Annotated in this window: 104 protein-coding genes, 6 tRNA genes and 6 pseudogenes (2 of these 116 cut by a window edge); 68 read left to right on the forward strand and 48 right to left on the reverse strand. The window is 62.6% G+C overall.

Features of this window, described 5'->3' with window-relative positions:
• On the forward strand, positions 1-124 hold the final stretch of the coding sequence (locus N7607_RS10095) for a DMT family transporter (RefSeq protein WP_279866332.1). 815 nt of this gene lie to the left of the window's left edge; only the last 124 of its 939 coding nucleotides appear in the window; the start codon falls outside the window, past its left edge; the stop codon is at positions 122-124.
• 90 nt (positions 125-214) lie between these two features.
• Positions 215-460 (forward strand): DUF6021 family protein, encoded by a 246-nt coding sequence (locus tag N7607_RS10100; protein ID WP_347881169.1) that lies wholly within the window; start codon positions 215-217, stop codon positions 458-460.
• Between the two features lie 46 nt (positions 461-506).
• Here the strand turns inward: N7607_RS10100 and N7607_RS10105 are convergent, their stop codons facing one another.
• On the reverse strand, positions 507-1,349 hold the full coding sequence (locus N7607_RS10105) for a type 1 glutamine amidotransferase domain-containing protein (protein ID WP_279866330.1): 843 nt from the start codon (positions 1,347-1,349) through the stop codon (positions 507-509).
• 100 nt (positions 1,350-1,449) lie between these two features.
• On the opposite strand from N7607_RS10105, the gene N7607_RS10110 reads away from it, so the two are divergent.
• The 3 genes from N7607_RS10110 to efp are packed head-to-tail and all read left to right on the forward strand — an operon-like array spanning position 1,450 to position 4,144.
• Entirely contained in the window at positions 1,450-2,376 is a 927-nt protein-coding gene (locus N7607_RS10110; RefSeq protein WP_279866329.1) for a LysR family transcriptional regulator, read from the forward strand.
• Positions 2,377-2,388: 12 nt separating this feature from the next.
• The gene (earP, locus tag N7607_RS10115) at positions 2,389-3,534 is read left to right on the forward strand and encodes an elongation factor P maturation arginine rhamnosyltransferase EarP (RefSeq protein ID WP_279866328.1); all 1,146 of its coding nucleotides are present in this window, start codon (positions 2,389-2,391) and stop codon (positions 3,532-3,534) included.
• 34 nt (positions 3,535-3,568) lie between these two features.
• Positions 3,569-4,144, forward strand: coding sequence for an elongation factor P (efp, locus tag N7607_RS10120; RefSeq protein WP_137971918.1), 576 nt, complete (start codon positions 3,569-3,571; stop codon positions 4,142-4,144).
• A 217-nt stretch (positions 4,145-4,361) separates the two neighbouring features.
• Here efp and N7607_RS10125 read toward each other — a convergent pair whose 3' ends face one another.
• Entirely contained in the window at positions 4,362-5,123 is a 762-nt protein-coding gene (locus tag N7607_RS10125) for a hypothetical protein (protein WP_279866327.1), read from the reverse strand.
• A gap of 29 nt (positions 5,124-5,152) precedes the next feature.
• On the reverse strand, positions 5,153-6,007 hold the full coding sequence (locus N7607_RS10130) for a LysR substrate-binding domain-containing protein (RefSeq protein WP_279866326.1): 855 nt from the start codon (positions 6,005-6,007) through the stop codon (positions 5,153-5,155).
• A gap of 97 nt (positions 6,008-6,104) precedes the next feature.
• Here N7607_RS10130 and N7607_RS10135 point away from each other — a divergent pair, with 97 nt between their 5' ends.
• The 3 genes from N7607_RS10135 (at position 6,105) to N7607_RS10145 (ending at position 8,151) form a co-directional block, all read left to right on the forward strand.
• Complete coding sequence (locus tag N7607_RS10135) at positions 6,105-6,338, forward strand: DUF1127 domain-containing protein (RefSeq protein ID WP_279866324.1); 234 nt, start codon at positions 6,105-6,107, stop codon at positions 6,336-6,338.
• 98 nt (positions 6,339-6,436) lie between these two features.
• A complete protein-coding gene (locus tag N7607_RS10140) occupies positions 6,437-6,904 on the forward strand; it encodes a DUF3291 domain-containing protein (RefSeq protein ID WP_279866323.1) in 468 nt (155 codons plus the stop codon).
• A 35-nt stretch (positions 6,905-6,939) separates the two neighbouring features.
• Positions 6,940-8,151, forward strand: a complete 1,212-nt coding sequence (locus tag N7607_RS10145) for a crosslink repair DNA glycosylase YcaQ family protein (protein WP_279866322.1) — start codon at positions 6,940-6,942, stop codon at positions 8,149-8,151.
• Between the two features lie 10 nt (positions 8,152-8,161).
• On the opposite strand, the gene N7607_RS10150 is transcribed toward N7607_RS10145, so the two are convergent.
• The gene (locus tag N7607_RS10150; RefSeq protein ID WP_279866321.1) at positions 8,162-8,824 is read right to left on the reverse strand and encodes a hypothetical protein; all 663 of its coding nucleotides are present in this window, start codon (positions 8,822-8,824) and stop codon (positions 8,162-8,164) included.
• A gap of 228 nt (positions 8,825-9,052) precedes the next feature.
• Here N7607_RS10150 and cax point away from each other — a divergent pair, with 228 nt between their 5' ends.
• Complete coding sequence (gene cax / locus N7607_RS10155) at positions 9,053-10,117, forward strand: calcium/proton exchanger (protein ID WP_279866320.1); 1,065 nt, start codon at positions 9,053-9,055, stop codon at positions 10,115-10,117.
• A 31-nt stretch (positions 10,118-10,148) separates the two neighbouring features.
• Positions 10,149-11,897 (forward strand): sulfate permease, encoded by a 1,749-nt coding sequence (gene sulP / locus N7607_RS10160; protein ID WP_279866319.1) that lies wholly within the window; start codon positions 10,149-10,151, stop codon positions 11,895-11,897.
• Positions 11,898-11,925: 28 nt separating this feature from the next.
• On the opposite strand, the gene N7607_RS10165 is transcribed toward sulP, so the two are convergent.
• From N7607_RS10165 to N7607_RS10205, 9 genes are all read right to left on the reverse strand, one after another.
• Complete coding sequence (locus N7607_RS10165; RefSeq protein WP_279866318.1) at positions 11,926-12,324, reverse strand: lysozyme inhibitor LprI family protein; 399 nt, start codon at positions 12,322-12,324, stop codon at positions 11,926-11,928.
• A gap of 50 nt (positions 12,325-12,374) precedes the next feature.
• Complete coding sequence (locus N7607_RS10170) at positions 12,375-13,127, reverse strand: M48 family metallopeptidase (protein WP_279866317.1); 753 nt, start codon at positions 13,125-13,127, stop codon at positions 12,375-12,377.
• 126 nt (positions 13,128-13,253) lie between these two features.
• Positions 13,254-13,598 carry a hypothetical protein gene (locus tag N7607_RS10175; protein ID WP_279866316.1) on the reverse strand — a complete coding sequence of 115 codons (345 nt, stop codon included), beginning with the start codon at positions 13,596-13,598 and terminating at the stop codon, positions 13,254-13,256.
• A 145-nt stretch (positions 13,599-13,743) separates the two neighbouring features.
• Positions 13,744-15,087: a 3-deoxy-7-phosphoheptulonate synthase class II gene (locus N7607_RS10180; RefSeq protein ID WP_279866315.1), complete on the reverse strand. Its 1,344-nt coding sequence runs from the start codon at positions 15,085-15,087 to the stop codon at positions 13,744-13,746.
• Positions 15,088-15,478: 391 nt separating this feature from the next.
• Complete coding sequence (locus N7607_RS10185; RefSeq protein WP_279866314.1) at positions 15,479-17,272, reverse strand: amidohydrolase family protein; 1,794 nt, start codon at positions 17,270-17,272, stop codon at positions 15,479-15,481.
• Positions 17,269-18,006, reverse strand: coding sequence for a sulfite exporter TauE/SafE family protein (locus N7607_RS10190; protein ID WP_279866313.1), 738 nt, complete (start codon positions 18,004-18,006; stop codon positions 17,269-17,271). Before N7607_RS10190 ends, N7607_RS10185 begins: the two co-directional genes overlap by 4 nt.
• Positions 18,003-18,899, reverse strand: a complete 897-nt coding sequence (locus N7607_RS10195) for an SDR family NAD(P)-dependent oxidoreductase (protein WP_279924021.1) — start codon at positions 18,897-18,899, stop codon at positions 18,003-18,005. Before N7607_RS10195 ends, N7607_RS10190 begins: the two co-directional genes overlap by 4 nt.
• 44 nt (positions 18,900-18,943) lie before the next feature.
• Positions 18,944-19,882, reverse strand: a complete 939-nt coding sequence (locus N7607_RS10200) for a bile acid:sodium symporter family protein (RefSeq protein WP_279924022.1) — start codon at positions 19,880-19,882, stop codon at positions 18,944-18,946.
• Positions 19,863-21,203: an NAD(P)/FAD-dependent oxidoreductase gene (locus N7607_RS10205; protein WP_279866961.1), complete on the reverse strand. Its 1,341-nt coding sequence runs from the start codon at positions 21,201-21,203 to the stop codon at positions 19,863-19,865. Before N7607_RS10205 ends, N7607_RS10200 begins: the two co-directional genes overlap by 20 nt.
• 151 nt (positions 21,204-21,354) lie before the next feature.
• Between N7607_RS10205 and N7607_RS10210 the strand changes: the two genes are divergently transcribed.
• From N7607_RS10210 to N7607_RS10220, 3 genes and pseudogenes are all read left to right on the forward strand, one after another.
• Positions 21,355-22,323, forward strand: a complete 969-nt coding sequence (locus N7607_RS10210; protein ID WP_279866960.1) for an AraC family transcriptional regulator — start codon at positions 21,355-21,357, stop codon at positions 22,321-22,323.
• Positions 22,320-23,075 carry a spermidine synthase gene (locus N7607_RS10215; protein ID WP_279866958.1) on the forward strand — a complete coding sequence of 252 codons (756 nt, stop codon included), beginning with the start codon at positions 22,320-22,322 and terminating at the stop codon, positions 23,073-23,075. Before N7607_RS10210 ends, N7607_RS10215 begins: the two co-directional genes overlap by 4 nt.
• A 330-nt stretch (positions 23,076-23,405) precedes the next feature.
• Positions 23,406-25,137 (forward strand): annotated as a pseudogene (locus N7607_RS10220) (DEAD/DEAH box helicase).
• Between the two features lie 52 nt (positions 25,138-25,189).
• On the opposite strand, the gene N7607_RS10225 reads toward N7607_RS10220, so the two are convergent.
• The 6 genes from N7607_RS10225 to N7607_RS10250 form a co-directional block, all read right to left on the reverse strand.
• Entirely contained in the window at positions 25,190-25,603 is a 414-nt protein-coding gene (locus N7607_RS10225) for a hypothetical protein (RefSeq protein ID WP_279866957.1), read from the reverse strand.
• A gap of 131 nt (positions 25,604-25,734) precedes the next feature.
• Positions 25,735-26,502, reverse strand: coding sequence for a class III extradiol ring-cleavage dioxygenase (locus N7607_RS10230; protein WP_279866955.1), 768 nt, complete (start codon positions 26,500-26,502; stop codon positions 25,735-25,737).
• 95 nt (positions 26,503-26,597) lie between these two features.
• Complete coding sequence (locus N7607_RS10235; protein ID WP_279866953.1) at positions 26,598-26,999, reverse strand: transcriptional regulator; 402 nt, start codon at positions 26,997-26,999, stop codon at positions 26,598-26,600.
• Positions 27,000-27,122: 123 nt separating this feature from the next.
• Entirely contained in the window at positions 27,123-27,998 is an 876-nt protein-coding gene (gene htpX, locus N7607_RS10240) for a protease HtpX (protein ID WP_279866952.1), read from the reverse strand.
• 88 nt (positions 27,999-28,086) lie between these two features.
• Positions 28,087-28,539, reverse strand: a complete 453-nt coding sequence (locus tag N7607_RS10245) for a hypothetical protein (RefSeq protein WP_279866951.1) — start codon at positions 28,537-28,539, stop codon at positions 28,087-28,089.
• A 20-nt stretch (positions 28,540-28,559) separates the two neighbouring features.
• Complete coding sequence (locus N7607_RS10250; protein WP_137971941.1) at positions 28,560-29,771, reverse strand: pyridoxal phosphate-dependent aminotransferase; 1,212 nt, start codon at positions 29,769-29,771, stop codon at positions 28,560-28,562.
• A gap of 169 nt (positions 29,772-29,940) precedes the next feature.
• On the opposite strand from N7607_RS10250, the gene msrB reads away from it, so the two are divergent.
• The 3 genes from msrB to N7607_RS10265 all read left to right on the forward strand — a co-directional run bounded on the left by msrB (position 29,941) and on the right by N7607_RS10265 (position 31,408).
• Positions 29,941-30,333 carry a peptide-methionine (R)-S-oxide reductase MsrB gene (gene msrB, locus N7607_RS10255; RefSeq protein WP_279866950.1) on the forward strand — a complete coding sequence of 131 codons (393 nt, stop codon included), beginning with the start codon at positions 29,941-29,943 and terminating at the stop codon, positions 30,331-30,333.
• Positions 30,334-30,458: 125 nt separating this feature from the next.
• Positions 30,459-30,944: a glutathione peroxidase gene (locus N7607_RS10260; protein ID WP_279866949.1), complete on the forward strand. Its 486-nt coding sequence runs from the start codon at positions 30,459-30,461 to the stop codon at positions 30,942-30,944.
• A complete protein-coding gene (locus N7607_RS10265; protein ID WP_279866948.1) occupies positions 30,941-31,408 on the forward strand; it encodes a MarR family transcriptional regulator in 468 nt (155 codons plus the stop codon). The genes N7607_RS10260 and N7607_RS10265 overlap by 4 nt, the downstream gene beginning before the upstream one ends.
• Here N7607_RS10265 and N7607_RS10270 read toward each other — a convergent pair.
• A complete protein-coding gene (locus tag N7607_RS10270) occupies positions 31,392-33,710 on the reverse strand; it encodes an ATP-binding protein (RefSeq protein WP_279866946.1) in 2,319 nt (772 codons plus the stop codon). The genes N7607_RS10265 and N7607_RS10270 overlap by 17 nt on opposite strands.
• 91 nt (positions 33,711-33,801) lie before the next feature.
• On the opposite strand from N7607_RS10270, the gene N7607_RS10275 reads away from it, so the two are divergent.
• Both N7607_RS10275 and N7607_RS10280 read left to right on the forward strand, forming a co-directional pair.
• A complete protein-coding gene (locus N7607_RS10275) occupies positions 33,802-34,692 on the forward strand; it encodes an ATP-binding protein (protein WP_279866944.1) in 891 nt (296 codons plus the stop codon).
• Positions 34,689-35,171, forward strand: a complete 483-nt coding sequence (locus tag N7607_RS10280) for a GAF domain-containing protein (protein WP_279866943.1) — start codon at positions 34,689-34,691, stop codon at positions 35,169-35,171. The genes N7607_RS10275 and N7607_RS10280 overlap by 4 nt, the downstream gene beginning before the upstream one ends.
• Before the next feature lie 57 nt (positions 35,172-35,228).
• Here N7607_RS10280 and N7607_RS10285 read toward each other — a convergent pair whose 3' ends face one another.
• Together N7607_RS10285 and N7607_RS10290 are read right to left on the reverse strand one after the other, a co-directional pair.
• Entirely contained in the window at positions 35,229-35,891 is a 663-nt protein-coding gene (locus N7607_RS10285) for a glutathione S-transferase family protein (protein WP_279866941.1), read from the reverse strand.
• A 21-nt stretch (positions 35,892-35,912) separates the two neighbouring features.
• On the reverse strand, positions 35,913-36,677 hold the full coding sequence (locus N7607_RS10290; RefSeq protein ID WP_279866939.1) for a hypothetical protein: 765 nt from the start codon (positions 36,675-36,677) through the stop codon (positions 35,913-35,915).
• A 221-nt stretch (positions 36,678-36,898) separates the two neighbouring features.
• Here N7607_RS10290 and N7607_RS10295 point away from each other — a divergent pair.
• From N7607_RS10295 to N7607_RS10310, 4 genes are all read left to right on the forward strand, one after another.
• Positions 36,899-36,974, forward strand: a tRNA-Glu gene (locus N7607_RS10295).
• A gap of 1 nt (position 36,975) precedes the next feature.
• A tRNA-Gly gene (locus tag N7607_RS10300) sits at positions 36,976-37,051 on the forward strand.
• Positions 37,052-37,154: 103 nt separating this feature from the next.
• Positions 37,155-37,230 (forward strand) — tRNA-Glu (locus N7607_RS10305).
• A 19-nt stretch (positions 37,231-37,249) separates the two neighbouring features.
• A tRNA-Gly gene (locus N7607_RS10310) sits at positions 37,250-37,325 on the forward strand.
• A 108-nt stretch (positions 37,326-37,433) separates the two neighbouring features.
• Here N7607_RS10310 and N7607_RS10315 read toward each other — a convergent pair.
• Together N7607_RS10315 and N7607_RS10320 are read right to left on the reverse strand one after the other, a co-directional pair.
• Positions 37,434-37,844, reverse strand: coding sequence for a PA2817 family protein (locus N7607_RS10315; protein ID WP_279866938.1), 411 nt, complete (start codon positions 37,842-37,844; stop codon positions 37,434-37,436).
• 71 nt (positions 37,845-37,915) lie between these two features.
• Positions 37,916-40,360, reverse strand: a complete 2,445-nt coding sequence (locus tag N7607_RS10320) for an acyl-CoA dehydrogenase (RefSeq protein ID WP_279866937.1) — start codon at positions 40,358-40,360, stop codon at positions 37,916-37,918.
• Positions 40,361-40,475: 115 nt separating this feature from the next.
• Here N7607_RS10320 and N7607_RS10325 point away from each other — a divergent pair, with 115 nt between their 5' ends.
• From N7607_RS10325 to N7607_RS10350, 6 genes are all read left to right on the forward strand, one after another.
• Positions 40,476-41,150 (forward strand): transglutaminase family protein, encoded by a 675-nt coding sequence (locus N7607_RS10325; protein WP_279866936.1) that lies wholly within the window; start codon positions 40,476-40,478, stop codon positions 41,148-41,150.
• Between the two features lie 121 nt (positions 41,151-41,271).
• Complete coding sequence (locus N7607_RS10330) at positions 41,272-42,204, forward strand: ABC transporter ATP-binding protein (RefSeq protein WP_279866934.1); 933 nt, start codon at positions 41,272-41,274, stop codon at positions 42,202-42,204.
• Entirely contained in the window at positions 42,201-42,980 is a 780-nt protein-coding gene (locus N7607_RS10335; RefSeq protein ID WP_279866933.1) for an ABC transporter permease, read from the forward strand. The genes N7607_RS10330 and N7607_RS10335 overlap by 4 nt, the downstream gene beginning before the upstream one ends.
• A gap of 81 nt (positions 42,981-43,061) precedes the next feature.
• On the forward strand, positions 43,062-44,081 hold the full coding sequence (locus N7607_RS10340; protein WP_279866932.1) for an efflux RND transporter periplasmic adaptor subunit: 1,020 nt from the start codon (positions 43,062-43,064) through the stop codon (positions 44,079-44,081).
• A complete protein-coding gene (locus tag N7607_RS10345; RefSeq protein ID WP_279866930.1) occupies positions 44,078-47,146 on the forward strand; it encodes an efflux RND transporter permease subunit in 3,069 nt (1,022 codons plus the stop codon). The genes N7607_RS10340 and N7607_RS10345 overlap by 4 nt, the downstream gene beginning before the upstream one ends.
• A gap of 205 nt (positions 47,147-47,351) precedes the next feature.
• On the forward strand, positions 47,352-47,861 hold the full coding sequence (locus N7607_RS10350) for a ProQ/FinO family protein (RefSeq protein WP_279866929.1): 510 nt from the start codon (positions 47,352-47,354) through the stop codon (positions 47,859-47,861).
• Between the two features lie 211 nt (positions 47,862-48,072).
• On the opposite strand, the gene N7607_RS10355 is transcribed toward N7607_RS10350, so the two are convergent.
• Positions 48,073-48,825 (reverse strand): SDR family oxidoreductase, encoded by a 753-nt coding sequence (locus N7607_RS10355; protein ID WP_279866927.1) that lies wholly within the window; start codon positions 48,823-48,825, stop codon positions 48,073-48,075.
• 98 nt (positions 48,826-48,923) lie between these two features.
• On the opposite strand from N7607_RS10355, the gene N7607_RS10360 reads away from it, so the two are divergent.
• Both N7607_RS10360 and N7607_RS10365 read left to right on the forward strand, forming a co-directional pair.
• Positions 48,924-49,865, forward strand: a complete 942-nt coding sequence (locus N7607_RS10360) for a LysR family transcriptional regulator (RefSeq protein WP_347881170.1) — start codon at positions 48,924-48,926, stop codon at positions 49,863-49,865.
• A gap of 206 nt (positions 49,866-50,071) precedes the next feature.
• Entirely contained in the window at positions 50,072-50,632 is a 561-nt protein-coding gene (locus N7607_RS10365) for a hypothetical protein (protein ID WP_279866925.1), read from the forward strand.
• A 226-nt stretch (positions 50,633-50,858) separates the two neighbouring features.
• Here the strand turns inward: N7607_RS10365 and N7607_RS10370 are convergent, their stop codons facing one another.
• Entirely contained in the window at positions 50,859-52,181 is a 1,323-nt protein-coding gene (locus N7607_RS10370) for a heavy metal sensor histidine kinase (protein ID WP_279866923.1), read from the reverse strand.
• Positions 52,181-52,858, reverse strand: coding sequence for a heavy metal response regulator transcription factor (locus N7607_RS10375; RefSeq protein WP_279866922.1), 678 nt, complete (start codon positions 52,856-52,858; stop codon positions 52,181-52,183). The genes N7607_RS10370 and N7607_RS10375 overlap by 1 nt, the downstream gene beginning before the upstream one ends.
• A 144-nt stretch (positions 52,859-53,002) precedes the next feature.
• Between N7607_RS10375 and N7607_RS10380 the strand changes: the two genes are divergently transcribed.
• The 4 genes from N7607_RS10380 (at position 53,003) to queF (ending at position 56,855) form a co-directional block, all read left to right on the forward strand.
• Entirely contained in the window at positions 53,003-53,527 is a 525-nt protein-coding gene (locus tag N7607_RS10380) for a plastocyanin/azurin family copper-binding protein (RefSeq protein WP_279866921.1), read from the forward strand.
• The gene (locus N7607_RS10385) at positions 53,524-55,188 is read left to right on the forward strand and encodes a copper resistance system multicopper oxidase (protein ID WP_279866920.1); all 1,665 of its coding nucleotides are present in this window, start codon (positions 53,524-53,526) and stop codon (positions 55,186-55,188) included. The genes N7607_RS10380 and N7607_RS10385 overlap by 4 nt, the downstream gene beginning before the upstream one ends.
• On the forward strand, positions 55,175-55,879 hold the full coding sequence (locus N7607_RS10390) for a copper resistance protein B (RefSeq protein WP_279866918.1): 705 nt from the start codon (positions 55,175-55,177) through the stop codon (positions 55,877-55,879). Before N7607_RS10385 ends, N7607_RS10390 begins: the two co-directional genes overlap by 14 nt.
• A 148-nt stretch (positions 55,880-56,027) precedes the next feature.
• Positions 56,028-56,855, forward strand: a complete 828-nt coding sequence (gene queF / locus N7607_RS10395) for an NADPH-dependent 7-cyano-7-deazaguanine reductase QueF (protein ID WP_279866970.1) — start codon at positions 56,028-56,030, stop codon at positions 56,853-56,855.
• Positions 56,856-56,897: 42 nt separating this feature from the next.
• Here queF and N7607_RS10400 read toward each other — a convergent pair whose 3' ends face one another.
• From N7607_RS10400 to N7607_RS10410, 3 genes are all read right to left on the reverse strand, one after another.
• A complete protein-coding gene (locus N7607_RS10400) occupies positions 56,898-57,161 on the reverse strand; it encodes a DUF4404 family protein (protein WP_279866916.1) in 264 nt (87 codons plus the stop codon).
• Positions 57,162-57,281: 120 nt separating this feature from the next.
• Complete coding sequence (locus N7607_RS10405; RefSeq protein WP_279866914.1) at positions 57,282-57,932, reverse strand: HAD family phosphatase; 651 nt, start codon at positions 57,930-57,932, stop codon at positions 57,282-57,284.
• Positions 57,933-57,996: 64 nt separating this feature from the next.
• A complete protein-coding gene (locus tag N7607_RS10410; RefSeq protein WP_279866912.1) occupies positions 57,997-58,404 on the reverse strand; it encodes a thioesterase family protein in 408 nt (135 codons plus the stop codon).
• 116 nt (positions 58,405-58,520) lie between these two features.
• Between N7607_RS10410 and N7607_RS10415 the strand changes: the two genes are divergently transcribed.
• A complete protein-coding gene (locus N7607_RS10415) occupies positions 58,521-59,216 on the forward strand; it encodes a VacJ family lipoprotein (protein WP_279866910.1) in 696 nt (231 codons plus the stop codon).
• A 62-nt stretch (positions 59,217-59,278) separates the two neighbouring features.
• Here N7607_RS10415 and N7607_RS10420 read toward each other — a convergent pair whose 3' ends face one another.
• The gene (locus N7607_RS10420; protein WP_279866908.1) at positions 59,279-59,578 is read right to left on the reverse strand and encodes a PilZ domain-containing protein; all 300 of its coding nucleotides are present in this window, start codon (positions 59,576-59,578) and stop codon (positions 59,279-59,281) included.
• A 215-nt stretch (positions 59,579-59,793) separates the two neighbouring features.
• Between N7607_RS10420 and rssB the strand changes: the two genes are divergently transcribed.
• Together rssB and rssC are read left to right on the forward strand one after the other, a co-directional pair.
• Complete coding sequence (gene rssB, locus N7607_RS10425; protein WP_279866906.1) at positions 59,794-60,978, forward strand: two-component system response regulator RssB; 1,185 nt, start codon at positions 59,794-59,796, stop codon at positions 60,976-60,978.
• Positions 60,975-61,469, forward strand: a complete 495-nt coding sequence (gene rssC, locus N7607_RS10430) for an anti-sigma factor antagonist RssC (RefSeq protein ID WP_279866905.1) — start codon at positions 60,975-60,977, stop codon at positions 61,467-61,469. The genes rssB and rssC overlap by 4 nt, the downstream gene beginning before the upstream one ends.
• Positions 61,470-61,535: 66 nt before the next feature.
• Here the strand turns inward: rssC and tal are convergent, their stop codons facing one another.
• Positions 61,536-62,459, reverse strand: coding sequence for a transaldolase (tal, locus tag N7607_RS10435; protein WP_279866969.1), 924 nt, complete (start codon positions 62,457-62,459; stop codon positions 61,536-61,538).
• A gap of 75 nt (positions 62,460-62,534) precedes the next feature.
• Positions 62,535-63,527, reverse strand: a complete 993-nt coding sequence (gene dusA / locus N7607_RS10440) for a tRNA dihydrouridine(20/20a) synthase DusA (protein WP_279866904.1) — start codon at positions 63,525-63,527, stop codon at positions 62,535-62,537.
• Between the two features lie 114 nt (positions 63,528-63,641).
• Between dusA and N7607_RS10445 the strand changes: the two genes are divergently transcribed.
• Positions 63,642-63,947, forward strand: coding sequence for a DUF2388 domain-containing protein (locus tag N7607_RS10445; RefSeq protein ID WP_279866903.1), 306 nt, complete (start codon positions 63,642-63,644; stop codon positions 63,945-63,947).
• Between the two features lie 56 nt (positions 63,948-64,003).
• Here N7607_RS10445 and N7607_RS10450 read toward each other — a convergent pair whose 3' ends face one another.
• Positions 64,004-65,287 (reverse strand): FAD-binding oxidoreductase, encoded by a 1,284-nt coding sequence (locus tag N7607_RS10450; protein ID WP_279866902.1) that lies wholly within the window; start codon positions 65,285-65,287, stop codon positions 64,004-64,006.
• A gap of 184 nt (positions 65,288-65,471) precedes the next feature.
• Between N7607_RS10450 and N7607_RS10455 the strand changes: the two genes are divergently transcribed.
• From N7607_RS10455 to N7607_RS10500, 10 genes are all read left to right on the forward strand, one after another.
• Positions 65,472-65,548 (forward strand) — tRNA-Val (locus N7607_RS10455).
• A gap of 224 nt (positions 65,549-65,772) precedes the next feature.
• Positions 65,773-67,695, forward strand: coding sequence for a threonine--tRNA ligase (gene thrS, locus N7607_RS10460; protein WP_279866901.1), 1,923 nt, complete (start codon positions 65,773-65,775; stop codon positions 67,693-67,695).
• On the forward strand, positions 67,695-68,246 hold the full coding sequence (infC, locus tag N7607_RS10465) for a translation initiation factor IF-3 (RefSeq protein ID WP_279866968.1): 552 nt from the start codon (positions 67,695-67,697) through the stop codon (positions 68,244-68,246). Before thrS ends, infC begins: the two co-directional genes overlap by 1 nt.
• Positions 68,247-68,306: 60 nt before the next feature.
• Positions 68,307-68,501: a 50S ribosomal protein L35 gene (gene rpmI / locus N7607_RS10470; RefSeq protein ID WP_021701550.1), complete on the forward strand. Its 195-nt coding sequence runs from the start codon at positions 68,307-68,309 to the stop codon at positions 68,499-68,501.
• A 31-nt stretch (positions 68,502-68,532) separates the two neighbouring features.
• Positions 68,533-68,889: a 50S ribosomal protein L20 gene (gene rplT, locus N7607_RS10475; protein ID WP_003243409.1), complete on the forward strand. Its 357-nt coding sequence runs from the start codon at positions 68,533-68,535 to the stop codon at positions 68,887-68,889.
• A 95-nt stretch (positions 68,890-68,984) separates the two neighbouring features.
• Complete coding sequence (gene pheS / locus N7607_RS10480) at positions 68,985-70,001, forward strand: phenylalanine--tRNA ligase subunit alpha (RefSeq protein ID WP_192400437.1); 1,017 nt, start codon at positions 68,985-68,987, stop codon at positions 69,999-70,001.
• Positions 70,002-70,044: 43 nt separating this feature from the next.
• The gene (gene pheT, locus N7607_RS10485) at positions 70,045-72,423 is read left to right on the forward strand and encodes a phenylalanine--tRNA ligase subunit beta (protein WP_279866899.1); all 2,379 of its coding nucleotides are present in this window, start codon (positions 70,045-70,047) and stop codon (positions 72,421-72,423) included.
• A gap of 3 nt (positions 72,424-72,426) precedes the next feature.
• Positions 72,427-72,729: an integration host factor subunit alpha gene (gene ihfA / locus N7607_RS10490; protein WP_002553164.1), complete on the forward strand. Its 303-nt coding sequence runs from the start codon at positions 72,427-72,429 to the stop codon at positions 72,727-72,729.
• Complete coding sequence (locus N7607_RS10495; RefSeq protein ID WP_043310659.1) at positions 72,710-73,066, forward strand: MerR family transcriptional regulator; 357 nt, start codon at positions 72,710-72,712, stop codon at positions 73,064-73,066. The genes ihfA and N7607_RS10495 overlap by 20 nt, the downstream gene beginning before the upstream one ends.
• A gap of 82 nt (positions 73,067-73,148) precedes the next feature.
• A tRNA-Pro gene (locus N7607_RS10500) sits at positions 73,149-73,225 on the forward strand.
• A gap of 72 nt (positions 73,226-73,297) precedes the next feature.
• Here the strand turns inward: N7607_RS10500 and N7607_RS10505 are convergent.
• Both N7607_RS10505 and N7607_RS10510 read right to left on the reverse strand, forming a co-directional pair.
• A pseudogene (locus N7607_RS10505) lies at positions 73,298-74,319 on the reverse strand (tyrosine-type recombinase/integrase); the annotation flags it as partial.
• A gap of 644 nt (positions 74,320-74,963) precedes the next feature.
• The gene (locus N7607_RS10510) at positions 74,964-75,488 is read right to left on the reverse strand and encodes a hypothetical protein (protein WP_279866898.1); all 525 of its coding nucleotides are present in this window, start codon (positions 75,486-75,488) and stop codon (positions 74,964-74,966) included.
• A 206-nt stretch (positions 75,489-75,694) separates the two neighbouring features.
• Here N7607_RS10510 and N7607_RS10515 point away from each other — a divergent pair, with 206 nt between their 5' ends.
• Both N7607_RS10515 and N7607_RS10520 read left to right on the forward strand, forming a co-directional pair.
• Positions 75,695-76,057, forward strand: a complete 363-nt coding sequence (locus tag N7607_RS10515; protein ID WP_279866896.1) for a hypothetical protein — start codon at positions 75,695-75,697, stop codon at positions 76,055-76,057.
• A 15-nt stretch (positions 76,058-76,072) separates the two neighbouring features.
• Positions 76,073-77,134: a DNA cytosine methyltransferase gene (locus N7607_RS10520; RefSeq protein WP_279866894.1), complete on the forward strand. Its 1,062-nt coding sequence runs from the start codon at positions 76,073-76,075 to the stop codon at positions 77,132-77,134.
• Here the strand turns inward: N7607_RS10520 and vsr are convergent.
• From vsr to N7607_RS10540, 4 genes are all read right to left on the reverse strand, one after another.
• Entirely contained in the window at positions 77,079-77,507 is a 429-nt protein-coding gene (gene vsr / locus N7607_RS10525) for a DNA mismatch endonuclease Vsr (RefSeq protein ID WP_279866893.1), read from the reverse strand. The genes N7607_RS10520 and vsr overlap by 56 nt on opposite strands.
• Positions 77,504-79,456 carry an ATP-binding protein gene (locus N7607_RS10530; protein WP_279866892.1) on the reverse strand — a complete coding sequence of 651 codons (1,953 nt, stop codon included), beginning with the start codon at positions 79,454-79,456 and terminating at the stop codon, positions 77,504-77,506. The genes vsr and N7607_RS10530 overlap by 4 nt, the downstream gene beginning before the upstream one ends.
• Positions 79,457-79,509: 53 nt before the next feature.
• The gene (locus tag N7607_RS10535; protein ID WP_279866891.1) at positions 79,510-80,121 is read right to left on the reverse strand and encodes a hypothetical protein; all 612 of its coding nucleotides are present in this window, start codon (positions 80,119-80,121) and stop codon (positions 79,510-79,512) included.
• 119 nt (positions 80,122-80,240) lie between these two features.
• On the reverse strand, positions 80,241-81,143 hold the full coding sequence (locus N7607_RS10540; RefSeq protein WP_279866889.1) for a hypothetical protein: 903 nt from the start codon (positions 81,141-81,143) through the stop codon (positions 80,241-80,243).
• Positions 81,144-81,389: 246 nt separating this feature from the next.
• Here N7607_RS10540 and N7607_RS10545 point away from each other — a divergent pair, with 246 nt between their 5' ends.
• The 3 genes from N7607_RS10545 (at position 81,390) to istB (ending at position 84,211) form a co-directional block, all read left to right on the forward strand.
• Entirely contained in the window at positions 81,390-81,656 is a 267-nt protein-coding gene (locus N7607_RS10545) for a hypothetical protein (protein ID WP_279866888.1), read from the forward strand.
• Between the two features lie 219 nt (positions 81,657-81,875).
• Positions 81,876-83,474 (forward strand): IS21 family transposase, encoded by a 1,599-nt coding sequence (gene istA, locus N7607_RS10550; RefSeq protein WP_279866886.1) that lies wholly within the window; start codon positions 81,876-81,878, stop codon positions 83,472-83,474.
• Positions 83,471-84,211: an IS21-like element helper ATPase IstB gene (istB, locus tag N7607_RS10555; RefSeq protein ID WP_165680988.1), complete on the forward strand. Its 741-nt coding sequence runs from the start codon at positions 83,471-83,473 to the stop codon at positions 84,209-84,211. The genes istA and istB overlap by 4 nt, the downstream gene beginning before the upstream one ends.
• 129 nt (positions 84,212-84,340) lie before the next feature.
• On the opposite strand, the pseudogene N7607_RS23085 reads toward istB, so the two are convergent.
• A pseudogene (locus N7607_RS23085) lies at positions 84,341-84,520 on the reverse strand (site-specific integrase); the annotation flags it as partial.
• 444 nt (positions 84,521-84,964) lie between these two features.
• Here N7607_RS23085 and N7607_RS10565 point away from each other — a divergent pair.
• From N7607_RS10565 to N7607_RS10580, 4 genes are all read left to right on the forward strand, one after another.
• Complete coding sequence (locus N7607_RS10565; protein WP_279866884.1) at positions 84,965-86,260, forward strand: hypothetical protein; 1,296 nt, start codon at positions 84,965-84,967, stop codon at positions 86,258-86,260.
• Between the two features lie 113 nt (positions 86,261-86,373).
• The gene (locus tag N7607_RS10570) at positions 86,374-86,625 is read left to right on the forward strand and encodes a helix-turn-helix transcriptional regulator (RefSeq protein ID WP_125853032.1); all 252 of its coding nucleotides are present in this window, start codon (positions 86,374-86,376) and stop codon (positions 86,623-86,625) included.
• Complete coding sequence (locus tag N7607_RS10575; RefSeq protein ID WP_279866881.1) at positions 86,625-87,821, forward strand: type II toxin-antitoxin system HipA family toxin; 1,197 nt, start codon at positions 86,625-86,627, stop codon at positions 87,819-87,821. Before N7607_RS10570 ends, N7607_RS10575 begins: the two co-directional genes overlap by 1 nt.
• Before the next feature lie 530 nt (positions 87,822-88,351).
• A complete protein-coding gene (locus tag N7607_RS10580) occupies positions 88,352-90,634 on the forward strand; it encodes a 3'-5' exonuclease (RefSeq protein ID WP_279866879.1) in 2,283 nt (760 codons plus the stop codon).
• An 84-nt stretch (positions 90,635-90,718) separates the two neighbouring features.
• On the opposite strand, the pseudogene N7607_RS10585 reads toward N7607_RS10580, so the two are convergent.
• A pseudogene (locus N7607_RS10585) lies at positions 90,719-90,805 on the reverse strand (integrase); the annotation flags it as partial.
• 300 nt (positions 90,806-91,105) lie between these two features.
• On the opposite strand from N7607_RS10585, the gene radC reads away from it, so the two are divergent.
• Entirely contained in the window at positions 91,106-91,615 is a 510-nt protein-coding gene (radC, locus tag N7607_RS10590) for a DNA repair protein RadC (protein WP_279866877.1), read from the forward strand.
• 54 nt (positions 91,616-91,669) lie between these two features.
• Here radC and N7607_RS10595 read toward each other — a convergent pair whose 3' ends face one another.
• Entirely contained in the window at positions 91,670-92,479 is an 810-nt protein-coding gene (locus tag N7607_RS10595) for a hypothetical protein (protein ID WP_279866876.1), read from the reverse strand.
• A 592-nt stretch (positions 92,480-93,071) separates the two neighbouring features.
• Between N7607_RS10595 and N7607_RS10600 the strand changes: the two genes are divergently transcribed.
• Positions 93,072-93,902 carry a DUF932 domain-containing protein gene (locus N7607_RS10600; RefSeq protein ID WP_279866874.1) on the forward strand — a complete coding sequence of 277 codons (831 nt, stop codon included), beginning with the start codon at positions 93,072-93,074 and terminating at the stop codon, positions 93,900-93,902.
• A 79-nt stretch (positions 93,903-93,981) separates the two neighbouring features.
• Positions 93,982-95,052: pseudogene (locus tag N7607_RS10605) on the forward strand (ParB/Srx family N-terminal domain-containing protein); the annotation flags it as partial.
• 21 nt (positions 95,053-95,073) lie between these two features.
• Here N7607_RS10605 and N7607_RS10610 read toward each other — a convergent pair.
• Entirely contained in the window at positions 95,074-95,226 is a 153-nt protein-coding gene (locus N7607_RS10610; protein ID WP_347881171.1) for a LuxR C-terminal-related transcriptional regulator, read from the reverse strand.
• 70 nt (positions 95,227-95,296) lie between these two features.
• On the opposite strand from N7607_RS10610, the pseudogene N7607_RS10615 reads away from it, so the two are divergent.
• From N7607_RS10615 to N7607_RS10650, 8 genes and pseudogenes are all read left to right on the forward strand, one after another.
• A pseudogene (locus tag N7607_RS10615) lies at positions 95,297-95,410 on the forward strand (VirB8/TrbF family protein); the annotation flags it as partial.
• Entirely contained in the window at positions 95,407-96,393 is a 987-nt protein-coding gene (gene trbG / locus N7607_RS10620) for a P-type conjugative transfer protein TrbG (protein WP_279866872.1), read from the forward strand. The pseudogene N7607_RS10615 and the gene trbG, both read left to right, overlap by 4 nt.
• A 2-nt stretch (positions 96,394-96,395) precedes the next feature.
• Positions 96,396-97,673 carry a TrbI/VirB10 family protein gene (locus N7607_RS10625; RefSeq protein ID WP_279866871.1) on the forward strand — a complete coding sequence of 426 codons (1,278 nt, stop codon included), beginning with the start codon at positions 96,396-96,398 and terminating at the stop codon, positions 97,671-97,673.
• 302 nt (positions 97,674-97,975) lie between these two features.
• On the forward strand, positions 97,976-98,212 hold the full coding sequence (locus N7607_RS10630) for a type II toxin-antitoxin system Phd/YefM family antitoxin (RefSeq protein WP_279866870.1): 237 nt from the start codon (positions 97,976-97,978) through the stop codon (positions 98,210-98,212).
• A complete protein-coding gene (locus N7607_RS10635; RefSeq protein ID WP_279866869.1) occupies positions 98,209-99,948 on the forward strand; it encodes a restriction endonuclease subunit S in 1,740 nt (579 codons plus the stop codon). Before N7607_RS10630 ends, N7607_RS10635 begins: the two co-directional genes overlap by 4 nt.
• Complete coding sequence (locus tag N7607_RS10640) at positions 99,938-101,548, forward strand: AAA family ATPase (RefSeq protein ID WP_279866868.1); 1,611 nt, start codon at positions 99,938-99,940, stop codon at positions 101,546-101,548. The genes N7607_RS10635 and N7607_RS10640 overlap by 11 nt, the downstream gene beginning before the upstream one ends.
• A complete protein-coding gene (locus N7607_RS10645) occupies positions 101,548-102,396 on the forward strand; it encodes a hypothetical protein (RefSeq protein WP_279866866.1) in 849 nt (282 codons plus the stop codon). The genes N7607_RS10640 and N7607_RS10645 overlap by 1 nt, the downstream gene beginning before the upstream one ends.
• Positions 102,393-103,877, forward strand: coding sequence for a class I SAM-dependent DNA methyltransferase (locus N7607_RS10650; RefSeq protein ID WP_279866864.1), 1,485 nt, complete (start codon positions 102,393-102,395; stop codon positions 103,875-103,877). Before N7607_RS10645 ends, N7607_RS10650 begins: the two co-directional genes overlap by 4 nt.
• A gap of 142 nt (positions 103,878-104,019) precedes the next feature.
• Here N7607_RS10650 and N7607_RS10655 read toward each other — a convergent pair whose 3' ends face one another.
• The 4 genes in view from N7607_RS10655 to N7607_RS10670 are tightly spaced (each overlapping or abutting the next) and all read right to left on the reverse strand, a layout consistent with a single transcriptional unit that may run on beyond the window.
• Positions 104,020-105,282 (reverse strand): TIGR02679 family protein, encoded by a 1,263-nt coding sequence (locus tag N7607_RS10655; RefSeq protein WP_279866863.1) that lies wholly within the window; start codon positions 105,280-105,282, stop codon positions 104,020-104,022.
• The gene (locus tag N7607_RS10660; RefSeq protein WP_279866862.1) at positions 105,279-109,427 is read right to left on the reverse strand and encodes a TIGR02680 family protein; all 4,149 of its coding nucleotides are present in this window, start codon (positions 109,425-109,427) and stop codon (positions 105,279-105,281) included. The genes N7607_RS10655 and N7607_RS10660 overlap by 4 nt, the downstream gene beginning before the upstream one ends.
• A complete protein-coding gene (locus N7607_RS10665) occupies positions 109,424-110,692 on the reverse strand; it encodes a TIGR02678 family protein (protein ID WP_279866861.1) in 1,269 nt (422 codons plus the stop codon). Before N7607_RS10665 ends, N7607_RS10660 begins: the two co-directional genes overlap by 4 nt.
• A protein-coding gene (locus N7607_RS10670) for a TIGR02677 family protein (RefSeq protein WP_279866967.1) crosses the window boundary here: on the reverse strand, positions 110,689-111,059 show its final stretch. It continues 1,177 nt past the right edge of the window; only the last 371 of its 1,548 coding nucleotides appear in the window; its start codon lies beyond the right edge, outside the window; it ends in the stop codon at positions 110,689-110,691. The genes N7607_RS10665 and N7607_RS10670 overlap by 4 nt, the downstream gene beginning before the upstream one ends.

Genomic DNA, 111,059 nt, shown 5'->3' on the forward strand with positions numbered 1-111,059 from the left:
CTTCGCCTCATGGCTGGTACTGAGCGAGTCGATATCGCTGTATCAGGTGGTGGGTCTGGCGTTGGTGCTGTTTGGCGTGGCGCGGCTGAAACCGGCTCGTCCAGCCGAGGTGAAACCGACCTGAAGGTCCTTGTTGCCGCGGCGGTGAAATAGGGCGAACTGAATGTGGCCGGCGTACCTCTCAGTCTTATTGGCAGTTGCGAGGAAAGACGAGATGGGATTGCTGACATCATGGGGCCGGCGTGATTCGCCGAACGATGCACGGGGCCTGCCCGGCTATCCCGGCCGGGAAAGCAACTTGAGCGAGAGCAAGGTACAGCGCGAACTGGGCTTCGATCCCGACTCGCCGGATCTGGGCGACCCGCAGATCGACCCGCCGTGGCCGGCACGGATTCCGCAGCGTGACGGTACTGTGGTCAAGCGCGCGCCGGGAGAGCAGTACCCTCCCTACGACGAATAGCCTTAGCCCCTTAATGCGGGCCCGGCAATCCGCGGTGCGTAGGCCTTTACTCCAGGCGCTCCAGCAACGCCTGACCCACCTGTAGGGCTGACGCGGGGTTCTGTCCGGTGATCAGCTCGCGGTCGATCACCATGTTGGCGGCCCAGGGCGAGCTGTTGCTGCTATAGCTGCCGCCGGCCTGCTGCAGGGCGGTCTGCGGGTAGAACTTCATCTCGCCACCCTTGAGCGCCTGTTTGGCCTGCTCCTCTTCCTGATTGCTGATCACGGTCATCCTGTAGCCAGCGTAGATCCATTCCTGCCCGGCCCTGGCCGAATTGTCGCGCTCCAGGGCCTGCACGTAGCGCTGCGCATCGGGCAGGGCGGAGAGCAGGGCGATGGGGCCGTGGCAGACCAGCGCGGTGGTCTTGCCCTCGGCGTGGAAGGCGCGCAGCAGCTTGCCCAGCTGCGAGCTCTGCAGCAGGTCCTGCATCGGCGCATGGCCGCCGGGCACGTAGAGGGCGTCGAAGTGCTGGTAGCCGATCTGCTCGACCCGGGCCAGGCTGATTACCGGCGAGCTATTGGCATCGGTCAGCTTCAGTTCGCTCAGCAGCGCCTTGTGTTCGGCCAGGCTGGCGGTGTCACCACCGAAGTGCTGGGCAGCGTCCGAGGTTACGTCCATGGTTGGCGCCAGGCCGCTGGGGGTGGCGAAGGTCAGGCTGTGGCCGGCGTCTAGCAGCAGCTTGGTCGGCTGCATCAGTTCATTGAGGTAGAAGCCTGTGGGGTAGACCTTGCCGTCCTTGAGGTCCAGGTGGTCGGCATCGGACAGCACGACCAGCACATTGGCCGCCTGGGCGCCGAGGCTGGCTGCCAGCAGGCTGCTGGCGAGGATGGTCTTGGCGAAGGTCTGCATGATTCTGCTCCGTTGAGCGCTGGGGTGAGCGCACTGTATTGCTGCTCTCTGTGGCGATAAACTCGCCGCCGCGGAAATGATCTGTTCTCTGGAGGCAAGAATGGCGCGGCGCTTCGATCACCTCGGCGATGTCGAGGCCTATCTCTGCGTGGTGGAGAAGGGCACCCTGAGCGCCGCCGCCGTGGCGCTCGGCACTACGCCTTCGGTGATCAGCCGGGCCATCGCCCGTCTCGAACAGCGTCTGGGCACTCAACTGCTGCGCCGCACCACCCGGCGCCTGAGCCTGACCGAGGACGGCCGGCTCTATCTGGAGCAATCCCGCGCCGCCTTTGCCCTGATCGACGATGCCGAGCGGCGCATCCAGGGCGATGCCCATCAGGTCAGCGGCCTGGTGCGCCTGAGCGCGCCGACCACCTATGGCCACTTCCGCCTGCCGGCACTGCTGGCCGGCTTCGCCCGGCAATATCCGCAGGTGCAGGTGGAGCTGAGCATCGCCAACCGTAATGTCGACCTGGTGGCCGAGGGCTACGACCTGGCGATCCGCCTCGGCCGCCTGCCGGACAGCGGCCTGGTCGGGCGCAAGCTGGAGGACGCGCGGCTGTGCCTGGTGGCAGCGCCGGAGTATCTGGCGCGGACGGGCACGCCCGCGAACCTCGACGAGCTGGCGCAGCATGCCTGCCTGCCGTTCGTCATGCCCAGCAGCGGCAAGGTGGCGCCCTGGCTGTTCCTCGACCAGGGTCGCGAGCTGGACTGGCAGCCCAAGGGCAGGGTGCTGGTCACCGACGATGTGCTGGGCACCGTGTCGCTGGCCGAGGCCGGGCTGGGCGTCTGCCAGCTGTACGAGTTCATCCTGCGCGACAAGCTCGACCAGGGCCGTCTGGTGCGTCTGCTGCCTGAACTGGAGGGGCGCAGCCGGCCGTTCTCGATCATCTATCCGCCGCACCGCCAGCTGTCGCCGGCCTCGCGGGTGCTGATCGATTTCCTGGTGCGCGAGGCGCATGGCGTAACATCCGCGGCAGCAAACTGAGTGGAGCAGTTCATGGGCGCCCGTTGGGACATCTTCTGCAGCGTGGTGGACAACTACGGCGACATCGGCGTGACCTGGCGCCTGGCGCGCCAACTGGCGGCCGAGCACGGCCTGGACGTGCGTCTGTGGGTGGACGAGCCGGCGGCCTTTCTGCGCCTGTGCCCGCAGGCCGATGCGTCGCTGGCCAGCCAGTGTGTCGAGGGCGTGGAAGTCTGCCACTGGCTGGGCGAGTTTCCGGCGGTGGAGGCGGCCGACGTGGTGATCGAGGCCTTCGCCTGTACGCTGCCGGCCAGCTATGTCGCGGCCATGGGCGCGCGGCCGGCGAAACCGCTATGGCTGAACCTGGAATACCTCAGCGCCGAGGATTGGGTCGCCGGCTGCCATGGCCTGCCGTCGCCGCAATCGGGCGGGCTGCAGAAATTCTTCTTCTTCCCCGGTTTTACCGCCGGCACCGGCGGCCTGCTGCGCGAGGCTGGGCTGCTCGAACGGCGCCAGGCCTTCCAGGCCGATGCCGAGGCGCGCCGTGCCTTTCTCGCCGAGATCGGCGTGGCGCTGCTTCCCGATGCGCGGCTGATTTCCCTGTTCGCCTATGAGAACCCGGCGCTGGCCGGCTGGCTGGATGCGCTGGCAACGCAGGCCACGCCGACCCAGTTGCTGGTGCCGCGCGGACGCATCGAGGGAGATGTGCAGCGCTGGCTGAATGTGGGCGAACTGGAGGAAGGTGGCAGCTGGCGGCGCGGCAATCTGCAGGTGCACCTGCTGCCATTCCTCAGCCAGGCGGACTACGACCGGTTGCTGTGGAGCTGCGACTTCAATGCCATCCGCGGCGAGGATTCGTTCGTCCGCGCCCAGTGGGCCGGGAGGCCGCTGCTCTGGCATATCTACCAGCAGGAAGAGGGCGCGCACTGGGACAAGCTGGACGCCTTCCTCGACCTCTATCGTGCGGACCTGCCTTCGGCCGCGGCGAGCGCGCTAACGGCGTTGTGGCATGCCTGGAACGGCCGTGGCGATATGACCGCGGCCTGGAATGCCGTCCAGCTAGAGGCCGCCACGCTGGAACAGCACGCCGACAACTGGTGCCGGGAACAGGCCTCTCGTCCTGATCTTGCGGCGGCTCTGGTGCTGTTTCACCGAAATTGGCTATCATGCGCGGCCTAGAAATTCGTATCTCCATTCAAATCCGGATATTCGTATGAAAACCGCACAAGAAATGAAGCCCAACAGCGTGGCCCTGATCGACGGCCACCCGTGGCTGATTCAGAAAGCCGAATTCACCAAGTCCGGCCGTAACAGCGCCATCGTCAAGATGAAGCTGAAGAACCTGATCAACGGCTCCAAGACCGAGACCGTTTACAAGGCCGACGACAAAATGGAGCCGGTCATCCTTGAGCGCAAGGAAGTGACCCTGTCCTACATCAATGGCGACGACTACGTCTTCATGGACACCGAGTACAACTCCTACGAGCTGCGCGCCGAGGATCTGGAAAGCGTCCTGCCGTTCATCGAAGAAGGCATGACCGACGTCTGCGAAGCCGTGTTCTTCGAAGGCAAAGTGATCTCCGTCGACCTGCCGACCACCATCGTGCGCAAGATCGCCTACACCGAAGGCTCCGCTCGTGGCGACACTTCCGGCAAGGTCATGAAGCCGGCCAAGCTGAGCAACGGTACCGAAGTCAAGGTTGCAGACTTCTGCAACATCGACGACTGGATCGAGATCGATACCCGCGACGGTTCCTACAAGAGCCGTACCCAGGCGCCGTCGGCCTAAGCCTACGCCCTGTACCGCGGTACCCAGAAAGCCCGGCCATGTGCCGGGCTTTTTGTTGCCCGCTATTTGCGCGTTAGGCCGCGTTGCAAGCCAGGTCCAAGGCGGAATCGGGCCGAAGCGCTGGTTGCGGAACTCCAGTAGCTCACCACACGGCAGGTAGTCGCTGATCAGCCAGATCGGCAGGTGCTCTGCGCGGTACTGCTGGCGCTGCGCTGATTCAGGGCAGATCGAACAGCTCGGCGGGCGCCTGGTAGTCCGTTGCCCAGCCCGCCCAGGCCACGTCGGTGGGCCCTACCACGTAGTCGCGTACCTGCCACTGGCCATCCTGCAGCTGCAGTAGGGCGAAGATGGTGTCGCTGTCGAGGATGCCGGCTTCCAGGCGTTCGGCATGCACGGTGCGGCTGAAGTCGATGGGCTGGCCATCTTTGGTCTGCGGACGAACCACGGCAAAGACCCAGCCGTCGCGCTCGCGCAGGGTGTCGACGACGAACTGCACAGGCTGGTCGAGATCCTCCTGGGCGTGGCTGCGCAGGGCGTCGAGCAGCGGCTTGCGTCGTGCATCGTCCTTGCCCATGTCCAGCGTGGCCACCGGAGCGGCGGCCTGCGGGCGGATGGCGGCGATGTTCGCGAACTGCCACTCATTGGGCGCCACCTGCACGGCCACGCCGTCCACCTCGCAGCCTTCGCCACATTGCTCCAGCAGGCGCTTGCCATCAGTGCTGGCGCTGTCCAGCGAGATCAGCGTCAGGCCTTCGATGGCACTATCCACCGCGGGCTCGCCACGGCCGCCGACGCGGATGATCGACTCGCTCTCCATGCTCAGCGCCACCTCGTCGAACAGCAGGGCGCTGCTGTGTTCGCCCCACTGGGCGCGGCCGACGAAGGTGCCCTCTAGGCGCTCGGCGCTGCCGGGCGCGGGTTCGGCCAGGCAGGTGGGCGACAGCAGCAGGGCGCAGGCGACGAGTAGTGGGCGGTGCATGGCGAATCCCTTCGTTGCGGTGGTTGGCATCAGAGGCGGAAGCCTTCGACTATGTGCTCGGCCAGGGTATCGATGACCTGCGACTGGCGCTGCGGATGGCGCAGCAGAACGATGCTGGTCATCGGCAGGGTGGGCAGACCCTCGGCCTCGCCGAGGATGCGCATGTCCGGAGTGATCAGGCTGCGCAATTGGGCGGTGACGGCCAGACCGGCGCCGACCACGGCGAAGATCGCCGACAGGCTGGGGCTGGTATAGGCGATGCGGTAGGGCCGCTCAATAGCATCCAGCGCGTTGCAGGCCCAGGCGCGGCAGAAGCAGCCGGCGTTGAACATGGCCAGCGGCATGGGGTTCTGCTCGTGCGGGGTGAAACCTTGGGCCTCGGCCCAGACGAAGCGCTCCTGGCGCAGCAGCTGGCCGATCTCCTTGCCTGGCTCGCGGGTGACGATGGTCAGGTCCAGGTCCTGGCGTTGCAGCAGCTGGCCGGAGGTTTCGCAGTGCACTTCCACCTGCACCAGCGGGTAGGCCTGGGCGAAGCGCGAGAGGATGTCCGGCAAAAAGCGCATCACGTAGTCGTCCGGCGTGCCGATGCGCACGGCGCCGACCATGTGCGGCTCGCGCAGGGTGTTGAGCACTTCGCCATGCAGCTTGAGGATGCGCCGCGCATAGCCCAGCAGCACCTGGCCCTCGGCCGTGAGGCGCACCTGGCGGCCGTCGCGCTCGAACAGCGAGCGCTGCACCACGTCGTCTTCCAAGCGCTTCATCTGCATGCTGACGGCGGACTGGGTGCGGTTGACCACTTCCGCCGCGCGGGTGAATCCGCCGTTATCGGCGATGGCGACGAAGCTGCGCAACAATTCGGTGTCGATGCTGGGGTAGTGGGCCATTCATCAATCTCCAAGATGCCTTGCATAAGAAACATTCGTTGGATTGATCTTAAGCGCGAACCGAAACTGGCGCCAACCCCACAGGGAGGGCGTGATGATGAAAGGTCAGAAAGGTTATGTAATCGCTCGGTCGGTGTCCTTCGAGAAGGCACTGCCAACCATCAGCCTGGGTGCCTGGTGGTCGCGGTTCAAGCGCTGGAATCAGCTGGCGCGTCAGCGCCGCCAACTGGCGATGCTGGACGATGCGGCGCTCAAGGACATCGGCCTGAACCGTGCCGATGTGATGCAGGAGAGCGAACGCCCGTTCTGGGACGATCCGCTCAAGCGCTGATGGAGTATGCGCCGCCGGGTTGTGCCCGGCGGCGCCAGTTTGCAAGCGCGCTGGCGCGCGGCTATGCAAAGAAGATGGCAGTCCTACAAGGAGTTCCGATGTCCCGTTACCACCTGGCCCAGCTCAACATCGCCACGCTGCGCGAGCCGCTGGAGTCGCCCGGCATGGCCGATTTCGTCAACAACCTGGAGCGCATCAACGCCCTGGCCGAGGCCTCGCCCGGCTATGTCTGGCGCCTGCAAGACGAGGCGGGCGACGCCACCGCGCTGCGCCCGTTCGGCGACGAGGTGCTGGTCAACATGTCCGTCTGGGCCGATGTGCAGTCGCTCAGCGACTATGTCTACAAGTCCGCCCATACCGAGATGCTCAAGCGCCGCCGCGAGTGGTTCGACAAGGTCGAGCAGGCGCACATGGTGCTCTGGTGGGTGCCGGCCGGACATCTGCCGAGCGTGGACGAGGCGGCCGAGCGCCTGGCGCATTTCCGTGAGCATGGCGCTAGCGCCCATGCCTTCAGCTTTCGCCATGCCTTTGCCGCACCGGAAGAACTGGTCGCCCAGCCCAGCTAGTAGGTGGCGACTGAAGCGCCTGCTAGGCTGGCCGCATGACGCTCTCACTGTCCCTCGCCGAAGCCCGCCGCCTGGCCCTGGCCGCCCAGGGCTTCGCCCGCGCGCCGCGCGGCGCCATTCGCCACCGTCAGCTGCAGGCGCAGATCGAGCGCCTCGGCGTGCTGCAGATCGACTCGGTCAACGCCTTGGTGCGCTCGCACTATCTGCCGGCGTTCTCGCGCCTGGGCCACTACGAGCCTGAGCTGCTGGACGAGCTGGCCTGGGGCAAGCCGAAGCGCCGCAGCCTGTTCGAGTACTGGGGCCACGAAGCCTCGCTGCTGCCGCTGGAGCTGTATCCGCTGCTGCGCTGGCGCATGCAGCGGGCGGCGGACGGGCAGGGCATCTATCGCCAACTGGCCGAGTTCGGCCGCCAGAGGCAGGCGGTGATCCAGCGGGTGCTGCAGGCCGTGCGCGAGCAGGGCGCGCTGGGCGCCGGCAGCCTAAGCACCCGCACCGAACGTGCCGGCCCCTGGTGGGACTGGAGCGCGGAGAAGCATGCGATGGAATGGTTGTTCGCCGCCGGCCAGGTGGCGGTGGCCGGGCGCCGCGGCTTCGAGCGCCTGTACGACCTGCCGGAACGGGTAATCCCGACGGCCCAGCTCGAACATCCCGAGATCGAGGAAGCCGACGCCCAGCGCCAGTTGCTATTGCGTTCGGCCGATGCCCTGGGCGTAGCCACCGAGCGCGATCTGCGCGACTACTTCCGCCTGGATGCCTTTGATGCCAAGGCGCGCATCGCCGAACTGGTGGAGGCCGGCGAGCTGCAGCCGGTTGCAGTGCAGGGCTGGAAGCAGGCGGCCTACTGCCGTGGCGAGCCGAGCATTCCGCGCCGGGTGCGGGCCAGCGCGCTGCTGTCGCCCTTCGATTCGCTGATCTGGGAGCGCGAGCGTACCGAGCGGCTGTTCGGCTTCCGTTACCGCCTGGAGATCTACACGCCGCCAGACAAGCGGGTGTACGGCTACTACGTGTTGCCGTTCCTGCACCATGAACGCCTGCTGGCGCGGGTCGACCTGCGTAGCGAGCGGGCACAGGGGCGCCTGGCGGTGCATGCCGTGCATCTGGAGGAGGCGGTGTTGAGCGAGGAGGCGCTGCTGGCGCTGGCAGGCCAGCTCCAGGCGCTGGCGAGCTGGCTGGGGCTGGAGCGGGTTCGGTTCAACTGCCAGCGTCCGGTGGCGCAGCGACTGCAGGCGCTGGGCTTGCAGCCATAGCCTTCGCCCATCAGCCGCCCAGGGCGATAATGGCCAACAGCAGCAGCGTGCCGACGACCGTCATCGCCACTCCGCCCGTCCAGGTATTGCCACCGGAGTAGCGAGCCAATATCCAGCCCGAGCTGAACAGCAGTGCCAGGGCTACCAGGTTGGAAACCCGGATCGCCAGGGATGTCTTGTCGATCAGCAGAAACGGGATGACCAGCGGAAAGGTCGACAGCACCACCAGCAGGAAAATGCCCAAGGCACCCTTGGCCACGTCCAGGTCCAGCCAGGAGGGCGCTGGTCGTGGAGCGTGTTCAAGCAGGCGTTGGCGCAGCATTTCCAGTCCGTCGGCTCCCGCCACCTCCGCGATATGCGGGGGCAGTGCATCGGCGATCAGGGCCTGGCCTGTGCCAGGGTCGCCGCCGCTGTGCAGGCGCATCAGCAGGTTCCGATTGCGCGTACGATCAGTCCAGGCACGCACCATGTACATCACCGCATCGGCCAGGCCCCAGGCAAGGTTGCAGCCGATGGCGGCAATCAGCATGGTGCGCGCTTCCTCGCGTCCGGAGGTGGCCACGCTCAGCGCGCCGATGAAGGTCATCGCCATGAGCAGGCCGAAGATCACTTCCATCACCCTGTCGACGGGGTTGAGAACCCGTTCACGCGCCTCACCGGCCACTTCGCGCATCTCCGCCTCCTTCCGCATTCCTTGAGTGTCCTGTCGGCCAGCGGCATGGACAGCCCTTGGCAGACCCGCAATCGAAAGCGTAGCCAACGCCTCGCGGGCTCGAGGCCGGCGAAAAAGGACAAGCCCATCCACAGGCCAGGGTTATTTGCGGGAATCTTTCGACGGACAGCAGATGGCGAGCCATTCTTAGCGGGAAATCCTCCACACCCGATCACCCAAGGAGCGCCAATGCTCAACTGGATGCTGGTCTTCGTCCCGATTGCGATCGTCCTGGAATTCGCCGCGCCGCAGCAGCACTTGTTGATCTTCCTGATGGCTGCCCTGGCCATCGTGCCGCTGGCCGGGTGGCTGGGGCGGGCCACCGAGCAGTTGGCGGAGCGCTCTGGCGAGGGCGTGGGCGGGTTGCTCAATGCCACGTTCGGCAATGCCACGGAACTGATTATTGCCCTGAGCGCGCTGCGTGCCGGCTTGCATGATGTGGTGAAGGCCTCGTTGGTCGGCTCCATCGTCGGCAATATCCTGCTGGTCATGGGTGCGGCGATGCTGGCCGGCGGGCTTCGGCACCAAGAACAGCAATACAATGCATCTGCCGCCCGTTCCCAGGCCACCTTGCTGACCCTGGCGACCATCGCCCTGATCCTGCCGGCGGCCTACAACTCCGTGGTGGCGTCGCGCGTGCCGGAAGGGCTGCAAGTGTTGAGCCTGTATATCTCGCTGGTGCTGTTGCTGGTCTACGGGCTGTTCCTGCTGTATTCCCTGGTCACTCACAAGAACCTGTTCGCCGGCGATCCCAACATTGCCCACGGCGTCGATCAATCGGCGCTCTGGCCGTTGGGCAAGGCGCTGCTGGTCCTGGGCCTGGCGACTCTGATGATCGCGTGGATCAGCGAGATTCTGGTCGGTGCCATCGAACCCAGCGCCCACCAGCTCGGCCTGAGCAACCTGTTCGTCGGGGTGTTCATTGTGGCGATTCTCGGCAACGCGGCCGAGCACTCTTCGGCGATCTCGGCGGCCATGAAGAATCGCATGGACCTGTCGTTATCGATCGCCATCGGCTCCAGCGTTCAGGTAGCTCTGTTCGTCGCGCCGGTCCTGGTCCTGGCCAGCTATGTGGTGGGTTCGACACCGATGGACCTGGCCTTCTCCGGGGGGCTGGTGCTCAGCGTGTTGCTGGCCGTGCTGATCACCGGCCAGGTGGCGGGTGACGGGCGCTCGGATTGGCTGAAAGGGGTGCAGCTGCTGGCCGTGTACCTGATCCTCGGCCTGGCGTACTTCTTTACCCCGGACGCATAGGTTTCCAGCCCTGGCTACTAGGAAGCGCGCCATGAGCGATGTTCCACCTGCTGGCTTCACGTCCTCTCGCGACTCCGGTCTTTCCGGATGGCGCCGCTGGCTGCCCGGCTTGCAGATACTGCGCCGCTATCAGGCAAGCTGGCTGGCGAAGGACCTGCTCGCGGGACTGGTGCTGACCACCATGCTGGTGCCGGTGGGCATCGCCTATGCCGAAGCCTCTGGAGTGCCCGGCATCTATGGCCTGTACGCCACCATCGTGCCGCTGCTCGCTTATGCCCTGTTCGGGCCCAGCCGCATTCTGGTGCTCGGCCCCGACTCGGCGCTGGCAGCCATCATTATCGCCGTGGTGCTGCCACAGTCGGCCGGCGATCCGATGCGCGCGATCGCCCTGGCCAGCGCGATGGCGCTGGTGTCAGGGCTGGTCTGCATCGCCGCCGGGTTGTTGCGCCTGGGCTTCATCACCGAGCTGCTGTCCAAGCCGATCCGCTATGGCTACATGAACGGCATCGCCTTCACCGTGCTGATCAGCCAGATGCCCAAGCTGTTCGGCATCTCCATCGACAGCGCCGGGCCGCTGCGCGATCTCGCCACCCTAGGCCAGGCCCTGCTGGCCGGTGAGGCCAATTGGGCGGCCTTCGCGGTGGGCGCGGGCACCTTGCTGGTGATTCTCCTGCTCAAGCGTTTTGAACGCCTGCCCGACATCCTCATCGCGGTGGTACTCGCCACCCTGCTGGTCGGCGGGCTGGGCCTGGGCGCGGAGCATGGCGTCAAGGTGCTCGGGCCGTTGCCCCAAGGCCTGCCGAGCTTCAGCCTGCCGTGGATCACCCTGGGCGATGTGAGCGCCGTGCTGATTGGCGGCTTTGCCGTGGCGCTGGTGTCCTTCGCCGACACCAGCGTGCTATCGCGCACCTATGCAGCCAGGACCCGCACGCCGGTCGACCCGAACCAGGAAATGGTCGGCCTGGGCGCTGCCAATCTAGCGGCGGGGCTGTTCCAGGGCTTTCCCATCAGCAGCAGTTCCTCGCGTACGCCAGTGGCCGAGGCGGCGGGCTCCAGGACCCAGCTCACCGGGGTATTCGGTGCCCTGGGCGTGTCGCTGTTGCTGCTGTTCGCTCCCAACCTGCTGCAGCACCTGCCCAACAGCGCGCTGGCGGCGGTGGTGATCGCCGCGGCCATCGGCCTCTTCGAGTTCAAGGACCTGCGGCGCATCTATCGCATCCAGCGCTGGGAGTTCTGGCTGTCGATCACCTGCTTCGTCGGCGTCGCCGTGCTCGGCGCGGTGCCGGGCATCGGCCTGGCGGTGCTGGTGGCGGTGATCGAGTTTCTCTGGGATGGCTGGCGCCCGCATTTCGCCGTGCTCGGGCGGGTCGATGGCATCCGCGGCTATCACGATGTGACGCGCTATCCCCATGCCCGGCGTGTGCCCGGCCTGGTGCTGTTCCGCTGGGATGCGCCGCTGTTCTTCGCCAATGCCGAGCTGTTCCAGAGCTGCATCCAGGATGCCGTTGCCCAGGCGCCGGACCCTGTGCGCATGGTGGTGGTGGCCGCCGAGCCGGTCACCAGCGTGGACGTGACCTCGGCGGATATGCTGGTAGAGCTGGAGCAGATCCTGCGAGCCGCCGGCATCGAACTGCGCTTTGCCGAAATGAAGGATCCGGTGAAGGACAAGCTGCTGCGCCTGGAGGTGCTGGAGCAGATCGGTGGCGACGTATTCCACCCGACGGTGGGTGCGGCGGTGGATGCCTATCTCGAGGAACACCGGGTCGACTGGACGCCGTGAGCCCCCGCACCATGGGTTGTTTTCGGTTTTAACCGCCGTTGTCGAGCAGGAATTGCAGTTCGGCGACCCTGCCGATGTTCAGCTCCATTGGGCAGGTGTAATACATCGGTGAGCCGACATGCTTGCCCTGAAGGTCGCAATGCGCGTTGCGATAGACGAGCCATGCCTTCTGCGCGTCTTCGAGTTGCTGAGCATCTTCTTGCGAGGTCTGCTGCAGCTTGAGATAGAGGCGCTGATAGACGCGGTTCATTTCCTTCTTCGTCATCTGCGAGGTTTCGTCGGCACAGGACGCCACCACGCTGTTGTTGAGGGGCTGATTGGCCTTGAGGCAATTGTCATAGTGAGCAGAGGAGTCCTTCGTATCGGCGGCTGCCTGGGAGGCAAGCGGCAGCAGGACGCAAATCGATAGGGTACGCAGGCTGAGCATGAGATGACTCCTGAAAGCAGAAGGGGCCGCTGCTGCGGCCCCTCGGTTGCTTACTGCTCGGCAGCGATGCGCTGGCGGATATGCGCGGCGCGGTCGGCCGAGCCCGGGTGGGAGTCGAACATGCTGCTGTCGCCACCGCCCAGCTGGGCCAGTTTGTCGAAGGCGCTGGCCAGGCCTTCCAGCGGGATGCCGCGCTGCTTCAGCAGGTCGAAGGAGAAGTCGTCGGCGTCGCTTTCCTGGGACTGGGAGAACTGGGCGTTGACCAGCTCCTCGCCGAGGTCACCCAGCTGCGAGCTGGACAGCGCGGAGACTGCGCCATTGCCCGAGGAGGCTGCCGCGCCGCGAGCCACGGAGGTGGCATAGGCGGCCTGCATGGCCTTCTTGGTGTGACCGAGGGCGACGTGGCCCATCTCGTGGCCGAGCACGCCTTCCACTTCGTTGTCGTTCATCAGGTCCATCAGGCCGCTGTACACGCGCACGCAACCGTTGGCCATGGCCCAGGCGTTGACCTCGTCAGTCAGGTAGACCTTGTAGTTGACCGGAGTGCCGCTGACCTGGTGGCCCAGGTTGGCGGCGATCTTGTCCAGGCGCTGGCTGTATTCGCTGTCGGCCGGGGCGATGGGGGCTTCGGCATCCATCTGCACACAGGCCTCGTCGGCCATGGCCTTCACTTCGCTGTCGCTCAGGGTGGCGGCCTGCATGGCCTGCATGCCGGTGCTGAGCATGGCGTCCGGGCTCATGTTCTGGCAGCCGCTCAGCAGGGTGGCCAGGGCGAGGGCGGAAAGGGAGAACTGCAGTTTCATGGTCATCGTCCTTGAAGGTGAGGCAATGGGTGGCCAGAGGCGTCGGCATTCGGCCGGCGCGGCATTTTCGGCGATTGAGGCGGGCGAGGGCGTGAAGCGGGTCGCAGTACGGGGCGGCGTGGCCGCTTAGCGCTTCGTGTCGTGCAGTTCGCGCAGCTTGGCGCCGATCAGCGCGCCCTTGTCCGGGCCGGCGTTGATGGCGGCGCAGGACTCGGCCAGCGGCTGTTCCGCCGCCCCGTCGGGGCTGTAGCTCAGCTCGCTGCAGTCGCAGCGCAGGCGCACCTTGACCTGCTGGCTGTCGCGCTCACGCACCTCGGCCACCCAGCAGGCATCGGCGCAGCCGCAGGAGCGGTACATCAGCGCCTCGTCCTGCTGCGGCCAGTCGAGTTCGTATTCATTGGTGCCGCCGGCGGCCCAGGCCGTCGGGCCGGCGAGCAGGAGCAGGGCGAGGATTCGATGGAGCGAGAGCATGGCAGTGCATCCGTGCGGAGGAATGTTCGGATGAAAGTGCGATGAAACGCCGCCTGCCGCGGAAAGGGAAGCGTCGCCGTTCGAGAGTGTGCGGGTAGGAACAACAACGGGGCCATCAGGCCCCGTCGTTTTTACAGACGCTGCCTCAGGTGCGTGCCTGCTTCAGCGTCTCGGCGATCATGAAGGCCAGCTCCAGGGATTGGTCGGCATTCATGCGCGGGTCGCAGTGGGTGTGGTAGCGGTCGGAGAGGGCGTCCTCGGTGATCGGGCGAGAACCGCCGATGCACTCGGTGACGTTCTGCCCGGTCATCTCGATATGGATGCCACCGGCCACGGTGCCCTCGGCGCGGTGGACCTGGAAGAACTGCTTCACCTCGCTGAGGATCTGCGCGAAGTCGCGGGTCTTGTAGCCGCTGGAGGCCTTGATGGTGTTGCCGTGCATGGGGTCGGAACTCCACAGCACCTGGCGGCCTTCTTCCTTCACCTTGCGCAGCAGGCGCGGGAAGTTGGCCTCGACCTTGTCGGCGCCCATGCGCACGATCAGGTTGAGGCGGCCGGGGTCGTTGTCCGGGTTGAGGATATCGATCAGGCGGATCAGCTCGTCCGGGTCCATGCTCGGGCCGACCTTGACCCCGATGGGGTTCTCCACGCCGCGCATGAACTCGACATGGGCGCCGTCCAGCTGGCGGGTGCGGTCGCCGATCCACAGCATATGCGCGGAGCAGTCGTACCAGCGCCCGGTGAGGCTGTCCTGGCGCACGAAGGCCTGCTCGTAGCCCAGCAGCAGCGCCTCGTGGGCGGTGAAGAAGCTGGCTTCGCGCAGCTGCGGCGCGCTGTCCATGCCGACCGCGCGCATGAAGGCCAGGGTCTCGTCGATGCGGTCGGCCAGGGCGCTGTACTTCTCGCCCAGCGCCGAGTTGGCGATGAAGTCGAGGTTCCACTGGTGCACCTGATGCACGTCGGCGAAGCCGCCCTGGGCGAAGGCGCGCAGCAGGTTGAGGCTGGCGGTGGCCTGGTGATAGGCCTGCAGCAGGCGGTCCGGGTCCGGCACGCGGCTGGCGGCGTCGAAGCCGATGCCGTTGACGATATCGCCGCGGTAGGCCGGCAGGGTCACGCCATTGATGGTCTCGTCATTGGCCGAGCGCGGCTTGGCGAACTGGCCGGCCATGCGTCCCACCTTCACCACCGGGCAGCCGGCGGCGAAGGTCATGACGATGGCCATCTGCAGCAGCACCTTGAAGGTGTCGCGGATCTTCGCGGCGCTGAATTCGGCGAAGCTCTCGGCGCAGTCGCCGCCCTGCAGCAGGAAGGCTCGGCCCTGGGTCACTTCGGCGAACTGGCGGCGCAGCTCGCGCGCCTCGCCGGCGAACACTAGCGGCGGGTAGCCGGCCAGGGTCTGCTCCACGCGGGCCAGGTGGGCGGCATCGGGGTATTGCGGCTGCTGCTGGATGGGCTTGCCTCTCCAGCTATCGGGGGTCCAGGCGGACATCGGGCTTCTCTGCGCTCGGCTGATTCGGGTTGTGCCGGCATGTTAACCCCGCGGACCGTGGCAGGTCAGCCGATAAGCCTCATAGAGCGGCCGAATAGAGAGGGAAGGTGCATCCGTCGCGGCCGGCCTGCCGGCGAAAACTCGGCTGCCGGCACGGCGGCCACGAGCGGATGCGAAGCGAGCGCGGCTGTCCCGAAAGCCTGGCTGGGACAGCGCTTGCCCTTGGAGCGATGCTCTTGGCGGCACCTGATGAATGATGAGGGTCTGGCCCTCTCCCTAACCCTCTCCCGTAAACGGGAGAGGGGATGGTTCAGCGTCGTAGCCCGGATGCAATCCGGGACCGGACCCGCCTGCTTCCCGGATTGCATCCGGGCTACATCCGCCCTACGGATCAGGCCGTGGCGGGCTGGAAGGCGCGTACTGCTTCTGCGCGCGGCAGCACGTCGCGACTGGCGAAGAAGCGTCCGTAGCCCTGGGCCTTGCCCAGCTCCTCTGGGTATTCCTGGCCGCCACGCCGATAGGCGATGCGGCCGTTGATCAGGGTGGCGTCCACTGCCGCGTCGTTACGCTTGACCACCCGCACCAGGCCGAGCACCTCCATCGGTGCCTCGCTCATGTCGTCGAGTTCATCGGTCAGCCCGGCGGGATTGACGATCACCAGGTCGGCGCGGTCGCCGACGCGGATATAGCCGGCATCCACACCGATGAAGTCGGCCAGCTCGCCGCTGCAACGGCGCACGGCTTGGCCCAGCTCCATGAACGGGGCGCCGGCGATCTGCGCATCACGCACGTACTTGAGGAAGCGCAGCGGGAAGTTGTACTGGGCGATGGAGCGCAGGTGCGCGCCGGAGTCGGCGAAGCCCGGCTGGGTCCATGGGCTGGACAGCAGCTTGTGCATCACCGGCAGGCGCTGGTTGCCGTAGCAGGTGGTCCACTTCAGCGCCTCGCGGTACTGGCAGGCCAGCTCGAAGTAGGCGTCCACTGCGTCCAGGCCACGTGCCTGGCCGAGCTGCTTGAAGTTCTTGCCGACCATGGAAGCGTCCGGGCACTCGGTCACCCAGCAGTCGGAGAAGTCGCGGTGCCACAGGCCCTTGGTCAACACAGCCTTGACCTGCTTCTTGAACAGGGCGCGGAACTCCGGCTCCAGCACCTTACTGTACAGCTCGTCGGGGTCCTTGATGTTGCGCAGGATCTCGCCGGCGCCGAACTCCTCGAAGGCGTTCACGTTGAGGCCTTCCAGGCGCAGGGTGAACGGCGCCGGCAGGGTCTGCCAGCGGAAGTTGCCGCGCAGCACCTTGTTCGCCAGCCAGCCGGAGAAACGGGTGAAGCGATGCAGCAGCGGCTGTGACTTGAGGTCCAGGGCGGTGAGCATCGAGCACTTCAGCGGTGTGCGGAACCAGCCATGGGCCTGCCAGAGGAAGGCGAACACGTTGACCTTGGTCACCGCGTTCGGCGCGCCCTGCATCACCGCGCCACGGCGACGGAGGATGGCGAACAGGCGGGAGAATTCCTTCCAGCTGGCGAAGGTCGAGGGCAGCGGACTGGACCAGGCGCGGTCGCCGTCCATCTTGTCCAGCCGCGTGGTCATCACCGACAGGCCGATGCAGCCGGCGTCCAGCGCTTCTTCCAGCAGCTGTTCCATGCGTTGCAGCTCGGCCTCGGTCGGGACCACGTCACGGGTGGCGCGCTCCAGGCCCATTACCGCCACGCGCAGTTCGGAGTGGCCAAGGAAGGAGCTGACGTTGGGGCCCAGCGCCAGCTGGTCGTAGAAGGCGCGGTAGCCGGCGGCGTCGCGCCAGGTCTTCTTCTCCTGCAGGATCGGCAGCACGTACTCGCGCGGCACCGCCTCGACGCGGGTGAACAGGTCCGAGCAGTCCTCGGCGTCGGCCAGCACCATGCTGATCGAGCAGGAGCCGATGGTCACGCTGGTCACACCGTGGCGCACCGATTCCTTTAGCGCCGGCGCGGCGATCACCTCGGCGTCGTAGTGCGAGTGGATCTCCAGGAAGCCTGGTGTCACCCACTTGCCGGCGGCGTCCAGCACCTCGGCACAGCCGCTCTCGTCCAGCGGGCTGAGGCTGACCGCATCGACCTTGCCCCGCTTGATGCCGATATGGCGCAGCGCGCCGGGCGCGCCGCTGCCGTCGAAATACAGGCCGTTCTTGATGATGATGTCGTAGCTCATACGAGGCTCCAGGGGGCGAGCAGCAGCGTGCCGGTGACCAGCAGCAGGGCGTAGATGGCGATGCGGAAGTGGCGCTCGTCGAAGCGCTGGTGCAGGCGCTCGCCCAGCCACAGGCCGACCAGCAGCAGCGGGGCGTAGGCCAGCACTTGGGGCAGGGCCGGTTGCAGGCGGCCGTCGACCAGAAAGGCGGCAGTCAGCAGGCTGTTCAAGGTGAACCAGACGCTGACCAGGGTGGCGCGGAAACGCGCCTTGTCCAGCGTGGTGCCGGCCAGGCCGTAGACCAGCAGCGGACCGCCGGAGGCGAACAGGCCGTGGCTGATACCGGCGCCGAGGGTGAGCAGGCGAGTCAGCCACTGCGGCCGCACCGGTAGCGCGGCGGCATGGCGTAGGCGCCACAGCTCGCGGCCGGCGAACCACAGGATCAGCACGCCGAAGCCGCGCTTGAGCAGCGCCGCGTCCAGATAGGGCAGCAACAGGTAACCCAGCGCCGTGCCGACGACCATGCCGGGCAGGATGGTGCCGAGCAGCAGGCGGCGGTCGATCTGCGCGCGGTGGCGCCACACCAGGTAGCCGGTCATGCCGATATTCAGCGGCACCAGAACCGGCAGCAGTTGCTCGATGGGCAGCAGCAGGGCGCCCAGCGACAGGGCGATAACAATGCTGCCGAAGCCGGTGACGGCCTCCAAGGTGTAGGCCAGCAGGATAAAGGCGCCGAGGGCGTAGGAGGCGATCATGGCTGGACGTCGCCCCGATCGGTAGGAGCGAGCTCTGCTCGCGAAGATGCCTCTGCGTTATCTGGTTCGCGAGCAGAGCTCGCTCCTACATATGGAGTGCGCGCACCCTGCGGCGGCAGTTCGTCGGCGAAGCGCTTGCTCATCTGCCGGTAATACAGCGCCGGGGCGATGCGCCAGAGCAGGCTGGCCAGCCAGCTGCCACGATCAGGGAACAGGCGCTGGCGCCCGCCTTCCAGGGCCTTGAGGATTTCCCCGGCCATCCAGTCGGCGCCGCGCACCCGGCCGATGGTCGAGCGTGCGTGGTTGGCCGGCTGGCCATCGCCGCCCAGGGCGTTGCGCTCGATGGGCGTGTCGAGAAAGCTCGGGTAGACCAGCAGCGTGTGGATGCCGTCGCGGGCGATCTCCGCGCGCAGCACCTCGAAGGCCTGGGCCAGGGCGCTCTTCGCCGCGCAGTAGCCGGCGCGGCCGAGCACCGGCATCCAGCCGGCCATGGAGCCGATGGCGGCGACCTGGCCACGGCTTTCGCGCAGCAGCGGCAAGGCGGCCAGGGTCAGCTCCAGCGGCGCGTGGTAGTCCACCGCCATGACCTTGCGCAGCACTTCCGGCGCGGTGCGGGTGGTGGGCGAGCGATGGGTGATACCGGCGTTGTTGATCAGCAGGTCGAGGCGGCCGAACACCGCCCGGCAGGCCTCGACCAGTTGGTGATGCAGCGCCGGGTCGGTGATATCGCCGGACAGGCCCTCGACGCGGTCGCTACCCAATTCGGCGACCCGCGCGGCCAGGCCGGTGGCGTCGATATCGGTGAGCAGCAGGGCGTCGCCGCGTGCATGGCAGGCTCGCGCCAGCTCCCAGCCCAGACCGCTGGCGGCGCCAGTGATGAGTACGGTACGCATATCGGGAGCGTTATTGTGGGAGCGGCCTTGGCCGCGATGCAGGGTCATGGCTGGTAATCGCGGCCAAGGCCGCTCCCACTTTGTGTTTCCAGGCTTTTGGGGGCGCGACGGCCCCAGAGCAGGGCCAGAATCAGGCCGGCGAGCAGCTGCCAGCAGCCCCAGAACGCGGCGATCAGCAGCATGCCGCCGGACTGCGGGAAGAAGGTGAAGATCAACGCCATACCCAGCGCCGAGTTGTGGATGCCGCTCTCCAGGGTCACCGCGCGCACGTCGGCATCGCTCAGGCGCCACAGCTTGGCGCACAGATAGCCGAGCACCAGGGCCATGGCGTTGAGCGTCACCACCAGCCAGAAGAACAGGTGGAAGTGCTCGATGAACTGGTCGAAGTTCTTCACGAAGGCGCCGCCGACGAAGGCCAGCAGCACCAGCAGGGAGAAGTGTCGCAGCGGTTTCTCCAGCTTGCGTGCCAGTTGCGGGCGGCGCTTGCCCAGGGCCATGCCGGCGAGCATCGGCAGGATCAGCACCAGCACCACCATGGCCAGCAGTTCCATGGGGTCGACATGGATCTCGGTGAGCAGGGCGCGGGTGTTGGGGTTGAGTCCGGCGTACAGGGCGAAGTTGAGCGGGGTGAAAATGCCGGCCGTCAGGCTGGACACGGCGGTGACGCTGGCCGACACCGCGACGTTGCCGCGCGCCAGCCAGGTCATGATGTTGGAGAAGGTGCCGCTGGGGCAGGTGGCGACCAGGATCATGCCCAGGGCCAGCTCCGGTTCGATCGGCAACAGCAGGGTCAGGCCGCAGGTGGCCGCCGGCAGCAGCAGGAACTGCACCAGCATGCCGATCACCGGGGCCTTGGGCGAACGCAGGATGCGGCTGAAGTCGCCGGCGCGCAGCTCCAGGGACACGCCGAACATCATCAGCGCGATGATCGCGTTGAGGGCGATCATCGCCGTGGGCGAGAACTCAAGATTGACGCTGGACATCGAGCCGCTCCTCGGTCGGGGTAGTGGTGAGGTCGCGGCGCAGCTCGGCGATATGCGCCTTGATCGCGGCGCGGTAGCTGTCCTTGTGCACGTAGTAGGCCATGCGCGGCAGCTTGAGGTAGGCGAAGCCGCCGTCCAGGCGCTGGCCGGCGCGCTCCTGCACGGTGTCGCGCAGGCGCTTGGCCGAAGCGGCATTGCGCTGCTGCTGGAGGATGGCCAGTGCGACCAGTTCGGCCTGTTCGGCGCGGCCCTGCCAGCCCAGGCCGGAGGCCTCGATCATGCCGAGCATGAACAGGTCGGCGTGCTGCGGGTGGAACACGTTGAGGTACAGCTGCGGGGCGTCGGCGTCCGCCGGCCAGTTCAGCTCGGCGCGGTCGATAAAGGGATAGTCGAGCTTGTAGCCGGTGGCCTGCAGGATCAGGTCGTACTCGGCCTCGCCGCCATAGGCGAAGGTCACGCGCTTGCCGTTCACCGCGCGAATATCGCCGCGCGGCTGGATGTCGCCATGGCCGATATGGTGCAGCACCAGCGAGTTCATCACCGGGTGCGATTCGTACAGGCGGTAGTTCGGGTCGGGCAGGCCGTACTGCGAGGGCTTGCCGAGCAGGGCACGCACCAGCAGGCCGTCGACCAGCTGCTTGAGCCGGCGCGGCAGCTTGATCGCGCCGCCGAAGGTGTCGGTGGGCTTGCCGAGAATGAACTTGGGCAGGAAGTGATAGCCGCGGCGCACCGACAGGTCCACCGACCTGGCCCGGTGCACGGCGTCCACCGCGATATCGCAGGCCGAGTTGCCGCAGCCGATCACCAGCACGCGCTTGTCGGCGAAGATCTCGGCGCTCTTGTAGGCGCTGGAGTGCAGCAGCTCGCCGTCGAACTGGCCGGGCAGCGCCGGCTGGTTGGGCGTGTGCAGGGTGCCGTTGGCGATCAGCACGCCCTCGAACTGCCACTCACGCAGGGTTCCATTGTGCTCGCTGACCAGGCGCCAGCCCTGGCACAGGCGCTCCAGGCGCACCACGCGTGTGTTGAACTGGTAGTACTGGCGCAGGCCGAAGTGCTCGGCATAGTCGCGAAAGTACTGGCCGATCTGGCTATGGTGCGGGTAGGGCGGCACCGCATCCGCCATGGGGAATTCGGCGAAGGCGGTGGTGCCCTTCGACGAGATCAGGTGCGCTGACTGGTACATGGTGCTGTGCGGATTGGCGATATCCCACAGGCCGCCGACTTCGCTATGCAGTTCGAAGCCGACGAAGGGGATACCATGGCGCTGCAACTGGCGTGCAGCAGCCAGCCCCATGGGACCGGCGCCGATGATGGCATGCATGCAAGGCTCTCTTTCGCTATGGGCTGCGCTGCGCGGGCGTGGTACAACGCGGGCCTGTCGCGCACAGCCTCGTTATCTGGGCCCAGCATAGGCAGTCGCCCAAACGCCGTAACGGCTCAATCAGGACCTCTTCCGGTTAATTCAGGACTCCATGAGCAGCACCCCTTCGGTCACCGTCCACTACGCCCAGGCCATCCTCCAGGCCGCCGAGCGCCTGGCCCTGCCGCTGCCTGCCGAACTGCGCCAGCTGGGCCAGGAAGCGCGCATTCCCCTAGCGCGCCAGGACGCCCTGTGGGAGGCCTTCTGCGCCGCCGCCCAGGACCCGCTGATCGGCCTGCGCCTGGGCAATGCCCTGCAGGTTGGCCATCTGGATATGGTCGGGGCCCTGCTGATGAGCTGCGAAACCTTGGGCGAGGCGCTGGAGGCGCTGCTGGAGTACTACCCCATCGTCGGCGAGGGCGGTGAGTTCGCCCTGCGTCACAAGGGCGGCCAGCTGTGCCTGGCCTACCAGCCGCACTATCAGACGCGCCGCGAGGAGCGGGTGGAGGCGGTGCTGGGCAGTCTGGTGCACATGTCGCGCTGGATCACCGGCGAGCGCATCCAGCCGCTGGAGCTGCGCTTCGAGCATGCGGCGCGGGCAGCGGAGGCACGCTACGTCGAGCTGCTCGGCTGCCCGCTGCAGTTCGCCGCCGGCGAGAACGGCCTGCTGTTCGACAGCTCCGATCTGACCATGCCGCTGATCCAGGCCAACGCGCCGATGCGCGAGCACCTGCGCGGTCTGGCCAACAGCCTGCTCGAACGCCTCGGCCAGCAGAGCCTGGCCGTACGCGTGCAACAACAGCTGCGCGCACAGCCGCGCTGGGGCAAGGAGCGCATCGCCGAGCAACTGGAGCTGAGCGGCCGCCATCTGAATCGCAAGCTGGCCGAGGAGGGCACCAGCTTCAAGCTGCTGCGCGACCAGGTGCTGTACCAGATGGCCGAACAGCTGCTGCGCGAGTCACCGCGCCTGGCCGAAGTCGCGGAACGGCTCGGCTTCTCCGACGAGAGTGCTTTTGCCAAGGCTTTCCGGCGCTGGAGCGGCACCACGCCGGGGCAGTTCCGCCAGGGGCTGGAAGGATGAACCTGGATCACGAGGAAATCCTCCTGGAGGAAGTGCGCGACGCCTGGGGCGTGATCCGCGTGCTGGAAATGGGCGACTACCGCTTCCTCGAATTCGGCGAGGCCATCGAGCAGAGCTGCACCTATACCCGCGACCCGGCCTGGCTGGAGTACGACTACACCCGCGCCATGCTGATCGGCGCGCTGTGCCACGAGGCGCCGGAGTCGGCGCTGTTCCTCGGCCTGGGTGGCGGCACCCTGACCCAGGCCTGCCTGAAGTTCCTGGCGCTGGACGACGTCGAAGTCATCGAGCTGCGCCCCGACGTGCCGCGCCTGGCCATGCAGTACCTGGGGCTGGCCGACGACCCGCGCCTGACCATCCGTATCGGCGATGCCCTGGAGCTGCTGGACAGCGCCGAGACCGCCGACCTGATCTTCGTCGACCTCTATACCGACACCGGCCCGGCCGCCGGCCACCTGGCCTGGCGCTTCCTGGAGAATTGCCAGAAGCGCCTCAACCCCGGTGGCTGGCTGGTGATCAACCAGTGGGGCACCGACGACGGCCGGCCACTCGGCGCCGCATTGCTGCGCGGGCTGTACCACCGCCACTACTGGGAGATTCCGGTAAAGGAGGGCAACGTCACCTTGCTGGTGCCGGCCGATCTCGACCAGTCGCTCGACCTCGACGGCCTCAAGGCCCGTGCCGAAGCACTCGCCCCGCGGCTGGGCTATTCGTTGCAGCCGCTGCTGGATGCGTTGCGCCCGGCGAGTTGAAAGATCCCGTAGCCCGGATGCAATCCGGGAAACTCCGCCTCGGATTGCATCCGGGCTACATAGGGCGTGGTCTATATGGGTGAGGGCGCTCGGCATCTATCCACGGCCCGCTGTTCACCTCTAGCAAAAAACCTGCCCAACGGTTCGGCTTTTCCTGTATGATTCGCGCCCGGCCAAAACCGGCCTCGTCAATTCACGAAGCACGGCTTCGCTGCTGGTCCGCCATGCGGACTACCCTTGACGTTTCATTCATCACGTTTTCGCAACTACCCGCTGATTGGCTGCCAGGGTGACCCACAAGGTCCTTCACGGCGCGCGCAGCCTTTGTTCCTGGGTTTTTGCGGATGCACATAGAGGCAGACCCATGACTCAGGAAACCGGCACCTTTGCCGATCTCGGCCTTCATCCTTCCATTCTCGCTGCGCTGACCGCAGTCGGTTACGAAGAGCCGTCCCCCATTCAAGCCCAGGCGATCCCGATGATCCTGGCTGGCCACGACATGATCGGCCAGGCCCAGACCGGTACCGGCAAGACCGCCGCCTTCGCCCTGCCGATCCTGTCCAAGATCGACCCGGCCAAGCGCGAGCCCCAGGCGCTGATCCTGGCGCCGACCCGCGAGCTGGCCCTGCAGGTGGCCACCGCCTTCGAAACCTATTCCAAGCAGATGCCCGGCGTGAACGTCGTGGCCGTCTACGGCGGCGCGCCCATGGGCCCGCAGCTCAAATCCCTGCGCATGGGCGCGCAGATCATCGTGGCCACCCCGGGCCGCCTGGTCGACCACCTGAGCCGCAACGATCAACTGCTGTCGACCATCCGCCACCTGGTGCTGGACGAAGCCGACGAAATGCTCAAGCTCGGCTTCATGGACGATCTGGAAGTGATCTTCCAGGCCATGCCGGCCACCCGCCAGAGCGTGCTGTTCTCTGCCACCCTGCCGCACTCGATCCGTGAGATCGCCGAGAAGCACCTGCGCGAGCCCAAGCACGTCAAGATCGCGGCCAAGACCCAGACCGTGTCGCGCATCGAGCAGGCGCATCTGATGATCCACGCCGATCAGAAGATCAACGCCGTGACCCGCCTGCTGGAAGTCGAGGACTTCGACGCCCTGATCGCCTTCGTGCGTACCAAGCAGGCCACCCTGGACCTGGCCAGCGCCCTGGAAGCCAAGGGCTACAAGGCCGCCGCGCTGAACGGCGACATCGCCCAGAACCAGCGCGAGCGCGTGATCGAATCGCTGAAAGACGGCCGTCTGGACATCGTGGTCGCCACTGACGTGGCCGCCCGTGGTATCGACGTACCGCGCATCACCCACGTGCTCAACGTCGACATGCCGTACGACCCGGAGTCCTACGTGCACCGTATCGGCCGTACCGGCCGCGCCGGTCGCGATGGCCGTGCCCTGCTGCTGGTGACGCCGCGTGAGCGCCGCATGCTGCAGGTGATCGAGCGCGTTACCGGGCAGAAGGTCGGCGAGGTCAAGCTGCCCAACCCGCAGCAGGTGCTGGACGCCCGCATCAAGAAGCTGACCACCAGCCTCACTCCGCTGACCGCCGACGCCGAAGCCAGCCACGGTGCCCTGCTGGACCGCCTGATCGCCGACATCGGCTGCAGCCCGCGTGCCCTGGCCGCGGCCCTGCTGAAGAAGGCCACCGGTGGCCAGGCCCTGGACCTGGCCAGCGTCGAGCGCGAGCAGCCGCTGGTGCCGAGCGTGGGTGCCCCGCGCGAGCGTCGCGAGCGTGATGGCGACCGTCCCGAGCGTTCCTACGACCGTGGTGACCGTGGCGAAGTCCGCGAGCGCCGCCCGATGGCTGCGCCGAGCGAAGGCAAGGCCCGCTGCCGCACCGCCCTGGGCGCGCGCGACGGTATCGCCGCGAAGAACCTGCTGGGCGCCATCCTCAACGAGGGCGGCCTGCAACGCGACGCCATCGGCCGCATCCAGATCCGCGAGACCTTCAGCCTGATCGAACTGCCGGAAGACGGCCTCGAGCGCCTGCTGAGCAAGCTCAAGGACACCCGCGTTGCCGGCAAGGCTCTCAAGCTGCGCCGCTACCGCGAAGACTGATCGTCGCGTATCAGAACAAGCCCCGCTCATGCGGGGCTTTTTCGTTTCTGGCTCAGGGTTTCACGTGGCGCCTGTCGAGCAGCACGGCGAGGGCGGCCAGAAAGATGGCCAGGCTGTAGGCGAACAGGCCCAGGTTGATGCCCAGGATCAGCTTCTCCGAACCGTCGGACAGCACCATGGAGCCGCCGTAGCTGTCGCGCAGGCCATAGGCGAGCAGGAAGCCGCCGGTGACGAACAGGGTCAGCAGGCTGCTCAGGCGAATCTCGCCTTTCCACCACACCAGCCACAGACTAAAAGCGCCGAGCGCGCAGTTGGTCGTCAGCTGCCAGACCTCGTGCAGGCGGGCGTGGGCCTCCCAGCCCGGGTTGAATACGTGGCTGGCGTTGATCTCGAAGATTGGCACCACCACGGCGTAGAAGACGATGCCGATGGTGACCAGAAGCCTGGCGAGCAGCTTGACCAGCATGGTGACGTCCTTGTGGTTGTTATTCGGGTGGCGCGGCCCCCGCCGTTGGCATCGTGGTAGCCGAATGGGCGCGCGGCATCGTCGAGGATAGCGGCATCCCTTGCCGCCGAGCTGTCGACGATGCCTGAATATCAGGAGAAGCTGTAGATATCCATGCCCAGCGCGCCATAGGTGAAGCCGCTGTGCTCGATGTGGAAAGCGCTACCGGCACCGAGGGCGAAGTACAGCGGCAGCAGGTGTTCGTCGCTGGGATGGCTGCGCCGTGCATGCGGCGCCTGGCGGCGGTAGTCGAGCAGGGCCGCGTGGTCGCCGGCCTGCAGCCTGGCCACCATCCAGTCGCGGAATTCGCCCGCCCAGGGTTCGATCACCTCGGGTCCGGCGCGCCAGTCCAGCTCGCCGAGGTTGTGGGTGATGCTGCCCGAGCCGATCAGCAGAACGTCCTGCTCGCGCAAGGCCGCCAGCGCCTGGCCGGCTCGCACCTGCAATTGCGGGCCGGCATGACTGGGCAGCGACAGCTGCAGCACCGGGATGTTGGCCTGCGGGTACATCAGCGATAGCGGCACCCAGGCGCCGTGGTCCAGCGGGCGCTGTGGGTCGAGGCGGCTGGGCAGGTCGGCGGCGGCCAGCAGGCGCTGCACTTGCTTGGCGATGTCCGGCGCGCCCGGTGCCGGATACTGCACGGCGTAGAGCGGGGCGGGGAAGCCGCCGAAGTCGTGCCAGGTAGCCGGTTGCGCCGAGCTGCCGATCAGCAGTTCGTCACTTTCCCAATGCGCGGAGACCACCAGGATCGCCCGAGGCCGCGGCAGCTCCGCGGCCAGGCGTACCAGGGCCGGACCGCTGGCGCCGGGCTCGAGTGCGAGCATGGGCGAGCCGTGAGAAATGAAGAGAGCTGGCAGCATCGGGGATTCCTCTGGGTGATGCTGCCATGGTGACCGGCCAACCTATCGACATCCAATATAACTTTCGGGAGATATCGATCAGCTGGCTTGCTAGATCACTCGGTCTCCAGATTGGCCTTGGGCGCGATATCGTCGAACACCTCGGGGGTCAACGCGGCCTCGCCGGCTGCATCGAGCACCTCGCGCGGGTGTTCGCTGCCCGGGATGCTGCTGTCGAGCATGCTCAGCAGCTGGGCGCCACGCGGGGTGAGCACGAAGTTCTCGCCATTGCCGCCTTCTTCCTCGGGGCGAGTGACGATGAAGCCGTTCTCCACCAGCAGCGACTCGTAGCGAGTGGCTTCAGCGCGGAAGTGGTCGAGATTCTCCACCTCCTCGCCGGCGCGGCCCAGCTCATTGGCCAGTTCTTCGGCGTAGTGGCGCGGGGCGAAGGGCTTGCCGGCGGAGTTCTGCGCCTCGTGCAGCAGGCGTTCGATCAGGTCCCAGTGGTACACAGCCATGGCGATTCTCCCTTAGGCGTTGGGCTTACAGGTTCCGACTGGCGAGCGCGCTGCAAGGTTCGAGGTTTTTCGCGGGCAACAAAAAAGGCGATCCGAGGATCGCCTTTTTCGTGAAGCGGACGCTTAGCCGCGGCGACGGAGGGCCTCGATGCGGTCTTCCAGCGGCGGGTGGGTCATCAGCAGGCCGGCCAGGCCGTTCTTCAGGCCACCGTTGATGCCGAAGGCGGTCATGCTGCTCGGCATGTGCACCGGCACGCCCTGTTCGGCGCGCAGGCGCTCCAGGGCGGCGATCATGGCGCCCGTGCCGGCCAGGCGGGCACCGGCGTCGTCGGCCTTGAACTCGCGGCGGCGAGAGAACCACATGACGATGATGCTGGCCAGGATGCCCAGGACCAGCTCGGCGAAGATGGTCGCGACGATGTAGCCGATGCCGTGGCCTTCGCCTTCGTTCTTCAGCACCACGCGGTCGACGAAGTTTCCGAAGATGCGCGCGAAGAACATCACGAAGGTGTTCACCACGCCCTGAATCATGGCCAGGGTAACCATGTCGCCGTTGGCCACGTGGCCGATCTCGTGGGCCAGCACGGCTTTCACTTCATCCGGCGAGAAGCGCTCCAGCAGGCCCTGGCTGACGGCCACCAGGGCGTCGTTCTTGTTCCAGCCGGTGGCGAAGGCGTTGGATTCGTAGGCCGGGAAGATGCCGACTTCCGGCATCTTGATGCCGGCGTTGCGGGACAGCTCCTCGACGGTCTGCAGCAGCCACTGTTCGTGGCGGGTGCGCGGCTGGGTGATGATCTCGGTGCCGGTGCTCATCTTCGCCATCCACTTGGAGAGGAACAGCGAGATGAAGGAGCCGACGAAGCCGAACACGGCGCAGAAGACCAGCAGGCTGCCGTAGTTCTGGCCGGTGAATCGATCCACCCCGAGCAGTTTCAGGGTAACGCTGGCGATCAGCAGCACCGCCAGGTTGGTGGCCAGGAACAACACGATACGCATCATGGTAGGAAGCTTCTCCTCAGGCGAGAGACGTTCTAAGTATGCGAGCTATATAAGGTTCGCCCGCGCCGCCTTCAACCGAGGCTCTATTTCAAACTATGTCGCTTGCCTGATTCAGAGCGCTCTCGAAGAGCAGACGAGTCAGGCGCGCGACCTTCTCGCTGTTGTGCTGGCCGAGGGCTTCGCGCAGCTGCCAGGCGAGGGTGCCGCGTACCCGGCGCACGCTGGCGGTCTGGCTCTCGCCATCCGGCAGGGCATGGGGAATGCCGCGGGAAAGGCGCATAAAGCCTTTCTCGGTCAGCACCGCCTGGTCCAGGGCGTCGTAGGCGATGGTCGACTCGAAGCGGATATAGCCTTCCTCGGACAGCCACAGCAGGGCGCCCAGGCAAGCCTGGTGACGCTTGCTGGGCAGGCCGAACTCGTCGGGTTCCTCGCGGCCGATCAGGTCTTCCACATACAGCGCCACCTTGCGCGGAAAGGCCTGATAGAGCGCCAGCATGCCGCTGGCGGCATCCTTGTAGAACTCGTCGATCTGCAGGTCCATGACCGAGCTGCTCTCTTAGCTTACTGGCGGTAGGACTTGAGGAAGTTGCCGATGCGGCCGATGGCCTGCTCCAGGTCGTCGACACGGGGCAGGGTGACCACGCGGAAGTGATCCGGCCACGGCCAGTTGAAGGCCGTGCCCTGGACGACCAGCAGCTTCTCGGAGAGCAGCAGGTCGAGGACGAACTTCTCGTCGTTGTGGATCGGGCAGACCTTGGGGTCGATCTTGGGGAAGGCGTACAGCGCGCCCATCGGCTTGACGCAGCTGACCCCGGGAATGTCGTTGAGCAGTTCCCAGGTGCGGTTGCGCTGCTCCAGCAGGCGGCCTTGCGGCAGCACCAGGTCATTGATGCTCTGGTAGCCGCCCAGGGCGGTCTGGATCGCATGCTGGCTCGGGACATTCGCACAGAGGCGCATGTTGGCCAGGATGTCGATGCCTTCGATGTAGCTGGTGGCCTTGTGCTTGGGCCCGGAGATGGCGACCCAGCCGGAGCGGAAGCCGGCTACGCGGTAGGACTTGGACAGACCGTTGAAGGTCAGGCACAGCACGTCCGGGGCCAGGGAGGCGGTGCAGATGTGCTGGGCGTCGTCGTAGAGAATCTTGTCGTAGATCTCGTCGGAGAACAGCACCAGGTTGTGCTGGCGCGCCAGCTCGACGATGCCTTCCAGCACTTCCTTGGAATATACGGCGCCGGTCGGGTTATTCGGGTTGATCAGCACGATGGCCTTAGTGTTGCTGCTGATCTTGGCCTTGATGTCGGCCAGGTCAGGGAACCAGCCGGCCTGCTCGTCGCACAGGTAGTGCACCGGCTTGCCGCCCGCCAGGGCCACGGAGGCGGTCCACAGCGGGTAGTCAGGAGCCGGGATCAGCACCTCGTCACCGTTGTTGAGCAGGGCCTGCATGGCCATCACGATCAGCTCGGATACGCCGTTGCCGAGATAGATGTCCTCGATGCCGACGCCTTCCACGTTCTTCTGCTGGTAGTACTGCATCACCGCCTTGCGCGCGCTGAACAGGCCCTTGGAGTCGCTGTAGCCTTGCGCGGTGGGCAGGTTGCGGATCACGTCCTGGAGGATTTCCTCCGGGGCTTCGAAACCGAACGGCGCCGGGTTGCCGATATTCAGCTTGAGGATGCGTTGGCCTTCCTCTTCCAGGCGTTTGGCGTGCTTGAGCACCGGCCCGCGGATGTCGTAGCAGACGTTGGCGAGCTTGTTCGATTTGCTGACCTGCATGATGCTGTGTCCCGATGTGAAGATGCCGCTGGCGGCGCAGGGAAAATTCGTCCTTGCCGGCTGTAACGCGGCATAAAGACTGGCGTCCAAAGAGGGACGCATGATACGTGCGGCCCGATGCCCGGAAAAGGTACAGGTCGGGCTTTTTTCTGCCCCTGAGGTGTGCTCCATGGAAAAGATCGATAAACCCCTGGAAGCCTGGCGCGACGAGCTCTCCGACGCCCAGTTCCATGTCTGCCGGCTGGGTGGCACCGAGCGTGCCTTCACCGGCGAATACCACGACAGCAAGGTGCCCGGTATCTATCACTGCGCCTGCTGCGGCGAGGCGCTGTTCGACTCCGACGCCAAGTACGATTCCGGCAGCGGCTGGCCGAGCTACTTCCAGCCGGTGAATGACGAAGTGATCACCGAGAAGGAGGACTTCAGCCACGGCATGCATCGCATCGAGGTCAAGTGCGGCAAGTGCGATGCCCATCTGGGCCATGTCTTCCCGGATGGCCCGCGGCCTACCGGTCTGCGCTACTGCATCAACTCGGTATCGCTCAAGCTGGTGCCCAGGTAGGGCGCGGTTCTTCGATTAAGGTAAGGCCTGCCGATAAGCGGGCCTTATTTTTTGTACATAAATTGTGTGCAATTTAATTGCTCGCTATATTCGCCTCACTTTCATCCGCAACGGAGCCGCAGGCCATGAGCGACAAGCTTTTCGATATTCCCGTCACCACCATCAAGGGCGAGCAGAAGACCCTCAAGGACTTCGGTGGCAAGGCCGTGCTGGTGGTCAACACCGCCAGCAAGTGCGGTTTCACTCCGCAGTACAAGGGCCTGGAAAGCGTCTGGCAGCAGTACAAGGACAAGGGCCTGGTAGTGCTGGGCTTCCCCTGCAACCAGTTCGGCAAGCAGGAGCCGGGCGACGAGGGCGCCATCAGCGAGTTCTGTGAGCTGAACTTCGGTGTCAGTTTCCCGCTGTTCAAGAAGATCGACGTCAATGGCAGCGACGCCCACCCGCTCTACGTGCAACTGAAGAAGCGCGCGCCGGGCCTGCTCGGCAGCCAGGGCATCAAGTGGAACTTCACCAAGTTCCTGATCAGCGGCGACGGCAGCGAGATCAAGCGTTTCGCCCCGACCACCAAGCCGGAAGAGCTGACCGCCGAGATCGAAGCGCTGCTGAAATGAGCGCATCGCACGACCTGGAGGCGCAGCTGCTGCTGGACAACCAGCTGTGCTTCAAGCTCTACGCCGCCTCGCGGGCGGTGATCCGAGCCTACAAGCCGATGCTCGACGAGCTCGGCCTGACCTACCCGCAGTACCTGGCCATGCTGGTGCTGTGGGAGTGGCAGGCGGCACCGCCGGAGCAGGCCACTGTCAAGGCCCTGGGCGAGCGGCTGATGCTCGATTCCGGCACCCTGACGCCGTTGCTCAAGCGTCTGGAGCAGCTCGGCCTGGTGCTGCGCAGCCGCTCCAGCGCCGACGAGCGCGAACTGCGCCTGGCGCTGAGCGAAGCGGGGCTGGCGCTGCGCGAGCGGGTGCTGCCGCTGAAGAATCGTCTGCTGTGCGAGCGCGGCGTCGACCTAGGTGAGCTGGAGGGTATGCGGCAGAGCCTGGGGCAGCTGCTGGCGCTGGTCACGACTCGGTCGTGAGCGGCAGCCAGCTGTCCAGCAGGGCGGCCAGGTCTTCGCGGCGGAAGGGCTTGGCCAGGTAGTCGTTCATGCCGGCCGCCTGGCAGCGCTCGCGCTCGTCCGGCAGGGCGTTGGCGGTCAGGGCGATGATCGGCAGGCTCGGCCAGTGACCGCTCTGGCGGATGCGCCGGGTGGCCTCATAGCCATCCATCACCGGCATGTTGCAGTCCATCAGCACCAGGTCCACCGGGTGCTTCTCCAGATAGGCGATGGCCTCGCCGCCGTGGCCGGTGACGGCCACCTCGCAACCCAGTTTGCTGAGCATGCCCTTGGCCACCATCTGGTTCACCTGATTGTCCTCGACCAGCAATACACGGGCCTGGCGCGGGCGGCTCTGCACCCTGGGGGGCGGCTCGACGCCATGCGCCTGATGCGGCGCCAGCAGGCGTTGCAGGGCCTGGTACAGCGCGACGCGGGCCAGCGGGCGCGGCAGCTGCTCGAAGGGGATCAGCGTGCCCGCCTGCTCGCCGGAGATGAAGGTGCCATAGGCGGAGACCAGTAGCAGCGGGCTGGCCAGCTGCTGGCGCAGGCGCGGCAGATGCACCGGGTCGTCACAGATCAACAGGTCGGCCTGCAGCTCGGTATTGATGGCGCTTTCATCCAGGCGCCGATAGCCCAGTCCCCAGGTCGGCAGCCAGCTGTCCAGCAGCTCCGCCAGGCCACTGCCGGGTGCGCAGAAGGCGACGATCTGCCCCGGCAGCGCCGGCCAGCGCGCGGCGGGGGCGTGGGTCGGCAGTGGCAGGGTCGCGCTGAACTGACTGCCGATGCCCTCCTGCGAGCTCAGGGTCAGCTGCCCGTCCATGGCTTCGCACAGGCGCCGGGTCAGGGCCAGGCCCAGGCCGGTGCCGCCGAACTGGCGGGCGATGCCGGCGCCGGCCTGGGTGAAGGGCTGGAAGATGCGGGCTTGGGCATCTTCGGCGATGCCGATACCGGTGTCGCTGACCAGGATGCGCACGCCGCCGGCGCTGGGGGTGACGCGCAGGTCGACGCGGCCCTGGCGGGTGAACTTGAGGGCGTTGGACAGCAGGTTGCTGACCACCTGGCGCACCCGGGTCGGATCGCCGAGCACCAGGGCCGGCAGCTGCGGGTCGATCAGGCAGGTCAGCTCCACATGCGGGCCGGCGTTCTGCGACAGCAGGCTGGCGGTTTCCTCGACCAGGGCGCCGAGATCGAAGGGAATGCGTTCCAGCTCCAGTTGGCCAGCCTCGAATTTGGACAGGTCGAGAATGTCGTTGAGCAGGTCGACCAGCACCTTGCCCGAGTCGTGGGCGATCGACAGCTGCTGGCGCTGTTCGCTGTTGAGCGGGCCGTCCAGTGACAGCGCGAGCATGCCCAGCAGGCCGTTGAGTGGGGTGCGGATCTCGTGGCTCATGTTGGCCAGGAAAGCGGCACGCGCCTGGGCCATTTCCAGGGCGGTGCTGCGCGCCTGTTCCAGCTCGCGGTTGGACTGGGTCAGACGGGCGTTGGTCGCCTTCAGTTCCGCGGTGCGCGCCGAGACGATGTTCTCCAGCTCGGCCAGGTACTGGGTCAGGCGATCCTCGGCCTCGCGGCGCTGGCTGATTTCCTGGTGGGTGTTGGTCAGCTGCTGGTTGGTCACCGCCACCAGGGTGCCGACCTCATCGAGCTCGTGGCCGGGCGGGCAGGGCACGGGCGAGAAGTCGCGGCGCGGGTCGCGGTCGCTGAGGGCGCGGATCACGCCGACCAGCGGCTTGGTCAGCATGGCGTAGAACAGCACCAGCAGGATCAGCGACAGCAGCAGGCTGCGGGCGAAGCCGGTGACCAGGGTGAGCAGGGCGCGGCGCAGGAAGTGGCTGCCGAAGGCATAGGTGTCCACCTCCAGGCGCAGGATGCCGAGGGACTCTTCCGGGGCGTGGCTGACGAACAGCGGGTCTTCGAAGTGGCGGCGCTCGCCGAACATGAAGTCGCTGAACACCCGGTAGCGGCTCTGCGCCGGTGGGCGGTCCACCGAGGCCAGGACCAGGCCGCTGTTGTCGATGATCTCGGCGCGCATCACCGCCGGTGAGCGCAGTAGGCCGAGCACTAGCTCCTGGGCCAGTTCGGCGTCGATGTTGTAGGAGATGCGCGCCGCCGGGTTGTGGCTGATTTCCAGCAGGGAATGGATTTCCCGGTCGATGGAGGCATCTTCGCTGGCATAATCCAGACCGACCTGGATCAGGCTCAGCAGGGTACCCAGGATGAAGGCTACCAACACCGTCAATCTGGCCTGCTTGTACGACAGGCGATGGGTCAGGGAAATATCCATCGGTGCGGCGGCTGAGTCCTTGGTTTCTGGCCCTGCCAAGCATAGCCCATAGCGCCGGATGATCGGCAGTGGCGGATATGAGGAGTAAGTCGTGGATTCTCGTTTGAACAGCTTTCTGCAGCGCGCCGATGCCGTGCTGGAGCGCCTCGAGCCCCTGTTGCCGGCGCCGCGGGTGGCGCTGGACTGGAATACCGTGATCGCCGCGCGCTGGCAGCGCGAGGGGCGCACAGGCTATCTGCAGCCGTTGCGGGTCAGTCTCGATCTGCGGCTGTCCGACCTGGTCGGGGTGGATGCCCAGTGCGCGCAGTTGGCGCGCAACACCCGCCAGTTCGTCTCCGGCCTGCCGGCCAACCATGCCTTGCTGTGGGGCGCCCGCGGCACCGGCAAATCCTCGCTGGTGAGGGCGCTGCTGGCCGAGCACGCCGGTGCTGGCCTGCGTCTGATCGAGATCGAGCGCGATCACCTGGCCGACCTGCCCAAGGTGGTGGATGCCCTGGCTGGGCTGGCGCAACGCTTCGTGCTGTTCTGCGACGACCTGTCGTTCGAGTCCGGCGAGGGTGATTACCGGGTGCTCAAGAGCGTGCTCGACGGTTCCCTGGAGCGCGCGCCGGACAACGTGCTGCTGTACGCCACCTCCAACCGCCGCCACCTGGTACCGGAGAAGGAGAGCGACAACGAGCATTGGCAGATGGTCGACGGCGAACTGCACCCCAACGAGGCGGTAGAGGACAAGATTGCGCTGTCCGATCGCTTCGGCCTGTGGATCTCCTTCTATCCCTTTACCCAGGAGCACTTCCTGGCGGTCGTACGCCACTGGATCGAGGTGCTGGCAGGCCAGGCCGGCCTGCAGTGGGAGTGGAGCCATGAGCTGGAAATCCTCGCCATCCGCTGGGCCCTGGGGCGCGGCAATCGCAATGGCCGCTGCGCCTACCAGTTCGCCCGCAGCTGGGTCGGCCAGCAACTGCTGGAGGTGGCGCCATGATCGACCTGCAGCAGGTCGGGCAGGGGCGCGAGGGCTATGACTTGTTGGCGGCCCAGCTGGAGTCGTTGTTGGCCGCCGAGCGCGACTTCATCGCCAACGCCGCGCAGTTCGCCGCCTTCCTGTTCCATGAGCTAGAGGAGTTGAACTGGGCCGGTTTCTATCTGAACAAGGGCGAGGAACTGGTGCTGGGGCCGTTCCAGGGCAAGGTGGCCTGCGTGCGCATCCCCTTCGGGCGCGGCGTGTGCGGCGTCGCGGCGAGCAGCCGGCAGACCCAGCGGGTCGAGGATGTGCATGCCTTCCCGGGACACATCGCCTGCGACAGCGCCTCCAACAGCGAGCTGGTGGTGCCGCTGGTCAAGGAGGGACGGTTGATCGGCGTGCTGGATCTGGACAGTCCGCGCCTGGCGCGCTTCGGCGTGGAAGATCAGCTCGGCATCGAGCGGCTGGCGGCGATCTTCCTGCGCCTGAGCGAGTGCTGATCTTTCGCGCGCAGCAAAAAGCCCGGCATTGGCCGGGCTTTTTTGTGGGCGGACGAATCAGGCCTTGGCGGTTATCTTGGCGATCACCTTGAGTTCGCCGGGCAGCACGCTCTGCACGGAGTCGCGGGCCTGGATGCGCTGGTAGTGGGCCGCCAGGTGCGGCCAGCGCTCGCTGTTCAGCGTTTCGCCACCGTGTTCCATGTTCTGCAGCTGGGTGTAGATGGCCAGGTCCGCCTGGGTCAGCTCGTTGCCGACGAAATACTGGGCACCGCCCAGGGTCTGTTCCAGGTAGTCGAAATGCTTCGGCAGCTTGGCGTTGAGGGCGCTCTGCACGGCGTCTTCGTCGCAGCTCTGGCCGAGCATGGGCTTGAGCAGGCGGTTGCGGAACACGCCGAAGGTGCACAGCGGCGCCAGCTCGTAGTCGCCATATTTCTCCAGCCAGCGCACCTTGGCCTTCTGCGCGGCGCCCTGGCCGAACAGGGCGGGGCGTTGCGGGTACTGTTCTTCCAGGTACTGACAGATCACGCTGGAGTCGGCCAGGGTCAGGTCGCCGTCACGGAAGGCGGGAATACGCCCCAGCGGGTTGAGTTCGCGGTACCAGTCGGGCTGGCCGAACGGGGTGACGATTTCCAGCTGGTAGTCCAGGCCCTTCTCGATCAGGCAAAGGCGCAGTTTGCGTACGAACGGGGATAGCGGCGCGCCGTAGACGATCAGGCTCATGGGATTCCTTGCAGGGGCAGATCAGTCGTAGACGTTCTTCTTCTTCCACTCGTCTTCGCCGAGGGACTTGAGGCCGTCGGTCAGCTCGCTGGCTTCCTCGACGGGCTTGGTCTTTTCCAGTACCACCGCATTGGCACGGGCCAGTAGATCTTCCAGCTGCTGCAGTTGGTTCTGGTAGCGCGCCGGGTCGGGCTGCTTGCGCAGGTATTGCACGCCGCGCTCGTAGGCCAGGCGGGCCTGGCCGGGCTGGCCCTGCTGCATGGACTGCTGGCCGAGGTTGCTGAAGAACTCGAAATGCAGCTGCACCAGCATGTGGCGAATCTCGCCCAGCCAGCGCTTGGCCTCGTTGGCCGGCAGCAGGTTTTCCTGGGCGGCGCGGGTGACCTGGCTGTGGAAGTTTTCCAGCAGGAAGCGGATGTCCTTGGCCTTGGCCTCGGTCAGTATCTGCTGTGGCGGGTTGCGAACCGGGATGGCGTCGCCCTTGGCGACCAGCTCGCGCAGTTCGGCCATGCGGTTCTTCAGATTGGCGTTCTGCTTGTCCAGTTGCAGCAGGCGCTCACCGAACTGCAGCTCGAAGCGGCTGAGCAGGAGCTTGAGGGCGGGGCCCATCAACTGGCCCGGCATGTTCTCGGAAACGTCACGGCTACGCCGTACCCGGTCGTTGAGATCGGCCTTGAGGCGAGCTTTCTCCAGCTTGCTATTCTCGACCATATGGTTGACATAACCGATCAGGAACAGCACCACGATGCCGGCGACTACTAGCGCGGTGATGACGATTGGGGACACCCTGGAACCTCCCGTTGCGCTCTTATTTTCTCGAGTGTAGTGCGTTAGCCATCATGCTGATAGCGCTGTATGAGTTTCTGAGGCGAAGTCTTTGATTTAGAAAAAGTTTTGATTGAGGGTTGACGCTCTGGCCAAGGCTCCATAGAATGCGCGCCACTTTCAGCGTGTTGGCGAAAGTCGATTCGAGGAAAGTTGGGATGCTGTTACAAGCTCCTGGCCACGTCCCCTTCGTCTAGTGGCCTAGGACACCGCCCTTTCACGGCGGTAACAGGGGTTCGAGTCCCCTAGGGGACGCCATGCGGGAATAGCTCAGTTGGTAGAGCACGACCTTGCCAAGGTCGGGGTCGCGAGTTCGAGTCTCGTTTCCCGCTCCAGTTTACGAAGCGCCGCTCACCGAGCGGCGTTTTGATTAGAGTTCCAAGGTCGGTGGTAACATCGGCTGGAAACACCGGGAAGCTGTTGTAAGCTCCGGGCCACGTCCCCTTCGTCTAGTGGCCTAGGACACCGCCCTTTCACGGCGGTAACAGGGGTTCGAGTCCCCTAGGGGACGCCATTTTCGTACCAAGTTGCATGCGGGAATAGCTCAGTTGGTAGAGCACGACCTTGCCAAGGTCGGGGTCGCGAGTTCGAGTCTCGTTTCCCGCTCCAAATTCACGAAACGCCACCCCATCGGGTGGCGTTTTCGTTTGTGCGCGATTCAGTCATGGAAAAAGGCCCGCCGGCAATGCCGTGCGGGCTTTTTCGTTTACTGCCGGCTCAGTGCTTGGCGCTGTCGTCGGGCAGGGCCAGCAGCTGCTTCTCGCGGTTCCAGTCGAACGGCTCGTCGTTCTCCTCGGCCTCGAAGCGGCGCTCGTCGAGGCGCTGGAACAGTTCGATCTCTTCATCCGGCATGAAATGCAGGCAGTCGCCACCGAAGAACCACAGCAGGTCACGCGGCACCAGGTGGGCGATCTGCGGGTAGCGGTGGAACACCTGGCTGATGATGTCCTGGCCCAGGTACAGGCTGCTCTCCGGATCGCTTGGCAGCTGGGCCAGCAGCTCGTCGAAGCGTTCGAGGAACAGCGCGTGGGTGTCGTCTTCCACCTGCTCGGCCTCGCCCAGGGCGACCAGGATGCCGCGCAGGTGGGCGAGCAGGGCGAGATGGTGGTCGAGGTAGGCAGTGGCCATGGCGGATGTCCTTTAAAACGAAAACGGGCGCGGAGTATAAGGCTCCGCGCCCGTGCTGTCCCGAACGGGGCTCAGCGCACCTTGTCGGCGCTTAGCTTGAGGTCGTCCTTGGCGAAGTCGTCCACGTCGATCACCCGGCGCCGCGCCGTTTCGGCTTGGCGCAGCTGTTCAGCCTCCTCGGGAGTCAGCTGCTGCTCGCGCAGGGCCGCGTCGATCTCATGCTCGCCGGGCTGTGGCTGCAGACCGGCCTTGAGCGCCTTGTGCAGCTTGCGCTGGGTCTGTGCCGTGCCGTCGAGTAGATCGACCGCCTGCTGCAGCGCGGCGACAGGGTCGTTGGCGCCCTGGGGCCGGTAGCAGCCGTCGAGCAGGCTCTCCAGCGCTTGGTCGCCGCGCGGACGGCCGAGAATGGCGGCGACTTCGGCATCCAGTTCGTCGTCCGGGCCCTTGTGCCGGCGACCCAGTGGGAACACCAGAACGCGCAGCAGGCAGCCGAACAGGCGGTTGGGGAAGTTGCTCAGCAGTTCGTCCAGCGCCTGCTCGGCGAGGCCGAGGTTTTCCTCCAGTGCCCAGCGCAGTAGCGGTTGCAGCGCTTCGGGGTTGCCCAGGTCGTGGTAGCGCTTGAGCGCGGCGCTACCTAGATAAAGGTGGCTGAGCACATCGCCGAGGCGTGCGGACAGCCGCTCGCGGCGCTTCAGCTCGCCGCCCAGCAGCATCATGCTGCTGTCGGCCAGCAGGGCGAAGGCCGCGGCCAGGCGATTCAGCGACCGGAAGTAGGGGCGGCTGAGGTGGTCGCCGGGCACGTTGCCGAAGCTGCTCAGAGTCAGGCTATGCAGCAGGGCACCGGCGGCGTTGCCGACGGCGAAGCCCACGTGCCTGAGCAGCAGGTCGTCGAACTCCAGCAGCGCCTGCTCATGGTCCTCGCGGCCGGCCAGGGCCATTTCGTCCAGCACGAAGGGATGGCAGCGGATGGCGCCCTGGCCGAAGATCATCAGGTTGCGCGAGAGGATGTTGGCGCCCTCGACGGTGATCGACACCGGCACGCCCTGCCAGGCCCGAGCCAGGTAGTTGTTCGGGCCCATGATGATGGCCTTGCCGCCGTGCACGTCCATGGCGTGGCCGATGCATTCGCGGCCGCGCTCGGTCAGGTGGTACTTGAGGATGGCCGACAGCACCGAGGGCTTCTCGCCCAGGTCCACGGCGCTGGCGGTCAGGGTGCGCGCCGCGTCCATCATCCAGGCGTTGCCGCCGATGCGCGCCAGCGCCTCCTGAATGCCTTCGAACGCCGCCAGCGGCACGCCGAACTGTTCGCGCACGCGGCAGTACTGGCCGCTGACCAGGCTGGACATCTTTGCCGCACCGGTACCGCCGGCCGGCAGGGAGATGGAGCGGCCCACGGACAGGCAGTTCATCAGCATCATCCAGCCCTTGCCCAGGTATTCCTGGCCGCCGATCAGGCAGCTCAGCGGTACGAACACATCCTTGCCCGAGTTGGGGCCGTTCATGAAGGCGGCGCCAAGCGGCAGGTGGCGGCGGCCGATCTCCACGCCGGGCGTGTCGGTGGGGATCAGCGCCAGGCTGATGCCGAGGTCTTCCTGGTCGCCCAGCAGGTGGTCCGGGTCATAGGCCTTGAAGGCCAGGCCGAGCAGGGTGGCGACCGGGCCCAGGGTGATGTAGCGCTTCTCCCAGGTCAGGCGCAGGCCGAGCACGTCCTCGCCATTCCACTGGTCGCGGCAGACGATGCCGGTGTCCGGCATGGCGCCGGCGTCCGAGCCGGCCAGCGGGCCGGTGAGGGCGAAGCAGGGGATTTCCTCGCCGCGGGCCAGGCGCGGCAGGTAGTGCTGGCGCTGTTCGTCGGTGCCGTAGTGCAGCAACAGCTCGGCCGGGCCGAGGGAGTTAGGCACCATCACGGTGGAGGCGAGGTCGCCGGAGCGGGTCGACAGCTTCATCACCACCTGGGAGTGGGCGTAGGCGGAGAAGCCCTTGCCGCCGTACTCCTGGGGAATGATCAGGCCGAAGAAGCCATTGCTCTTGATGTGTTGCCAGGCCTTTTCGGGCAGGTCGAGCTGCTGGCCGATCTCCCAGTCGCTGACCATGGCGCACAGCTCTTCCACCGGGCCATCGATAAAGGCGCGTTCCTCGTCACTGAGCTTGGCGGCAGGGTAATTCAACAGCACGTCCCAGTCCGGGCGGCCGCTGAACAGCTGGCCATCCCACCACACGGTGCCGGCCTCGATGGCGTCGCGCTCGGTGGCGGACATGGGCGGCAGCACCTTCTGGAACCAGCCGAACAGCGGACCGGTGATCAGTTTGCGGCGCAATTCCGGCAGGGCGAGGGGGATGGCCACGCCGAGCCACAGCAGCCAGAGCCCCAGCTCCAGCCAGTACGGGACATCGCCGAACAGGCCGAGCAGGATCAGATAGCCGGCCACGATGCCCAGGGCGGGCAGGGCAGCCATGCGGGAATAGGCCAGGTAGGCGACGCCGAACAGCAGAATCAGCAACCAGACAGCGAGCATGCGCAATCCTCCATGAGGCCGGCCTTGGCGGTAAGGCCGGCGAGCTTGGCCGGATCGTCGTGCACCCGGCGCGATAGGCCTGGATAGACTGGGGGCAACCCCCTGGAGAACCCTGATGCAGTCCAGCCTTCTACCCAGCCGCTTCGTGGATAGTGACCACCCCAGGGTAGTCGAGTTCGCCGAACGTTCGCGGGGCGCCAGCCGCAACCCCCGCGAGCAGGCGGTGAGCCTGTACTACGCGGTGCGCGACCAGATCCGCTACAACCCCTACGTGTTCAGCCCCGACCACGAGACGCTCAAGGCCAGTCATGCGCTAGCCGCAGGCGAGTCCTACTGCGTGCCCAAGGCTCTGCTGCTGGCGGCCTGTGCGCGGCATTGCGGGATACCGGCGCGCATCGGCCTGGCCGATGTGCGCAACCACCTGTCCACCCCGCGCCTGATCGAGATGTTGCGCAGCGAAGTGTTCGCCATGCACGGCTACACCGAGCTGTTCATCGAGGGTAAATGGGTCAAGGCCACGCCGGCCTTCAACCTGGCGCTGTGCCAGATGTTCAAGGTGGCGCCGCTGGAGTTCGATGGGCGCAACGACAGCGTGTTCCATCCCTTTAATGCCGAGGGTGCACGCTACATGGAATACCTGACCGACCACGGCCAGTTCGACGACCTGCCGCTGGAGCTGTTCTTCGGCCACCTGCGCCAGTGCTACCCGCACCTGTTCGAGGAAGGTTCGGCCTTCCTGCGTGGCGATCTGCAGGCGGAGGCCGCCGCCATAAAGGAATTCGATAGTTAACATCGAGGCGACGGGGCTTTTTTCCTGAGGCCGGGGCGGGCAGGCTACCCTGCAACGAATGGTTGCAATTGCCTCTCCCGAGCCTTATCTAAGCCTTCCCTTTGCTGAGTAGCTATCTCTCATGAGTTCTGCGCTGTCCATCCGGCAACTGACCAAGACCTACGCCAACGGCTTCCAGGCCCTCCAGGGCATCGACCTCGATGTCGCCGAAGGCGACTTCTTCGCCCTGCTCGGCCCCAACGGGGCGGGCAAGTCCACCACCATCGGCATCCTCTCCACCCTGGTGAACAAGAGCGGCGGCTCGGTGGAAGTGTTCGGCCACGATCTGGATCGCGACCCTTCCGGGCTCAAGCGCTGCCTCGGCGTGGTGCCGCAGGAGTTCAACTTCAGCCAGTTCGAGAAGGTCTTCGACATCGTCGTGACCCAGGCCGGCTACTACGGCATCCCGCAGAAGGTGGCCAAGGAGCGCGCCGAGCAGTACCTGACCCAGCTCGGCCTGTGGGACAAGCACAACGAGGCCGCGCGTATGCTCTCCGGCGGCATGAAGCGGCGCCTGATGATCGCCCGCGCGCTGGTACACGAGCCGCGCCTGCTGATACTCGACGAGCCCACCGCCGGCGTGGACATCGAGCTGCGCCGCTCGATGTGGAGCTTCCTCACCGAGCTGAACCAGAAGGGCATCACCATCATTCTCACCACCCACTACCTGGAAGAAGCGGAGCAGCTGTGCCGCCACATCGGCATCATCGACCACGGCAGCATCGTCGAGAACACCAGCATGAAGGCGCTGCTCAAGACCCTGCACGTGGAGACCTTCCTGCTTGATCTCAAGGAATCGCAGCTGGTGCCGCCGCAGCTGCAGGGCTATCCGGCGATGCTGGTCGACCATCACACCCTGGAGGTACAGGTGGAGAAGAGCCTGGGCATCACCGAGCTGTTCCGCCAGCTGGCGGCGCAGAAGATCGAGGTGCTGAGCCTGCGCAACAAGAGCAACCGTCTCGAGGAGCTGTTCGTGTCCCTGGTCGAGAAGAACCTGGCGAAGGTGGCGAAATGAGCCCGGAACTCGCCTCCAACTGGGTCGCCCTGCAGACCATCGTGCGCCGCGAAGTGCGGCGCTTCATGCGCATCTGGGCGCAGACCCTGCTGCCGCCGGCCATCACCATGGCCCTGTACTTCGTGATCTTCGGCCGCCTGATCGGCAGCCAGGTCGGTGGCGTGGGCGATTACTCCTACATGGAGTTCATCGTGCCCGGGCTGATCATGATGTCGGTGATCACCAACTCCTACAGCAACGTGGTGTCCAGCTTCTTCAGCAGCAAGTTCCAGCGCAACGTCGAGGAGCTGCTGGTGTCGCCGGTATCGCCGCACACCATCCTGATCGGCTACACCGTCGGCGGCGCCCTGCGCGGCCTTGCGGTGGCCTTGATCGTCACTCTGCTGTCGCTGTTCTTCACCCAGCTGCAGGTGCACCACCTGGGCGTGACCGTGCTGGTGATCCTGCTGACCGCGATCACCTTCTCCCTGGGCGGATTCATCAACGCGGTGTATGCGCGCAACTTCGACGATATCTCGATCATCCCGACCTTCGTGCTCACGCCGCTGACCTACCTGGGCGGGGTGTTCTACTCGATCAGCCTGCTGCCCGAGTTCTGGCAGCACGTGTCGCTGGTAAACCCGATCCTGCACATGGTCAATGCGTTCAGGTACGGGATTCTCGGCGTATCTGACATCAATATCGGCATCGCCATCGGCATGATGTTGCTGGCCAGCACGGTGCTCTACATCGTCTGCATCCGCCTGCTGAAGAGTGGGCGCGGCATGCGCCAGTAAGCATCGGGTAACACAATCGGCGGTCGGCAACGGCGCCGTCCGCCGTTAGACTCGACCGATCGGACAATAAGAGGTTGAGTGATGACTGCCCGCCGCGCCGTTCTGCTTTTCGCGACCCTGTGTCTGGCCAGCCCCCTGCGGGCCGAACAGGCACCGCTGGTGGAAGTGGCGCAGCCCGAGCGCACCCTGGTGCGTGACGAGCTGATCACCTTCGGCTCGCTGCGTTCGGACGAATCGACCATGATCCGTCCGGAAGTGGAGGGGCGCCTCGCCACCTTGCATTTCCAGGAGGGGCAGGCGGTTAAGGCCGGCGATCTGCTGGTCGGCCTCGACGATGCCATCGCCCGCGCCGAACTGGCCCAGGCCCAAGCCAACCTCAATCTCGCCGAAAAAAGCTTCCAGCGCGCGCAGATGCTGTTCAAGCGCGGCGCCAGCAATGCCCAGGCCTTGGACGAGGCCAGCTCCCAGCAGCAGGCCGCCCGCGCCAGCCTGGCGCTGGCCCAGGCGCGCCTGGACAAGACGCAGATCCGTGCCCCCTACGACGGCGTACTCGGCCTGCGTCTGGTCAGCGTCGGTGACTACCTCAGCCCCGGCGACGACATCGTCAACCTGGAAGTGCTCGACCCGCTCAAGCTGGATTTCCGCGTGCCGCAGAAGGCGGTCAGCCAGGTGCGGGTCGGCCAACTCGTCGAGCTGTCGCTGGATGCCTACGGCGGCGAGCGTTTCCAGGGCAGGATCAGCGCGCTCAACCCGCGCCTGGACGAGATCGGCCGCAGCCAGGCCATTCGCGCCCAGGTGGCCAACGCCGATCACCGGCTCAAGCCCGGCCAGTTCGTCAAGGTTTCGGTGATCCTCGCCGAGCGCCCGCAGGCCCTGGTGATTCCGGAAGAAGCGGTGATGCCCATGGGCCAGCTGCTGTTCGTCAACCTGGTGGTGGACGGCAAGGTCGAACGCCGGCCGATCCGCATCGGCCAGCGCCTGCGCGGCCGTGCCGAAGTGGTGGAGGGGCTGCAGGGCGACGAGACGATCATCAGTGCCGGCTGGCAGAAGGTCAGCCCCGGGCATGAGGTGCGCACCGTCCCGCGTGGGGACGGCGCATGACCCTCTCCGATATCTGTATCCGCCGGCCGGTGTTCGCCACCGTGCTGTCGCTGATCATCGTGCTGCTCGGCCTGCTGGCCTACCAGCGCCTGGCGGTGCGCGAGTACCCGAACATCGACGTGCCGATCGTCACGGTCAACGTCATCTATCCCGGCGCCAGCCCGGAAATCATGGAGTCCCAGGTCGCCCAGCCGATCGAGGACGTGCTGTCCGGCATCGAGGGGCTGGATTTCGTCAGTTCCATCAGCCGCTCGGAAAACACCCAGATCACCGCCCAGTTCCGCCTCGGCAGCAACTCCGACGAGGCCGCCAACGACGTGCGCGACCGCCTGGGGCGGGTGCGCAGCCTGCTGCCGGACGAGATCGACGAGCCGATGGTGCAGAAGGTCGAGGCCGACGCCCAGCCGGTGGTGTGGCTGGCCTTCTACAGCGAGCGCCTCTCCGCCATGGAGATCACCGATGTGCTGGAACGGGTGGTGCAGGATCGTCTGCAGACCATCCCCGGCGTGTCCGAGGTGCAGATCCGCGGCGCGCGCAGCTACGCCATGCGCATCTGGCTCGACCCGGAGAAGCTGGCCGCCCACGACCTCACCGTGCAGGACGTGGAGGATGCCCTGCGCCGACAGAACGTGGAGATTCCGGCCGGGCGCATCGAGTCGGTGCAGCGCGAGTTCAGCGTGCTATCGGAAACCGACCTGAAGACCCCGGACGAATTCAACCGGCTGATCCTCGACGACTCGCGCGGCTACCTGCTGCGCCTGTCCGACGTCGGCCATGCCGAGATCGGCGCCGCCGACGAGCGCACCGTGGTGCGCTTCAAGGGCCGCCCGGCGGTGGCGGTGGGCATGGTCAAGCAGGCCACGGCCAACCCGCTGGAAATCTCCGATGGCCTCAACCAGGCGCTGCCTGAGTTACGCGAGCTGCTGCCGGAAGGCATGGAAATGGCGGAGGCCAACGACAACTCGTTGTTCATCCGCGAGTCGATCAAGAACGTCTACGCCACCATCTGGGAAGCGGTGGTGCTGGTCGTGCTGATCATCTTCCTGTTCCTGCGTTCGCTGCGCGCGACGCTGATTCCGCTGGTCACTATTCCTGTGTCGCTGATCGGTGCCTGCGCGCTGATGGCGCTGATGGGCTTCACGGTCAATACCCTGACCCTGCTGGCCATGGTCCTGGCCATCGGCCTGGTGGTGGACGACGCCATCGTGGTGCTGGAGAACATCCACCGGCATATCGAGCAGGGCATGAGCCCCATGCGGGCCGCCTTCGTCGGCAGCCGCGAGATCGCCTTCGCGGTGATCGCCATGACCCTGACCCTGGCCGCCGTGTACGCGCCGATCGGCTTTATGCAGGGCACGTCAGGGAAGTTATTTACCGAATTTGCCTGGACCCTGGCCGGTGCCGTGCTGGTGTCCGGCTTCGTCGCCCTGACGCTGTCGCCGATGATGTGCGGCCACCTGCTCAAGGCCCACGTGCCGCAGCAGAAGCACAGCCGCTTCTACAACCTGATCGAGGGCTTCCTCAACGGCCTGACCTACAACTACCGCCACCTGCTGGAACGGGTGCTGCGCGCCTGGTGGCTGGTGGTGGCGCTGCTGCTGGGCATCCTGATTCTCTGCGCCTGGCTGTTCGGCAGCCTGCGCAGCGAACTGGCGCCGACCGAGGACACCGGCACCATCGTCGGCTCGATCAACGGCCCGGACGGCGCCACCGTCGGCTATACCAGTCGCTACGCCGAACAGCTGGAGGCGGCCTACGCCTCGATTCCGGAGGCCAACCGCTACATGGTCATCGTTGGCTTCCCCACCGTGGCCCAGGGCCTGTCGTTCATGAAGCTGGAGGACTGGGACAAGCGCGAACGCAGCCAATTCGAGATCCGCGACGAGCTGCTGCCCAAGCTGCAGGACATCCCCGGCGTGCGCGCCTTCCCAATCAACCGCCCGCCGCTGGGGCAGAGCGCGCGCAACCAGCCGGTCAATTTCGTCATCCGCTCCTCGCTGGAATACGCCGAGCTGCAGCAGTACGTCGACCAGCTGCTGGCCGAGGTGCGCGGCTATCCGGGGCTGGAGAGCCTGGACACCGACCTCAAGCTCAACACCCCGCAGCTCAAGGTCACGGTCAACCGCGAGCAGGCGGTGGCGGTGGGCACCGACGTGGCCACCATCGGCCGCAGCATGGAGAGCCTGTTCGGCAGCCGCCAGGTGACCCGCTTCAAGCAGAACGGCGAGCAGTACGACGTACTGGTGCAGTTGCAGGACGTCGACCGCAGCAATCCCGATGACCTCAACCGCGTCTACGTGCGCGGGCGCAACGACAACATGGTGCAGCTCTCCAACCTGATCGAGGTGCGCGAGACGGTGGCGCCGCGCGAGCTCAACCACTTCAACCAGCTGCGCGCGGTGACGGTCAGCGCCAACGTCGGTTCCGGCTATACGCTGGGCGAGGCGCTGGATCACCTGGAGGAAAAAGCGCGGGCGATCTTTCCGCCGGATACCCAGTTCGACTACACCGGCACCTCGCGCGACTTCAAGGACTCCAGCAGCGGCGTAGCGCTGATCTTCGTGCTGGCCCTGATGTTCATCTTCCTGGTGCTGGCGGCGCAGTTCGAGAGCTTCTTCGATCCGCTGATCATCCTGCTCAGCGTGCCGCTGTCCATGGCCGGCGCGCTGCTGGCGCTCAAGCTGTTCGGCGGCACCCTGAACATCTACTCGCAGGTGGGCCTGGTGACCCTGATCGGGCTGATCACCAAGCACGGCATCCTCATCGTCGAGTTCGCCAACCACCTGCTGCGCGAGGGCCGCGAACTGGGCGAGGCGGTGCTGGAGGCAGCGGTGCAGCGCCTGCGGCCGATCCTGATGACCACCGGCGCCATGGTCCTCGGTTCGCTGCCGCTGGCCATCGCCAGCGGCGCCGGTGCCGAGAGCCGCCAGCAGATCGGCATGGTCATCGTCGGTGGCCTGCTGGTGGGCACCTTCTTCACCCTGTTCGTGGTGCCGACCCTGTATACCTTGCTGCGGCGCTGGCGGCCGATAGTGGTGGGGCAGGGTGAGGCGGGGCTGGCGTAGTCGATGTAGACCTGTATGGTGCGGCCAGCGCCCAGTTGCGAGCTTCGATTGGGTAACGGAATGGACGGGCGAACATGCATCGATAACCGGGCGGAATTGCTGCCGCGATCACGTCATCAGTGGTACTGCCGTCTGATTAACCTGCTTCAAATGACTGCATGGGATAACCTTGCGTTTCGAATCAACCATGAGCTGTGACTGAACGATGGGTTTTGAGCAACTAGCTGAGCTACGTGACCGCCTGCGGGCTGAAAAAGAGCAGGTGAAAACCGATAGCGAGAAGCCGCGCAAGCGGAAGTCCTCCCAGCCAACCAAGCCTCGTGAGCAGGATCCTGCGGTGGAGGCGATCTGGCGACTGCAGATGCACTTCCCGCTGGCCTTCCCGGTCAATCCGGCGCCCAAGGTTCCGCTCAAGGAGGGCATCCTCAAGGATGCCGAGCAACATCTGGAGCTGCTCGGCATATCCGCCGAACAACTCAAGCTGGGCCTGGCCACCTGGTGCCGGGGCAGCCGATACTGGACCAGCATGACGGAGAACGCGCCACGCCTGGACTTGAACGGTCAGGCAGTTGGCGTAGTGACGGCGACCCAGGCGCAGCATGCGAAGCAGCAGGCCAAGCGGCAGCGCATACAAGCCCGACGTGCCCAGGCAAAGCCGAAAGAGCCTGCCCAGGCCCCCGCCGCCGACACCGTGGTGGAGCAGACCGCGGACTAAAGCTACTCGCGCTCGACAGCGAGTCGCCCTAATCAAACCAGCCGCTGGCAAGCAGTGCGAATGACTGCTTGCCGGCGCGAGAGGTGATTGGAGGGGCTACCTCTCACAAGCGAGCGCGTTCGGCCAGAAGCAGCCTTTGGAGAAGAAAATCTCCTTTTGAAGTCGTAGGGGGGCTTGCTACCCAATCGGGCTAGCTGGCCGGTTGGGCCGCTCAGACCAGCCTTGCGCCGCCGTCGATATTCAATGTGGCGCCGTTCATAAAGCCGTTGCTCATCAGGAAAACAGTGGCAGCGCCTGCCTCTGTTGCGGTGCCTAGACGATGCAGCGGCAGCGACTGCTCCAGCGCCGCCACGAACGCATCACGTCCATCGCCCAGTGCTTTGCTGAAAATGGGGGTATTGATCGGACCGGGTGACAACGTGTTGACCCGAATCGGCGCCAACTCCAGGGCGAGGCCCCGCGCCAGCGCCTCCATGGCAGCGGATGCTGCAGCCAACACCGCGCTGCCGTGGGCATTGGGGCGCTCCGACAACATTCCGGAGATAAAGGTGATGGAGCCGTCTTTCGCCAGGCGTTCGCCAAGGGCTCGTATGGCATGCACCGAAGCCCACATACGTTCCTCGAAGGCCCCGCGCAGGTGGTCAATCTCGACATCCAGTACCTTGCCCACCACGTACGTGCCGGCCAGCAGAACCAGGTGGTCGACGTGCGGCATATCTGCCAAGGCAGCGTAGATGGCTTGGCTATCGGTTACGTCGGCTGCGCGCCAGGCATCTAGGCCGTGGTTGCGCGCGGCCTGCTCGGCACGGGTGGCATCGGAGCCGATGACGGTCACGTGTGCGCCGGCGGCCTTGGCTTGAATGGCTGCGGCCAAGCCGATCCCGGAAGTACCCCCGAAGATCACCACGGTACGGCCATGCAGATTGCTGGGAAAAGCTTGGTTGAGAGCAGGTGTAGCAGTCATGGACCATCTCCTTGAACGCCTGGATGGCGTCAATGGGAGAAAGGTTAAAGACCGGAGCAAAGATTGATAATTAGGGTTCAAGTCGCTTTACTGATGCCATGAAGGAACAAATAGGGTTGGACCGCCTTACCGGTCTCATCGCCTTTGCCCGCGCCGCGTCCCTGGGCAGCTATACCGCCGCAGCCCGAGACTTGTCTGTCTCACCGTCAGCTATCAGCAAAAGTGTGCAGCGCCTTGAACAGCACTTCCAACTCAAGCTATTCAGCCGGACTACCCGCTCGCTCACCCTGACGCCGGAAGGGCGGGATTTGTACGAGCGGGCACTGCGCATTTTGCGCGAGGTGGAAGATATCGATCAGGCCGCTGTTGCCTCTCGGGCCGAGCCGTCCGGCACATTGAAGGTCACCGCGCCGCCTCCTATCGGCCTGAACATCTTGGCGCCGGCCATTCCTAGGTTTCGCGAGCGGTATCCCAAGCTCGCCATCGACCTGCGCCTGGGCGACCAGTTTTCGGACATCATCGAGCAAGGCATCGATGTTGCCGTACGCGTGGGCAACCTGGCGGATTCGCGGCTGATCTCGAAAACTCTGGGGCCTCATCGGATAGCCGCTTTTGCTTCACCGGCCTACCTGGCCAGGCGTGGCACGCCGCTGCAACTCAGCGATCTGGCGCACCACGACTGCGTGAACTTTCGTTATCAAAGTTCCGGCCAAGCATTGCGCTGGCCGTTCAGCGTTGACGGGAAAGTGGTCGAGTGGGTGCCGGACTCAGGCGTAGTCATCGATGCGAGCGATGCCGTTGCCGCAGTGGTTGCAGCGGGTGGCGGAATAGGCATTTCGCCCACTTATGTAGCGGCGCCCTATGTGGCTCGTGGGGAATTAACACCGCTGTTTCCCGAGTGCGCCGTGGACCGGTCTTCCATCACAGCGTTATGGCCGGAAAGCCGACGAGGCAGCCCCAATGTTAAAGCGTTTGTGGGTTTTCTCGGGGAGCTTTTCCCGAGCCCCACTGCCTGGGACGAGATAGTGCTAAATGCTTAAATCTATGTTCCGAGCCGGTTTCAGCCTGCCTCCAGCAGCAGCTCCCGGCTAGATGCAGCCGCTGTTTGGACTGAAGCCTACCTGCCGCGTGTAGCGCTATTTGCGGCATTGCTGGTATTTATTACCGATGTCATCAGTCGAGATTGGCAAGGCTGCGGTGTGCAGCACGCGGCAGGTGCGAGCGAGAGTCGAATCGAGGGGGCAACGTGGGCAACTTCCACATTCTGGTGACCGTGCTTTCGATGATCCTGGGCTTGTCCATAACCAGGGTTCTGTTGGGCGCCATGACCGTTTTCAGGATTCGCCGCGTGGCGCGGCCAGATTGGGTCGCACTGGCGTGGGCGGTCGTGCTCTTCCTGTTCCAACTGCAGTTCTGGTGGGCCCTAAACGATCTCCCCACGTTCAAGAATGCCTTTTCGTTCGTCGAGTTCCTGCTTCTGGTCTGCCTGGCACTATCGCTGTTTAGCGCGGCGGCCTTGATATTGCCAAGCCGCAGCGAAGACGAGGCCGATGGCCTGCAAGTCTACTTTGAGCAGGACGGGCGCTTTGCCCTGTTGGCGATCTGCGCTTACCTGGGGTTGGGAAGTGCGACCAATATCCTGTTCTTCAATTCCTCACCATTCCAGCTCTGGGGCGCGTTGGATCTGTTCATGTTCGCAGTACCGTTGGCCGCATTCTTCGCACGCTCTCGCCGCTTCTACGCACCACTTACCTTGATCTATTTACCCTTGGCGCTGCTCGATATCGCTGTTTCATTGGGCGTGTAAAACAGTTCCAGCGTGCGGCCGCTACGGACGCTTCTGGCCGACGACCATTCAACCCGCTGCGCCTGGCGCCCCGTGAGATCGACAGTCTGAATCTGCCTATGCTGGGCCGATCCAGGCTCAGCCGGCCTGCGCCCATTGCCGCCAGTGCAATGCACCTTCACGCCAGCGGCAGCCTGCCCAGTGCGCTCTTACACCTGACGGAGGGTTGCGTGATGCCGTAATCGAGCTAGCCCGGCAGCTCGATGATGAAGCGCGTCCAGCCATCCGCCGACTCGCAGCGGATGTTGCCGCCGTGGGCCTGGACGATGGAGCGGGCGATGGCCAGGCCCAGGCCGGCGTGCTCGGCGCCACCCTCGCGGCGCGCCGGGTCGGCACGGTAGAAGCGGTCGAACAGGCGCTCGCGCAGATCAAAGGGAATTGCCGCGCCCTGGTTGGCCACCTCGATGCGCGTCGGCGTGGCGCTCAGGCGCAGCGCGCCGCCGCTCGGGGTGAAGCGCAGGGCGTTGTCGATCAGGTTGGACAGGGCGCGGCGCAGCAGCAGGCGGTCCGCCGTCAGCGTGCCCTCGGCCTCGATCTGGATACTCACCCCGGCATCCTCGGCCAGCGGCGCGAAGTAGTCGGCCAGGGCCGCCAGCTCGTTCTCCAGCGCCAGCGGCTCGCGGCGGGTCTGCAGCAGGCCGTTGTCGGCTTTGGCCAGCAGGAGCATGTCGCCGACCATCTGCGCCAGGTGCTGCAGCTCCTCCAGGTTGGAGTGCAAGGCCTCGCGGTAGTCCGCCAGCTCGCGGGGTTGGCCGAGGGTGACCTGGGTCTGGGTCAGCAGGTTGGACAGCGGCGTGCGCAGCTCGTGGGCGATATCGGCGGAGAAGGCTGAGAGGCGGGCGAAGGCGTCTTCCAGGCGCGCCAGCATGGCGTTGAAGGCCTCGCCCAGCTCGCGCAGCTCGGCGGGAATGCCCGCCAGCGGCAGGCGCGCGGTCAGCGACTGGGCCGAGACCTGCCGCGCCACCGCCGTCATCTGCCGCAACGGACGCAGTCCGCGACGCGCCACCCAGGCGCCGAGCAGCGCGGTGGCCAGCGCCGAGAGGCCGACGCAGAGCCAGATCAGCCGCTGCAAGCGGGCCAGGAAGTGCTGGTGGTGGGTGATGTCCAGCAGCAGGCTGAGGCGCAGGTCGCCGTCCAGACGCTTTTCGATCACGCGAAAATCGGTGCCCTGGTGCTGCCAGCGACCGATCTGCTCGTCGCCCTGCGGCAGGTGGGCCAGTAGCGGCTGGCTGGTGAACCACAGCTGGCGGTCCGCGCTCTGGATGCGCAGGGCCAGCTCGGGGTGGCGCTGCAGTTCCTGCTCCAGCTGCGGGCGGCGCGTGGCCAGGGTTTCGCTGTCCATCACGCCCTGCAGCAGCTCGGTGAACACCGCCAGCTTGCCCTGCAGCTGCTGCCGGTCCAGCTCGACGAAGTGCGCCTCGCTGGCGCGGCTGAACAGCGTGCCGGCGACCAGCGCCACGGCGGCGGCGCAGGCGGCGAAGAGCAGGGCGAGGCGATTGGCGAGGGACATCAGGCGCGCGCCTCCAGCACATAGCCCATGCCGCGCACCGTATGGATCAGCGGCGTGGCGAAGCCCTCGTCGACCTTGGTGCGCAGGCGGCGGATGGCGACCTCGATGACGTTGGTGTCGCTGTCGAAATTCATGTCCCACACCTGCGAGGCGATCAGCGACTTAGGCAGCACCTCGCCCTGGCGGCGCAGCAGCAGTTCGAGCAGGGCGAACTCCTTGGCGGTCAACTCGATGCGCTTGCCGGCACGCTCGGCGCGGCGGCGCAGCAGGTCGAGGGACAGGTCGGCCAGCTGCAGCTGATGTTCTTGCGGCGTGCTGCTGCCACGCCGCAACAGCGTGCGCACCCGCGCCAGCAGCTCGGTGAAGGCGAAGGGCTTGACCAGGTAATCGTCGGCGCCGGCTTCCAGGCCGCGCACCCGGTCCTCGACCGCGTCGCGGGCGGTGAGGAACAGCACCGGCACGCCGAGGCCCGCTGCACGCACGTTGGCGAGAATCTGCCAGCCGTCACGGCCGGGCAGCATCACGTCGAGGATCAGCAGGTCGAAGTCGCCGGTCAGCGCCAGGTGCTCGCCGCCCAGGCCGTCCTGGGCCAGCTCCACGGCGAAGCCGGCCTCGCGCAGGCCCTGGCGCAAGTAGTGGCCGGTCTTGGGTTCGTCTTCGACGATAAGCAGCTTCATTGCAGGACTCACGGCAGTGACAGTCGGCTTTATACGCCAAGCCGGAGGAGGGCGGGGCGAAGCTGACAGAGATGTAATCTTCGCGTCAGCTTAGCGCCAGCGGCGGCTCCCTAGAGTGGCGACAAACCACGATGGAGTTTGACCATGTCCGCACGCATTTTCCTGCCGCTGCTCTGCGCCTTCAGCCTGCCGGCCTTGGCCGATGGCGGCCACTTCGCCTTCGGCCAGCCGGCCGCGGCGGCCAAGGCCGACCGTATTGTCGAGATAGTGCTGGGCGATATGTACTACGAGCCGGCCGCCGTGCAGGTCAAGGCCGGCGAGACGGTGCGCTTCGTGCTGAAGAACGAAGGCGGCCTGCTCCACGAATTCAGCCTGGGCGACGCCGCCCAGCATGCCGAGCACCAGAAGCAGATGCTGATGATGCAGCAGATGGGCATGCTCGGAGAGAACGGTATCCAGTCCATGGACCATTCGAAGATGGGCCACGACATGGCTGGCATGGATCACGGCCAGATGAGCCATGACGACCCGAATACGGTGCTGATCCCCGCGGGCAAGAGCGCCGAGCTGACCTGGACCTTCGCCAAGGCCACCGGCCTGGAGTTCGCCTGCAACCTGCCGGGGCATTACCAGGCCGGCATGGTCGGCAAGCTGGACGTGCAACCGTGAGGCGCCTGCTGTTCTGCGCGCTGCTGGGCTTGAGCCTGGGCGCCCAGGCCGGGCGCTACGAGCTGGTGATCGACGAGGGCGAAGTGCGCTTCAGCGACGGCAGCCGCCCGGCGCTGACCATCAACGGCCAGAGCCCGGCGCCGGAGCTGCGCTTCCAGGAGGGCGAGGAAGTGGAGATCGCCGTCACCAACAGGCTCGAGCGCATGACCGCGCTGCACTGGCACGGCATCATCCTGCCCTACACCCAGGACGGCGTGCCGGGCATCAGCTTCCCCGGCATCGCACCCGGCGAGACCTTCACCTACCGCTTCACCCTCAACCAGTCCGGCACCTACTGGTACCACGCCCACGCCGACTTCCAGGAGCAGGAAGGCCTGTACGGGCCGCTGGTCATCGAACCCAAGGTGCGCGAGCCATACCGCTACGACCGCGAGTACACCGTGCTGCTGTTCGACTGGCAGGACGAGAAGCCCGAGCGCACCCTGGCCAACCTGAAGAAGCAGGCCGACTACTACAACGACCAGCAACAGACGGTGGGCGATTTCTTCCGCGATGTGGCTCGCGATGGTCTGTCCACCACGCTCAAGGATCGCTGGGACTGGGGCAGCATGCGCATGGCCAAGACCGACATCGCCGATGTCGGCGGCTTCCGCTTCCTGGTCAACGGCCGCGACGCCGAGCAGAACTGGACGGCGCTGTTCAAGCCGGGCGAGCGGGTGCGCCTGCGCATCATCAATGGCGCGGGCATGAGCTATTTCGATCTGCGCATCCCCGGCCTGCCGCTGACCGTGGTACAGGCCGACGGCAACGATGTGCAGCCGGTGGTGGTCGACCAGCTGCGCCTGGCGGTGGCGGAGACCTACGACGTGATCGTCCAGCCCAGCGAAGACAAGGCCTATGCCCTGGTCGCCGAATCCATGGACCGCCGCGGCCAGGCCCTGGCCACCCTGGCGCCGCGCCCGGGCATGCGCGCCGAGGCGCCACCTCTGCGCGCGCCGCGCCTGCTGAGCATGGCCGACATGGGCATGAGCCATGATATGGCGGGGATGGACCATGGCGCGATGGCGGGCATGGATCACTCGCAGATGGCCGGAATGGACCACTCGGCCATAACGACTGTCGGCAACCCGGACTACGCCGCGGGGAGTGGCGTCGCTCCCGAGCCGGTCGACGGTGGGCGCGTGCTGGTCTACGGCGACCTCAAGGCCATGCGCCCGGCCGCCGGCTATCGCGCGCCGGACCGCACCATCGAGCTGAAACTGACCGGCAACATGGAGCGCTACTTCTGGTCGTTCGACGGAGTGAAGTACTCCGAGGCCGAACCGATTCGCCTCAAGTACGGCGAGCGGGTGCGCTTCCGCTTCGTCAACCAGACCATGGTGAACCACCCCATGCACCTGCACGGCATGTGGATGCAGCTGGACAAGGGCAACGGTCGCTTCAACCCGCTCAAGCATGTGGTCAACGTGGCGCCCGGGCAGAGCCTGGAGGTGGACGTGCCGGTGGATGCCATGGGCGAGTGGGCCTTCCACTGTCACCTGATCTACCACATGGCCAGCGGCATGTTCCGCAAGATCGTGGTGGAGGCTCCGGACGGCAGCGCCCAGCCGTTCTACAGCGAACAGCCGGCCGCCAAGGAGAACGAACATGCGCACCACTAATCTCCTGCTTGGCCTGCTCTTGAGCACCCCGGCGCTGGCCATGGAGCAACATATGGACGCCATGCCGGTAGCCAAGCTGGCCGTCGACCACCTGGAGCAGCGTTTCGACGGCGACGACCAGGCCCTGGCCTGGGAACTGGAGGCCACCTACGGTAACGACTTGCACAAGGCGGTACTGAAGAGCAGTGGCGAACGGGGCGAGGGCGGGCCGACCGATTCCAGCGAGACCCAGCTGCTGTATCGACGCATGGCTTCCGAGTTCTTCGATTGGCAGGCCGGCCTGCGCCATGACGACCAGCCGGGGCCGGCACGCAGTCATGCGGTGCTCGGCCTCAAGGGCCTGGCGCCGCAGTGGGTCGAGCTGGACGCCAACCTGTTCCTCAGCGAGCGCGGCGACGCTTCATTGCGCGTGGAGGCCGAATACGAGCTGCTGCTGAGTCAACGCTGGGCCTTGGAGCCCAAGCTGGAATACGACCTGGCGCTGGACGACGACCGCGACCTGGGCATCGGCGCCGGTGGCAGCACCCTGGAGGCCGGGCTGCGTCTGCATTACCGGGTCAGCCCGCAGTTCTCGCCCTATGTCGGCTATGTCTGGGAGAAGACCTATGGCCGCTCGGGCGACTGGCTGCGTGCCGAGGGCGAGCATGACGAGGAGGGCGCCTGGGTGCTGGGCCTGCGGTTCTGGTTGTAAAGGGGAAAACCCCGACCCGTTTGTAGCCCGGATGCAATCCGGGAGCGGAGTTGCCTGCTTCCCGGATTGCATCCGGGCTACGGGTGACGAGAGGGTGGCGGGCATGGGGTACAATGCTCGCCGTTTTTCCGCTTTCCAGGCCGCCGTCATGCAGCATCCCGCCGAACACTCGCCGCTGGGCAAGTCCAGCGAATATGTTTCCCAGTACGCCCCCGAGCTGCTGTTCCCCATCTCCCGCACCACCAAGTGGGCCGAGCTGGGGCTGACGGCCAGCACCTTGCCGTATCAGGGCGTGGACTACTGGAACTGCTACGAGCTGTCCTGGCTGACTCCTTCCGGCAAGCCGGTGGTGGCCATCGGCGAGTTCGCCATCCCGGCCGACTCACCGAACATCATCGAGTCCAAGTCGTTCAAGCTCTACCTCAACTCGCTGAACCAGAGCGCCTACGCCAGCCAGGCCGAGGTCGAGCAGGTGCTGGCGCGCGATCTGTCAGCCTGTGCCGGTGCGCCGGTGACGGTGCGTGTGCGCGGCCTGGACGAGGTGGCCGTCGAGGGTGTGGCCGCGCTGCCGGGGCGCTGCGTCGACGAGCTGGAGATCGTGGTCAGCGACTACGCCCATCCACGTCCGGAGCTGTTGCGCTGCAGCGACGAGGTGGTGGAAGAGGTGCTGTACAGCCACCTCCTGAAATCCAACTGCCCGGTCACCGGCCAGCCGGACTGGGGCACGCTGGTGATCGACTACCGTGGCCCACGCCTGAATGCGGCGAGCCTGCTGGCCTACGTGGTGAGCTTCCGCCAGCACCAGGACTTCCACGAGCAGTGCGTGGAGCGGGTATTCCTCGATCTGCGGCGACTGCTCAAACCAGAGAAGCTGACGGTTTATGCGCGCTATGTGCGTCGTGGCGGGCTGGACATCAATCCCTACCGCAGCACCGAGGCGATCGCGCCAGACAACCGCCGACTGGTGCGCCAGTAACGAAAAAGCCCGCGAATGCGGGCTTTTTGTTTTCCGGGCTGGCTAGATGCCCATATTGGCCAGGCTCTGCAGGATATTGCGCAGGGTGCCGGTGAGGGTCGGGTGCTGGCTCTCGAAGCGCTCCACCGCCAGGTTGACGCCGTCCACCAGGGTGGCGTCGGGGTCGCTGGCCAGTTCCTGGGCCAACTTCAGGTCGATCTCCTGCATCAGTTCGAGCAGCGCGGCACGGTCATCCGCGTCCAGCGGGCCCTCGACGGCGAGTTCCTCGCGCAGTTGCTGGAAGTGGTGCTGCAGGCGTGCGGACATGGTCGTCTCCTTCTTGGCTACCGCAGAGTGGACCCGGTCTTTCGTTCCGGGTTCGCTGCATCTGCTTGAAGGTTAATCCAGGGTGCCGGTGCCTGCCTGATCCAGGGCAAGTTTTGGGTGTCAGGGTTTTTCGCCCTTGTTGCGGCGCACGGCCAGGTCGCGCAGGCAGGCCGGCAACTCGCCGGGGTGGTCGATCACCGAGTGCGCGCCGAGGCGGTAGAGCTCCAGGGTGGCCTGGGCGCGCAGCTTTTCGCGCTCGGCGGCGCTCAGGGCCTGCCAGTCGCCCAGGGCCAGGCCGCACAGCGAGCCGCAGGTGGCCAGGCCGATGCACCACAGCCCGGCATTCAGCCCGGCCTGGAGCAGACGCGGCTCGCTGGCGATCAATACGCAGCCGTCCAGGCGCTCCACCCGCAACTGGCCGAGCGCCTGCCAGATGGCATCCGGCGCCGGCCAGGGGCGCGCGTCGCTGGGAGTGGCGGCGACCATCGTCTGGGGCAGGGCGTTGGATAGCTGGCGGGTCACCTCGGTGGGCAGCTCATCCAGCCAGGCATGCGCCAGGCGTTGGTTGTGCAGGCGCTGCAGCAGCTCGGCCACGCCCGGCAGCGCTTCCGCGCGCTCGGCGGCGCTGGCGAGCAGGGCGGACAGCAGTCTGGGATCCCGGGGATCGGTAAGGCCGCTGTGTTGCAGGGCAATCGGCAGGGTGCGGGCGCCGTGGTCGACCAGGCAGCCGGTCAGGCCGAAGAGCAGGGCGGTGAACTGTGGTTCAGGCATGGCGGCTCGCTTCCCGACGGATTCGGGGCAGGGTAGCGAGCGCCTGTGACGTTCCCGTGACGGCTTATGCGCCCAGCACTTGGCGCACGTCGTCCGGCACGGCGACCGAGGCGTTGCTGCCGTGGTCGATCCACACCAGTTTGCAGTAGCCCTCGCCGTAGCACGTCTGTGGGTCTTCCAGCGTACTCAGGCGATGTTCCACCACCAGGCTGCTACGTCCCACGGCACCGGCGTACAGCTCGACCACCAGGGTGGCCGGGTGCACCACGGGTTTCAGGTAGGTGTGCAGGGTTTGTAGCACCACCGGGCCCTGTGGGGCGTGATCGATATCGATACCGATGCTGGCGAACCAGTCCACCCGCGCTTCCTGGACGTATTCCAGGTAGACGGTGTTGTTGACGTGGCCATAGTTGTCCATGTCGCCCCAACGCACGGGGATATGGGCGGTATGGATGAGACGTTTATCCGACATGCTGGAGTCCGCTATGCTGCTGCCATACGAGGCGGCGAAGTTTATACTGCGCGGCCTAAACGGATTCTGGGTCGGCCGCGGGCCGCCACACTACTCACGCAATGGGGAGACTGCAAATGCGAATGATCGCGTGGCTCGATCGTCTGGGCCGCCTGTGCGCTTGCGCCGCGCTGGCCGTACTGCCGCTGGCGGCGCAGGCCGCGGAGGAGGACCCTTGGGAAGGTTTCAACCGCCCGATCTTCCGCTTCAACGATACCCTCGACACCTATGCGCTGAAGCCCGTCGCCAAGGGCTACCAGGCGGTGACCCCGCAGTTCTTCGAGGATGGCGTGCACAACGTGTTCCGCAACATCGGCGACGTGACCAACCTGGCCAACGACCTGTTGCAGGGCAAGGTGCATGACGCCGGCGTCGATGGCAGCCGCCTGATCTTCAACACCACCTTCGGTCTGCTCGGCTTCTTCGACGTGGCCAGCGAGATGGGCCTGCAGCGCAACGACGAGGACTTTGGACAGACTCTCGGAGCCTGGGGGCTGGACAGCGGCCCATACCTGGTGCTGCCGCTGCTCGGCCCGAGCACCCTGCGTGACGCCCCGGCCAAGATTCCGGACAGCTACCTCGGCCCGTATCCGTACATCGACCACGTGCCGACCCGCAACGTCACCCGTGCGGTCAATGTGATCGACACCCGTGCCAGCCTGCTGTCGGCGGAGAAGATGGTCAGCGGCGACAAGTACATCTTCATCCGCAACGCCTACCTGCAGAACCGCGAGTTCCGCGTCAAGGACGGCGAGGTGGTGGACGACTTCTGAGTCGCTTCACACCATGAAAAAAGGCGGCCCCTGGGCCGCCTTTTTCGTTTCCGTCACCGAACTCAGCTCATCGACAGGATGGCCAGCCCGATGGAGGTTCGACCGTTTTCCAGGGGGATGATGCGCACCACTTCGGTCTGGGCCTCCAGGCCCTTGAGTTCACTGTGATCGGAAGGAATATGTACTTTCACCTGATCACCCATGGCGACCTGGCAGTTGGCCTCTACCTGCATGCCGGTGCTAGACAGGTCGAGACATTGGGCCGGAATTTCTTTGCCGGCGTGGTGAAGGATGACCGGGGTTTCCAGTCGCATGCGGATGAAGTCACGTTTCTCGCTGTAGGCACGATCATTCTGGCTCATGGACCCTATCCTCTTGTTGTAAAGACGCTCCCCGAGGGTCTTATAACCCCCGTCGATTTGAGGTGTAAAGGCACCCGGCGACAATCGGCAGGCTGCTTGAATCGCCTGGCGGATGGGAGTACCGTCTGCGCCGTGAATCGTCCGAGTACAGGTGTTTTCCCTGGTTTCGGACACCAAATTCAATTTCTCTCCGGCGTCTTTTGCCTGGATGGCCCATGCATAAAACCAGCGCCAAGCTGCTGATTATCGATGATGACGAGGTAGTGCGAGCGAGCCTTGCGGCCTACCTCGACGACAGCGGTTTCCAGGTCCTGCAGGCCGGAAACGGGCTGCAAGGGCTGGAAGTGTTCGAACGCGAACAGCCCGACGTGATCATCTGCGACCTGCGCATGCCGCAGATCGACGGCCTCGAGCTGATTCGCCGGATCAATGTGCTCAACAGCGAAATCCCGGTCATCGTCGTCTCCGGTGCCGGGGTGATGAGTGATGCGGTCGAGGCCCTGCGCCTGGGCGCCGCCGATTACCTGATCAAGCCGCTGGAAGACCTGGCCGTACTCGAGCACTCGATCCGCCGTGCCCTGGATCGCTCCCAGCTGCGCCTGGAGAACCAGCGCTACCGCGAGAAGCTGGAAGCCGCCAACCGCGAGCTGCAGGCCAGCCTGCACCTGTTGCAGGAAGACCAGAACGCCGGGCGCCAGGTGCAGATGAACATGCTGCCGGTGACACCCTGGCAGGTGGATGGCCTGGAGTTTGCCCACCAGATCATTCCGTCGCTGTACCTGTCCGGTGATTTCGTCGACTACTTCCGCGTCGACGAGCGCCGCGTAGCCTTCTACCTGGCCGACGTCTCTGGCCATGGCGCGTCCTCGGCCTTCGTCACCGTACTGCTCAAGTTCATGACCACGCGCCTGCTCTACGAGTGGCGGCGCAATGGCATCCTGCCGGAGTTCAAACCATCCGATGTGCTCGGGCACATCAACCGCGGCCTGATCAACTGCAAGCTGGGCAAGCACGTGACCATGCTCGGCGGCGTGATCGACGAGGAAAGTGGCACGCTGACCTATAGCATTGGTGGCCATTTGCCCCTGCCGGTGCTGTACAGCGAGGGTGAGGCGCGCTATCTGGAAGGCCGCGGTCTGCCGGTGGGGTTGTTCGAGGAAGCCACCTACAGCGATCTGGTCATGCAACTGCCGCAGTCTTTCAGTCTGAGCCTGATGTCCGACGGCATTCTGGACCTTTTGCCCGGCGATACGCTCAAAGAAAAGGAAGCCGCGCTGCCCAGACTGGTCAGCGAGGCTGGAGGCACTCTCGACGGGTTGCGCCAAGTGTTCGGGCTGGCCAATCTGCGTGATATGCCGGATGATATTGCCTTGCTGGTGTTGAGCAGGAACCTTGCATGAATCCTGGGAATAGCCCCGGTAGGATCCAGTTCGCCGAGCAGGACGGTACCTTCGTCCTGAAGTTCGTCGGTGAAGTCCGCCTGACCTTGTGTTCGGCGCTGGATGCAACGATCGAGAAAATCTTCACGGCGCTGAATTTTTCGGCGATCGTCATTGATCTGACGGAAACCCGCAGCATCGATAGCACTACTCTTGGCTTGCTGGCCAAGCTTTCCATCCTGTCCCGGCAAAAGGTCGGCTTGCTGCCCACCGTGGTCACTACCCACGAGGACATTACGCGCCTGCTGCAGTCGATGGGCTTCGATCAGGTATTCAATATCGTCGACCGCCCGATTCCCTGCCCGGAGTGTCTGAGCGACCTGCCATCGCAGGACCAGTCGGAAGAGGTGGTCAAGGCCAAGGTGCTGGAAGCGCATCGAATCCTTATGGGGCTTAACGATTCCAACCGCGAGGCCTTCCATGACCTGGTGAATGCGCTGGAACGCAGCTGAGCATTCACTGAGGCCATAAAAAGGGCGATCTCCGCAGGGAGATCGCCCTTTTTCGTTGTCGCCGAGTCAGCGCCGCGCGGCGAGCAGCGCCTCCAGTTTTTCCTGGTCGCGGGCGAACAGGCGGATGCCTTCGGCCAGCTTCTCGGTGGCCATGGCGTCTTCGTTCATGGCCCAGCGGAAGCCTTTCTCGTCCAGTGGCTGGCGTGCTTCGCCGGTGCCGGGAGTAAGGATGCGCGGCAGCTCGCCCTGGTCGTCGGCCAGCTGTTGCAGCAGCTCCGGGCTGATGGTCAGGCGGTCGCAGCCGGCCAACTGCTCGATCTGCCCCAGGTTGCGGAAGCTGGCGCCCATCACCACGGTCGGATAGCCGTTGGCCTTGTAGTACTGGTAGATGCGCGAGACGGACTTCACGCCGGGGTCCTCGGCGCCGACGAAGTCGCGGCCCTCGGCCTTCTTGTACCAGTCGTAGATGCGGCCGACGAAGGGCGAAATCAGGAACACACCGGCATCGGCGCAGGCCGCGGCCTGGGCGAAGGAGAACAGCAGGGTCAGGTTGGTCTGGATGCCGGCCTTTTCCAGCTGTTCCGCGGCGCGGATGCCTTCCCAGGTCGAGGCGATCTTGATCAGCACTCGCTCGCGGCCGATGCCGGCCTGCTCATACAGGCCGATGATGCGTTCGGCGCGGCGCAGGGTGGCCTGGGTGTCGAAGGACAGTCGCGCATCCACCTCGGTGGAGATACGCCCCGGGATCACCTTGAGGATCTCCTGGCCGACGGCCACGCCGAAGCGGTCACAGGCCAGGCCTAGGTCGCCGCCGCAGCCGCCGACTGCCTGATCCAGTAGCTCGGCGTAGCGGGGCAGTGCCGCAGCCTTGAGCAAGAGCGAAGGGTTGGTGGTGGCATCGACCGGTTTCAGGCGGCTGATGGCGTCGAGATCGCCGGTGTCGGCGACCACGGTGGTGAACTGCTTGAGTTGGTCCAGCTTGGAGGTCATGACGAAGCCCTGTCGTTGCATGACCCCGACCTTACCCGAGCCGAGCGGGCTGCTTCAACGTCTGGCGCGGGCTTTTCAGTGGCCGACGAGCAGTTCTATGGCCTGGTCGAGCAGGGCCAGCGGCTCCTGGGTCTTGTGTACGTCCACCGAGAGCAACTGGCGGAAGCGCCGGGCACCGGCAAAGCCCTGCGCCAGGCCCAGCACATGGCGGGTGATGTGGTGCATGGCGCCGCCTTCTGCAATATGCCGCTCGATATAGGGACGCATGCGGGTCAGCGCCTCGGCGCGGCTGATCACTGGCTTGTCCTGGCCGAACAGCTGCTGGTCGACCTGCGCCAGCAGGTAGGGGTTGTGATAGGCCTCGCGGCCCAGCATCACGCCGTCGAAGGTCTGCAGATGAGCCTGGCATTCCTCTAGGGTCTTGATGCCGCCGTTGAGAATGATCTCCAGCTCGGGGAAGTCCTGCTTGAGCTGCGCCGCCACGTCGTAGCGCAGTGGCGGGATCTCGCGATTCTCCTTGGGCGACAGGCCCTCGAGAATGGCGATGCGTGCATGCACGGTGAAACTGGTGCAGCCGGCTTCGCGTACCGTGTCGACGAAGTCGCACAGCTCGCCATAGCTGTCGCGGCCGTTGATACCGATGCGATGCTTGACCGTCACCGGAATGCTCACCGCATCCTGCATGGCCTTGACGCAGTCGGCCACCAGTTGCGGGTGGCCCATCAGACAGGCGCCGATCATATTGTTCTGCACCCGGTCGCTGGGGCAGCCGACGTTCAGGTTGACCTCGTCGTAGCCATGCTCTTCTGCCATACGGGCGCAGGCCGCCAGGTCGGCCGGATTGCTGCCGCCCAGCTGTAGGGCCAGCGGATGCTCGCACTCGTCGTAGCGCAGGAAGCGCGCGGCATCGTTGTGCAGCAGTGCCCCGATGGTGACCATCTCGGTATACAACAGGGCCTGGCTGGAGAGCTGACGCAGGAAGTAACGGCAGTGGCGATCCGTCCAGTCCATCATCGGGGCCACGGAGAAGCGGCGGGAGGGTTCTGGGCGTTGCGGGGAGATCGACATGGGGCGCTGCGTGAATGTGGAAACGGCCGGCATTCTACCGCAGTTGGCGACAGTCGATCCGGGCGGCTGCTATCCTGAGTATCAGGTTCTCGGTTCGATAGGGAGATGACACTCATGCAAAGCAAATATTGGCTGGCCGCGCTGGCCCTTGGTTTCAGTCTGCAGGCGGCCGCCACCAGTTTCGTGGTGACCACCGACGGTATAGTCAATACGGTCGAAGGGACCAGCGACGTCACCTCGTCCTCTTTCGGTGACGACAAGGTGGTGCGCGAGGCCAAGGATGATGCGGCGAGCTTCGTCGCCAGCCAGGGCGATATTCGGGGCGCTCACCTGGAGGCGGCCTTCCAGCACATTCGTGGCAAGCTGCCGGAGCTGCAGGTGAACGACATGCAACTGGCTCAGGCCATTCTCGCCTTGTGAGCAGATAGCAGAATGAAAAACGGCGCCTTGGGGCGCCGTTTTCGTTTATAGCGAGGTTAGACGCCCAGCTTGTCGCGCAGGCTGTAGTACCAGGCGCCCAAGGCGCTGAACGGTACTTGGAACAGGCGGCCACCCGGGAAGGGGTAGTGTGGCAGGCTGGCGAAGGCGTCGAAGCGCTCGGCCTGGCCGCGCAGGGTTTCCGCCAGCAGCTTGCCGGCCAGGTGGGTGTAGGTCACGCCGTGGCCGCTGCAGCCCTGGGAGTAGTAGATGTTGTCACCGAGGCGACCGACCTGCGGCAGGCGCGACAGGGTCAGCAGGAAGTTGCCGGTCCAGGCGAAGTCGATCTTCACATCCTTCAGTTGCGGGAAGGTCTTGAGCATCTTCGGCCGGATGATCGCCTCGATGTTCGCCGGATCGCGGGCGCCGTAGACCACGCCGCCGCCGAAGATCAGGCGCTTGTCCGCGGTCAGGCGGTAGTAGTCGAGCAGGTAGTTGCAGTCCTCGACGCAGTAGTCCTGCGGCAGCAGGCTCTTGGCCAGCGCGTCGGACAGCGGCTCGGTGGTGATCACCTGGGTGCCGCAGGGCATGGACTTGCTGGCCAGCTCCGGCAGCAGGTTGCCCAGATAGGCGTTGCCGGCCACCACCACGAACTTGGCCTTCACGCGGCCCTCCGGGGTGTGCACCACCGGGTTGGCGCCGCGCTCGACGCGGACCGCCGGGCTCTGCTCATAGATGATGCCGCCGAGGGATTCCACGGCAGCTGCCTCGCCCAGGGCCAGGTTGAGCGGGTGGATATGGCCGCCGCTCATGTCCAGCATGCCGCCGACATAGCTGTCGGTGTCCACCACTTCACGGATGCGCTTCTTGTCCAGCAGCTCCAGCTGGGTGTGGCCGTAGCGCTCCCATAGCTTCTTCTGCGATTCCAGATGCTTCATGTGCTTCGGCGTGTTGGCGGCAAACACGCCGCCATCCTTCAGGTCGCACTGGATGTCGTACTTGGCGATGCGCTCGCGGATGATGCGGCCGCCCTCGAAGGCCATGTCGCCAAGCAGCTTGGCCTGTTTCGGGCCGACGGTGCGCTCGATCACGTCGATATCGCGGCTATAGCTGTTGACGATCTGGCCGCCGTTACGCCCGGAGGCGCCGAAGCCAACCTTGGCGGCCTCGACGATGGTGACCTTGAAGCCATTCTCCAGCAGGAACAGGGCAGTGGAGAGGCCGGTATAGCCGGCGCCGATGATGCAGACATCGGTCTCGGTCTCGCCCTGCAGTGCCGGGCGCTGCGGAACAGGATTGGCCGAGGCGGCGTAATAGGATTGGGGGTAGGGTGTGTGCGCCATATTTGAACCTTTGTTCTTTATTTTTTACGGAATAAGCCGATCCTACCCGAGTCAAAATGCGCCGGCTAGCCTCCGTGCAAAATTTTTAACGCCTGGCTGTGCAGCAAAAAATCCGTTTATTCAGAGGCTTAGCGAAAAAGATGTTGACACTCCGGCGGATCTCCCTAAAATGCGCCTCCATCGCAGGCACATAGCTCAGTTGGTTAGAGCACCACCTTGACATGGTGGGGGTCGTTGGTTCGAGTCCAATTGTGCCTACCAAATCCGAAAGGGGTCGTACATACGACCCCTTTTTTATTGGCTGCTTGTCAGGGCTGCGGCTTTCTGGAAGCATCCGCGATTCGTTTACCTCCAGTGACTGCGGTCTGTCCCGGTTTGCCGCAAGGCTCCTGCCATCGTCTGGCAGGCATATCGCCGGATCGCTTCCTGGCTCATCCCAACCCACGTGACCTTTGGTAGGGGTCACCACTAGGAGAGGAGGCGCCATGCCCATCATTACTCTTCCCGACGGCAGTCAGCGTTCGTTCGATCGTCCCGTTTCCGTGCTCGAGGTGGCCCAGTCCATCGGTGCCGGTCTGGCCAAGGCCACCCTGGCCGGCAAGGTCAACGGCAAGCAGGTAGACGCCTGCGACTTGATCGAAAGCGACGCCACCCTGCAGATTCTCACGCCGAAGGACGAAGAAGGGCTGGAGATCATCCGCCATTCCTGTGCGCACCTGGTCGGTCACGCGGTCAAGCAGCTCTATCCGAACGTCAAGATGGTGATCGGGCCGGTGATCGAGGAAGGCTTCTATTACGACATCGCCAGCGATCGCCCCTTCACGCCGGAAGACATGGCAGCCATCGAAAAGCGCATGGCCGAACTGATCGACAAGGACTATGACGTCATCAAGAAGATGACTCCGCGTGCCGAGGTCATCGAGCTGTTCAGGGCGCGTGGCGAGGAATACAAGCTGCGCCTGATCGACGACATGCCGGACGAGCAGGCCATGGGCCTGTACTTCCACGAAGAATACGTCGACATGTGCCGCGGCCCGCACGTGCCCAACACGCGCTTCCTCAAGTCGTTCAAGCTGACCAAGATTTCCGGTGCCTACTGGCGCGGCGACTCGAAGAACGAGCAGCTGCAGCGTATCTATGGCACCGCCTGGGCGGACAAGAAGCAGCTGGCCGCCTACATCCAGCGTATCGAAGAGGCCGAGAAGCGCGATCATCGTCGCATCGGCAAGCAGCTGGATCTGTTCCACCTGCAGGAAGAAGCCCCGGGCATGGTGTTCTGGCACCCGGCCGGCTGGACCGTCTACCAGGCGCTTGAGCAGTACATGCGCCAGGTGCAGCGCGAGCATGGCTATGTAGAGGTGCGCACCCCGCAGGTGGTCGACCGCATCCTCTGGGAGCGTTCGGGCCATTGGTCGAACTACGCCGAGAACATGTTCACCACCAATTCGGAAAACCGCGACTATGCGGTGAAGCCGATGAACTGCCCGTGCCACGTGCAGATCTTCAACCAGGGCCTGAAGTCCTACCGCGACCTGCCGCTGCGCCTGGCCGAGTTCGGTGCCTGTCACCGCAACGAGCCGTCTGGTGCGCTGCACGGCATCATGCGTGTGCGCGGCTTCACTCAGGACGATGCGCACATCTTCTGCACCGAAGATCAGGTGAAGAAAGAGGCGGCCGACTTCATCAAGCTGACCCTGCAGGTGTATTCCGACTTCGGCTTCTCCGATATCTCGATGAAGCTGTCCACTCGCCCGGCCAAGCGCGTAGGTTCCGACGAGCTGTGGGATCGCGCTGAGACTGCGCTGGCGGATGCGCTGAACGAGTCCGGTCTGGAGTGGGAATACCAGCCGGGCGAGGGTGCCTTCTACGGTCCGAAGATCGAATTCACCCTCAAGGATTGCCTGGGGCGCAACTGGCAGTGCGGCACCTTGCAGTATGATCCGAACCTGCCGGAGCGTCTGGATGCCAGCTATATCGCCGAAGATAACAGCCGTATTCGTCCGGTCATGCTGCATCGCGCCATTCTTGGTTCCTTCGAGCGCTTCATCGGCATGCTGATCGAGCACTACGCTGGTGCCTTCCCGTCCTGGCTGGCTCCAGTCCAGGCGGTGATCATGAATATCACCGACAAGCAGGCCGATTTTGCCCTCGAAGTCGAGAAAACTCTCAACCAAAGCGGGTTCCGTGCCAAGTCCGACTTGAGAAACGAAAAAATCGGCTTTAAAATCCGCGAGCATACTTTGCTCAAGGTTCCCTATCTCCTGGTTATTGGCGACAGGGAAGTTGAGACACGATCCGTTGCTGTGCGTACCCGCGAAGGTGTCGACCTGGGCTCCATGCCTCTGGAACAGTTCGCCGAACAGCTCAAGCAAGCGGTTTCCCGGCGTGGTCGCCAAGATTCGGAGTAATCATTATTAAGCGTGAAATGAGACAGGATAAGCGGGCCGTCCCAAAGGCACCGATCAACGAGAACATCACCGCACGTGAAGTCCGCCTGATTGGCGCGGATGGCGAGCAGATCGGGATTGTTTCGATTGATGAGGCACTGCGCGTGGCTGAAGAAGCCAAGCTGGATCTGGTAGAGATCTCTGCTGACGCAGTCCCGCCAGTTTGCCGCATCATGGACTACGGCAAGCACCTGTTCGAGAAGAAGAAGCAAGCTGCTATTGCGAAGAAGAACCAGCACCAGCAGCAGATTAAAGAAATCAAGTTTCGTCCAGGGACGGAAGAAGGGGATTACCAGGTAAAACTACGCAACCTGGTACGTTTCCTTAATGAAGGGGACAAGGCCAAGGTATCCTTGCGATTCCGTGGTCGTGAGATGGCCCACCAGGAGTTGGGTATGGAGCTGTTGAAGCGGGTCGAAAACGACCTCGCCGAAATCGGCACCGTAGAACAGCATCCTAAGCTGGAGGGACGCCAGCTGATGATGGTCATCGCTCCCAAGAAGCGTAAATAACCTCCCGGGCACTGGCAGGCCTGATGGTTATCAGTTGTTAATGAATGCGGAGTACCAAACATGCCAAAGATGAAAACCAAAAGCGGCGCGGCTAAGCGTTTCCTGAAAACTGCTGCCGGCTACAAGCACAAGCACGCTTTCAAGAGCCACATCCTGACCAAAATGTCCACCAAGCGTAAGCGTCAACTTCGCGGTAGCGAACTGATGCATCCGTCGGACAAGGCAAAAGTCGAGCGCATGCTGCGCGTTCGTTAATTCGGTCAAGATACTTTAGAGGTAATTACTCATGGCTCGTGTTAAGCGTGGCGTTATCGCTCGTGCTCGTCACAAAAAAATCCTGAAACTCGCCAAAGGCTACTACGGCGCGCGTTCGCGCGTGTTCCGCGTTGCCAAGCAGGCTGTGATCAAGGCAGGCCAATACGCCTACCGTGACCGCCGTCAGCGCAAGCGTCAGTTCCGCGCTCTGTGGATCGCTCGTATCAACGCTGGTGCTCGCGTCAACGGTCTGTCCTACAGCCGTCTGATCGCTGGCCTGAAAAAAGCGTCGATCGAAATCGACCGCAAGGTTCTGGCCGATCTGGCAGTGAACGAAAAAGCGGCGTTTGCTGCGATTGTCGAGAAAGCTAAGGCCGTTCTGGCTTAAGTCCCCCGACAATCACCGGGTTCGCCCGGTGGCAACGTCAAAGATAGGGGAAGAGCCTTCAAGCTCTTCCCCTATTTCGTATCTGGAGTCCGTACATGGAAAACCTGGATGCATTGGTCTCGCAAGCGCTTGAGGCCGTGCAAAACACCGCAGACGTGAACACCCTGGAACAGCTCCGGGTTCAGTATCTCGGCAAGAAGGGCGAATTGACCGCCCTGATGCAGACCCTGGGCAAGCTATCGGCCGAAGAGCGTCCGCAGGCTGGCGCCTTGATCAACGCTGCCAAGAATCAGGTTCAGGACGCCCTGAACGCCCGCAAATCCGTGCTTGAGCAGGCCCTGCTCGCCGAGAAGCTGGCCTCCGAGCGTATCGACGTAACCCTGCCTGGCCGCGGCCAGGCCTCCGGTGGCCTGCATCCGGTCACCCGTACCCTCGAGCGTGTCGAGCAGTTCTTTACCCATATCGGCTACAACGTGGCCGAGGGTCCGGAAGTCGAAGACGACTACCACAACTTCGAGGCGCTCAACATCCCCGGCCACCACCCGGCGCGGGCGATGCACGACACCTTCTATTTCAACGCGAACATGCTGCTACGTACCCACACCTCGCCGGTACAGGTGCGCACCATGGAATCGCAGCAGCCGCCGATCCGCATCGTCTGCCCCGGTCGCGTGTATCGCTGCGACTCCGATATCACCCACTCGCCGATGTTCCACCAGGTCGAAGGCCTGCTGATCGACGAGGGCATCAGCTTCGCCGACCTCAAGGGTACCATCGAGGAGTTCCTCCGCGTGTTCTTCGAGAAGCCGCTGGGCGTGCGTTTCCGTCCGTCCTTCTTCCCCTTCACCGAACCATCGGCCGAAGTCGACATGCAGTGCGTGATGTGCTCCGGCAAGGGCTGCCGCGTGTGCAAGCAGACCGGCTGGCTGGAAGTGATGGGCTGCGGCATGGTGCATCCGAACGTTCTGCGCATGTCTGGCATCGATCCGGAGAAGTACTCCGGCTTCGCCTTCGGCATGGGCGTCGAGCGCCTGGCCATGCTGCGTTATGGCGTCAATGACCTGCGCCTGTTCTTCGATAACGACCTGCGGTTCCTGGCGCAATTCCGCTAGGCCGCATGACCCGTATCGAATTCGCTTAAGGAGAACAGACAGCATGAAATTCAGTGAACAGTGGCTGCGCAGCTGGGTGAACCCGGCAGTTTCGCGCGACGAGCTGGTGGCTCGCCTGTCCATGGTCGGCCTGGAAGTAGACGCCGTGATCCCGGTCGCCGGCCAGTTCAGCGGTGTGGTGGTAGGCGAGATCCTCAGCGCCGAACAGCACCCGGACGCCGACAAACTGCGTGTGTGCCAGGTCAGCAACGGCAGCGCCACCTTCCAGGTGGTCTGCGGTGCACCGAATGCCCGCGCCGGCATCAAGATCCCCTTCGCCATGATCGGCGCCGAGCTGCCGGGCGACTTCAAGATCAAGCAGGCCAAGCTGCGCGGCGTGGAGTCCCAGGGCATGCTCTGCTCGGCTTCCGAGCTGCAAATCAGCGACGACAACAACGGCCTGATGGAGCTGGCGGCAGACGCCCCGGTCGGCCAGAGCCTGCGCGACTATCTGGGCCTGGACGATGCCAGCATCGAGATCGGTCTGACTCCGAACCGTGGCGACTGCCTGTCGCTGGCCGGTCTGGCCCGCGAGGTCGGCGCCATCTATGCCGCTCCGGTAACGGCGGTTTCCGTCGCTCCGGTCGCGGCTGCGCATGACGAAGTGCGCCCGGTCGAAGTGCTGGCCTCCAAGGCCTGCCCGCGCTACCTGGGCCGCGTCGTCCGCAACGTCGACCTGTCCAAGCCGACCCCGCTATGGATGGTCGAGCGCCTGCGTCGTTCCGACATCCGCAGCATCGACGCCGCCGTCGACATCACCAACTACGTGATGCTCGAACTCGGCCAGCCGATGCACGCCTTCGATCTCGCCGAGATCAACGGTGGCATCCGCGTACGCATGGCGGAAGAGGGCGAGAAGCTGGTCCTGCTGGACGGCCAGGAAGTCAGCCTGCGTGCCGATACCCTGGTGATCGCCGACCACAACCGCGCCTTGGCTATCGCTGGCGTGATGGGTGGCGAGCACAGCGGCGTCAGCGACAAGACCCGCGACCTGTTCCTGGAAAGCGCCTTCTTCGACACCATCTCGGTGGCCGGCAAGGCTCGTTCCTATGGCCTGCACACCGACTCCTCGCACCGCTTCGAGCGCGGCGTGGACTCGCAGCTGGCGCGCAACGCCATGGAGCGCGCCACCGCGCTGCTGCTGGAGATCATCGGCGGCGAAGCCGGTCCGATCATCGAAGTGGCCAGCGCCGCCGACCTGCCGAGCGTCGCGCCGATCATCCTGCGTGCCGAGCGCATCAGCCAGATGCTGAGCATGGACATGGATGACGCCGAGGTTGAGCGCCTGCTCAATGCGCTGGGTCTGAGCACCGTCGCCCAGGGCGCCGGTCACTGGCGGGTCAGCGTGCCGAGCCACCGCTTCGACATCAGCCTGGAAGTGGACCTGATCGAAGAGCTGGGTCGTCTGTACGGCTACAACCGCCTGCCGGTGCGTTACCCGCAGGCTCGCCTGGCCCCGCAGGCCAAGGCCGAAGCCCGTGCCGAACTGCCGGCCCTGCGTCGCCTGCTGGTCGCTCGCGGTTATCAGGAAGCCATCACCTACAGCTTCATCGATCCCAAGCTGTTCGAGCTGTTCAATCCGGGCGTGGCGCCGCTGCAGCTGGCCAACCCGATCTCCGCGGACATGGCCGCCATGCGTTCCTCGCTGTGGCCTGGCCTGGTAAAGGCGCTGGAGCACAACCTCAATCGTCAGCAGTCGCGCGTGCGCCTGTTCGAGAGCGGCCTGCGCTTCATTGGCCAGCTCGAAGGCCTGAAGCAGGAAGCCATGCTGGCTGGCGTGATCAGTGGCAGCCGCCTGCCGGAAGCCTGGGCCAACGGTCGTGAGGGCGTGGACTTCTACGATCTCAAGGCTGATGTCGAAGCGCTGCTGGGTTATGCCGGCGCCGCCGATGCCTTCAGCTTCGTGCCGGGCGAGCATCCAGCCCTGCATCCGGGCCAGACCGCACGTATCGAGCGGGAGGGGCGCCTGGTTGGTTTCCTCGGCGCAATGCACCCGGAACTGGCCAAGACCCTGGGCCTGGATCAGCCGGTGTTCCTCTTCGAACTGGTACTGGCCGAAGTGGCCACCGGGCGCATGCCGGCGTTCAGCGAACTGTCACGCTTCCCCGAGGTGCGTCGCGACCTGGCCCTGCTGGTGGATCGCGAGCAGCCGGCCGATGCCGTGCTCTCTACTATCCGCGAGGCCGCTGGCGAGTGGCTGACGGACCTCAGACTGTTTGACGTGTATCACGGTAAAGGCATTGATCCACATAGAAAAAGCCTTGCCGTTGGCTTGACCTGGCAACATCCATCGCGCACTCTTAACGACGATGAGGTGAATACAACTACGCAAAACATCATCACCTCGCTGGAAGAAAGGTTCAACGCCACGTTAAGGAAGTAGCGTATGGGGGCTCTGACGAAAGCTGAGATGGCGGAACGTCTGTATGAAGAGCTTGGCCTGAATAAGCGGGAAGCCAAGGAGTTGGTGGAGCTGTTTTTCGAGGAAATTCGCCACGCGCTGGAAGACAACGAACAGGTCAAATTGTCCGGTTTCGGCAATTTTGACCTGCGCGACAAACGTCAGCGCCCGGGCCGCAATCCCAAAACAGGCGAAGAAATCCCGATCACGGCTCGCCGTGTTGTCACCTTTCGTCCGGGCCAGAAATTGAAGGCCAGAGTAGAGGCATATGCTGGAACCAAGTCATAACGACGAGCTGCCGCCTATCCCTGGCAAACGCTACTTCACCATCGGCGAAGTCAGCGACCTCTGTGCCGTCAAGCCTCATGTTTTGCGTTACTGGGAGCAGGAGTTTCCTCAGCTCAATCCGGTGAAGCGGCGGGGTAACCGTCGCTACTATCAGCGCCAAGATGTGTTGATGATCCGCCAGATCCGAGCGCTTCTGTACGACCAGGGCTTCACCATCGGCGGCGCGCGTCAGCGTCTTTCCGGCGACGAAGCCAAGGACGATACCACCCAGTACAAGCAGCTGATCCGGCAGATGATTGCCGAGCTCGAGGATGTTCTGCTGGTGCTTCGCAAGTAAGCCCCTAGCGGTAAAAAAAACTTCCACAATTCAGCAGCTTATTGTAAAGTCCTCCCCGCTTCCGGTAACACGGAAGCATCGTCGGGGCGTAGCGCAGCCCGGTAGCGCACTTGCATGGGGTGCAAGGGGTCGAGTGTTCGAATCACTCCGTCCCGACCAAATAACTCCACGACTTAGGCCAGTTCAGAGATGAGCTGGCCTTTTTCGTTTCAGGGACTTTTGCGGGACTTTTCATCCTGCCTTCCTCCTCAGTATCGTCAGCGCCGGCCCTCGCGAGTCCGTCGCCGATATCTTGTTGGCCTCATCGATCAGTTTTCCCAGCTCCGCCGCCGAGTAGTGACTGGTGATGCTGCCGTTCTTGTGGCCCAGCAGGGCCCGCCTGTCTTCCTCGGTAACACCCGCTGCCCGGAGCCTTCTCCCGAAGGTGTGCTTCAGGTCGTGAACACGGATCGAGGCGAATCCCTTCGGTGCCGGTCGCAGGAAGCGTTCCTGGTACTTCTTCGCCGCCCGGATCCGTGCCTTCTTCCAGGCCGAATCGTTCATGCGATGAACCGGCGTCGCCTTGCCGTTCCTGTCGGGCATCCCATACGGGAATACCCAGACCGGATCCAGGCCGCGCTGCCCCTCGATGGCCGACTTGGCCACCGCGTTCAGCACGACCAGCCGTTCCTCTCCATTCTTCACGCCCGATCCCTTGTCCCTGCCTCCAAAATCCGACGGAATCAGGAAGACGCTGGTATCGAGTTCCGGTACCGGGATCTCCCAGTCCCACCTCAGCTTGACCACCTCCTGCTCCCGAGAGCCGCAGTTGACCTTGTAGAGCGCCATTCGCCGCAGGTGGTCCGGCAGTTCCGAGAACAGCAGCGATTGCTCTTCCCACGAAAGCGGGTAGGGCGTTCGCCTCGATCGCTTCTCGTCCAGCTTGCTGATCATCGGTACCGTGTCCAGCCAGGGTCGTTTCTCTTCGTCACGCCATTTCCGGGCGCACAGGTTGAGAATGCGGATGACCCTCTCCAGGGCGATGTTCACCGTCCTTGGGTTACTCCAGGCTTCACCTTGCCGGTCGATGTCCTGCCCGGCTTCAGTTTGTCCTTGATGTACGGGGCAAGCGACTCGTCATCGACGTGCATGAGCGGTAGGTTGCCGATGTAGGGATCCAACTGCTCAAGGTAGATGGCGGCCAGGCCGATCGACGGCATGTCCTTGTATTCCACCAGGTAGCGTGTGGCGGCTTCTCGCCAGCTCCTGATTTGCGCAATTGCATTGAGCTGACCAGTCAGTTGCATTCGATCTGACCAGCCAGTTGCATAAGACCTGACCGATACCATTTGGGATCGTGACTGGGGGAGACCGAATCCCCGCCAAATGCCAGTATCGGGGGGGGCATCAACGAACTGGAGCTGGCACGCGCGCGCCTGCTATACGTCCGGCGATTGGCTGCTGAAAGTGCAGCTGTGAGACTTAAGGAGGGCGAGTTACAGGCATGAGCCACTGCACTCTGGTAGTGACTTGAAAACGCGAGGAGCAGTAATCGGCAAAAACGGCTCAGCGGCCGTCCTGATGCACGCGGCTGAAGCATTGGGCTAGTGCAGTGCGGCGCATGCCTGAATCACTTGGCGAAAGCAGGGCGGCCTAGCCGTTGGCGGCCCTGGCTGGGGTTTCTCTTGCGCATAGCCTCCCTGAGGCGCTCAGCTGCTTCGGCCAAGACCGCGGGATCTGCCTCTCGGATAGCTTTCATTAGCTCTTCACGTCGGCGAGCCTTACCCTCAATGATCTCGGCAAAGCTGCTATCTGACTGATGATATCTGCTCATTTGGGCAGCCTCGTGAGCCGGTGCGAAGTCTGAGCGTAACACATAGGCTAGCCGGGTAGATGACGCTCTGAGGGCGGCAACCACCTACTGCCTGCTAGCGAATACAGCGCTCAGGATCTGGCCATACACAGCCTCATAGAATTTCTCAGGCATGCTCCACCATATGGCATGTGCAAAATGTAGGCGGCTCGTCGTTCCTGCCTGTACATCTTGGAGAAGCGGCTCGTAACCCTGCATCGCTATGAAAAACTCCAACATCGGGTCGCTTATGAAATAGAAGCGCTCCTTATCAAGCCCCCGATCATCGGCGTCGACCTCAAGGCGACCGTAGAGATAAGCCATTTCATCCTGATCATCGCCGCCGCGCTCGTTGAGCGGCTCACCCTCTAGTGGCCGCCGATTGAATGGCGCATGCAGCGATTTGTGACATTCGTGACACAGAGTGATGCCGTTGCCCAGCTCATACTTTCCATCAGGGTATGTGGTTCGACGAAAAATGTGGTGCGCTTGGATCTTTTGCCTCGACTCGCAATGCACGCAGCGGTAGCCATCCCGCATTCGGATGAAGCGCCCCCAAAGGGTCAAGCACCATCGTTCCGAGCGTTGCAAGCCGATCGCTCGGGTCAGAGCTGTCCTCGCTGCCTCTAGACGATTGATGTCCGGACAGACTCCTTGGAATTCTTCTCGCGGTAATAGCATGGTTGGCTCACGATGAAAGTCGGTTCAATCTGCCGACAGCTGGGATGGCGGCGATGATTGACGTGATGCGTCACGTGATCGATGATCTCGTAAACGAATGCCATGGATGACTATAAATGTACTGGATTGAAATCTGCACTGACGGCAGCTATGTGATTGACGGCCAGGAGTATCCTCTGCTCGCTGAGGGTATCGAACAGCAAGAGTCTGTCTACGACGAGCGCTCCATGAGCGATTCGCTAGAGATCAGCATTCCATTCGAACTCGAAACCGAGCACGGCCTATTCGTCTGGGAAGTGGACGTGGTTGTGTATAGAGAGTTGGATGTCGCCAGCTTCTTGGGCTACCGGATTGCCGAGTACCCAAGCACTGTGCTCCTGAAGGACGAAGTCATGTTCCGCATACAGGATGGGTGGGCCAACCCAAGGCAACCATCGCTGGACTTGAAGCCTCGCATGACTAAAATGCGCCTCGCTTGAAAGAAGACCTACCCCATGATTGATGCAGTTGACCTCTTCTGTGGTGCCGGCGGCCTGACCGCAGGCATGCGTAACGCTGGAATCCGCGTCCATGCCGGCTACGACATTGAGGCCCAGTGTAAGTACGCCTATGAAGTCAACAACCAAGCTACATTCGTAGCTCGGGATGTTAGGAAGGTCAGCAGGGAAGAACTGAGCTCTTGGTATCCGAAGACAGAGGGTCGCTACCGCCTTCTAGCTGGCTGCGCGCCCTGTCAGCCGTTCTCGTCCTACAACCAAGGCAAGGACACCAGCTCGGACAGCAAATGGCCTCTGCTCTACCATTTCGCTCGCCTTATTCGCCAGGTCAAGCCGGAGCTGGTCACGATGGAAAACGTTCCAGATGTGACCAAGCACAAAGTCTATGGCGACTTCGTGAAGAACCTCAAAAAGCAGGGGTATGAGGTGTGGGCCAAGCGAGTCGCGTGTGTCGAGTACGGCTTACCTCAGCACCGTCGTCGCCATGTTCTGTTGGCCTCCAAGCTTGGCCCGATTGAGCTCATTGAGCCCACTCATCGGGATGCCCCGGTCACAGTTATGGAGATGATTGATGATCTGCCTCGCATCGCCGCAGGTGAGTGTGACCCCAGCGATCCAATGCATCGCTCGGCTACCCTGACGCCGATCAACCTGCAACGGATTTTAAATTCTCGCGAGGGTGGTACCTGGCGGGATTGGCCTCCGCACTTAGTTGCAGAGTGTCATCGCAAGGCCAGCGGTAAGACCTACCCTAGTGTCTACGGCCGAATGAAAAGAGATGAACCGAGCCCTACGATGACTACGCTCTGCTATGGCTTTGGCAATGGCCGCTTCGGCCACTATGAGCAAGCTCGAGCACTCTCTTTACGCGAAGCAGCTATTCTCCAGTCCTTCCCGCGAAACTATGAGTTCATGCCGCCAGAGAAAATCACCTTCAAAGCAGTCGGGCGGATGATAGGTAACGCAGTGCCTGTCCGGCTCGGTGAGGTGATTGGTGAAAGCCTCATGCGTCATGTGGCGGAGTATGAGCAGAGGCGGCAACGGGAAATTCCCGCCTAAATCGCTTCTCCAGATCGGGAAGCCTACGGGTCTCGCACTCCCAGACGACCAATACTCGCCAGCCCAGCTCACGTAGCTGGGCTTCTTTTCTGGCATCTCGCTGAATGTTGGCTTCGAACTTGGGAAGCCAGAACTCTTGGCGAGTTTTGGGCGTGCTAGCGTAACGGCAACCTGGGTGGCGGTGCCAGAAGCAGCCATGCACGAATATCACCGTCCGGTGCTTTGGTAATACTACATCCGGTGAGCCCGGCAGAGATTTTCGATGGAGTCGGAAACGAAGCCCCAGAGCATGAAGAACTCTTCGCACTCTCAGCTCGGGCTTCGTGTCTGCGCGCCTAACGGCGCGCATCAAATCCCCCCGAGACCTGGTCATGCCAACTGTTCGACGACCTTATCGATACGGTCTAGTTTCTTGTTGCTATCGATATATGCTTGATATGCCCGCAGTGCGCTGTCGATAAGCTTATCGAAGTGGACAATGCGCGAGCCTGGTGAGACTGCCTCGAGCATGTTCGCCACCCTCTGAGGGTTGGTTATTTGGTCAGGTAATGGCGGACCTATTACGAACACGACCTCAATCTTAGGATTCAGCTCACCTTTGGCAGCTAAAATCTTGGTCAACTTATCGACATATAGAAAACCTTGCTCTTGCAGTTCGATAGTTTTCATCTGCCGGTGTGCACGCTTTAACTCAACGATAATGTGAGTCCCTAGAACCGTTCTATATTTAATATCAACCCGACCTAGAGCCTCTTTCTTCGTCAGATCATCAACGATGACCCCTTCTTCCATTAGGCGTGTCTCAATAAGCTCCGAGCCATCTGCCCGCTCCCACGTCGGATCTAGCAGCCACATATGATCAAAAAGATGCTGCTGCAAAGCCTTCTCTTTTTCATCATCATCTACAAGCTTATTGAATACACGAATCACCTCAATTCGAGATTTTATGATATCTCTATACAAAGTAGCTTCAAGCGTATCGCGCTGAGCAATCAAAGGAATCAGCTTGTCCGCGCCAATATCAACCGCATTGATTAATTCATGCACTGTGCCGCGAAGCTTCAGGCGCTCAAAGGCCATAATGCTATCGCGCAAAATCATCTTTTTATCATCGGCATTGTCAATCGGCAAACTATGAACTTTCGCCAGGAGTGCTTTTGCCTGTTCCCGATAACCCTCATCAATAGAGTCGAACCACTCCTTGATTACGGGATGCTCTTGCGCCACTTCATCTGCTCCAGCGTCTCTTCGCCACTTTGCCCATTGCGGTTCTATTTTTGCCAAGACTGATTTTAAATAGGCGGCCATCGCAGCTGCCCGAGGATCACTCTCCTGAATTCGTTGCCGGTCACTGGTGGCTATATCGTCATCATTATCGAAATCAAGGAAGTCCGCTTCCAGCTGGCCGGTTAGATATTTCGTATAAAGACGGCCATCATTTATATTGTCGAGAATATTTTCCTGGATGAGCCTGCCGTGTGCCATGAGCACAATAGAGTTGAGATTGTTGCCTTCCGCATCTACTAGCATTTTCGGCTTAACGGCTGTGCCGATCCAACCGCTGACAACCCAGGAAGAGTCCCAGCCCTCTAGGCGGATGGGAAGCGTGGTTTCATGCTTGAGATTTGCCGCAGCCTTTGTTCGCTTTGGATCCACTGTCCCGATGTGCCAAAGGTACTCAACCGCTCGGATATCGTCGCGATCCATTGCAGTTACTGGGTCCCCATCAATTAGGACATTGAAATCTGTCCCTCCAATAACGGTGAATCGCCGTGCCAAGCGCCGCCGCAGCGCAACCATTGTCGATGGAACTCGCCCTTTTTTAAGTCGTGAAAGAACTATTCGGGTTCCTTTTGCCACTGTGAGAGCATCGCTTGGAACTGCATCGGGCACATACCGACTCTGATGATCATTTATAGCCTGTCGGATTCTCTCAACTGACATTGTTAATCCATGTTGCTGACCATCCTTAAAGGATTCAACACGAACATTATCGGCGATTGAGAATAGTGATAGCTTGCCCAGGCCTTTTCGCCCCATGACATGACGACCACGATCAGTCGTAGTCTTTTCCTTGACTCTGCGTCGATATCCGACCTTGAGGAATTTTTCGTTCATATCATCAATGGTCATGCCAATTCCATCATCAGAGATGGTGATCTCTTGCTTGGAAGAGTCGTAGTCAATAGTGACTTGGATCGCATCGGCATCCCAGGCATTTGCGACGATTTCGGTCAGCACAGCCGCGACGTTGCTATAAAGATTAATTCCAAGATGATCAAGAACATTAAGATCAATTGTCATTGCATAAGGCGAGGTCATAAGGCATCTCCATCCATGCTTTACCGAAAATTACAAGCCACCAACCTGCCGCATCACTTAGAGTAGCGAGACGTCTCATCAATTAAGCTTTTAAGAGTCTCCGCCGAAAGCAGCTCCTCATATGTGTACATCGTGGAAAACACAACCAAATAAACTTCCGAGCTCGGTGTTACTTCATACTCCCTGAAGAACCATTCTAGCTTTCTAAATGTATCTTCGTAGTAAAGCTGTATTTCTACATTTTGACCGTAGTGCAGGGTTGCGGGAAGTCTCGGGCTAGAACCTTTGGAGTCGACTTCTAATTTGCAAAATTTATTAGAAAATTTAACGGCGGCACCGGTAATAGTTATAGGTCTTTTCCCCTGAGATATCGCCTCAAGAACAAATCGCCCATATAGCCATCGATAATCAACCTCACAGTCCTCGACATCTTCGCGGCTAGACTTATTTGCCAGCCAGAGTGAGACTATTGCAGCAGCTAGGGCTCCGATCCCGGAAAGCCACGAACCGACCATCGATAACAGTGGAATTAGAGTATTAACGAATGCGCTATAGGAGTTGCTGGCTCCCACAGCAGCTCCAAGCCCAAAAACAAGTATTAGAACTAGAAGAAGAAGGGAAATGGCGCCAAGCACAGCCCAAGAGTGGCGACTAATAAAATCCATTGCACATCCTTTGCTCTCCTAACGGACTCGCTTGCTTTCTAGCAAGCTTTGGCTCCGAGTAAATAATCAGACTATGCCGAACGGGATGCCCCGACAGCAAGCACCTGAGGTCATTCGCGCTATAGCAGGTCATCCGGCGGCAGCCACCCACGCTTGCCTGTTCGAATACACTCCCAACCCCATTCGCGCTGGCGGCCGGCTCGGGCGTGCGTCTCAATTATCTCGGCCGACACCTCTCCGGTACTGCCGTCGAGCTTGAACTGCGGACTCATGGCATAGCGAACATCAAAGCCAAATTTTCCTTGTAGTAACTGCTGCATGATCTTGACCCGCGTGCCCCAAGCTAGCTCCTGCTGCCGACCTTTCGGTATTTGGTAAGCAATACGATTGAGATAGCTGGAGGCATGAATGTAGTCACTAGGGATCATCCACATTCGGTGGTGGGGTGGGACCCCTAGAGGCAAAACGTGATCAATGAGCTGCCGCAGCAGCGGAAGCGCGACTTTAAGGGCATGGAGCTCTATGCCCATCATTGTCACCACGTTATGCAAGGTATGCCCAATACGTACGGCTGCTTCGCTCTGCCTCTCTGCTGCGTCCCGTCGCAGCCAGACCAAGCAGGCAAGTACATCTAGAGAGGCCCGGCGTTCCAGTTTCTCCAGTAGTAGTGGTGTGACAGGACATCGAGTCTCATATCTCAGCACACCGGACTGGGCAGGCTGAAACAGTACATCCTGAACCGCCGGGGTCAGTTGGCGAAGGAAGGCATCCCCACGCATGACCTGGCTGTTGCCGAGATCAAGCACAGACCATAACGGGTGACGGAGCTCTCGTGTCGAGCCCGGGACCTTCTCTTCGACGCTCCTCAGCAATTCGGCTTGCGGAAGATGGCGGCCCTGCTCGTAACGAATCCATTTGTTCTTGTAGTGCTGGATGGAGCCAGAGGTATCTCTCGCGAAGGATTTTGGCTCGAAGTACTGCTCCATTTGGTAGGCCGTATTTAGCGCGGTGCGCTGACGCAACGTTTCATACCAATACCTGATTCGTAGGCTCCTTACTGGCTCGTGCCAAGAGGGAGGGTCCTGGTTCACGTATTCCCGTGCACCGGATACGAAATCCAGGTAGAGCCGAATAACCCTTTGAGCATCAGACATTTGGGTGGGGTCGGTAAGCGGTAGATACAGTAAAAAATACCCCTGATCTTACGGCTCGTTCAATCCAGACGGCTTCTCTACCATGGTGAGTGACAAGACGACACGGCGCGTACCATGCCCACACTGACCGATTTCCTGACCCTCGCCACCGAACTGGAACAGCAACTGACGACCCGCTATGGGGTGATGTTGGGAAGCAAGGATTTGTGGCGAGAGCTCGGTTTTCGTTCACCCAACGCCTTTCGCCAGGCGATGATCCGAGGCACTTTGGATTTGCCGGTGTTTGAAGTGCAGAATCGCCGCGGACGATTCGCCTTGGCTAAGGACGTGGCAACTTGGATTGCCCGACAGCGTATGAGCGCACCCAGCGAGGGCTTGTGAGGACGACCCGAGATGCAAACCATGACCAATAGCGGAGGGCATCGTATGAGCCATACCTGATCGCAGAGCCGCGCAGGTACCGGAGATGCAAAAAGCCCAGGGGTGGAGCCCTGGGCTTTTTGCGGGAAGTCAGTTGTCGCAACGCCTGACCCCTGCATTCTGTGTCTCTCTTTCAGCCGACGTCAAGTCAGCTGCCTGCCCATTCATCCTTGATAGAGCATGATCGTGACAAGCGAGGCCTGCCTGCGCCTGTCACTAGGGAGCACCATGAGAACACCTATTGAGAAGCAGCGCGAGATCGTACGTTTACTTAGTCATCCCGACCTATCCAACCGCATGATCGGTCACCTGGTCGGCGTTTCACACAATACGGTACGCGTTCTACGAAACCACTTGGCTCTGACCGGAGAAGCCTGGGGCAGCCTTGAGGAGCTGGATGACGCCTCATTTACCCGTCGCCTACAAATCGGGTCTGCCACGGGCGCTCCCCGTAAGGCAGCTCCGGCATGGCACGAGGTGCATGAGCAGCTATGCCGCCCGGATATGACCCTTGAACTGCTCTGGCAGGAGTTCCGAGAGCAGCAACCGGATGGCGTGTCATACAGTCAGTTCACACGCCACTACCGAGCTTGGGTGAAGAAACAAAAACTCAGCATGCGACAGGTGCATGTGCCGGGGGACAAGCTGTTCGTCGATTTCTGCGGTCGAACCATGCCCATTGTCGACCAGTCCTCGGGGCAGATTCGGCGGGCGCAGGTGTTCGTCGCCACGCTGGGGTGTTCTGGCTACCTGTACGCCATCGCTGTTTCTAGCCAGACAACACGTGACTGGTTGCATTGCCATGTACAGGCACTTGAGCATCTGGGTGGTGTGCCGCGCTTTGTCGTGCCGGACAACCTCAAGGCCGCCGTCATCAAGTCGCAGCGCGACCAGCTACATCTGAACCGGGCGTACTCCGAGCTGGCCGAATATTACGGTTTCAACATTCTGCCTGCTCGACCGCGTAAGCCCCAAGACAAGTCCCTGGCCGAAGTGGGCGTGCAGATCGTGCAGCGTTGGGTGCTGGCCCGCCTTCGCCATTGCACCTTCTTCTCCCTTGAGGAGTTGAACGGGCAGCTGGGGTATTGGATGGCGTTACTTAATCAGCGTACGACCCGTACCTATCTCAAGAGTCGGATGGCCCGCTTGCAAGAGCTGGATCTTCCTGCGCTCGGAGCTTTACCAGAGCGCCGCTACGATTTTCATCAATGGCGTTACCAACTGCGCGTAGGCCCCGACTATCACATCGAATACGAGCAGCACCATTACTCAGTACCTTATCAATACGCTCATCAGTTGGTGGATCTGAGGATCAATACCGACTGGCTAGAGGTCGTTTACCAGCGCCGAGTCATCGCCACGCATCGCCTGAGCAACTCTTCGGGGATGAGTACCCTGCAAGAACATCTCGCTCCTAGTCACCGCAGCTACCAAGAGGAGCAGCCAGAGGCTCTGCTTGCCTGGGCTGAGCAGGTTGGGTCGGCGACACATGCCTTCGTTCGGCGGAATTTGGATGAGCGACAGCAATTCGCTACTGGCATGAGAGCCATGGCCAGCCTGCGGCATCTGCAGCGCAAGGATCAGATATCGACAGCACGATTGGAGTCGGCCTGCGCCTATGCGCTCAAACTAGGCACCCTCAGTTTTACCCGATTACGAGCCATTCTGCGCAATGAGGCTGATCTAAAGCGCGAGCACTGTCTGCCATCCGCTGCTGTCGAGCACACGAATATTCGAGGTGCTGCCTACTACTCTACCCAGTCGGGGGAAAACGCATGAGCCACATCAATACCCCTCATCGACTTATCGACTTGGGTCTTCATGGCATGGCCCGCTCATACGAGAACCAGCTGCACCAACCGCAGCTGCAGCAAGAGACTTTCGAAGTGCGGCTGGGCCTGATGCTGGATGCCGAATACAGCTCACGCGAAGCTCGAAAAATCGAGCGTTTGATGAGGCTGGCGAGATTGCGTGAAAGCCAGGCAACCCTAGAGGATGTCGACTACAAGGTGAGCCGTGGACTGGATCGTAGTGTGGTGATGAACCTGGCACAGTGCGAGTGGCTGCGTCGCCGACAAAACCTGCTTCTCACCGGTGCGACTGGCACGGGCAAGACCTGGCTGGCTTGTGCGTTTGGTAATCAAGCTTGCCGGCAGGGGTTTATGACCTACTACCGCACCGCCACTCAACTATTTGAAGACATTCTGCTGTCCCATGCTGACAACACCTTGCCTAAGCTGCGCCGGCAGCTGGTTAGAACGCAATTGCTGATCATCGATGATCTAGGCATTGGTGGCATCTCGGCGCAACTTGGCCCAATGCTGCTGGAAATCATTGACCAGCAGTCACGCAACGGCTCCCTGCTGATAACCAGCCAGTACCCACAGGAAAAGTGGTACGAGCTGTTCGCAGACCCGACGATTGCCGACGCCATCTTGGATCGGATTATTCACAAATCACACATCGTTCAGCTCAAGGGAGAGTCGATGCGCAAGGTCAGGGCCAAAAAAAGCTGACTTGATGGTATTCACCCTGCCCTTGGGCAGGGTGGTCAACTGACATGCAATTGCTGGTCAGATCGAATGCAATCACTGGTCAAGGCTGATGCGATCAGCCGGTCAGGTCAGAAGCAATTTCGCACTGATTCGGCGAATACCGTAGACCTTCTCTTCTCGCAGCTTCTCGAGCCGGTGTATCAGGTACTGTTCTGCTTCCTCCCGGTTGCTTGTTCCAGTGCTTTCTTGAAGTCGCTGACCTCTGACGACCTTGTCGACATGCCAGATTCCGTTTCTCTCGTAGAGGCCAGTGATGGTTTTTCGCGCCATGGTTTTTCTCCTTGGCGCTCGCTGCGGAATCGATCTTGTCCCTGGGCACCGTTCTTTTCAATAACCGCTCGTTCGATGTAGTCGTCTACCCAGGCGTCCAGTTCCTCGCGATCAAAGCCGATGCCTTGTAGGCCTATGCGAAATTCGCGGACATATGGGCGTACGGTCTTGTTGAACTCATCCCTGCACATCCCGAGATAAGCGGGCGCCGCCCCGGCCCGGATAACGCGTGGTGGGCAAGAAAGCCGGTTGGGCAGGGGTTGCCTGCTGGCGTCTGACATGGCATCTGCCTCTTGGCATGACGGTGTCATGCTCAAGGCAGACCAGATGAAGGGCAACCCGTTGTGGCGATTTACTGCGTGTCCAAGCAAAGGGGAAGCCACGAGTGGACAGGCGACGCGGGCATTGATGGCATATGAGACTTGGGCGACAGGAGGATTGTGGGTGAACTCAGTTCCGACGGATGCTATGGATTGCGATGATCCGCCCGGGCAGGTGTCCCGGGAGGCGCTCTACGATGAGGTATGGCGCCACCCTATGCTCAGGGTGGCCGAGCGCTATGAGGTTTCGTCGAGCTTCATGGCGAGGGTCTGCACCTCCATGAACGTGCCGCGCCCGCCGCGCGGCCACTGGGCAAAGCTCGAACATGGCAAGCCAAGTCCCCAGGTACCCTTGCCTGACGCACGCCCGGGAGACCATTTGATATGGCGAAGAGGCGATGCCCCAGGGCCGGCGAGGTATCCGCTTCCCAAGCCGCCGGAGAGCCAGGTTGCCCGTCCGCGGCCACGTATTTCGCGCTCAGCGCGCCATCCTTTGGTCAGCGGTGTACGAGACCTTTTTACCAAGGGAAAGGTGATCGACAGCGGCTACCTGAAGCCTTCGCAGAGGCGCCTGGTGGATGTAGTGGTATCGGGGCCGATGCTCGACGATGCGCTGGATATGGCCAATGCCCTGTTCCTCAGGCTGGAGGCCGCTGGATATCGGGTCATGCTCGCGCCGAGCGATCGCACCTATTCCCGCGCTTCCGTTGAGGAAAGGGAGAAGCCCGGGAAGACGGTTAACAATCGTTATCCGAGCCTTTGGCATCCCTCCAAGGCGACTGTTGTCTTCGTGGGCTCCGTCGCTATCGGCCTGACTCTTTTCGAGATGACCGAGGAGCTAGAGGCGCGGTACGTCGAGGGGGAGTACATCCCTCTTGGCAAGCTGCCGGCTGCCGAGCGACGTCGTCCGATGCCCAGTTGGAGTTGGACCACGCACAAGCAGTTCGCCACCGGGCGATTGTGCCTCCAGGCATTCAGTCCTTATCCAGTCGCGGATTGGGTGCATCGCTGGCCAGAGGCCAAGGCGCGCGAGCTTCGGGGGCAACTGGACGACATAGTCGACTACCTGACAAAGGCGGCGACCACTATTGCTGGCCTAGTCGAGGAGGGTGAGCGCCAGGCTGCGATCCGAAGGCAGGAATGGGAAGAAGAGCGGAGGCGATTGGAGGAGCGGTGGGAGCGGGAGCGCCAGGAAAAGGCCAGGTCAGAAGCCCGGCAAGAGCTGCTTGAGGCCATTCGTGCCTGGGATGACGCGCGGCGGATACAGGCATTCTTCCGCGAGGCCGAGGACGAGGCCTTGTCGAGAACGAGCGAGGAGAGGGAGGTGTTGCTGGGGCGCCTGGCCATTGCCAGGGATCTTGTTGGGGAGATGGATACGCTTGGCATGTTGATGAAATGGCGAGGGCCAGAAGAGCGGTGAGGCATAAGTGCAAGTCGGATTTGCTGCTCAAGTATGGCTGGTCTAATCCACTTTGATTTTTTTGTGGGTTAGGTATACGTTACATTTAATCTAATTTGTTACGTATACAGAACATGGATTATTCCCTGATCACGAGGCGTCTTGGCGAGCAGATTCGGCAGCGCCGCCTGAATCGCGGCCTGACCCAGGCCAAGCTGGCTGCCTTGGCGGGCATCACCCGGCAGAAGGTCATCGCCATCGAGAGGGGCGACTTGTCGGTGGGCATGACGGCCTATGCGCGAGTGCTAGGAGCCCTGGACTGTGAGTTCGCATTGGTGTCTGCGGCCATGCCCACGTTGGATGAGATCCAGGGAGTGTTCGACTGATGACAGCCGTGCTGCAGGTGGCAACGCCAGAGGGCGAGAGCGGGAGGATCCTCAGCTCCGCCGGGGACTACCTATTCCGCTACCACGAAGAGGCCAAAGCGCAGGCAGCGATCAGTTTGCTGATGCCCGTGCGCCTGGATGAATACCGCCACCGGGAGCTGCACCCGATTTTCCAGATGAACCTGCCGGAAGGGTACGTCTTGGAGCAGCTGCGCAACCGCCTGGCCAAGGTGGTGAATGTCGATCCCATGTTGCTGCTGGCGCTCTCTGGCAGCAGCTCGCCTATCGGGCGGGTAGCCGTTAGCTCACATGAGGTCGATGCGCTCTTGCGGCGCCAGCAGTTCCCCGGGGAAATACTGGGGGAAATCCTGGCCTGGGATGGTGCTGAGGACATTTTTGCCGGCCTGGTGGATCGTTACATTTTGCGCGCCGGGATATCGGGCGTGCAGCCCAAGGTACTGGTGCCAGAGCAGCAGGACGCCGCGCCACAGCGTTTTACCTCGAAGACCTCCGACCTGATCATCAAGAGCGGACGGGACGAGTTTCCGGGGTTGGCGATCAATGAGTTCCTCTGCATGTCCGTAGCCAGGGAGGCTGGGATTGCGGTGCCGGAGTTCTACCTGTCCGATAACACCAAGCTGTTCGTCATGCGCCGCTTCGACCGGGACGAACAACTCGATCCCATCGGCTTCGAAGATATGGCCGCACTGATGGGACTGGCTGCGGAGCAGAAGTACAGCAAGAGCTATTCGGCCATCGCCAAGGCCATCCGCCTGTTCTGTCCGCCGGAGCAGGTGCAGGGCTCACTGGCGCAGTTATTTGCCATGGTTAGCCTGAGCTGCATCGTCGGGAACGGTGACGCCCACCTGAAGAACTTCGGGCTGCTGTATTCCGACCCTACGCAGCGCGATGCGCGGCTGGCGCCGGCCTACGACATCGTCAACACCACGGCCTACATTCCGGAGGACGTATTGGCACTGGATCTGGTCGGCAACAAATCATTATTCGCGTCGCGACAGGGGCTGCTGGAGTTCGCCAAGGCGTGTGATGTGGCCTGGCCGGAGGAGGTCATTCGCGAGCAGTTGCAAGCCCTGGAGCGCGTGTTGGCCTGCTCGATCGAGCTGTGCGAGCAGGCTCCGAATGTGGCCGCTGCAATCCGCCAGTCTGCTGAGCCGTTTATGAAAACCTTCGGCTAGCGTGCGTTCAGGTTCGGAATGGCATCGGTGTCTTGGGTTGCAGACGCACTGGCAACTGAGTGGGATATGAGTTCGGCACGTCGCATTGAGATGGTTTCTCGTGATGGGGGATGAGTCACTGGGAGTGACGGTTTTCCCGATTTCTTAAACTAGTTCCGTACCGTTCGGGCGGGGTAGGCACGGCAGGCAGAGAGCGGCCAGAAGCAGTCACTTGCTGCCCGCATCAATATCGTGATCTGTCCCCGATGGTTTGTGGCTGATCACTGGTTCAAACCATCGCAGCGAACCGTGGTAAGAACCCACGTACTGACTGAGCACTCTGTCTGCATGAAAGTGTTGCGCGATACCAGTGTGTGAAGCTATTGCGTGCCCCTGCATAAAGGCGGGGGACTTTCGGCTACCAATGGTGATGTGTAGCTAACTGGCAGTTGCTGTCCGCAAGCTGCCAGCTTATGCCATGATTCTGGGTTGTCGCCTCACGCTAAGGCAACGGGCGTTCAGGCAGCCATGTCAACTCATCAAGGAAGGATATGCCACAAGTCATCATCCCGCGCTCATTCCGGAAAATGCTGCGAGAGCTCAGTAAGTCTGACCGAGTTGGCAAACTGGCAGCTCAACGCGCGGAAGCTGCTTGCACCCAAGCAAACCTGAACGACCAGATCCGCCTAGAGCGCACCAATCATGGTGAATCGCGCCTCGACTGCGAGAAGTACGAGCTTGGCGATGGCTACCGTCTAGTTCTCCAGCGCAACAAGGTAGGTACTGAAGATTTTCTTATCATGCTATTTGTCGGGTCGCATGCTGAGTCCGATACTTGGCTAGCTCTGCACCGGGGGTACAAATGGGTGCGCAAGGACTCCGATGGCAAGATAGATTTCATTCAAGTATCGAGTGCAGAAGAGCCACTCCGACCACCAGTCATCGATCTTTCTCTGGACACCCCCGAGCATGTCTTGGACGAGCCTCTGCTTTCCACGTTCACGGCAGAAGACTTCAAAGGCTCCATGCTTAGTCATGAGATCAGCCAGATGCTGCTGCGTGTAACTAAAAACGACTGGGGTGAGTCTGCAAACAGCATCCTCGATATGGTCGAAAAGCAGCACGGTTTCGAGTCGGCTGTGCTGGCCGCGGATATTCTGACTATGGCCGATCACGGTGACATTGAAGGAGCCCTTCAACGACTGCGACTGGACGCCAGCCAAGCTCATGAAGTGACAGCTGCGGAGCTCCTAGAAGCTGTCAACTCTCCAATCAATGCCGAAACTTTTTACACTTGGAAGGAAGAGGAGGAGATGCCTGCCCCGTCCAACAGGGAAGAATGGATGCTGTACCTGCACCCTGAGCAGAGGAAGATTGCGCACGCTGACCTTGCAGGCCCTTCGCGCCTAAGAGGGGTATCCGGAAGCGGAAAAACCTGTGTTCTGGTGCACCGTGCTCAGTTTCTGGCCAAGAAGTACGGTGAGCCTGTGTTGGTGGTAACACTGACGGACAGCATGCGTAAGCTACTGACTTCGCTTGTAACAGCCCTATGTGGCCCCGAACGAGCCCTGATTCATGTCACGACTATTCAGGCCTTGGCACGCGATCTTGTCCATGACCTGGACCCGGGTTCAACCTGTTGGCCAGTGGAGTCTTACACTAATGAAGCGATGGCTGCGGTCATCCAGGCTGTGCCGGAGTTCAGAACTGGTACGCATGCGCTTGGTCAGAACGCGTTACTCAAGCAATTCTTGCGAGAAGAGCTGAGTTACATCCGCACCCGACTGCTACCTGCCAGCTACTCAACCTATGCATTGTCATCGTTCAGACGGGTAGGCCGAGGCAAAGCGTTAGCTGAAACTGCCCGCAAACAAGTTATGCAAGGCCTCCAAGCATACGAGGAACTTATTGCTCAGCGCGGTGCGCCGGACTTCGAGGGCATAGTGCAGGAAGCCGTCACCTTACTGGAAACTCAGGGTGACAAGAGCAGCAAGCGATGGCGTACCGTTCTGGCTGATGAGGTTCAGGATCTTAGCCAGAACGAAATCCACATGCTGTCCTTAATCCGGACTGCTGGAGGTGATCTGCTGAAGGCGGCGCCAGACGGCCTATTCTTGGTGGGGGATGGCGCACAGACCATCTACAAACGAGGCTTTTCGCTAAAGACGCTTGGCATCACTCTTCACCGGGCTAGCGTCTTCAAGAAGAACTACCGCAATACCAAGGAAATCCTTCAGGCAGCGTATGCGCTGATCATCAACTACGAGTTCTCGGACATTGATGAAGACTCGCAGCAGAAGCCTCTCGCACCTGACTTTGCTGTTCGCCGAGGTGAACGCCCTAGCCTCGTCAGGTGTAAAGGGAAAGAGGAAGAACTGGGCTATGTCGTTTCAGCTATCAAAAAAATCAAAGAGATTCACGGTGACAAGGCTCTCGACGACGTGTGCCTTATATCTAGGTCTCGAGGCTTCCGAGACGACGCGATCAAGGCTATGCAGAGCATTGATATACCGTGTGCTGATATCAAGGCCTCAATCGACTCTCCAGGGGTACGTGTATCTACCATTGAAAGCGCCAAGGGTTTGGAGTTTGGTACGGTATTCCTTGCAAGCGTCTCTGAAACGGTCTCAAACACTCGCCCGCAGGAGGCGACGGACGCAGGAGATGTTGCCAAGCTATATGTTGCGATGACCCGAGCCCGTGACCAGCTTCATATCAGCTACATCTCAAACGCTAATCTGTCGCCCGTCGAAGCGCTCAACACCATTCAGCCTTGGTGTGACCTGCTGAAGTTTGAAGGTGGTACCGTTACCTCGCTAGCTGAACACGTTTAGAATCAAACTGTTGGATAGCAGCAAATAACAGCTCTTGGCCGGTTAGCGACGGCCTGGCTATGGCCGTCGCTATGCATTTCATGGTCACACTTCCGTCTGCTCCGCCATCTCCAAAGCGTCATCTACCTCAATCCCGAAGTATCGAACGGTGCTCTCCAGCTTCGTATAACCCTGATCGCTGTCATAGATGAGGACGACTATCAGCCTGCGTCGCCACTAATCGCTCGAGACAAGCGATCCCTGAAAACTACGGCCCATGAGGACCTGCGCGCTCCGCTTGCCGATCCGTGGCATGGGTGGAGTGGGGCGGTCTTGCTGTTCCCTTTACCGTATCACGGCGTTCTCGCCGTCAAGGGCTGCGCGTGTCTTGCACGCTGGCGTCCTAGCGGCCGTCGGTGACCCCTGACAGCTGCGCTGCGCCGTGCTGACGCCGGTTCCGGGCAATGCCGCCCGAGCAACCGGAGCACGACCATGTCGCAACTTTCCTTTTCCTCGTTCGATGCCATGCTGCTGGTGCGTGATGCACAGGGGCGCTACCTGCCTGCGTCTGCAGATCAGATCCTGAACATGGCGCGCCAGGTGATCGACCAGAAATACCAGCGTGGAGCGTTGTTCACGTCGCCGGAGCTGGTCAAGGACTACCTGCGCACCAAACTGGCTGGTTTCGAGCAAGAGGTGTTCGCGGCGCTATTCCTCGACAGCCAGCATCGGCTGCTCGAGTACGTGGAGTTGTTCCGTGGCACCATTGATGCGGCGGCGGTGTATCCGCGCGAAGTGGTGAAGGAGGCATTGCGAGTCAATGCAGCGGCGGTGATTTTCTCGCACAACCATCCGAGCGGAAATCCAGAGCCGAGTCAGGCCGACAAGGTGCTGACCCAGCGCCTCAAGGAGGCTCTGGCACTGTTGGATGTGCGCACGCTGGATCACATCATCGTGGGTGGCGAGGCGACAGCATCATTCGCGGAGAAGGGGCTGCTCTGACTGCAGGGGGCCTCGGCCCCCTTTTTTGCTGCGTCACAACATGCCGACACTACATCACTTGTCGCTATTGCGTTCGCGCTGGCGCAGTCGCTTCACGTAGGCGCTGTCTTTCAGTTCATCTGGGCTCAGATCCAATGCACAGTTTACCAGCGAGGCCAGCGTGGCATCGCTGAGCCTGAGGCCTTCGGGTAGCGGGCCACCGCTCTGCTCGCTGTTCTCCTCGATGGCGGCGAAGAGTGCCTTGAAGAAGTCCGCAGGTGAGTGGCGTGTGGCTGCGGTTGCGGCTCGAGTCAGCGGATCTGTGGCCTCCACTTCAGCGCCGGTTGCATCGCTGGCCACCGCTCGCACGAACTGTTCCAAGGTGGGCCAGTACTTCCATTCGAACTGGTTGCGAACGGTGTTCAGGCGCTCCTTCACATAGGCGTTAAAGAGGTAGTGATCCTTCGCTGCATCCTCCATTACGTTACAGACATGGTAGTGAGTGTCACTGCTGAAACCCGATGTATTGTGCAGGTTGGAGCGGTGCTCTAGCAGTTGGGCCAGTTCCTCGGCTTTCTGTGCAATCTGCTGGTTGGTGTCGACAAGTTCGTCCCGTTGAGCACGAGCCCTGGCGATCTTATCTGGGGCCCAGAATGCTGCGGTACTGAGCAAGAGGCTCAGGAATACCGGGAGTGCCCGAGGATGCAGGTGCAGTTTGTCGTACAGCTCACCGTAGGCTTCATTCAGTTCGAGGCGTCGTGCGAGCAGGCGATCAATGATGGCGTTTTCGCTAGGCAGGATGTTGTGCTCGACGTTGTAGGTTTTATCGTCGATCAGGATGTTCTCGCAGGTTTGCTGCGGGGATGGGGTCGGTGCGGTACGCATGTGTCTTCTCTGAGTAGTGAGGATGCTTTGCAGCGTAATGAGCCGAGTTGCGCTTGTCGGTACCCCAGAGCCCATTGTTCGGCCTGCTCTCAGGTACCTCTGTTTTTTGGGCATCCCGGCCAATGGCCGGGCGCGCTGTCATGCTGTGCATCGAGCCACGCTGCGCGAGTCTCGCCCCATTCGGGTTTCCATCGTTCCCTCACTGCGTTCGGCTGATGCCTTCGGCCCGGCTACGCAGGGCCTGGGCGCTGCGCTTGCGTGGGGCGTCGCCAAGGCTGCGGCCATTGCCTGTCGATCCGTCTTTCCCTGACTTCATCACCTTGTCGCGACTGTAGCGCGCGGCCGTGCGCCATCAAGGCGCGCCGGGCCGTGTCCTCGGCTGCGCCTGCGGGCCGCACCTACCCGGCGCTTGCCTCCTTGACGGCACCCGTCCGCGCGCTCCTGACCGTCGCGGGCGATGAACTCAGGAAAGACGGTGGCAACGAGGCCGGCCCAGGTCTTTGCGCCGCCCCCACCAAAAGAGCCGAAGCGGGCTCCGAATCTAGGAATCCGGTGGGTGTTTTGAACAGCAAACCTTGTCAGGAGAACGACCATGCAACTGGCTTCCAGCTTCTCTAACCGCTCCCCCGTGCTGCGCTCGGCGTCCCCGTTGTCGGATGAGCAGATTCGCGCCGTGGCCCCGTCCATCTTCGCTGATGCGCCGCACGAAAGCCGCTCGGAGCGCTACAGCTACATTCCTACTGCGACCGTGTTGCAGGAACTGCGTGGCGAAGGCTTCGAGCCTTTCATGGTGTGTCAGACCCGTGTGCGCCGGGATGACCGCCGCGACTTCACCAAACACATGATTCGCCTGCGCCATGCGAGCCAGATCGACGCCCGAGGCGAAGCCAACGAAATCATTCTGCTGAACTCGCACGACGGGACGAGCAGCTACCAGATGCTCGCTGGCATGTTCCGCTTCGTCTGCCAGAACGGTCTGGTCTGCGGCGACACCGTGGCGGACGTGCGCGTGCCGCACAAGGGCGACGTGGCTGGCCAGGTGATCGAGGGCGCCTACGAGGTGCTGCACGGCTTCGAGCAGGCGCAGCAGTCCCGCGAGGCCATGCGCGCCGTCACCCTGGACGGCGGCGAGGCGGAAGTTTTTGCCCGTGCTGCGTTGGCGCTCAAGTACGACGACCCCGACAAGCCCGCACCGATCACCGAACGGCAGGTGCTGGCCCCGCGCCGTCTCGACGACAACCGCGCCGACCTGTGGAGCGTGTTCAACCGCACCCAGGAAAACCTCATTCGTGGCGGCCTGCTTGGTCGCGGCGGCAATGGGCGCCGCCAGCGTACCCGTCCTGTGCAAGGCATCGACCAGGACCTGCGACTGAACCGTGCCCTGTGGCTGCTGGCCGATGGCCTGCGCCAGTTGAAAGCCTGACCCCCACCCGGAGGGGCTTTCCGCTGTCCGGCCCCTCCATTCCCACCGCTGTCGTTATCCCATGAATGGAGCTATCACCATGAACGCCATTAACCAAACCGAAGCCATCACCCTGTCCGCACTGGAAGTGGCCGACCCGACCAAGAACCTGATCCTGCTGTCGCTCGCGCAGCTCCTGCCGCGCCGCTCCAAGCGCAACGCGCGCACCACGCCGCGGCTGTCCATCGACGAGCTGGCCGCGAGCATTTCCCGCATCGGCCTGCTGCAAAACCTTGTCGTCATCCTCGCCGCCGATGGCAAGCATTACGAGGTGGTGGCCGGCGACCGCCGCCTGACGGCCTTGAAGCTGCTGGCGAAGAAAAAGCGCATCGCCGCCGATTTCGAGGTGCCGTGCCTGCTGGTGCCCGACGCCTCGGCCCGCACCGTCAGCCTCGCGGAGAACCTGCTGCGCGAGCAGATGCACCCGGCCGACCAGTTCGAGGCCTTCGCCGCGCTGGTCAAGGAAGGCCGCCCTGTCGAGGATATCGCCGCCGACTTCGGCGTGACTCCGCTGGTGGTGCAGCGCCGCTTGAGGCTGGCGAACGTCTCGCCACGCCTGATGGCGGACTACCGGGCTGGTAGCGTCACCCTGGAGCAACTGATGGCCCTGACCATCACCGATGATTACGCCGCCCAGGAGGCCGCGTTCTACGATGCGCCGGAGTGGCAATGTGGCGCGTCGGCGCTCCGTGCTCGCCTGACGGAGCGTGAAATCGATGTGCGTCATCCGCTGGTGGACTTCGTTGGGCTAGAGGCATACACGGTGGCGGGTGGTGGCATCCGCCGCGACCTGTTCGCCGACGACGACAGCGGCACCTACCTCACCGATGCCGCGTTGCTGGAGACGCTGGTGCGCGGCAAGCTGGAGGCACTGGCCGAGGATGTGCGCACCGAGGGCTGGGCCTGGGTGGAGGCCGTGCCGCAGTTCAGTTATGCGGATCGGCAGGCCTTCCAGAGCGCGTCGCGCATCCGCCGCGAACCGACCGCCCGCGAGGTGCGGCGCATCGCCTCGCTGCAAGCCCGGCTGGAAAAGATCGATGCCGAACTGGAGGGCGCCTACGAGGACGAGGACGAAGGCAAGGTGCTGACGCTGGAGCAGCGGCGCGAGCAGACGGCCGCCGAACTGCACGCGTTATCCACCAACCCCTTGCTCGCCAAGCTTGCGCGCTACCACTATGGCTTCGTAGCGGCTGGAAACGCCCAGTTTGATGAAGATGTTTTTTAGGTTCCACTTGACCGTCTGCAGGCTGATGTTCAGCGCTAGGGCGATGTGCTTGTTGGACATCGACTGCTCGAGCAGGGCGAGAATCTCCTGCTCGCGCTTGGTCAGCGGTTGGGTGTTACTAAGCAAGGCTGTCCTGCAAACCCCGCGCACCGAGCAGCGACTGCGCAAGAACCCCTTGGGTATCTATGTCAACGGGCTGTCGTGGAGCCGCGAGCTCGATGCGTCCGAAGGAGCCAAGCCATGAACCTGTCCTTCCGTACGTCCGCGTTCCCTCTGGTCCTGCTGGCCTTGGCCGGCTGTTCCAGCCAGGGCAAGCCGCCGCCGCGCATCTCGCTCGACGAGCCAGTGCAGGCGCAGCCGCTGCCTGAGCCACCGAAGCCGGTGGAAGTGGTGGCGGTGCCGAAGGTGCTGCCAATGCCAGGGCAGATGAAGCCACTGCCGGACGAGGCTGGTCCCGCCCCGGAACCGGCAGACGAGAAGGTGAGGGTATCGCGTGCGAACCAAGAGGCGAGGGTGGCGCCCACGCGCGAGGGTTACATCAACGCGATCCAGGTCTGGCCCTATAGCGATGGCGCGCTGTACCAGGTCTATGCCGCGCCGGGGCGGGTGACGGTGATCGCGCTGCAGGCCGGCGAGGAGCTGGTGACGGTGGCTGCCGGCGACACGGTGCGCTGGATCGTCGGCGACACCTCCAGCGGAGCCGGCGATGCGTTGCGCGTCAACGTGCTGGTCAAGCCGATCCGCTCGGACCTCAAGACCAACCTAGTCATCACCACCAGCCGGCGCACCTACCTGATCGAGCTGACCTCGACCGAGAAAGCCTGGGTGGCCTCGGTATCCTGGGACTACCCGAAGGATCGGATGCTGGCGTTGCAGCGCCAGGCGCAGGCCGCACAGGCAAGCGCGCCGGTCGATACCGGTCTCTCGCTGGAGAAGATCCGCTTCCGCTATGCGATTAGCGGCAGCAATCCACCATGGCAGCCGCTGCGCGCCTTCGATGATGGCGAGAAGGTCTACATCCAGTTTCCCGCCGGCATCGCCCAGGGCGAGCTGCCACCGCTGTTCGTGATTGGCGCGCAGGGTGATGGGCAACTGGTCAACTACCGCTTCCGCTCGCCGTACTACATCGTGGATCGGCTGTTCGGCGCGGCCGAACTGCGTCTGGGCGGAGACAAGGGCGACGTGGTGCGCATCGAGCGCACGGATGGCGTGGCGCGGGGGAACTGAGCATGAGCCAGGACGACACCTCCGAGCCTCTCGCGCCACGTGCGGACAAGGTCCCGCCCGAAACGGTAGCGCTGCGCGCCCAGCCACGCCCGGTCACGCGGTTGAATCGGCGTACCCTGGCCGTGTTTGCCGGTGGACTCTCCGCCGCAGTGCTGGGAGCCACCATCTGGTCCCTGCAACCACCGAAGCCACGGGGCGGCAACGATCCGGCCGAGCTGTACAACGTCGACCGTATTTCGCGTTCTGAAGGGCTCGAGCGGCTGCCCTCGGACTACTCCAAGTTGCCGCCGCCTCCGCCCGAACTGGGGCCGCCGCTACCAGGCGACCTTGGCCCCGCCATCGTGCAGTCGCAACGACCTGCGATACCCAGCTACACGACACCCGGACACGACCCCGCCGAGGCTGAGCGGCTGGCGCGGTTGAAGGAGGCGGAGGAAGCGGCAGCCTCGTCGGTGTTTTTCCGCACGGGCGGCCAGCGCCCAGCCATGGCGGAACCTGCACAACCTGCTGCAGATGGAACAACGCTGGCGGGCTTCGATCCGCTGGCCGCCGGCCCCGCCTCGACGTCGGCTCAACCCGTTGACCCGACAGCCGTGCAGAATCGGCAGGAGCAGAAGGAGGCATTCCTTCAAGCCGGCACTACGGAAACCCGCAATTCCGGGAACCTGCAGCTACCGGCGTCGCCGTACCAGGTGATGGCCGGTACGGTGATCGCCGGCGCGCTGGTGACGGGCATCAAGTCAGATCTTCCGGGGGACGTGATCGGCACGGTGACGGAGCCGGTCTACGACACGGCGACCGGCAAGCACCTGTTGATCCCGCAAGGCTCACGTATTCTCGGTCGCTACAACAGCCAGGTCAGCTACGGGCAGAGCCGCGTGCAGGTGGTGTGGAATCGCATCATCCTGCCGGACACATCCTCGCTGCCGCTGGACAATTTGGTGGGCGCCGACCCGGCCGGTTATGCCGGCCTGGAGGACGGCGTGGATTGGCACTGGGATCGCGTCTTTACCGGTGCTGTGCTGACTACGTTGCTGGGCATCGGCGCTGAGCTGGCCGCCCCCGAGAGCCGTCAGGATGGCGATCGCATCATCATCGCCGGTCGTGATGGCCTGCAGGACAGCGTGAATCAGGTCGGGCAGGAGATGACTCGGCGCAACATGAACATCCAGCCCACCTTGACCGAGAGGCCTGGCCTGCCGGTGCGCATCATCGTCAATCGGGATCTGGTGTTGCGACCCTACCAACCGCTGTTCTTCAACCGGGGGACTTCGCAATGAGTACGGCGCGCAAGCTGGGGCTGGTGCTTAGGGGCCAGAGCATTAAACTGTTGTTCGCATGTCCGGCCAGCTTGATGCCCAACCTTAACTGCTACACCGTGCTGCACGCGCAGCCTTATGGCGAAGTGGTCGATGCAACGATGCTGATTCGCATGTGCTGGGGAAGCTTATGGCCAGACAAGGGAGTAGTTCTGATTTGCTGTTTTCAGTCGGCGTTTGTTGTTTAGGTGTCTTAGTTCTACGTCTTGGCTGTCATGCTGAAAATGGCTAAAATAGCTCTTTTATGCCAAGGACCCTCCGCGATGCAGTCCATGTCGGCTCGTGATGCAAAAAATTCGTTTGGTAAATTGATCGACATGGCGCGTGCCGAGCCGGTAGCCATCGAGAAGCATGGTCGGCCCGTAGTGGTGGTGCTTTCTATTGAAAGCTACGAGATGCTGCGGGCCTGCGGAGATGGGGCCTCACCAGTCCACGATACTCAAGCCCATATGCCCAGCTTAGGCATTGGTTCCAAAGACAAAAACGGAAAGGCTCAATGAGTGGGAACAAAGTAACGCTTCCACTAGGCTGGACAACGACTCGAGTGGATCGAGTGGGTATTGTTCGACTCGGACGCCAGCGGTCCCCAGATAAGCACACCGGCGAACACGCGACGAAGTATCTTCGAGCGGCAAACATTAAAGCCAGCGGCATTGATCTAACCGATATCCTGACAATGGATTTCACTCCTGCAGAGAGAGCCATTTTTAGATTGAGGCGGGGAGATATTTTGCTCACTGAAGCGTCCGGTAGCTCTAGCCAAGTCGGCCGAGCGGCACAGTGGAACGGTGAAATCGCAGATTGTTGCTATCAGAACACTATTATCAGATTCCGCCCTCACGCTGTAACGCCTGCATACGCGTTGACAGTTTTTCGCTACTACGCCGCATCCGGCATCTTCGGACGTTTGGCTCGTGGCGTAGGGATACAGCACCTCGGAGCGAGTCGATTTGCTGGGCTTTCCTTTCCATTACCGCCATGGGAAGAGCAGCAACGTATTGCAACGGCTGTTGAGCTCAGGCGCCAAGAGATTAGAGAGGCAGATGCTCATTTGCGTAGCGCGCTCGAACATCTTGGTGCACAGCGCTCGGAAGTGTTCGCAGCTGCTGCTAGGGGGGAGCTGGTAGAGCGTTCCGTCAGCCTCCATGGGCACATTGAGGTTTCAAGGACACTATCGTTGATGGAGCGCCAGTCAGATGGTCGACAAGAGAGTCTGTTCGAAAGCCCTTCAGCGACGCAGCCCCGCGCAGAGGTAGATGCGTCCTTACCAACTGGTTGGATTAGCGCGCGAATCGGTGAGCTGGGCGAAGTGCGGCTCGGACGGCAACGCTCGCCTGAGCATCATCGAGGAGAGCACTTGCGGCGTTATCTTCGCGTCGCCAACGTCCTTGAGGATCGAGTCGATGTCAGTGAAGTTCATGAGATGAACTTCACGCCAGAAGAGTACGAAATTTATGCGTTACGCGAAGGCGACATCCTTCTCAACGAGGGGCAGAGCATCGAGCTCGTAGGGCGTCCGGCAATGTTTCGTAGGGAGCTTGATGGGGTTTGCTTCCAGAATACGCTTATTCGGTTCCGTGCTGGGCCTGCCATCTACTCTGAGTTCGCCTTGCTAGTGTTTCTGCATTACCTGCACGCTGGAAAGTTCAGCGCCGTGGCTCGTGGATCAACAAACATCGCACATCTTGGCTTGGATCGGTTTCGGTCAATGACCATGTCTGTGCCTCCTCTCGAAGAACAGGAGCGCATTGTCAAAGAAGCACGTCAGCGCCTAAGTGAGGTGGAAGAACAGACTCGTGCCGTTAGTGCTGCGATCACGCGACTGTCTGAAATGGAGCGCGAGCTTTTGGCCGCTGCAGTCGCTGGAGAGTTGGTTCCGCAGCAGCCCGGCGAAGAGTCGGCCGAGGATTTGCTTGCGAGGCTCGGAGAGCCTGTCGAGGCAGTTTCACTACCATCAGGCAAGCAGACGAAAACATCAAATGGAGGCGCGATGAAACGGAAGTCTGTGAAGCCGAGCGGCAAAGAAAGTGCAACAACTCTAAACGAGTTGTTGCAGAAGGCTGGTCGCCCGCTATCACTGCCGGAGCTATTTGCACTTACGGGCTTCGATCGTGACGAGCCGGAACATGTTGAGTCTTTCTACTTAGCTCTGCGCGCCGAACTAAATCACACCGTGAGGCAGGTTGGCGGTGACGCTGAAAACGCGATTCTAGAGAGGATCGCCGATGCGCCTTGATAGAGTGACCATAGGAGAGTTTAAGAATCTGCGCGACCTCCACGTCGATTTCGATGAGAAATCGCCGTACACCGTATTGGTTGGTGAGAACGGTGCGGGAAAGTCAAATCTGATTGAGGCGCTTTCACTAATCTTTCGGAACTTAGATCTTGATATTGAGGCGCCATTCTCATACCAAATTTGGTACCAGTGTCGGGATCACCATGTAGAGATTCAGGCAAAAGGAAACGAGTTTCCGCGTTTCTTTGTTCGACCTCTAGGGGGGAGTAGTTACGCAGAGTTACCCCGAAGGCGTTTTATGGCGGAGGACAAAGATGGGCGCCCATTATATCGGCCTGGCTTTGTGTTTGGCTACTATTCTGGTCCGAGTGATAGGCTGGCGGTTATTTTTGAGAAGCATCGCGAACGCTATTACAACTGGATCATCAAGACAGCGGAGCAAAGGGGTGATGCACACGTAGGCGACCCCAACGCCCTTCGCAGACTTTTCTATGCGCAAACTCTGCACGGCCAATTCGCGCTGCTAGCGTTCTTTATGAGTGCAAGTAGTGGAGGGGAGGAGGATCGTGATTTCTTACGAGAGCACTTGCAGATTGACGGGCTCGACAGTGTTCTTTTTGCTTTGAAGCGGCCGCCTTGGAAGAGGCAAGGTGGTGATGAGCGATTCTGGGGAGCTGTAGGTGAGGTCCAGGAGTTCCTTAGTCGACTTTACGATAAGGCCATGCTTCCAGCGCGTATGGATAGACGCATTGCTGTCGATCTGACAAAGAATCCGGTGGTTGAGAATCTGTATTTGTTCTTACCTACGCCTAAGGCCCTCCAGCAGGTGTATGCGTCTTACTCAGATCAATATGCGTTCTTCACCGCGCTGGAGAGTATGCACTTGTCGAAGCTGCTGGGTGAGGTGCGAACGCGAGTCCGAATGACGCCTGCAGCCGGTGGGGGAGAGGTTACTTATCGCGACCTGAGTGAGGGCGAGCAACAGTTGCTGCTCGTCTTGGGCTTACTGAAATTCACCGCGCGTGAAGAGGCATTGTTTCTGCTTGATGAGCCTGATACGCATCTTAACCCAAGTTGGAGTACGCAGTATCTAGAGTTTCTGGATCGATTCATCCGAGGGCGCGATAGTTGCCACATTATTATGTCCTCACATGACCCGCTCGTTTTTGCAGGACTCAAGCGAGATCAGGTCAGGATTTTTCGTCGCGATGTGGAGGGTCGGGCTGTTGCGGAGCTTCCCGATAATGATCCCCGTGGAATGGGTGTTGCTGCCATCTTGACAAGCGATCTGTTCCGGCTGCGCTCGACTCTTGATCCCAAGACGCAGGGCGAGTTGGACAGGCAGCGTGTTCTTGCCATGAAGGAAGTTCTCTCTTTAGAAGAGGAGGCGGAGCTTCGCGAGCTTAAAATGCGGTTGCGAGATTTAGGTTTCGATCAGACGATACGCGACCCACTGTATGGGCAGTTCGTGAAAGCTTGGACAGAGCAACAAGATCCGGCATGGGGGAATACCGTTCAACTGACAACGCAACAATTGGAGGATCGGGCAAAATTAGCGGAAAAAATTGTCCAGCAGCTCCGGGAAGTTGAGGGGCAGTGATGCGATTCATTGATTTAGAAGAGCTCAAGCCGAGTATTCAGCACCTAATCCCTGCATTGGAGGCAACGCAGGCTGCGGTCGTTGCGGAGACAGATCCGGTGAAGCGAGCAGCCCTCATTAACGGGAACCGTGCTCAGTGGGTCGCTCTCCGTACCGCGTTTGAGGCCTATTCGCATGGAAAGTGTTGGTATGTGGAATGTAAGAATCCTGGAACAGACGACGATATCGATCACTTTCGTCCCAAACTTGGCGTCAAGGAGGAGCCGACACACCCTGGCTATTTCTGGTTTGCGTTTGACTGGACCAATCTTCGCCTGAGTTGCCACCGGGCAAATCGACCCCGTGTTAATCCGGAGGGCGCCGGAACTGGAGGCAAGGCCGGACATTTTCCCTTGGTAGTCCCGACGGCTAGAGCGTTCAATCCGGCTAATGGTAAGGGCCAGGAGGTGCCGGCTCTGCTTGATCCCACCAATCCTTACGACGTTGCGATGCTGACCTTTCAGCAAAACGGGGAAGTTGATCTCTCCCCAGAATTCAAGGGTCAGGCAATGCCAGAGGCGAAGCTCGCAGCTAGTCGCCTGATTCTGCACTTGGACTGGCCGGCGTTCAGGGATGCACGGGTGGTGCTCTACAACAAGATTCAGAGAACTGTTGATAGAGGCGTCCGAGAGGCTCCGAATGATTTTTCAGGAAATGTGGCTCCGACTGAGGCGTTCTATGACGCGGTACGCGATTTGAAAAATGCAATGAAAGCTGAAGAAGAATATTCCGCGGCAGCGCGGGTATATGTGGAGTCGTTCAAGCACATCTGGTGGGTGCGTGATGTAGTTCTGAGGGTGGTAGCATGAAACGAACAGCTTCGAATACTGCTGCAGATGCAAGTACCCTCGTTCGTAAACTATGGCAGTACTGTAACGTTTTACGCGACGATGGCCTCTCGTATCCTGATTACGTAGAGCAGCTCACATATCTTCTCTTCCTTAAAATGTCCGATGAGCAGGATGGTGGGCCCGTCCCTTCGGAATATGGATGGAACTCGTTGGTTGACTTAGATGCTGACGCAATGCAGGCTCAATATGAGCGTGTATTGGCTGCGATGGGTCAACGGGACGGCATGCTTGGATTGATATTCAAGAACGCCAAGAACAAGATTCGCGATCCGGCAAAGCTAAGACTCCTTGTTGTCGAGCTGATTGGGCAGACTGAGTGGACGGGGCTATCAAGCGATCTCAAGGGAGATGCGTATGAGGGCCTGCTTGAAAAGAATGCTCGTGACACTAAGAGCGGTGCTGGACAATATTTCACCCCTAGATCTTTGATTGATGCCATCGTTGAATGTATCGATCCCAAACTTGGTGAAGTGGTATGCGATCCAGCGTGCGGCACGGCCGGGTTTCTACTTGCTGCACACGACTATCTGAGGCGAAGCAATCCTCGGATGACCGGTGCGCAAAAAAAGAAGCTCGCGACGCAGGCTATTCGTGGCTGCGAATTGGTGGAGGAGGTGGCGCGACTGGCAACAATGAATCTGCTATTGCATGGTGTCGGTGGTAATACGGAGTCAGAACTGCCTATTACGTGTGCGGATAGTCTCAAGACTCCTCCGAAGCAGCAAGTTGATATTATACTGACGAACCCGCCGTTCGGCATAAAGGGTAGTGTTACATATACGCAAGATCAAAAAGGTGTTCGCGGTGATGACAGTCTTATTGTTTTTCGCTCAGATTTTTGGGTTCAGACCGCCAACAAACAGCTCAACTTTCTTCAGCATATCGTCGCTCAACTAAAGCCGGGCGGACGAGCGGCAGTAGTTGTTCCGGATAATGTATTGTATGAAGGCGGTGCAGGGGTAATTATTCGCCGTAGGCTTTTGGAGACCTGCAAGTTGCACACGCTTCTGCGGCTTCCTGCGGGGCTTTTCTACGCGCAAGGAGTTAAGGCGAACGTGCTTTTCTTTGACCGAAGGCAGCAGAACGAAAAGCCTTTAAAAGCGGAGCAATTGTGGGTTTATGAGTTGCGCACCACAAAGCGCTATTCGCTGAAGACAAATCCCTTACAGCGCGAAGATCTAGACGAGTTTGTGAGCCTATTCAAGAGCGGAAAGGCTCGTCATGAGTCTGCCGAGAAGGTTACAGCCACAGGCTCATCCTCGCGATCCTATGGCATCCGGGAAATCCTTGCTACTGAGGATTGCTTGTGGGATATGGCCGCTACCGAAGAGGATAGTGAGGTGCGTCAACCAAGCTTGGCCAAGTTGGACGAGCTTTCTCGACTGGTCGCCGAAGATCTCCAACGCGCACTCGCATTGATTAAAGGTCAAGTGCGGTGATGTTTTCGATAACAGGTGTATGTGTTCGTGCATTGTATAAGTAACGGAGTGTGGCGGTGTCTAATGCCGCTGCCCGTTTACGAATAAGCCTTGCAGAGCGCATGTAGATTTGGGCGGCCAGTTGTTAGTTGAGTGGGGTTACCTAATGACTCAGGTCGCCTAAGAGTGTGTTAACTATTGCTTCCTCTGGAATGGCTAGCCCTTGATTGTCCATAGCTGCGCTCAGATCTGTGTCCCATAGAGCTTCGACTCCGAAGATATCTAAATCGCGTGGTCGTGTTGGTGCTACTATCACCGCCTCGAGGTAGTCTCTGCACGTAAATCGCCAAGGGATCGCTTGCCAGGTACGCATGACATAGTTACCAATGCTAATGCCCGCCCAGTCGTAGTCGCCGTGGTAGTGTAGCTGTGCGCCAGCTGCGACCAATTGATTGAGCAGCATTCGCTGTGCAGCGGCGGGCATGCCATCGGTGCAGACCAATGGGGCACTGTCTGCACCCAGGCGGTCGGCGACGATGGCTACTATGTTCGGGTTTTCACATACGTAGACATTCCGACCCTCTACTTGCCAGGAATATGGTTTTCGAACCAATTGCCGCAGTGAGAGGTAGGCGGGCTCGCCAGGCAGCCAGGTGCAGGGTTTGTCTGGCACCACAGGCAAGTTAAGAAAGAGAGCCGGGCGGGCCAGCTCGTTGACGAGAACTCCTGCCCTTGACCAGACCTCCCGCACACGCTCTTCAGCGCCACCGCCAGTCTCGACTGGTGCTTCATCTTCTTGAGGGCCCATACGCTCGTGCAAGCGCCACGCCGACAGTACCAGGGTCGCTATGGGGCGGCCGGGATCCAGCGCATGGGCATCGCCCAGGGTTTCGGCGGCAAGTTGCGAGCGTGGCAGTCCTTGCTCGGGCAGACGGCGGAGCACAGTATCAGTCGCTGCCAGTAGCTGATTAGCGCCCGCGGGATCGCACCCAAGACGCTTTAGCAGGGGCATGGAGGTAGCTGTGTTTTGTAGCCAGACGCGGAGGAGAGGGCTGCCTTCGGCCGACGCCGAGGTTGTCAGGGCCGACCATTGCGCCGATAGCGCTTTACGTAAGCTGGCTTTCGCAACAATGGAGCCATCCAGTTGCTCCAGTGCATCCTGTAGCGAACTTGCTAGTCCGGCGTCACGCAGTCGTGCATCGAGATCGGCAATGTCCAGCGTCATCGAGCGCGCTATACGCGAGGGGCGGCCAGTCAGTTGGCAAAGAGCCGAGTACTCTACTGGGGCAAGGTTGCTCAAGTGAACCGAGGATAGCGACTGCTCGGCATCGGCGAGCTCAAAACGGCGGCGCAGTCGCTGGCGGAGGGCCTCCAGTTCTGGCCCGCCGAGCAGGCGCTGTAGACGTAAGTCGGGGCTGGTCTTCATGCCAAGGGGAACCTGCGATCAGGATCTTCTTCGAGTCGCTTAGCCCGTCCATCCCAGGTCCAGCGCGAGACGAACACCGCATCGATACCTTCGCGACGCTGCAACTGGCAGATCGACACGCCAGGTAGCTCCGCATAGCAGGCCCACTCCCGCTCGCTGGTGATGACGAAGTCCAGGTCGAATTCCCGCACCAGGCCCATGCAGTGGGCGCGGGCGGTATCGTCGATACCGGCGAAGGCTTCGTCGAGCAGCATCAAGCGTGGCGCCAAGGGACTGCCGCCGTGGCCGTAGAAACTGGCGATAGCGGCGAACAATGGGACGGTCAGGCCTAACGCGCGTTCGCCACTGGAGGCCGGTCCGGACAGCTTGCGCCATTGACCATCCTGCTGACGCTGGATGCGGAAACGATGCCAATAGCGGTAGTCCAACGCGTGGGCGAGTTGATCGAGAAGACTTTTACCTGCGCTGTCAGCGTCGGCCAGGGCGCGTTCGGCGGCGATCTGCTGTTGCAGCATGGTACCGACCGCACGCCGGTCTTCGGTCGACCAGAGGTCGGCGCTGGTATTGAGCAGGCTCTTGCGTGCGGCCTCTAGGCCTGCCGGTGCGCCTTCCTCGACTGATAGCGGCTCCCATAGCAGGCGGTAGCGTACGCCAGTGGTGGTTGGGCGCTTGTGCAATTCGTTGTTTATCGCCTCGACGCGGTCGTCGGCAGCTCGCATCAGTCGCTGGAGCTCGGCGGCGATTTCTGCCTGGAGGTGATTTTCCAACACTTCACGCTCACGAGCCGATAACAGTTCGCTGCGCTGGGCGATATCCTCGGCCAACAGTAGCGCGAGGGTATCGGGGCGCTCGGCACGGTTCTGGTACTGGATTGTGACGGTGATTCCCCAATCGTTGGGTTCTGAGATGGCCTGGTGGTTCAAGGCGCTCAGCCCGCGCTGTAGTTCACTTAGGTCTTCGGCGATTTGTTTCTGTACGCGGGCCCAAGTGACCTCGTCATCGGCGATGTCAGCCAGCGCCTGTTCGATGCGGCGGGCTAGGTTCAGCGCCGGGTCGATACTCCAATGCTCAGGCAATTGCAGGTCCGGCAATGCGGCGGCCAGCAGGCCGCTGGCGCTGAAATGGCGAAGGCGTTCGACGGCCATGGCGCGCTCGTTGCTACGCTCGCTCAGAGTCTGCTCAGTGCGTTCGACGTGCGCTGCGGTCACGGCCAGCCTTTTTTCCGCTTCGCCCAGCGCTGTGCGGCGTGTTTCGGCGTCCTGCTCGGCCTGCGCACGTCCGGCGAGCGCGGTGGCCAGTTTTGCCAGCAATTCTTCCACCTGCTGGCCGATGGACTGGCGTAGCGCCTCCAAGCGGACCCGGGCCTGTTCGGCCTGTTCCTGGGCGACCATCAGGGTTTCCTCAGCCTGTTCCAGCACCCTGCGCGCTTCGCCTTCGCGCTGCTGCTGCTGACGCTGATCGGGCCAGGCGCGCTGCCAGTCGCGCGCCGCCTGGACCAGATGCGCCTGGATGTTGGCGAAGTGTTCCAAGGCCTCTTCGGCTGCCGGTAGCAGCTCGGGGGCTGCCGGCAGGCTCAGGTCGGTCGCGTCGCGGTGTAACTGCTCGCGTGCCGATTGCCATGCGTCTTTAGCTTCCTGGCTGCGCGTTTCCGCCAACATCAGCAGCTGCCGGGTCCGGTCAACATCACGGGCGGCCTGCAGCGCGGCAGCAATCGCATCGTGCAGTGGGCGTTCGGAGGGTACGCTTTTCCGTTCCCGTTCGGCTTGGTTGCGCTCAGCGGCCAGGGTTTCGTATTGTCGTTCGAGCTTGGCTTGCGCCATGTTGAGTTCGGCGAGGAGGGTGGCGAGTGCGTCCAACCGTCGTTGTCGCGCCAGTTCCCGTGCGCTGCGGCCGATGTAGCCTGCCTCGGCTTTTTGCCAGGCACCTGCCAGCGGCCCCAGACGATAGCGACCATCAGGTGACAGCCAGGCTTCGGCATCGCTCGGTTCCTGCGTGCCGTAAGCCACGCCCGCCAACAGCGCAGTCAGCGTTGTTAGTGTGATCGGGCAGGCCTCGGGCAATGCGGGAATCAGCGCAGCGTTCAGGTTGGCACCGTTCACTGGCGCGCGCTGGTGCCAGCTGCTATCCAGCAGCGGCGTACCGTCGCTATCGCTCAATATCCCATTTGGCGACAGCCAGGCGTCAAGCAGGCCGCTGGCTTCCAAGGCGGCTTCCAGCCCGGCCCGTTGCGCGGCATCCAGGCTCGGGTGGAAATCCACCAGATGCCAGAGTGGCGCGCCGTGCCGTTGCAGGCGCACACCACTGGCCCGGGTGGGCGGCTCGGCGGGCAGCGCATCTTCGCCAGCGGCCAGGCGGGTGCACTCGTCCTCGATATCGGCGCGCTGCTTGTCCAGGCTAGCAAGGTTACTGTCCAGCTCCGCCTGTTGGGCGGCGTGTCGTTGCAGCGTCGTCTGCCAGGCGTTGTCCACTGCCACTTGCGCCGGGTTTTCACCTTCCGGAAGGGCCACCCACTCGGCCAGTTGAAGCAAGGGCTGCTCAGCATCGAAGCGCAGCTGGACGAGGCTTGTGCAGTGCTCGGACCAGGCTCCGAGCAATACGCTGCCTGCCTGTTCGGCGTGCTGATCGGCTCGCTCGCGTTGCGCCAGTGCTATGTCCATTTCACCGCGAATGCTTCGAACGTATTCTTGCTTGTCCGCCAGTACCGCTTGGTGTTGGCTAACTTCGGCATGACGCTTACGCAGATGAGCGATGTCCTGGCGCCGATTCCTCACCAGCTCGCGCAGGGCTTCTTCAGCGGCCTTGTACTCGGGCGGCGGATGTGCCGCGAGCGCTTCGGCTTCAAGGCTAAGCAGTGGGTTGATTGCGAGGTCTGCTGTTATAGCGAGTGCTTCGGCCGCGTCCAACGTACGAGTACGCGACTTGTCCAGCTCATCGCGAGCTTGAGTGGCCGCAGCGGTCCGTCGCTGACTCAGTTCTACTTCGCTATTGAGTTTGCTACGCGCTTCATCGCGCTGTCGGCCTGCCGTGTGAGCTGCATGTTGCCGTTCAGTGGCATTGCGCTCTTCCAGGGCAAGACGGTTGGCGTCCTGGTTGGCGGGATCGCTCTGCAGCGTATCTACCAGCTCCCGGGCCGCCGAATACTTCAGCTTCGCGGCTTCGTGCTCCGCAAAGGCCTCCCCCTGCGCGCTCTGTGCGCCGGCGAGTTCAGCCTGCGCTTGATTGCGGGCCTCGCTGGCGTTGTCGAAATGGGTTTGAGCCTGGCGTAGTTCGCGTGCCTGGCGCCGCGCCAACATACCGGTATAGATGCGGTAGCGTCGTTCAAACTGGGTGACGGTTTGCTCCAGTAGGCGCGTTTCTTCCAATTGAATGCGGTCTTCCTCCAACTGGTTGAGCGCTTCGGCCACATCGCCCAGCAGCTCGGGTGGTAGCGGTGGCAGCGACTCGCTCAGGGCATTGGAAAGCCCGGTTTCGTCGGGTTTCTTCGACAGTTGTGGCTGGCGCAGCTGGATCAGCGTATCCATCAGCGCGTCATAGCGCCGTGTCCCTAGCTGGAACAGGCGCTCGTCCACGGCACGGCGATACAGCTGATGGTTTTCGAATAGTTGACCGCGTCCGCCAAGTGCATCGCGTAAGCGTTCGCGAGTAAGAACCTGGCGCTCGGCAGTGGTAAGCCAGAGATCTTCGCCGATACGTGAGTCTAGTGTCGTGCCGTCACCTTCCACGATGAAAAACCAGCTGTCCACTTGAGCCCGGCCATCGACTGCCGACAAACCGACCCCCAGGGTCAGGTAGCGGGGGCGGCCATCGCGCTCGCGTCGGCCGAACTCTATCCAGCTGTAGCCGATACGGCGGGGATAGTTGCCGACCAGGAGGTTCCAGGCCATCTTCTTGCCGCTATCACCGTCGGGCTCGACGCGCGACGAGCGCAATTGTGCGTCCAGCAGCAACGGTAAGGTCAGCGACAGCACCTTGGATTTGCCGGTGCCGTTATTGCCGCGTAGAAGTAAATGACCATCGTGGAACCAGAACTCCTCGCTGTCGTAGTGGAACAGTTCGACGAGGCCAAGACGTAAGGGCTGCCAGCGTTCGCGCAGAGGTTTGGGCAGTGCGGGGCGGGAGGAGGTGATGAATAGGTCGCTGGTCATGCGTCAGGCTCGGTTAGAAACAGGGTTTCGGCCCCCTGGGCGTTGCGCACCTCGGTCTGTCCGAGGGAGAAGCGGGCAATGGCGGGCAACGGATGTACGCCATGCATATCACGCAGCATTAGGCCCAGACGACATAGGCGAACGATGGCGATTTCCGCCAGCTCGTGTTCGGCGCCTGGCGCGCGCGCCGATTTGCGCCAGTAGCGGCCATATCGCCCAGCGGCCTCGCGCAGGAACAGGGCAATCTCGCTTTCGGTCGCTCGCAATGGGGCACGTTTATCCCGCAGACGCCGAGCTAGGTACTCCGCTACCAGCAGCGTTACATGTGCCTCAGTGCCCTCGGCAGGCATGGCTACATCCGTCAGTTGCCTGCTCTCATCGATCAGGGCCAGGCCTTCGGCACGTTGCTCGGCGACCAGTCCGGTGGCTTCACACAGGCGGTTGGCGAGAACACCCCGCTGATTGAGGAAATAGCTGCGTGTCTCTTCATCCAGGCTGTCGGTATACAGCACCGGATCGTCGAGCAGGCGTCGCGCCAGGTGGTGGCGTATGGCGTCGCGCCTGCCTTGCTCGCTGTCCGCTGTAAAGCCGGCCACCAGTGCATGCAGCCGCGCCTCGGTATTTCCCGGAGTCTCCTCTGTGCTCCAGGTCGAGGGCCCGCGCACCGCCGCCAGCAGGCCGGCCAGCAAGCGCCGGTGAATGTCGTAGAGCGCGTCGGACTGTGGCCCGCTGCCGTCCTGTACGTAACTCTCTTCCTCGCCAGCGACACGTTCGAGAACGCCATGAGCCAGGAGGGTACGGCACACCATGACCAGCTCGCGCCTTTCGGCAGCGCCGTGCAAGGTGAAGGCGAAACCCAATGTCTGCAATGCCGGGTCGGCGGCTTGTTGTACGATCCGTTCACCGATCTGTCGCAGGGTGATCTGCGGGTCGGCTCGCTCCAGCACTGCAGCAGCCAGACTCAGCAGTACATAGCGACGTCGGTCATAGTCCGGCAGGCCGCGGGTCGGGGCGGACAGGTCGGCCGGGCGCTTGAACAGGCGGGCACCCTCGCGGTCCACATGCAGCGGCCAGCCGGTCTCGCGGACGAACCACTCGCGCAGGCGCTCGGCTTGGCGACGTACGGCGGGGAAGTCCGCGTGCCCTGGCGGCATGAGCGGGCACATCAGCAGGCTGCGCAGAGCCCGGCGGAATTCGTCTTGTTGCTGCGCCTTCTGTGTTTCTCCGACATGTCGGATGCCACGGCGGGACGAGGGTATGCTCATGATCTGTCCTCGGTGAGCCGGATCGTCAGCAGATGATCCCGGCCGGAGAACACGCCGGCGGCCGTGCAGATTTGGGCGCGGCTGTTTTCAGCCAGAGGTTCCAGGCGAATATGCAGCAGACCGTCGCCCGTTTGGCGCTCGACAGGGCTGTTCGGGTCCTGTTGTTCAGCCAGTGCCTCGCCAAGCAATCCTAGAAAGAGGCCGAAAGCATGCACATCGAGCTCACCCAGCTCCGATAGGCGAGTCGGGCTGCCGGTCGCCAATCTCCGGCGCGCGGCTTCGACCTGACGCGATTCCTCCGCTAATTGCTGAGCCATCAGCGCACGATCCCGGCTACGATCCCGCACTTTCGCCAGTGCGCCACGCG

It is taken from the genome of Pseudomonas sp. GD04019, from assembly GCF_029837695.1.
Lineage (GTDB): Bacteria > Pseudomonadota > Gammaproteobacteria > Pseudomonadales > Pseudomonadaceae > Aquipseudomonas.

Excerpts from the sequence above, each read along its gene's own strand:
- N7607_RS10575 (WP_279866881.1), top strand. The coding sequence starts at position 86,625 with ATGACAGCCGTGCTGCAGGTGGCAACGCCAGAGGGCGAGAGCGGGAGG.
- rssC (WP_279866905.1), top strand. The coding sequence starts at position 60,975 with ATGAATCCTGGGAATAGCCCCGGTAGGATCCAGTTCGCCGAGCAGGAC.
- pheT (WP_279866899.1), top strand. The coding sequence starts at position 70,045 with ATGAAATTCAGTGAACAGTGGCTGCGCAGCTGGGTGAACCCGGCAGTT.
- N7607_RS10230 (WP_279866955.1), bottom strand. The coding sequence starts at position 26,502 with ATGCTGCCAGCTCTCTTCATTTCTCACGGCTCGCCCATGCTCGCACTC.
- radC (WP_279866877.1), top strand. The coding sequence starts at position 91,106 with ATGTCGCAACTTTCCTTTTCCTCGTTCGATGCCATGCTGCTGGTGCGT.
- N7607_RS10595 (WP_279866876.1), bottom strand. The coding sequence starts at position 92,479 with ATGCGTACCGCACCGACCCCATCCCCGCAGCAAACCTGCGAGAACATC.
- N7607_RS10515 (WP_279866896.1), top strand. The coding sequence starts at position 75,695 with ATGTACTGGATTGAAATCTGCACTGACGGCAGCTATGTGATTGACGGC.
- N7607_RS10270 (WP_279866946.1), bottom strand. The coding sequence starts at position 33,710 with ATGGATATTTCCCTGACCCATCGCCTGTCGTACAAGCAGGCCAGATTG.
- N7607_RS10125 (WP_279866327.1), bottom strand. The coding sequence starts at position 5,123 with ATGCACCGCCCACTACTCGTCGCCTGCGCCCTGCTGCTGTCGCCCACC.
- N7607_RS10170 (WP_279866317.1), bottom strand. The coding sequence starts at position 13,127 with ATGAAACTGCAGTTCTCCCTTTCCGCCCTCGCCCTGGCCACCCTGCTG.
- N7607_RS10335 (WP_279866933.1), top strand. The coding sequence starts at position 42,201 with ATGAGCCCGGAACTCGCCTCCAACTGGGTCGCCCTGCAGACCATCGTG.
- rssB (WP_279866906.1), top strand. The coding sequence starts at position 59,794 with ATGCATAAAACCAGCGCCAAGCTGCTGATTATCGATGATGACGAGGTA.
- N7607_RS10200 (WP_279924022.1), bottom strand. The coding sequence starts at position 19,882 with ATGTCCAGCGTCAATCTTGAGTTCTCGCCCACGGCGATGATCGCCCTC.
- N7607_RS10150 (WP_279866321.1), bottom strand. The coding sequence starts at position 8,824 with ATGCGCGAAGTGGCCGGTGAGGCGCGTGAACGGGTTCTCAACCCCGTC.
- N7607_RS10580 (WP_279866879.1), top strand. The coding sequence starts at position 88,352 with ATGCCACAAGTCATCATCCCGCGCTCATTCCGGAAAATGCTGCGAGAG.
- N7607_RS10205 (WP_279866961.1), bottom strand. The coding sequence starts at position 21,203 with ATGCATGCCATCATCGGCGCCGGTCCCATGGGGCTGGCTGCTGCACGC.
- N7607_RS10330 (WP_279866934.1), top strand. The coding sequence starts at position 41,272 with ATGAGTTCTGCGCTGTCCATCCGGCAACTGACCAAGACCTACGCCAAC.
- N7607_RS10140 (WP_279866323.1), top strand. The coding sequence starts at position 6,437 with ATGTCCCGTTACCACCTGGCCCAGCTCAACATCGCCACGCTGCGCGAG.
- N7607_RS10645 (WP_279866866.1), top strand. The coding sequence starts at position 101,548 with ATGCGATTCATTGATTTAGAAGAGCTCAAGCCGAGTATTCAGCACCTA.
- N7607_RS10195 (WP_279924021.1), bottom strand. The coding sequence starts at position 18,899 with ATGCGTACCGTACTCATCACTGGCGCCGCCAGCGGTCTGGGCTGGGAG.
- N7607_RS10635 (WP_279866869.1), top strand. The coding sequence starts at position 98,209 with ATGAGTGGGAACAAAGTAACGCTTCCACTAGGCTGGACAACGACTCGA.
- N7607_RS10215 (WP_279866958.1), top strand. The coding sequence starts at position 22,320 with ATGAACCTGGATCACGAGGAAATCCTCCTGGAGGAAGTGCGCGACGCC.
- N7607_RS10660 (WP_279866862.1), bottom strand. The coding sequence starts at position 109,427 with ATGACCAGCGACCTATTCATCACCTCCTCCCGCCCCGCACTGCCCAAA.
- N7607_RS10135 (WP_279866324.1), top strand. The coding sequence starts at position 6,105 with ATGAAAGGTCAGAAAGGTTATGTAATCGCTCGGTCGGTGTCCTTCGAG.
- N7607_RS10450 (WP_279866902.1), bottom strand. The coding sequence starts at position 65,287 with ATGGCGCACACACCCTACCCCCAATCCTATTACGCCGCCTCGGCCAAT.
- N7607_RS10245 (WP_279866951.1), bottom strand. The coding sequence starts at position 28,539 with ATGGACCTGCAGATCGACGAGTTCTACAAGGATGCCGCCAGCGGCATG.
- cax (WP_279866320.1), top strand. The coding sequence starts at position 9,053 with ATGCTCAACTGGATGCTGGTCTTCGTCCCGATTGCGATCGTCCTGGAA.
- N7607_RS10530 (WP_279866892.1), bottom strand. The coding sequence starts at position 79,456 with ATGACCTCGCCTTATGCAATGACAATTGATCTTAATGTTCTTGATCAT.
- N7607_RS10235 (WP_279866953.1), bottom strand. The coding sequence starts at position 26,999 with ATGGCTGTGTACCACTGGGACCTGATCGAACGCCTGCTGCACGAGGCG.
- N7607_RS10285 (WP_279866941.1), bottom strand. The coding sequence starts at position 35,891 with ATGAGCCTGATCGTCTACGGCGCGCCGCTATCCCCGTTCGTACGCAAA.
- N7607_RS10640 (WP_279866868.1), top strand. The coding sequence starts at position 99,938 with ATGCGCCTTGATAGAGTGACCATAGGAGAGTTTAAGAATCTGCGCGAC.
- N7607_RS10175 (WP_279866316.1), bottom strand. The coding sequence starts at position 13,598 with ATGCTCTCGCTCCATCGAATCCTCGCCCTGCTCCTGCTCGCCGGCCCG.
- dusA (WP_279866904.1), bottom strand. The coding sequence starts at position 63,527 with ATGTCGATCTCCCCGCAACGCCCAGAACCCTCCCGCCGCTTCTCCGTG.
- N7607_RS10520 (WP_279866894.1), top strand. The coding sequence starts at position 76,073 with ATGATTGATGCAGTTGACCTCTTCTGTGGTGCCGGCGGCCTGACCGCA.
- sulP (WP_279866319.1), top strand. The coding sequence starts at position 10,149 with ATGAGCGATGTTCCACCTGCTGGCTTCACGTCCTCTCGCGACTCCGGT.
- N7607_RS10180 (WP_279866315.1), bottom strand. The coding sequence starts at position 15,087 with ATGTCCGCCTGGACCCCCGATAGCTGGAGAGGCAAGCCCATCCAGCAG.
- N7607_RS10410 (WP_279866912.1), bottom strand. The coding sequence starts at position 58,404 with ATGTCGGATAAACGTCTCATCCATACCGCCCATATCCCCGTGCGTTGG.
- N7607_RS10360 (WP_347881170.1), top strand. The coding sequence starts at position 48,924 with ATGAAGGAACAAATAGGGTTGGACCGCCTTACCGGTCTCATCGCCTTT.
- N7607_RS10315 (WP_279866938.1), bottom strand. The coding sequence starts at position 37,844 with ATGGCCACTGCCTACCTCGACCACCATCTCGCCCTGCTCGCCCACCTG.
- N7607_RS10625 (WP_279866871.1), top strand. The coding sequence starts at position 96,396 with ATGAGCCAGGACGACACCTCCGAGCCTCTCGCGCCACGTGCGGACAAG.
- N7607_RS10190 (WP_279866313.1), bottom strand. The coding sequence starts at position 18,006 with ATGATCGCCTCCTACGCCCTCGGCGCCTTTATCCTGCTGGCCTACACC.
- N7607_RS10405 (WP_279866914.1), bottom strand. The coding sequence starts at position 57,932 with ATGCCTGAACCACAGTTCACCGCCCTGCTCTTCGGCCTGACCGGCTGC.
- N7607_RS10340 (WP_279866932.1), top strand. The coding sequence starts at position 43,062 with ATGACTGCCCGCCGCGCCGTTCTGCTTTTCGCGACCCTGTGTCTGGCC.
- N7607_RS10100 (WP_347881169.1), top strand. The coding sequence starts at position 215 with ATGGGATTGCTGACATCATGGGGCCGGCGTGATTCGCCGAACGATGCA.
- N7607_RS10345 (WP_279866930.1), top strand. The coding sequence starts at position 44,078 with ATGACCCTCTCCGATATCTGTATCCGCCGGCCGGTGTTCGCCACCGTG.
- rpmI (WP_021701550.1), top strand. The coding sequence starts at position 68,307 with ATGCCAAAGATGAAAACCAAAAGCGGCGCGGCTAAGCGTTTCCTGAAA.
- N7607_RS10665 (WP_279866861.1), bottom strand. The coding sequence starts at position 110,692 with ATGAGCATACCCTCGTCCCGCCGTGGCATCCGACATGTCGGAGAAACA.
- N7607_RS10610 (WP_347881171.1), bottom strand. The coding sequence starts at position 95,226 with ATGTCCAACAAGCACATCGCCCTAGCGCTGAACATCAGCCTGCAGACG.
- N7607_RS10380 (WP_279866921.1), top strand. The coding sequence starts at position 53,003 with ATGTCCGCACGCATTTTCCTGCCGCTGCTCTGCGCCTTCAGCCTGCCG.
- N7607_RS10370 (WP_279866923.1), bottom strand. The coding sequence starts at position 52,181 with ATGTCCCTCGCCAATCGCCTCGCCCTGCTCTTCGCCGCCTGCGCCGCC.
- msrB (WP_279866950.1), top strand. The coding sequence starts at position 29,941 with ATGGAAAAGATCGATAAACCCCTGGAAGCCTGGCGCGACGAGCTCTCC.
- pheS (WP_192400437.1), top strand. The coding sequence starts at position 68,985 with ATGGAAAACCTGGATGCATTGGTCTCGCAAGCGCTTGAGGCCGTGCAA.
- vsr (WP_279866893.1), bottom strand. The coding sequence starts at position 77,507 with ATGACCAGGTCTCGGGGGGATTTGATGCGCGCCGTTAGGCGCGCAGAC.
- tal (WP_279866969.1), bottom strand. The coding sequence starts at position 62,459 with ATGACCTCCAAGCTGGACCAACTCAAGCAGTTCACCACCGTGGTCGCC.
- istB (WP_165680988.1), top strand. The coding sequence starts at position 83,471 with ATGAGCCACATCAATACCCCTCATCGACTTATCGACTTGGGTCTTCAT.
- N7607_RS10650 (WP_279866864.1), top strand. The coding sequence starts at position 102,393 with ATGAAACGAACAGCTTCGAATACTGCTGCAGATGCAAGTACCCTCGTT.
- N7607_RS10535 (WP_279866891.1), bottom strand. The coding sequence starts at position 80,121 with ATGGATTTTATTAGTCGCCACTCTTGGGCTGTGCTTGGCGCCATTTCC.
- N7607_RS10375 (WP_279866922.1), bottom strand. The coding sequence starts at position 52,858 with ATGAAGCTGCTTATCGTCGAAGACGAACCCAAGACCGGCCACTACTTG.
- N7607_RS10545 (WP_279866888.1), top strand. The coding sequence starts at position 81,390 with ATGCCCACACTGACCGATTTCCTGACCCTCGCCACCGAACTGGAACAG.
- N7607_RS10495 (WP_043310659.1), top strand. The coding sequence starts at position 72,710 with ATGCTGGAACCAAGTCATAACGACGAGCTGCCGCCTATCCCTGGCAAA.
- N7607_RS10350 (WP_279866929.1), top strand. The coding sequence starts at position 47,352 with ATGGGTTTTGAGCAACTAGCTGAGCTACGTGACCGCCTGCGGGCTGAA.
- N7607_RS10105 (WP_279866330.1), bottom strand. The coding sequence starts at position 1,349 with ATGCAGACCTTCGCCAAGACCATCCTCGCCAGCAGCCTGCTGGCAGCC.
- N7607_RS10110 (WP_279866329.1), top strand. The coding sequence starts at position 1,450 with ATGGCGCGGCGCTTCGATCACCTCGGCGATGTCGAGGCCTATCTCTGC.
- N7607_RS10260 (WP_279866949.1), top strand. The coding sequence starts at position 30,459 with ATGAGCGACAAGCTTTTCGATATTCCCGTCACCACCATCAAGGGCGAG.
- N7607_RS10250 (WP_137971941.1), bottom strand. The coding sequence starts at position 29,771 with ATGCAGGTCAGCAAATCGAACAAGCTCGCCAACGTCTGCTACGACATC.
- N7607_RS10630 (WP_279866870.1), top strand. The coding sequence starts at position 97,976 with ATGCAGTCCATGTCGGCTCGTGATGCAAAAAATTCGTTTGGTAAATTG.
- N7607_RS10325 (WP_279866936.1), top strand. The coding sequence starts at position 40,476 with ATGCAGTCCAGCCTTCTACCCAGCCGCTTCGTGGATAGTGACCACCCC.
- N7607_RS10655 (WP_279866863.1), bottom strand. The coding sequence starts at position 105,282 with ATGAAGACCAGCCCCGACTTACGTCTACAGCGCCTGCTCGGCGGGCCA.
- N7607_RS10225 (WP_279866957.1), bottom strand. The coding sequence starts at position 25,603 with ATGCTGGTCAAGCTGCTCGCCAGGCTTCTGGTCACCATCGGCATCGTC.
- N7607_RS10415 (WP_279866910.1), top strand. The coding sequence starts at position 58,521 with ATGCGAATGATCGCGTGGCTCGATCGTCTGGGCCGCCTGTGCGCTTGC.
- trbG (WP_279866872.1), top strand. The coding sequence starts at position 95,407 with ATGAACCTGTCCTTCCGTACGTCCGCGTTCCCTCTGGTCCTGCTGGCC.
- N7607_RS10445 (WP_279866903.1), top strand. The coding sequence starts at position 63,642 with ATGCAAAGCAAATATTGGCTGGCCGCGCTGGCCCTTGGTTTCAGTCTG.
- queF (WP_279866970.1), top strand. The coding sequence starts at position 56,028 with ATGCAGCATCCCGCCGAACACTCGCCGCTGGGCAAGTCCAGCGAATAT.
- N7607_RS10185 (WP_279866314.1), bottom strand. The coding sequence starts at position 17,272 with ATGAGCTACGACATCATCATCAAGAACGGCCTGTATTTCGACGGCAGC.
- efp (WP_137971918.1), top strand. The coding sequence starts at position 3,569 with ATGAAAACCGCACAAGAAATGAAGCCCAACAGCGTGGCCCTGATCGAC.
- N7607_RS10320 (WP_279866937.1), bottom strand. The coding sequence starts at position 40,360 with ATGCTCGCTGTCTGGTTGCTGATTCTGCTGTTCGGCGTCGCCTACCTG.
- N7607_RS10400 (WP_279866916.1), bottom strand. The coding sequence starts at position 57,161 with ATGTCCGCACGCCTGCAGCACCACTTCCAGCAACTGCGCGAGGAACTC.
- N7607_RS10570 (WP_125853032.1), top strand. The coding sequence starts at position 86,374 with ATGGATTATTCCCTGATCACGAGGCGTCTTGGCGAGCAGATTCGGCAG.
- ihfA (WP_002553164.1), top strand. The coding sequence starts at position 72,427 with ATGGGGGCTCTGACGAAAGCTGAGATGGCGGAACGTCTGTATGAAGAG.
- N7607_RS10280 (WP_279866943.1), top strand. The coding sequence starts at position 34,689 with ATGATCGACCTGCAGCAGGTCGGGCAGGGGCGCGAGGGCTATGACTTG.
- N7607_RS10210 (WP_279866960.1), top strand. The coding sequence starts at position 21,355 with ATGAGCAGCACCCCTTCGGTCACCGTCCACTACGCCCAGGCCATCCTC.
- htpX (WP_279866952.1), bottom strand. The coding sequence starts at position 27,998 with ATGATGCGTATCGTGTTGTTCCTGGCCACCAACCTGGCGGTGCTGCTG.
- rplT (WP_003243409.1), top strand. The coding sequence starts at position 68,533 with ATGGCTCGTGTTAAGCGTGGCGTTATCGCTCGTGCTCGTCACAAAAAA.
- N7607_RS10355 (WP_279866927.1), bottom strand. The coding sequence starts at position 48,825 with ATGACTGCTACACCTGCTCTCAACCAAGCTTTTCCCAGCAATCTGCAT.
- earP (WP_279866328.1), top strand. The coding sequence starts at position 2,389 with ATGGGCGCCCGTTGGGACATCTTCTGCAGCGTGGTGGACAACTACGGC.
- N7607_RS10165 (WP_279866318.1), bottom strand. The coding sequence starts at position 12,324 with ATGCTCAGCCTGCGTACCCTATCGATTTGCGTCCTGCTGCCGCTTGCC.
- N7607_RS10145 (WP_279866322.1), top strand. The coding sequence starts at position 6,940 with ATGACGCTCTCACTGTCCCTCGCCGAAGCCCGCCGCCTGGCCCTGGCC.
- thrS (WP_279866901.1), top strand. The coding sequence starts at position 65,773 with ATGCCCATCATTACTCTTCCCGACGGCAGTCAGCGTTCGTTCGATCGT.
- N7607_RS10600 (WP_279866874.1), top strand. The coding sequence starts at position 93,072 with ATGCAACTGGCTTCCAGCTTCTCTAACCGCTCCCCCGTGCTGCGCTCG.
- N7607_RS10265 (WP_279866948.1), top strand. The coding sequence starts at position 30,941 with ATGAGCGCATCGCACGACCTGGAGGCGCAGCTGCTGCTGGACAACCAG.
- N7607_RS10130 (WP_279866326.1), bottom strand. The coding sequence starts at position 6,007 with ATGGCCCACTACCCCAGCATCGACACCGAATTGTTGCGCAGCTTCGTC.
- N7607_RS10390 (WP_279866918.1), top strand. The coding sequence starts at position 55,175 with ATGCGCACCACTAATCTCCTGCTTGGCCTGCTCTTGAGCACCCCGGCG.
- N7607_RS10420 (WP_279866908.1), bottom strand. The coding sequence starts at position 59,578 with ATGAGCCAGAATGATCGTGCCTACAGCGAGAAACGTGACTTCATCCGC.
- istA (WP_279866886.1), top strand. The coding sequence starts at position 81,876 with ATGATCGTGACAAGCGAGGCCTGCCTGCGCCTGTCACTAGGGAGCACC.